Source organism: uncultured Zoogloea sp. (genome assembly GCF_937894855.1).
Classification (GTDB): domain Bacteria; phylum Pseudomonadota; class Gammaproteobacteria; order Burkholderiales; family Rhodocyclaceae; genus Zoogloea; species Zoogloea oryzae.
Map to the genome: position 1 here is coordinate 1 of NZ_CALAYQ010000038.1, position 86052 is coordinate 86052.

Annotated in this window: 77 protein-coding genes and 1 riboswitch; of the genes, 46 read left to right on the forward strand and 31 right to left on the reverse strand. The window is 69.6% G+C overall.

Annotation, left to right across the window (positions count from 1 at the left end; genetic code table 11):
- From Q0672_RS05175 to Q0672_RS05185, 3 genes are all read left to right on the forward strand, one after another.
- On the forward strand, positions 1-775 hold a 775-nt coding region (locus Q0672_RS05175; protein WP_298620448.1), incomplete at its 5' end, for a TrkH family potassium uptake protein.
- 147 nt (positions 776-922) lie between these two features.
- Positions 923-1996, forward strand: coding sequence for a uroporphyrinogen decarboxylase (hemE, locus tag Q0672_RS05180; RefSeq protein ID WP_298620450.1), 1074 nt, complete (start codon positions 923-925; stop codon positions 1994-1996).
- 439 nt (positions 1997-2435) lie between these two features.
- Positions 2436-4616: a primosomal protein N' gene (locus Q0672_RS05185; protein WP_298620452.1), complete on the forward strand. Its 2181-nt coding sequence runs from the start codon at positions 2436-2438 to the stop codon at positions 4614-4616.
- A gap of 45 nt (positions 4617-4661) precedes the next feature.
- On the opposite strand, the gene Q0672_RS05190 is transcribed toward Q0672_RS05185, so the two are convergent.
- Positions 4662-5261 (reverse strand): CHRD domain-containing protein, encoded by a 600-nt coding sequence (locus Q0672_RS05190; protein WP_284189750.1) that lies wholly within the window; start codon positions 5259-5261, stop codon positions 4662-4664.
- A 241-nt stretch (positions 5262-5502) separates the two neighbouring features.
- On the opposite strand from Q0672_RS05190, the gene Q0672_RS05195 reads away from it, so the two are divergent.
- From Q0672_RS05195 to Q0672_RS05205, 3 genes are all read left to right on the forward strand, one after another.
- Entirely contained in the window at positions 5503-5856 is a 354-nt protein-coding gene (locus Q0672_RS05195; protein WP_298620456.1) for a hypothetical protein, read from the forward strand.
- Between the two features lie 202 nt (positions 5857-6058).
- Positions 6059-6289, forward strand: a complete 231-nt coding sequence (locus Q0672_RS05200; protein ID WP_298620458.1) for a hypothetical protein — start codon at positions 6059-6061, stop codon at positions 6287-6289.
- Positions 6273-7562: a DUF2325 domain-containing protein gene (locus Q0672_RS05205; protein ID WP_298620460.1), complete on the forward strand. Its 1290-nt coding sequence runs from the start codon at positions 6273-6275 to the stop codon at positions 7560-7562. Before Q0672_RS05200 ends, Q0672_RS05205 begins: the two co-directional genes overlap by 17 nt.
- A 5-nt stretch (positions 7563-7567) precedes the next feature.
- Here Q0672_RS05205 and Q0672_RS05210 read toward each other — a convergent pair whose 3' ends face one another.
- Positions 7568-8800, reverse strand: a complete 1233-nt coding sequence (locus Q0672_RS05210) for an MFS transporter (protein ID WP_298620462.1) — start codon at positions 8798-8800, stop codon at positions 7568-7570.
- A 180-nt stretch (positions 8801-8980) separates the two neighbouring features.
- On the opposite strand from Q0672_RS05210, the gene Q0672_RS05215 reads away from it, so the two are divergent.
- The 3 genes from Q0672_RS05215 to Q0672_RS05225 are packed head-to-tail and all read left to right on the forward strand — an operon-like array spanning position 8981 to position 11320.
- Positions 8981-9340: a response regulator transcription factor gene (locus tag Q0672_RS05215; protein WP_298620464.1), complete on the forward strand. Its 360-nt coding sequence runs from the start codon at positions 8981-8983 to the stop codon at positions 9338-9340.
- Between the two features lie 4 nt (positions 9341-9344).
- The gene (locus Q0672_RS05220) at positions 9345-9980 is read left to right on the forward strand and encodes a chemotaxis protein CheC (RefSeq protein WP_153162205.1); all 636 of its coding nucleotides are present in this window, start codon (positions 9345-9347) and stop codon (positions 9978-9980) included.
- A complete protein-coding gene (locus Q0672_RS05225; RefSeq protein WP_298620467.1) occupies positions 9977-11320 on the forward strand; it encodes a GGDEF domain-containing protein in 1344 nt (447 codons plus the stop codon). Before Q0672_RS05220 ends, Q0672_RS05225 begins: the two co-directional genes overlap by 4 nt.
- A gap of 12 nt (positions 11321-11332) precedes the next feature.
- On the opposite strand, the gene Q0672_RS05230 is transcribed toward Q0672_RS05225, so the two are convergent.
- The 4 genes from Q0672_RS05230 to Q0672_RS05245 all read right to left on the reverse strand — a co-directional run bounded on the left by Q0672_RS05230 (position 11333) and on the right by Q0672_RS05245 (position 18602).
- Positions 11333-12304, reverse strand: a complete 972-nt coding sequence (locus Q0672_RS05230) for a nitronate monooxygenase (RefSeq protein WP_153162209.1) — start codon at positions 12302-12304, stop codon at positions 11333-11335.
- 74 nt (positions 12305-12378) lie between these two features.
- Positions 12379-14676: an AsmA family protein gene (locus Q0672_RS05235; protein WP_298620469.1), complete on the reverse strand. Its 2298-nt coding sequence runs from the start codon at positions 14674-14676 to the stop codon at positions 12379-12381.
- Positions 14677-14727: 51 nt separating this feature from the next.
- Positions 14728-17064, reverse strand: coding sequence for a CHASE2 and HATPase_c domain-containing protein (locus tag Q0672_RS05240; RefSeq protein WP_284189104.1), 2337 nt, complete (start codon positions 17062-17064; stop codon positions 14728-14730).
- Positions 17061-18602 (reverse strand): FecR domain-containing protein, encoded by a 1542-nt coding sequence (locus tag Q0672_RS05245; protein WP_298620473.1) that lies wholly within the window; start codon positions 18600-18602, stop codon positions 17061-17063. Before Q0672_RS05245 ends, Q0672_RS05240 begins: the two co-directional genes overlap by 4 nt.
- A 261-nt stretch (positions 18603-18863) precedes the next feature.
- Between Q0672_RS05245 and mscL the strand changes: the two genes are divergently transcribed.
- The gene (mscL, locus tag Q0672_RS05250) at positions 18864-19283 is read left to right on the forward strand and encodes a large conductance mechanosensitive channel protein MscL (protein WP_284189102.1); all 420 of its coding nucleotides are present in this window, start codon (positions 18864-18866) and stop codon (positions 19281-19283) included.
- A 44-nt stretch (positions 19284-19327) separates the two neighbouring features.
- Here mscL and Q0672_RS05255 read toward each other — a convergent pair whose 3' ends face one another.
- The 4 genes from Q0672_RS05255 to pyrE all read right to left on the reverse strand — a co-directional run bounded on the left by Q0672_RS05255 (position 19328) and on the right by pyrE (position 22461).
- Positions 19328-20056, reverse strand: a complete 729-nt coding sequence (locus Q0672_RS05255; RefSeq protein WP_228111918.1) for a response regulator transcription factor — start codon at positions 20054-20056, stop codon at positions 19328-19330.
- An 86-nt stretch (positions 20057-20142) separates the two neighbouring features.
- A complete protein-coding gene (locus Q0672_RS05260; RefSeq protein ID WP_298620476.1) occupies positions 20143-20784 on the reverse strand; it encodes an MBL fold metallo-hydrolase in 642 nt (213 codons plus the stop codon).
- A 392-nt stretch (positions 20785-21176) separates the two neighbouring features.
- On the reverse strand, positions 21177-21809 hold the full coding sequence (locus Q0672_RS05265) for a hypothetical protein (RefSeq protein ID WP_298620478.1): 633 nt from the start codon (positions 21807-21809) through the stop codon (positions 21177-21179).
- Between the two features lie 4 nt (positions 21810-21813).
- Complete coding sequence (gene pyrE / locus Q0672_RS05270; protein WP_153162222.1) at positions 21814-22461, reverse strand: orotate phosphoribosyltransferase; 648 nt, start codon at positions 22459-22461, stop codon at positions 21814-21816.
- 33 nt (positions 22462-22494) lie between these two features.
- Here pyrE and Q0672_RS05275 point away from each other — a divergent pair, with 33 nt between their 5' ends.
- The 5 genes from Q0672_RS05275 (at position 22495) to Q0672_RS05295 (ending at position 25089) form a co-directional block, all read left to right on the forward strand.
- Positions 22495-23283: an exodeoxyribonuclease III gene (locus Q0672_RS05275; protein ID WP_153162223.1), complete on the forward strand. Its 789-nt coding sequence runs from the start codon at positions 22495-22497 to the stop codon at positions 23281-23283.
- Positions 23284-23532: 249 nt separating this feature from the next.
- Positions 23533-23841: a YqjD family protein gene (locus Q0672_RS05280; RefSeq protein ID WP_153162224.1), complete on the forward strand. Its 309-nt coding sequence runs from the start codon at positions 23533-23535 to the stop codon at positions 23839-23841.
- A 12-nt stretch (positions 23842-23853) separates the two neighbouring features.
- Positions 23854-24237 carry a phage holin family protein gene (locus tag Q0672_RS05285; RefSeq protein ID WP_153162226.1) on the forward strand — a complete coding sequence of 128 codons (384 nt, stop codon included), beginning with the start codon at positions 23854-23856 and terminating at the stop codon, positions 24235-24237.
- On the forward strand, positions 24234-24518 hold the full coding sequence (locus Q0672_RS05290; RefSeq protein WP_194271248.1) for a YqjK-like family protein: 285 nt from the start codon (positions 24234-24236) through the stop codon (positions 24516-24518). Before Q0672_RS05285 ends, Q0672_RS05290 begins: the two co-directional genes overlap by 4 nt.
- Before the next feature lie 10 nt (positions 24519-24528).
- A complete protein-coding gene (locus Q0672_RS05295; protein ID WP_298620483.1) occupies positions 24529-25089 on the forward strand; it encodes a hypoxanthine-guanine phosphoribosyltransferase in 561 nt (186 codons plus the stop codon).
- Positions 25090-25113: 24 nt separating this feature from the next.
- Here Q0672_RS05295 and Q0672_RS05300 read toward each other — a convergent pair whose 3' ends face one another.
- Positions 25114-25554 (reverse strand): MarR family transcriptional regulator, encoded by a 441-nt coding sequence (locus tag Q0672_RS05300; RefSeq protein ID WP_298620485.1) that lies wholly within the window; start codon positions 25552-25554, stop codon positions 25114-25116.
- Between the two features lie 82 nt (positions 25555-25636).
- On the opposite strand from Q0672_RS05300, the gene Q0672_RS05305 reads away from it, so the two are divergent.
- The gene (locus Q0672_RS05305) at positions 25637-26794 is read left to right on the forward strand and encodes a PLP-dependent aminotransferase family protein (RefSeq protein WP_298620487.1); all 1158 of its coding nucleotides are present in this window, start codon (positions 25637-25639) and stop codon (positions 26792-26794) included.
- 6 nt (positions 26795-26800) lie between these two features.
- On the opposite strand, the gene fumC is transcribed toward Q0672_RS05305, so the two are convergent.
- The gene (fumC, locus tag Q0672_RS05310; RefSeq protein ID WP_298620489.1) at positions 26801-28198 is read right to left on the reverse strand and encodes a class II fumarate hydratase; all 1398 of its coding nucleotides are present in this window, start codon (positions 28196-28198) and stop codon (positions 26801-26803) included.
- Positions 28199-28342: 144 nt separating this feature from the next.
- On the opposite strand from fumC, the gene acnA reads away from it, so the two are divergent.
- Positions 28343-31045, forward strand: a complete 2703-nt coding sequence (gene acnA / locus Q0672_RS05315; RefSeq protein WP_298620491.1) for an aconitate hydratase AcnA — start codon at positions 28343-28345, stop codon at positions 31043-31045.
- Positions 31046-31186: 141 nt separating this feature from the next.
- Positions 31187-32521, forward strand: coding sequence for a helix-turn-helix domain-containing protein (locus Q0672_RS05320; RefSeq protein WP_298620493.1), 1335 nt, complete (start codon positions 31187-31189; stop codon positions 32519-32521).
- Between the two features lie 29 nt (positions 32522-32550).
- Here Q0672_RS05320 and Q0672_RS05325 read toward each other — a convergent pair whose 3' ends face one another.
- The 5 genes from Q0672_RS05325 to Q0672_RS05345 form a co-directional block, all read right to left on the reverse strand.
- A complete protein-coding gene (locus Q0672_RS05325; RefSeq protein WP_298620495.1) occupies positions 32551-33384 on the reverse strand; it encodes a transglutaminase family protein in 834 nt (277 codons plus the stop codon).
- 35 nt (positions 33385-33419) lie between these two features.
- Positions 33420-34151, reverse strand: coding sequence for an N-formylglutamate amidohydrolase (locus tag Q0672_RS05330; RefSeq protein WP_298620497.1), 732 nt, complete (start codon positions 34149-34151; stop codon positions 33420-33422).
- On the reverse strand, positions 34151-34870 hold the full coding sequence (locus Q0672_RS05335; RefSeq protein WP_298620499.1) for a peptidase: 720 nt from the start codon (positions 34868-34870) through the stop codon (positions 34151-34153). The genes Q0672_RS05330 and Q0672_RS05335 overlap by 1 nt, the downstream gene beginning before the upstream one ends.
- 13 nt (positions 34871-34883) lie before the next feature.
- Complete coding sequence (locus Q0672_RS05340; protein ID WP_298620501.1) at positions 34884-35615, reverse strand: Crp/Fnr family transcriptional regulator; 732 nt, start codon at positions 35613-35615, stop codon at positions 34884-34886.
- 122 nt (positions 35616-35737) lie between these two features.
- On the reverse strand, positions 35738-36058 hold the full coding sequence (locus tag Q0672_RS05345) for a DUF1840 domain-containing protein (protein WP_298620503.1): 321 nt from the start codon (positions 36056-36058) through the stop codon (positions 35738-35740).
- A 211-nt stretch (positions 36059-36269) separates the two neighbouring features.
- Between Q0672_RS05345 and Q0672_RS05350 the strand changes: the two genes are divergently transcribed.
- From Q0672_RS05350 to Q0672_RS05365, 4 genes are all read left to right on the forward strand, one after another.
- Positions 36270-36602, forward strand: coding sequence for a YqjD family protein (locus tag Q0672_RS05350; protein WP_153162248.1), 333 nt, complete (start codon positions 36270-36272; stop codon positions 36600-36602).
- A 56-nt stretch (positions 36603-36658) separates the two neighbouring features.
- Positions 36659-36883 (forward strand): CsbD family protein, encoded by a 225-nt coding sequence (locus Q0672_RS05355; RefSeq protein WP_153162249.1) that lies wholly within the window; start codon positions 36659-36661, stop codon positions 36881-36883.
- A gap of 94 nt (positions 36884-36977) precedes the next feature.
- Positions 36978-37166 carry a hypothetical protein gene (locus Q0672_RS05360; RefSeq protein WP_153162251.1) on the forward strand — a complete coding sequence of 63 codons (189 nt, stop codon included), beginning with the start codon at positions 36978-36980 and terminating at the stop codon, positions 37164-37166.
- A complete protein-coding gene (locus Q0672_RS05365; RefSeq protein ID WP_153162252.1) occupies positions 37163-37351 on the forward strand; it encodes a hypothetical protein in 189 nt (62 codons plus the stop codon). The genes Q0672_RS05360 and Q0672_RS05365 overlap by 4 nt, the downstream gene beginning before the upstream one ends.
- A 60-nt stretch (positions 37352-37411) precedes the next feature.
- On the opposite strand, the gene Q0672_RS05370 is transcribed toward Q0672_RS05365, so the two are convergent.
- Together Q0672_RS05370 and Q0672_RS05375 are read right to left on the reverse strand one after the other, a co-directional pair.
- On the reverse strand, positions 37412-38260 hold the full coding sequence (locus Q0672_RS05370; protein ID WP_153162254.1) for an OmpA family protein: 849 nt from the start codon (positions 38258-38260) through the stop codon (positions 37412-37414).
- Positions 38261-38283: 23 nt separating this feature from the next.
- Positions 38284-38670, reverse strand: a complete 387-nt coding sequence (locus Q0672_RS05375; RefSeq protein ID WP_298620506.1) for a DUF4398 domain-containing protein — start codon at positions 38668-38670, stop codon at positions 38284-38286.
- 285 nt (positions 38671-38955) lie between these two features.
- Here Q0672_RS05375 and Q0672_RS05380 point away from each other — a divergent pair, with 285 nt between their 5' ends.
- The 8 genes from Q0672_RS05380 to Q0672_RS05415 all read left to right on the forward strand — a co-directional run bounded on the left by Q0672_RS05380 (position 38956) and on the right by Q0672_RS05415 (position 54341).
- Positions 38956-40242, forward strand: coding sequence for a DUF3422 family protein (locus Q0672_RS05380; protein ID WP_298620508.1), 1287 nt, complete (start codon positions 38956-38958; stop codon positions 40240-40242).
- Positions 40239-49019, forward strand: a complete 8781-nt coding sequence (locus Q0672_RS05385; protein ID WP_298620511.1) for a glucoamylase family protein — start codon at positions 40239-40241, stop codon at positions 49017-49019. Before Q0672_RS05380 ends, Q0672_RS05385 begins: the two co-directional genes overlap by 4 nt.
- Positions 49020-49145: 126 nt before the next feature.
- Positions 49146-49865: a Crp/Fnr family transcriptional regulator gene (locus Q0672_RS05390; protein ID WP_298620513.1), complete on the forward strand. Its 720-nt coding sequence runs from the start codon at positions 49146-49148 to the stop codon at positions 49863-49865.
- A 116-nt stretch (positions 49866-49981) separates the two neighbouring features.
- The gene (locus Q0672_RS05395) at positions 49982-50476 is read left to right on the forward strand and encodes a hypothetical protein (RefSeq protein WP_153162261.1); all 495 of its coding nucleotides are present in this window, start codon (positions 49982-49984) and stop codon (positions 50474-50476) included.
- Between the two features lie 25 nt (positions 50477-50501).
- On the forward strand, positions 50502-52220 hold the full coding sequence (locus Q0672_RS05400) for an ABC transporter ATP-binding protein/permease (protein ID WP_298620516.1): 1719 nt from the start codon (positions 50502-50504) through the stop codon (positions 52218-52220).
- 135 nt (positions 52221-52355) lie between these two features.
- Positions 52356-53279: a DnaJ C-terminal domain-containing protein gene (locus tag Q0672_RS05405; protein WP_298620518.1), complete on the forward strand. Its 924-nt coding sequence runs from the start codon at positions 52356-52358 to the stop codon at positions 53277-53279.
- A gap of 3 nt (positions 53280-53282) precedes the next feature.
- The gene (locus tag Q0672_RS05410; protein ID WP_298620520.1) at positions 53283-53609 is read left to right on the forward strand and encodes a chaperone modulator CbpM; all 327 of its coding nucleotides are present in this window, start codon (positions 53283-53285) and stop codon (positions 53607-53609) included.
- Positions 53610-53777: 168 nt separating this feature from the next.
- The gene (locus tag Q0672_RS05415) at positions 53778-54341 is read left to right on the forward strand and encodes a lipid-binding SYLF domain-containing protein (protein ID WP_298620522.1); all 564 of its coding nucleotides are present in this window, start codon (positions 53778-53780) and stop codon (positions 54339-54341) included.
- Positions 54342-54439: 98 nt separating this feature from the next.
- Here Q0672_RS05415 and Q0672_RS05420 read toward each other — a convergent pair whose 3' ends face one another.
- Both Q0672_RS05420 and Q0672_RS05425 read right to left on the reverse strand, forming a co-directional pair.
- A complete protein-coding gene (locus Q0672_RS05420; protein ID WP_153162269.1) occupies positions 54440-54604 on the reverse strand; it encodes a DUF1328 domain-containing protein in 165 nt (54 codons plus the stop codon).
- 49 nt (positions 54605-54653) lie between these two features.
- On the reverse strand, positions 54654-54806 hold the full coding sequence (locus tag Q0672_RS05425; protein WP_367179935.1) for a DUF3309 family protein: 153 nt from the start codon (positions 54804-54806) through the stop codon (positions 54654-54656).
- A gap of 288 nt (positions 54807-55094) precedes the next feature.
- Between Q0672_RS05425 and Q0672_RS05430 the strand changes: the two genes are divergently transcribed.
- The 6 genes from Q0672_RS05430 to Q0672_RS05455 all read left to right on the forward strand — a co-directional run bounded on the left by Q0672_RS05430 (position 55095) and on the right by Q0672_RS05455 (position 62719).
- Positions 55095-55706, forward strand: coding sequence for a hypothetical protein (locus Q0672_RS05430; protein ID WP_298620525.1), 612 nt, complete (start codon positions 55095-55097; stop codon positions 55704-55706).
- Between the two features lie 260 nt (positions 55707-55966).
- The gene (locus Q0672_RS05435; protein ID WP_298620527.1) at positions 55967-56371 is read left to right on the forward strand and encodes a hypothetical protein; all 405 of its coding nucleotides are present in this window, start codon (positions 55967-55969) and stop codon (positions 56369-56371) included.
- Entirely contained in the window at positions 56368-57822 is a 1455-nt protein-coding gene (locus Q0672_RS05440) for an ATPase domain-containing protein (RefSeq protein WP_298620529.1), read from the forward strand. Before Q0672_RS05435 ends, Q0672_RS05440 begins: the two co-directional genes overlap by 4 nt.
- Before the next feature lie 19 nt (positions 57823-57841).
- Positions 57842-58618: a GGDEF domain-containing protein gene (locus Q0672_RS05445; protein ID WP_298620531.1), complete on the forward strand. Its 777-nt coding sequence runs from the start codon at positions 57842-57844 to the stop codon at positions 58616-58618.
- Between the two features lie 89 nt (positions 58619-58707).
- The gene (locus tag Q0672_RS05450) at positions 58708-61266 is read left to right on the forward strand and encodes a chemotaxis protein CheB (protein ID WP_298620533.1); all 2559 of its coding nucleotides are present in this window, start codon (positions 58708-58710) and stop codon (positions 61264-61266) included.
- Complete coding sequence (locus Q0672_RS05455; protein WP_298620535.1) at positions 61256-62719, forward strand: ATP-binding protein; 1464 nt, start codon at positions 61256-61258, stop codon at positions 62717-62719. Before Q0672_RS05450 ends, Q0672_RS05455 begins: the two co-directional genes overlap by 11 nt.
- On the opposite strand, the gene Q0672_RS05460 is transcribed toward Q0672_RS05455, so the two are convergent.
- Positions 62701-64443: an alpha/beta fold hydrolase gene (locus tag Q0672_RS05460; RefSeq protein ID WP_298620537.1), complete on the reverse strand. Its 1743-nt coding sequence runs from the start codon at positions 64441-64443 to the stop codon at positions 62701-62703. The two genes, Q0672_RS05455 and Q0672_RS05460, sit on opposite strands and share 19 nt — an antisense overlap.
- Positions 64444-64709: 266 nt before the next feature.
- Between Q0672_RS05460 and Q0672_RS05465 the strand changes: the two genes are divergently transcribed.
- On the forward strand, positions 64710-65411 hold the full coding sequence (locus Q0672_RS05465) for a VIT family protein (protein ID WP_298620539.1): 702 nt from the start codon (positions 64710-64712) through the stop codon (positions 65409-65411).
- A gap of 22 nt (positions 65412-65433) precedes the next feature.
- Here the strand turns inward: Q0672_RS05465 and Q0672_RS05470 are convergent, their stop codons facing one another.
- The 4 genes from Q0672_RS05470 to Q0672_RS05485 form a co-directional block, all read right to left on the reverse strand.
- Positions 65434-65979, reverse strand: coding sequence for a sterol desaturase family protein (locus tag Q0672_RS05470; RefSeq protein ID WP_298620541.1), 546 nt, complete (start codon positions 65977-65979; stop codon positions 65434-65436).
- A 134-nt stretch (positions 65980-66113) separates the two neighbouring features.
- Positions 66114-67403, reverse strand: a complete 1290-nt coding sequence (locus Q0672_RS05475; protein ID WP_298620543.1) for a cobyrinate a,c-diamide synthase — start codon at positions 67401-67403, stop codon at positions 66114-66116.
- Positions 67400-68191, reverse strand: coding sequence for a uroporphyrinogen-III C-methyltransferase (gene cobA, locus Q0672_RS05480; protein ID WP_298620545.1), 792 nt, complete (start codon positions 68189-68191; stop codon positions 67400-67402). The genes Q0672_RS05475 and cobA overlap by 4 nt, the downstream gene beginning before the upstream one ends.
- Positions 68192-68218: 27 nt before the next feature.
- Positions 68219-70087, reverse strand: coding sequence for a hypothetical protein (locus Q0672_RS05485; RefSeq protein WP_298620546.1), 1869 nt, complete (start codon positions 70085-70087; stop codon positions 68219-68221).
- A 223-nt stretch (positions 70088-70310) separates the two neighbouring features.
- On the opposite strand from Q0672_RS05485, the gene Q0672_RS05490 reads away from it, so the two are divergent.
- Positions 70311-71048 carry a carbonic anhydrase family protein gene (locus Q0672_RS05490; RefSeq protein ID WP_298620548.1) on the forward strand — a complete coding sequence of 246 codons (738 nt, stop codon included), beginning with the start codon at positions 70311-70313 and terminating at the stop codon, positions 71046-71048.
- Between the two features lie 73 nt (positions 71049-71121).
- Here Q0672_RS05490 and Q0672_RS05495 read toward each other — a convergent pair whose 3' ends face one another.
- From Q0672_RS05495 to Q0672_RS05505, 3 genes are all read right to left on the reverse strand, one after another.
- Entirely contained in the window at positions 71122-75027 is a 3906-nt protein-coding gene (locus Q0672_RS05495) for a DUF3683 domain-containing protein (RefSeq protein ID WP_298620550.1), read from the reverse strand.
- A gap of 153 nt (positions 75028-75180) precedes the next feature.
- On the reverse strand, positions 75181-76218 hold the full coding sequence (locus tag Q0672_RS05500; RefSeq protein ID WP_298620552.1) for an SGNH/GDSL hydrolase family protein: 1038 nt from the start codon (positions 76216-76218) through the stop codon (positions 75181-75183).
- Positions 76219-76400: 182 nt separating this feature from the next.
- Positions 76401-76754 carry a RidA family protein gene (locus Q0672_RS05505; protein ID WP_298620554.1) on the reverse strand — a complete coding sequence of 118 codons (354 nt, stop codon included), beginning with the start codon at positions 76752-76754 and terminating at the stop codon, positions 76401-76403.
- A gap of 93 nt (positions 76755-76847) precedes the next feature.
- On the opposite strand from Q0672_RS05505, the gene ilvA reads away from it, so the two are divergent.
- From ilvA to Q0672_RS05520, 3 genes are read left to right on the forward strand one after another with little or no spacing between them, the layout of a single operon-like run.
- Positions 76848-78368 (forward strand): threonine ammonia-lyase, biosynthetic, encoded by a 1521-nt coding sequence (gene ilvA, locus Q0672_RS05510; RefSeq protein ID WP_298620556.1) that lies wholly within the window; start codon positions 76848-76850, stop codon positions 78366-78368.
- 33 nt (positions 78369-78401) lie between these two features.
- On the forward strand, positions 78402-79280 hold the full coding sequence (locus Q0672_RS05515) for a hypothetical protein (RefSeq protein ID WP_298620558.1): 879 nt from the start codon (positions 78402-78404) through the stop codon (positions 79278-79280).
- Positions 79277-79660, forward strand: a complete 384-nt coding sequence (locus tag Q0672_RS05520; protein ID WP_298620560.1) for a hypothetical protein — start codon at positions 79277-79279, stop codon at positions 79658-79660. Before Q0672_RS05515 ends, Q0672_RS05520 begins: the two co-directional genes overlap by 4 nt.
- A 250-nt stretch (positions 79661-79910) precedes the next feature.
- Here the strand turns inward: Q0672_RS05520 and Q0672_RS05525 are convergent, their stop codons facing one another.
- Positions 79911-81368, reverse strand: a complete 1458-nt coding sequence (locus Q0672_RS05525) for a methyl-accepting chemotaxis protein (protein WP_298620562.1) — start codon at positions 81366-81368, stop codon at positions 79911-79913.
- Complete coding sequence (locus Q0672_RS05530; RefSeq protein WP_298620564.1) at positions 81343-81855, reverse strand: PAS domain-containing protein; 513 nt, start codon at positions 81853-81855, stop codon at positions 81343-81345. Before Q0672_RS05530 ends, Q0672_RS05525 begins: the two co-directional genes overlap by 26 nt.
- Positions 81856-82020: 165 nt before the next feature.
- Positions 82021-82239: riboswitch (cobalamin riboswitch) on the forward strand.
- 214 nt (positions 82240-82453) lie between these two features.
- On the opposite strand from Q0672_RS05530, the gene Q0672_RS05535 reads away from it, so the two are divergent.
- The 5 genes from Q0672_RS05535 to cbiD form a co-directional block, all read left to right on the forward strand.
- Entirely contained in the window at positions 82454-83092 is a 639-nt protein-coding gene (locus Q0672_RS05535; RefSeq protein ID WP_298620566.1) for an energy-coupling factor ABC transporter permease, read from the forward strand.
- 3 nt (positions 83093-83095) lie between these two features.
- The gene (gene cobM / locus Q0672_RS05540) at positions 83096-83896 is read left to right on the forward strand and encodes a precorrin-4 C(11)-methyltransferase (RefSeq protein WP_298620568.1); all 801 of its coding nucleotides are present in this window, start codon (positions 83096-83098) and stop codon (positions 83894-83896) included.
- Positions 83893-84780: a sirohydrochlorin chelatase gene (locus Q0672_RS05545; protein WP_298620570.1), complete on the forward strand. Its 888-nt coding sequence runs from the start codon at positions 83893-83895 to the stop codon at positions 84778-84780. The genes cobM and Q0672_RS05545 overlap by 4 nt, the downstream gene beginning before the upstream one ends.
- A gap of 7 nt (positions 84781-84787) precedes the next feature.
- Entirely contained in the window at positions 84788-85465 is a 678-nt protein-coding gene (locus Q0672_RS05550) for a precorrin-8X methylmutase (protein ID WP_298620574.1), read from the forward strand.
- On the forward strand, positions 85455-86052 hold a 598-nt coding region (gene cbiD, locus Q0672_RS05555), incomplete at its 3' end, for a cobalt-precorrin-5B (C(1))-methyltransferase CbiD (protein ID WP_298620572.1). The genes Q0672_RS05550 and cbiD, both read left to right, overlap by 11 nt.

The window sequence follows — 86052 nt, forward strand, 5'->3', positions numbered from 1 at the left end:
CAGCGTCGGCGCCTTCGACAACCCGGTGGTCGAGTTCATCCTGATCGTCTTCATGGTGATCGCCGCAATGAACTTCGCCACCCATTTCGTTGCCCTGCGCGGCCGCAACCTGCGAGTGTACTGGCAGGACGTGGAAGCCCGCGGCGTGGTCGGCCTGATCGTCGCCTCATGCTTCGGTGTGGCGCTCTACGTGTGGCTCGAAGGCACCTACGAGGATTACCCCACCGCGCTTCGCCACGTCAGCTTCAACCTCGTGTCGATGGCCACCGACTGCGGCTTCGCCAGCCAGGATTTCGACAAGTGGCCGGTCTTCGCGCCCTTGTGGATGCTGTTCCTGTCATGCATCACTTGCAGCTCCGGCTCCACCGGCGGCGGCATCAAGATGATCCGCACCCTGATTCTCGCCAAGCAGGCCAACCGCGAACTCACCCGCCTGATCCACCCGGCCATCGTCAATCCGGTCAAGGTCGGCGGCGGCACCATCCCCAACAACGTGGTGATCGCCGTCCTCGGCTTCATCTTCCTGTACTTCATGAGCGTGGTGATGCTGGTCTTCGTGATGATCCTGTCGGGGCTGGATTTCATGACCTCCCTGGGCGCCATCGTCGCCAGCATCAACAACGCTGGCCCCGGCCTCAACAAGGTCGGCCCCGCCACCAACTACGCCGTGCTCACCGACTTCCAGACCTGGGTGTGCAGCTTCACGATGCTCCTCGGCCGCCTCGAGGTGCTCTCCCTCGCCGTGGTGTTCACCCCGCAGTTCTGGCGCAAATAGGGAATGGGTATTGGGGAGTGGGCAGTGGGTTCAGCCCCACGCCCGCTTCCAACTCCCCACTCCCTACTCCCCATTACCCGCTCCCCAAAAAAGCGGATAATCCCGCCTTTGCCGCCTAGCGCGGCCCCTGCCTGTCGAGGATTTCAAGTGAGCCGTCCGAAGAACGATACCTTCCTGCGCGCCCTGCTGCGCCAGCCCACCGAATACACCCCCCTGTGGCTGATGCGCCAGGCCGGGCGCTACCTGCCCGAGTACCGCGAAACCCGCAAGCGCGCCGGCAGCTTCCTCGACCTCTGCAAGAACCCCGGCCTCGCCTGCGAAGTCACCCTGCAGCCGCTGGCCCGCTACAACCTCGACGCTGCCATCCTGTTCTCCGACATCCTGACCGTGCCCGACGCTATGGGCCTGGGCCTGTACTTCGCCGAAGGCGAAGGCCCCAAGTTCGAGCGTCCGCTGAAGGAAGAATGGGAGATCCGCAACCTCGCCGTGCCCGATCCCAACCTCGAACTCGGCTACGTGATGGACGCCGTCGCCGAAATCCGCCGCGCGCTGGATAACTCCGTGCCGCTGATCGGCTTCTCCGGCAGCCCCTGGACGCTCGCCTGCTACATGGTCGAAGGGGGCGGCTCGGACGACTACCGCAAGGTCAAGGCGCTGCTCTACAGCCGCCCCGATCTCATGCACCACATCCTCGGCGTCACCGCCAAGGCCGTCACCGCCTACCTCAACGCCCAGATCGAAGCCGGCGCCCAGGCCGTGATGATCTTCGACTCGTGGGGTGGCGTGCTGGCCCACGACGCCTACAAGGAATTCTCCCTCGCCTACACCCGCCAGATCGTCGCCGGCCTCACCCGCGAGAAGGACGGCGAGAAGATCCCGTGCATCGTGTTCACCAAGGGCGGCGGCCTGTGGCTGGCCGACATCGCCGACAGCGGCGCCGACGCGGTCGGCCTCGACTGGACGGTGGACATCGGCGCCGCCCGCCGGCTGGTGGGCGACAAGGTCGCGCTGCAGGGCAACCTCGATCCGGCCGTGCTCTTCGGCACCCCGGAAGCCGTCGCCGCCGAGACCAAGAAGGTGCTCGACGCCTTCGGCCCCCACAACGGCCACGTCTTCAACCTTGGCCACGGCATCTCCCAGTTCACCCCGCCCGAGAACGTCACCGTGCTGGTGAACACCGTCCACGAACACAGCCGCAAGCTGCGCGGGCAAGGCGCGTGAAACGACTGTGACGCTCCACCGGAATGGCCGGCAAACGCCGGCCATTTTGTTTCCGCCCGCCGCGTGCGGGGGGCGCTGAAAACCGACCCGTCAAGCACTAAATTTGCAATTCAGGGCTTGACTTGTGCACAGCGCCACCTTTTGTTTCATAAAGGTTGCAGCCCGCGCGTACGCACCTGGCTTAAAATTTAAGTCATTGTTTTAAAACGTTTTATTATTTGACCCGGATTTAGGCAAAGTAGGGCCAGGGCTTGCCGGCAGCGGGTTTTGCGAGGCTTTACCCAAATTTCCCACAAAGTTATCCACAGATTTTGTGGACAACGGAAAATACCCCCGCGACTCCAAGGGTTTCAAAAATGTTTCCGATCTTCGGTCTTATCAAAACTTTGTAAGTCACTGATTTAATTAAAATCGTAAAAGTTCACCGAAATTTCAGGCCATGAGCACCGCCATCGTCCGCGTCGCGCTTCCCGTCCCGCTGCCCCAATGCTTTGATTACACGGCAGAAAACGTCACGGCCGGGGATCTGGGGCGGTGCGTCCGGGTGCCTTTCGGGCGGGGCGAGAAGACCGGATTGATCGTCGATCTGCCCGACGCCGCCGATCTGCCCGTCGAACGCCTCAAGCCGGTGATCGCCATCCAGCGCGAAGCCCCCGCCCTCCCCGCCGACTGGCTGGCCCTGGTCGAGTTCGCCGCCCGCTACTACCAGCATCCGCTCGGCGAGGTTGTGGCGATGGCCCTGCCGCCGCGGCTGCGCAAGGCGGATGCCGTCGCCGGCGCCGAGGCCGACCCGCTCCTCGACATCACCGATCTCGGCCGCGAGGCCCTCGCCGGCACCAAGCGCGAGAGCCGCGCACTGGCCCTGCTGCGCGACATCGCCACCCACGGCCCGCGCCGGCGCAGCCTGCTGCGCGAAGGCGACGGCGGCACGCCGGTGGTGGCCGACGCCCTCAAGCGCGGCTGGATCGCCCCCGGCGTCGCCGCCGACCCCGCCGCCATGGCAGGCGCCCCCACCCTCACCGACGAACAGCAGGCCGCCGTCGAGGCCATGTCGGCCAGCTTCGGCCAGTTCCAGCCCTTCCTGCTCGCCGGCGTCACCGGCAGCGGCAAGACCGAGGTCTACCTGCGCCTCGTCCAGCAGGTCATCGCCCGGGGCGAACAGGCGCTGATCCTGGTGCCCGAAATCGCCCTCACGCCCCAGCTCGAAGGCCGCGTGGCGGGTCGATTCCCCGCCGCCCGGGTGGTCAGCCTGCACTCGGCGCTGGCCGAGGGCGCGCGCTCCCAGGGCTTCGTGCAGGCCATGGAAGGCCGCGCCGAGATCGTGCTGGGCACCCGGCTATCGGTGTTCACGCCGCTGCCGCGGCTGGGGCTCATCGTGGTGGACGAAGAACACGACGCCAGCTACAAGCAGCACGAAGGCGTGCGCTATTCGGCCCGCGATCTTGCCATCTGGCGCGCCCGCCAGCGCAGCGTGCCCATCGTGCTGGGCTCGGCCACGCCGTCGCTGGAGAGCTGGCACGCCGCCGACACCGGCCGCTACCGCCGCATCGAACTCACCAACCGGGCCGTGGCCGCCACCATGCCCAGCGTGCGCCCGGTGGATGTGCGCCGCGAGACGCTGCAGAACGGCGTCTCCGAGCACCTGCTGCGGGCCATCGACGCGCGCCTCCAGCGGGGCGAGCAGAGCCTCATCTTCCTCAACCGGCGGGGCTACGCGCCGGTGCTGTCGTGCCCGTCCTGCGGCTGGGTGAGCCGCTGCCCGCACTGCACCGCCAACCTGGTGCTGCACCTGGCCGACAAGCGCCTGCGCTGCCACCACTGCAGCTGCGAGACCCACATCCCGGTCTCCTGCCCCGACTGCGGCAACCAGGACATCCAGCCCTTTGGCCGCGGCACCCAACGGCTCGAGGAAACCCTCGCCGAACGCTTCCCGACCGCCCGGGTGCTGCGGGTCGACCGCGACGCCGCCCGCACCCGCGCCCAGTGGGACGCGCTGCTGGCGCAGATCGGCAACGGCGAGGCCGACATCCTGGTCGGCACCCAGATGATGGCCAAGGGCCACGACTTTCCCAAGCTCACCTTCGTCGGTGTGCTCAACGCCGATTCGTCGCTGTTTGCCGCGGATTTTCGCGCCCCGGAGCGCCTCTTCCAGCAGCTCATGCAGGTGGGCGGCCGGGCCGGGCGGGGCGAGCTGCCCGGCCAGGTGATGATCCAGACCCAGTACCCCGACCATCCCCTCTACCAGTGCCTCGCGAAGCACGACTTTGCCCGCTACGCCGCGATGCAGCTGGAGGAGCGCAAGCAGGCCCGCTTCCCGCCCTTCGCCGCCAACGCCCTGCTGTGCGCCACCGCCGATGAAGTCGCCACCGCCCTCGACTGGCTGAAGGCAGCCCGCGAGGCCGCCCTGCCCTTCGCCCAGGCCTTCGGCGTGCAGGTGTTCGACGCGGTGCCGATGCGCATGGTCCGGCTCGCCCGCCGGGAGCGCGCCCAGCTCCTCGTCGAAGCCCCCGGCCGCCCCGCCCTGCAGGCCTTCCTGTCGGCCTGGAGCCGGCACCTGTGGGCGCTCAAACCCGCCCGCGGCCTGCGCTGGCACCTGGACGTGGACCCGGCCGAAGTCTGAGCCGCGCCACCCCTGCAACGCGGGGCCGCATCACGGCCCGGCAGATCACCCCCGGCGCCGACGCGCCAGCAATCCACAGCCCGTCGCCAGCCCCAGAAGGCCGAGCATCGCCGGCTCCGGCACATCGCGGGTCAGGAAGCCGCGGATCTCGCCGCCGGGGAACACGTTGGTGTGGATGTTCAGATAAGCCTTGTCGGCGTCCAGCCCGGTCAGGAAGGCATCCGCCGCCAGCGCCACCGTTCCGCCGTTGTTGGTGACGTAGGTCGGGTTCCAGGTGCTGGCCAGGGTCAGGTCGAAGACCTGGTGGTAGATACCCGCCGTCACCCCCGACGGGAAGCCGACGAAAGTCGGCACCTGGGTCGCGACCCCCGCGGTCCCGGTCATCGCCACCGGCGTGCAGCAGTGGATGTGGGACGCCGTCACGTTGCCCGTCAGCCCGCCGAAACTCACGTCCAGCGTCATCGTGAGCGCCGTCGTATCCACCAGAAGTGTTGCAGCGCCAAAACCCGCCGACGCGTTGGGCGGCGCCTCGGCTGCGCCGCTCAGGATCGTCGAGTAACTCACCAGCGAGGCACCGGCCAGCGGCGCAGACAAGGCCAGGACACCGGCCACCCCACAACGAACAGCGTTCTGCAACAAGGACATGGCAACTCTCCCGGGGGAAATCAAGACGTTTGGGTAGGACGCAGCGCAATTCACCGAATCGCGAATGAAACGCAGCCGCGTTCTCTCTTTGTAGCACATCGAACCCCGTCGCGCCCCCGTTACAACTGAACATGACCTTACATTTGGGCTGACAACCCGCGCCAGGGGCCGGCGTTATTCGCTGCAAGGGCAGGCAATCACGCCGCCCGGACCAAAACGTCATCCCTCAGGAGAACATCTCATGCTGAACAAGATCATCGCCCTTGCCATCACCGCCGGCTTTGCCACTGTCTCCTTCGCCCAGACCCCGGCCGCTCCGGCCCAGGCCGCGCCCGCCGCCAAGGCCGCCGTCGCCGCCGCTGCCGAGAAGAAGGTCGAAGCCGTCAAGGCCGAAGTCGCCAAGCCGACCGAACCCGCCAAGGTCGAGCCCGCTCCCGCCGCCGCCACGCCGGCCAAGGCTGAAGCACCGAAGGCCGTGAAGAAGGCCCACAAGGCCGCGAAGACTGCCAAGCAGGCCGCGAAGAAGGCCGAAGCCGCACCGGCCGCCGCCGCTGCCGCCACCCCGGCTGCCGCACCTGCCGCCGGCGCCAAGTAAGCCAGCCAGATCGCCCAGCCTCGCGGGGCGTGTTCCGGGAAACCGGGGCACGCCCCGCGGTGCGTTTACCGCCCACCAGCGACGCAAGGCGCCCGATCCATCCAAGCTGCCCGCAAGGCATACATGAGAATTGTTCTCGTTTACTTTATTCTCGCCACGGCCTATATTGCGAATCATTCTCAACTACAAAGAGAGTGATCCGATGGAACCTCGCCTCGCATCCACCCCGCCCGCCAGCCTGTGGGCCGGCGCCCTCAGCGCCGTGCTGAGCTACGACGAAACCGGCTGCCCCCACGCCTCCCGCCGCGCCGCCGATCTCCTCGCCCGCCTTGCCGACTTTCCCGACACCGACCGCGACCTGCGCGACCTCTGCGAGCGCGCCAGCCAGCGCCTCGACCGCAGCCCGGAGAAGCCCCATGTGCCGCAACGCTGAACGCCTGCCACCCGGCGCCGCCGTGTTCGCCGAGCCGCCCGCTCCGATCAAGCCCGACACGCCCCGCGCTCGCCCGCGCCTGTGGACCCTCGACCCCCAGCACCACTGCCCGATCATCGGCACCTGCCTGCCCCTGGGCGACCTACAGCGCATCGCCAAACGCTGCCATTTCGCCGCCCGCCCGGACGACGACTTCGCCCTGCACGTAGAAGCGGTGAGCCACGCCCGCAGCCGCAACCCGGCCTCCGAAGCCATCCAGCGCCACCTCGACGCCCGCTACCGGCTGGCCGTGGCCCGCTTCGCGCGCTTCAAGACCGACGCCGAGCTTCGTGACGAATGGCTGGCCTGCTTGGCCCGGGGCGAGGTGGCCGGCCCCCTTTGGGCGCTGTGCACCCACCGGATGGCCTCCGCCGAAACCCTGCAGGCGGCCTACCAGCGCGTGCACATGCTGTCCCACCGGGTGGGCGCCGGGCTCGCGGCCGACACCCGGCGGCTCGCCCAGCTCGAAAAGGAAAACACCGAACTGCGCTCCGGCCTCAAGCGCGAACTCACCGCCCTGCGCCGCCAGCTCGCCGCCGCCGAATCAGCCCTCATGGAGCGCGACGCCGCCCGCACCGAGGCTGCCGAGCTGAAGAAGCGCCTGCAACGCTTCGAATCCGGTCAGGTGATGGTCGATCTGGGCCGCCGGCTGATGAGCCTGCAGGGCGCCACCGAAGACCTCGCCAGCGCCACCCGGCGCATCTTCACCCTGGAACGCACCCTCAAGGACGCCCACCAGGAGAGCATCCGCCTGGCCGCCGAGCGGGATACCGCCCTATCCGAGCGCAACGCCCTCGAAGCCATCCTGCAGGCCAGCCTGCCCGCGGTGGACGACGCCGACACCGAAGCCGTGTGCACCCGCGCCGGCAGCGACGACTGCGCCGGCTGCCCCCAGGCCACCAGCGAGCGCTGCATCCTCTACGTAGGCGGCCGCGCCGCGCTGATCGCCCAGTACCGCCAGCTCGCCGGGAGGCTCGGCATCAAGCTGATCCACCACGACGGCGGCCTGGAGGAATCCCTCTCGCGCCTGCCCGACATGATCAACGGCGCCGACGCAGTGCTGTGCCCCACCGACCACATCAGCCACAACGCCTACTACCACGTGAAGAGCCACTGCAAGCGCATCGGCCGACCCTGCCTGTTCTACAAGGGCGCAGGCGTATCCGGCTTTGCGGCGGCGGTGGCGCGGGTCAATCGGGGGGAATACAGCGTCGCCGGGCAGGACGAGGCCTGAGCCAATCAGGCCACCGGCTGCAGCCGCCCGGCCCGCGAAAGGGGAATGAAGCTCAGCGCCTGGGCCGCCAGCAGCAGCACGAAGGCCACCACCAGCGCCGTGGCGGCGCTCATCCCGCCGCCGCGCAGGCCATCCACCAGCCCGCCCAGCCCCCACTGCACGCCAAACGCGCCCACGAAGGCCACCAGGTTGATGCAGGTCGTCACCCGGCCGGCGAGGCGCAGCGGAAAGTAGCCCGCCAGCACGCCGTACATCTGCGCGCCGGTCGCCGACACCACGCCCAGCAGGCACCACAGCGCCAGGGTCGGGCCCACCTGCGCGATGATCAGCGCCTCCACCACCATGCTCGCGAAGAGCCCGATCTGCATCAGCCGCAGGGGCGACACGCCGCGCGCCGCGAGGGGAATCGCCCAGGTGCCGATGGACAGCTGACCCGCCAGCATCCCCACGTTGAGCCACAGCAGGTGATCCGCCGCCAGCGCCCGGCTGTAGCCATTCACCTCCATCAGCCAGGGCACCGCCCACAGGCCCTGGAGCGCCATGAAGCCGCCGGTGAAGAACGCCGACTGGGCCGCAAAGCCCCGGAAGGGCACCGCCGTCAGCACCTCGCCCACCCCGCGCAGGGCCTGCTGGAGATCGCCCTTCTCGTGCCCGTCGTCCCGCTCCGGCATTGCGAAGAAGATCGTCGCCGCCACCAGCACCGCCAGCACCGCCACCACCCAGAAAGCGCCGCGCCAGCCGATGAAGGGCAGGGCCGCCTCGAGGGGCGCCGAGGCCGTCACCGCCCCGAGGGCGCCGCTGGACATCACGTAGCCGGTCATCGACGCCAGCCTCTCCCGGGGGAACCACAGCGTGAAGCCCTTCAGCCCGGCCATCAGGCAGGCCGACACGCCAAACCCGATCAAACCCCGCGCGCCCGCCAGCACCGGCAGGCTGTCACCCAGCGCGAACAGCGCCGCGCCCAGCCCGGTGAGCAGCAGGAGCAAGGCCTCGACCCGTCGCGGCCCGTAGCGGTCGAGGGCGATCCCCACCGGGATCTGGGCCAGCGCAAAGGCAAAAAAGTAGGTGCTCGTCAGCAGGCCCAGATCGGCCGCGCCCAGGCCCAGTTCACGGGTCAGGTCGGGCGAAATCACCGCATTCACGGTACGCATCAGGTATGAAAGGTAATAGCCCGCGGCAAAGGGCAGAAACACCCGCGTGACGAGAGAAGCCCGTGAAGGCAGGGACGACGACGACATGGACAACGACCGGCAGTTTGCGCAAGGCCGCAGCTTACCGGCCCGGCCCGCCGGCGTCTCTGCCGATCAGGGAAAGCCCCAAGTCGCCCGCCACACCGGCCTCGCGCAGGACATAAGCGATTTGACTAAAGTTTACTCAAGTGCCGCCGTAAGCACCGCAGCAGCCCCAAAGAGTGCTCCATGACCGCCACCATTCTTCTCGTCGACGACAGCCGCGCCTCTCGCATGTTGTGCAGTTCGATCATCCGGAGCCTGCGTCCCGGGCTTCAGATCCTCGAGGCTGGCGACGGCAACGACGCCTTGTCCGTGCTCGCCAGCCAGACCCCGCAGCTCGCGGTGATCGACATGAACATGCCCGGGATGTCCGGGCTCGAACTGGCCGAGAAGCTGCGCACCAGCCATCCGGACATCCGGCTCGCCCTGCTCACCGCCAACGTCCAGGAATCCATCCAGCGCCGGGCCGCCGAGCGGGGGGTGCATTTCTTCCGCAAACCGATCACCGAATCCGTCGTGGCCAGCATTCTGGGCCTGCTGGACTGACGCCATGCGCACCTTCTCCGACCTCGAGATGGATGCCCTGGCGGAAGCCTTCAACCTGTCACTCGGCGAAGCGGCCGCCACCTTTTCGGCCATCGTCCACGAGGAGATCGAACTGTCGGTGCCCATCGTCGAGTTCATCTCCCGGGACGAGCTCACCCGCCGCCTGCAGGGCGACAAGGCCGACCAGGACCCGACCCGCCTGTGCCGCATCAATCAGAGCTTCACCGGCAGCGACGGCCTCGTCACCGACGCCCTGCTGCTCTTCCCCGAGCACGGCAGCCTCGAAATCGTCCGCCGCATGCTCGGCGACGACACGCCGATCGCTCACATCACCGAGCTCGAACAGGACGCCCTCGCCGAGATCGGCAACATCATCATCAACAGCTGCATGAGCAGCCTCGCCAACCTGTTCGGCACCGAGCTCATCGGCTCCCTGCCCCGGGTCCAGTGCAGCGACGCCGCCCATCTGCTCGACGACAAGGCCGCGGACAACCTCATCCTCGTCGCCCGGATCGGCATGGTGATGTCCGCCCACAACCTGTCGGGCTTCGTGCTGTTCCTGATGGACGTGCCCTCGGTGGACCAGTTCATGGCCCGCGTCGCCCACCTGTTCAGGCTGCCCTCCGCGGCGCTCCAATGAACGACGACCACCTCCTGGCCGACAGCGTCGACATCGGGCTGATCCTCCTCGACCACGACGGGCGGATCCGTCTGTGGAACCGCTGGATCGCCCAGCGCGCCACCCGCGCCGCCCACGAGGCCGAAGGCATGACCCTCACCGAGGCCTTCGGAAACCACATCGACCCGCGGCTCACCCTCGTCGTGCGCGAAGCCATCGACTTCGGCTGGACCGCCCGCCTGTCCCACGCCCTGCACCCGATGCCGCTGCCGCTGTTCCCCCCGGGCAGCGACCACAGCCAGCGCATGATGCAGGCCATCGACGTCACCCCCACCACCGACGGCACCCGCCGCATGTGCCTGCTGCAGGTGCGCGACGTGACCGAGGCGGTGCACCGGGAAGCCCTTCTCAAGCAGCAGGCCCACCAGCTGCGCAACGACCTGCAGCGCCTGTCCCGCGCCCAGGAAGAACTCCAGCGCAGCGAGATGCGCTTCCGCGAGCTCGCCCGCCAGGCCCCCGCCGGGCTGTTCGAGGCCGACGCCGAAGCCCGCTGCACCTTCCTCAACGAACGCGGCGAGCAGCTCCTGGGCCGCGAACTCGCCCAGGTGGCCGGCAGCCCGTGGCCAAATTTCCTGCCCGCCGCCGAACAGGAGCGCATCCACGACCGCTGGCTGCTGGCCGTCAAATCCGCCACCCGCTTCTCGGAAGAATTCCGCTACATCCACCCCAGCGGCCGGCCCCTGTGGCTGCGCGCCGAAGCCGGCGCCCTGCGCGACCAGCACGGCCAGATCCGCGGCTTCATCGGCACCATCGTGGACATCACCGAGTTCCACGAACGGGCCAGCCGCAACGAGTTCCGCGCCAACCACGACAGCCTCACAGGCCAGCTCAACCGCGACCACTTCGAGCGTCACCTGCGGGCGGCGATCTCCGGGGCGCGGGAAGTCACCGACCGCATCGCCCTGCTGTTCATCGACCTCGACGACTTCAAGGTCATCAACGACACCCACGGTCACCAGGCCGGCGACACCGTGCTCAAGGCGGTGGCCTACCGGGTGCGCCGGGTGGTGCGCGCCGAAGACAGGGTGGCCCGCTACGGCGGCGACGAGTTCGCGGTGCTGCTCTACGAAGCCGGCGATGACCGTTCGCTGGCGGCCATCGTCGCCAAGATCACCCACGCCGTGGCCCTGCCGATCAACCTCGGCCACTGCCACGTGCGCATCAGCTGCTCGATCGGCCTGGCGGTGTATCCCGACGACGCGCAGGACCCGAACGGCCTGCTCAACCAGGCCGACCTGCGCATGTACGACGGCAAGCGCGGCCGGCCGGCGCGCGCCGGCCTGGCACCGCCCACCGCCTGAGCGGCGCCGGGATCAGCCTGTGACGGCCGGGCTCGGCGGCAGGGCACAGGCCGCCCGGTATTCCGCCGCCAGCCGGTCGCACAGCTCGCGCACCGGCGGCGCGTCGTGGATCGTCGCCACGCCATGGCCGGCGCTCCACACATCCCGCCAGGCCTTGGCCTCGTCCGACAAGGCCTTCAGCTTGCCCTTGCCCACGCCCTGCACCAGCTCCTCGCGCTTGTGGCCCAGCCGCTCCAGGCTCGGCCACAGGAAGTTGGCGTTGGTGCCGGAGATTGCGTCGGTGTAGACGACATCGCCCGCCGAACTGTCGATGAGCATCTGCTTGTAGGCGTCCTGGGCGTTGGATTCGCGGGTCGCGATGAAACGCGTGCCCATGTAGGCCAGATCGGCACCGAGCACCTCGGCCGCGCGCACCGTGTAGCCGTCGGAGATCGACCCGCCCAGCACCAGCGTGCCATCCCAGAACTCGCGGATCTCCCGCACCAGACTGAAGGCGCTCTGGGTGCCCGCGTGGCCGCCCGCGCCGGCGCCCACCGCGATGATTCCGTCCACGCCGGCGGCGATGGCCTTCTTCGCGTGGTAGGCGTGGATCACGTCGGAAAACACCAGCCCGCCGTACTCATGCACCGCCTTCACCACCTCGCCCGGGTGGCCCAGGCTGGTGATGACGAAGGGCACCTTGTGGCGGCAGATGAGTTCCAGGTCGGGCGCCACCCGCGGGTTGGAGGCGTGGAGGATCAGGTTGACGCCGTAGGGCGACACCGCCGCCGACGGATCGGCAGCCTTCGCGGCCGCCAGCGCGCCGGAGATCTCGCCCAGCCAGGCATCAAACTGTTCGGAGGTGCGCGCGTTGAGCGCCGGGAAGGTGCCCGCCACGCCGGCCTTGCAGGTCTCGATGACCAGCGACGGGCCGGAAACCAGGAACATCGGGGCAGCGATGGCAGGCAGGCGCAGGGCGCCGCGGAAAACGGACGGAATGCTCATGAAGTCTCCTCGGTATTCTTGTGGGTGCAGCGGGGATCAAATCTAGCACCATACGGAGGAGTACGGAAACCGGCCTAGTTTCCGGGCTCCGGAGCAGGTGCAGGAGCGGGCGCAGGCTTGGGCGAAGGCGGCGGCGCGACCGGGGCTGCGGCCGGCGTCGGGACAGGAGCCACCGCCGGGGCCGATGCAGGTGCTGACGAAGGCGCCGCGGGCGCCGGGCGGGGCGCCGGCTTGACCACCAGCCGGGGCGCAGGCGGCGCGATCACCACCGGCTTCACCGGGGCCATCGGCGCCGCGCCCGGATCGAGCTGCCAGTCGGGCCGGGCCAGGGCGCCCCGGGCCCGCACGGGCACCGGCACGCCGCGCAGGCTGCCGAGCACGGGCGTGTCCACCGGCGCCACGGCCAGCAGGTTCAGCCGGACGAGGGCGTCGACGCGCGGGCCGGACAGATCGATGCTGCCGCCACCCGTGAGCGCCAGCGTCGGGCTGCGGGCCTGCAGATCACTGCTGCGGGCGTGACCGCCAGCCACCTCGAACCCTGCCGTGAGCTCGCCCACCGGCGTGCTCTCGGTGTCCCGGTACGGTCGTTTGGCGGGCTGGCGGGCCTGGATCGGCCCGCGCCAGTCCTTCAGCGCGGCCGAGGCGTCGATGCCGCGCAATACAGCGCCGCGCAGGCGCACGCGGGCTTGACCAGCCAGGCCATGGCGCACGTCGGCCAGGGTCTGGCCGGCACCGCTCACGTCGATGAACAGGTTGAGCAGGCCGCTCGCCGGCTCCCGGCCGGTCGCGTCGCGGAGCAGCGGTGCCACATTGACGTTCTGCACGTAGCTGCGCCACTGGAGCTTGTTGCCCTCGGCCAGGCTGGCCGTGCCTTCCAGGGTGCCGCCGTAGAGATTTCCGGTGTAGGCCGTCGCCGCGAGCTTGCCCCCGTGGAGCGCCAAGGGCAGGCGCAGGCGCTCGACGTGCACGCCGCCAAGTTTGAGGCTCGCGACCTTCAGCACCCCGTCCGCATCCAGCCCCGACAGGGCCGCGGCGTCAATGCGGGTAGTGCCGTCGATGGGGCCCAGATGGCGGTCGGCGTCAAAGCGGTCCACGTCCAGATCGAAGCCGATGCCTGGGGCCGAGAGCTTCGGCAGGTTCCAGCTGCCCGTCAGATGGCTGTCGCCAAACCGCAGATCCAGCTTGCCACCGCCGTTGTCACGCCCCAAATCAAACTTGCCGCCCAGCTGGGTGGCGATCTTGAGGGGCGCGGCGCCAGGCTTGGCGGCCGTCAGGCCCAGCTCGCCGGCCAGCGCCGGGATGTCCAGCACCCGCGCATCCGCCTGCCAGCTGGCCGCGCCACTGAGGCTGCCAGCCAACTGGCCCGCCGGGGTCTTCCAGTCGATGTCGGCGCTGAGCTTGTCCACCGCCAGCTGGTTGCCCTTGGCGGCGAGGCCGGCGATGCGGGTGCGGAGTTGGCCGCCGTAGGCCTTGCCGTCGATCCGCAGGGCAGCGTCGGCCGTTGCGGCCTCGGGGCCGGCAACGCCCAGCACCACCCGCGGTGCGGTGACGCGCAGTTCGGCCAGCCGCCCGTCGGATTTGTCCTTGCCCACGAAGCTCAGGCCGCTCGCCTGGAGCGCGCCGTCGGCGGGAATCTGAAGTTCGGCGACCGCCAGATCCACATCAACATCAGCCCGGTCGGCCAGCGCGCCGCGAACCGCCAGATGGGCGCTGCGCGCCTGATGGCCCGCGTCGCCGTCGAGCCGGTAGCCGGTCTGCAGCTCGATGCGCGCATCGGCGAGGGGCGTGGCCTGGGTGAATCTGGTGGAAAGCTCAAGCCTGCCGTCGGCCTTGCGCCCGAGCCGGCTGGTGCCGAGGCGGATGTCGGACAGCGCGAAGTTGCGGCCGGTGGCCTCGTCGATCCAGTTGAGCACGCCGCCGGTCACCGCCAGCTTGTCCACGTCGAACTCCAGCGGCGCCTCGGCGGGCAGCGGAGTGAGGAGGTCGGCCACCGACAGCTTGCCGTCCTTGCCCCGGCGCAGGGCCAGCCGCAGCCCGTCCACCTCGACCCGATCCACCACCACGCGCTGGGCCAGCAGCGGCAGCAGGCGCAGGCCGATGGTGCCCTGCTCGATGCCGAGGAACTCGCCGTCGCCGTTGCGGCCGGAGAGCGCCATGGCCGGCAGGCGCAGCTCGAGCCGCGGGAACATGGCGAGCTCGACCGCACCGTCGAAGCGCAGGGTGCGCTGATGGCGTTGCTTGGTGAAGTGGCTCAGGTCGGTCGCCAGGCGGGCGCCGTCAAAGGTGGCGTAGAGATACAGCGCACCGGTGGCGACGGCCGTGCTGGCGCCACCGAGGGCGAAGGCCAGGTACTTGAGGTATTTGAAACGCATTTCCGGAGAAATCACGACTCCCGTGACCCCGATCTTACCCCACGCCCCCGCTCAGCCCGTAACGAGCTGTGCGGTCGCGTTGCGCAGCGGCAGGCGCAATTCGAAGGTGCTGCCCTTGCCGAGCTCGCTCTCGACGTTCACCGAGCCGCCATGGCGTTCGGCCACCGTCTTCACGATGAGCAGGCCGAGGCCAACCCCGGTGGGCTTGTCGCGCCCTTCCTCGACGATGCGCGAGAAGCGCTTGAAGAGCCGCGGCAGGGCGTCCGCCGACATGCCTTCGCCCTGGTCGCTGACCCGGATCACCCAGTCTGGCCCCTCGGCCGACAGGCGCACCGACACCGTGCTGTTGGCGGCGCCGTACTTGATGGCGTTGGTGAGCAGGTTGATGACCGCCCGGCGCAGCAGCGAGAAGTCGCCGCGCACGATGGCTTCCTCGGTCTCGGCGTCGCGGGTGTCAACGTCCACACGGATGCCCCGCGCGTGGGCCTGGGGCCACACTTCGTCGGCGGCCGAATCCACCAGACCGGCGAGATCCAGCTCCACGAAGTCCTTCGGATCGGAGCCCTCGGCGCGCACCAGGCGGAACAGGCCGTCGGCCAGATCAAGCGCCGAGCGGGCGTAGCGGTCGATGCGCGGGATCTGGGCGCCCCAGTCGGTCTTCTCGCCCTGGTGGCCGTCGATCAGGGTGAGGATGGAGGCCAGCGGCGCGCGCAGGTCGTGGGACAGGAAGTGCATGGTGTCCTCGCGGCTGCGCTGGGCTTCGTGCATCGCGGTGACGTCGGCCAGGCCGATCACCCGCCCGGGCCGGCCGCTGGATTCGGTCACCAGATCGGCCACCGAGACGAGCAGGTAGCGCTTCTTGTCGGGGGTCAGCTCGAACTGGCGGATGCCCGAGAAGCCGGACAGGTCGGGCAGGCCGTCGCGCATCGGCACATACACCGGCCACGGCAGCTCGCGCAGCGCTGCCAGCAGGGCGTCGCTGCGGAAGGCGCGCAGCAGGTAGCGGGCGCGCTCGTTGTGGAGGATCACCCGGTCGAGCTGGTCGATCACCACCACGCCGATGGGCAGGTGCTCGAGGGTGTCGGCGATGAAGCGGCGCACGTCCCGCTGGTGCTGGGCCACCTGACGGACGATGCGGATGCGCTGCTCCAGCGGATCGGCGGCCGCGGTGCCGGAATCGTCGGGCAGCAGGCCAAGGGGCGAGCCTTCGCGCTCGAGGGCGATGAGTTCGGCGTCCAGGTAGCGCTGGGCCGCTTCGAGGCGTCGCCAGCTCCACAGCGGATAGGCCAGCATGCAGCCGAGCACCGCCGACGCCGGCCCGAACCACCAGCCGCCCACCGTCACGCCCAGGGCCGCCAGCAGCAGCGCAGCGGCGGCGAGGACGAAGGAGGTCATCAGGCCGATGCGGGCGTCGGCGTAGAGCAGCACCAGCATCAGCCCGCCCACCATCAGGCCGGCCACCAGCCCGGCGACCCACGCCGGCAGCGGGGTGATGACGCCGTTGCCGCGCAGGGCATCGAAGACGTTGGCCTGGAACTCGATGCCCGGCATCGAGCGGGACAGGCCCGAAGTGGGCGTCGGCACCGCTTCGGCCATGCCTGCCGCGGTGGCGCCCACCAACAGCAGCTTGCCGCGCAGGGCCGCAGCGGGCACTTCGCCGCTCAGTACCGCCCGGTAGGAGTAATGGATGTAGCTGCCCGGAGAGCCCGAGAAGCGGATGCGCAGCCAGCCGGCGCGTTGCCATTGCTGGGCGTCGGCGCCCTCGCGGGGGGCCGGTTGCGAATACCGGCCGCGCACCGCCGGATCGACAACCCGCAGCAGCGACAGGGCCAACTGGGGATGGCGTGCCGTGCCGAAGCCTTCCCACAGGTAAACGCTGCGGGCGATGCCGTCAGGGTCGAATTCGAGCTGGTCGTGGCCGAGGGCGGCAGCGGCCTCGGCGAACATCGGCAGCGGCAGCACCTCGCCGCTCAGCACCGAGCCGGTGGTGGCCTGGCTGAGGGGCAGCACCACCCGGCCAAAACTGCGCATGGCCCGGGCGAGGGCCTCGTCGGCTCCTGGATCGTCACGGCTCGGCGCATCCAGCAGCACATCGAACATCATCGCCGAGGCGCCGACTTCCCGCGCCCGGTCGATCAGCGCGGCGTGCACGCGGCGCGACCACGGCCAGCGGCCCAGGCTGGCCAGGCTGGCGTCGTCGATGGAGATGATCACCACCTCGTCGCTCGGCGGCGACACCCAGCTGGTGAGCACGCCGTCGTAGATCGTCTGGTCGATGCGCCACAGCCAGCCCTCCACCGCCGACGCCACGGCCAGCGTCACGCACAGAAGGGTGACCGCAACCCACTCGACGTTGGGGCGGCGCAGGGATCCGCCGACGTTTCTCACGGGTTGGAGACGGCGGGCGACGAGAGGGACCACCAGGGCAGCAGGTAGAAGGTCCGGAGCGTCTGGACGCCTGACCACGGGCTGGTCGTGCCATCCGGATAGGTGCCGCGCAGCCGCAGGTAGTAGGTGCCGGAAGCCGGTGCCGCAATGGTGAAGGCCGCCTCGCCGATGCGCTGATCGGCGATCAGGTCGGTAAAACCGGCGTCCCGCGCCAGCTGCACGTCGTAGAGCTGGTTGCCGCCAGCGGGCCAGGCAAAGCGCAGGCGCTGGTTGTAGGCGGTCACGCTGACCGGGCCGGGCGCCGCCCGGACGATGAACGCGTGAGGCTCGCCCCACGGGCCCTGATGGCCGTCGGCGGCCACGCTGGCCACCCGCCAGTCGTAACGGCCCGGCGCGAGCTGCGGGGCCAGCTCGAGGCCGTCCACGTCGCGCTCGATGAGCGGGGTGGCGAAGTGGCCGTCGGTGGCAAGCTGGACGCGATAACGCGCTGCGTCGCCCTCGGCCCGCCAGGCGAGCCGGCCGTCGGTCGCGGCCAGCACGGCCGGGGCGAGGGGGCGGGCACGGACTTCAAACGTCCGGGACGCGTCGAGGCCTTCGAGGCCGGCATCGTCGATCGCCCGCACGCGCAGCCAGTAGGTGCCGTCGGGCAGGCCAGTGAAGCGGGCCTGGGGCGTAGCAAACACGCCGTCCATCACCACGTCGGCGAAGGCCTGATCGCGGGCGACCTGGGCCCGGTATCCGGTGGCCTTGTCCACGGGCGCGAAAGGCAGGCTCAGGGCGACCTGCTCGAACCGGGCGGGGACGCTGTCGAGCGCCGGCGCGGGCAGCAGCGGGCGAACCGGCGGCAGCGCCTGACCGGCCTTGGCGACGAGGCCGAAGCCCGCCGGCAGGGCCTTCGGCGCGCCGCTGCCGGCGGGGTTGAACTGCACCTCGCCCCCGGTGACTTCAGCCTGGGCGGCGTGGGCGTCGGGGTTGGCGCCGACGCGGAATTCGGTGCCGCGAACGGCGACGGAGCCGGTCGGCGTGCGGATCTGGTAACGGGCGGCCGGCCCGCGCTGGGCCTCGACGCGGGTTTCGACGCGCCCGCGTTCGAGGAAGACTTCGGCGCTCTGGCCGCTGAAACCCGGCACGCCGTGCAGCTTGTCGAGGCGCGCGGCGCTCTGGGGCTGGACGGTCAGGCGGGATTCGTCGGGCATCGCGAGGGTCACGAAGGCGCCCACGCCAGTGCGCAGGAAGGCGCCGGCGGGTACCTTGGCGTCAAGCCCGAGGGCCCGACCGTCCATCGTCACATCGCCCTGCAGGGCGATCACCCGGGCCATCTTCGGTTCGATCCGCATCCACGCTTCGGGAATCCGCAGCTTGGCCCCCACCGGCACCCGCAGGGAATCGAGCACGCGGTTGTGGAGCTGGAGGTTCTTCCAGCCAAACGGCGCAGCCAGGAACTGTCGCTCCAGACCGATGAGCGTATCGCCCGATCGCGTGGTGTAGATGAGTTCCCGATCGGCGGCGAGGGCGCCGCAGGATGCAAGGGCACCCACCGCAAGGCCCAGAAAACGTAGAGGATGACAAACCACGGACGGTGTCTTTCGGTCGAGTTTGGCTCGATATATTAGTTGGCGGGCAACCGCAGGGTGCAAAACTTCGCAAACTCGTCCTGAACTGTGTCACGCCGTGCTAAAGACACGAGCTTAATGGGCATTCGGCCTTTTAAGATGGAAAAGGATGCCTTGACCCTTATGGCAAGGTACCGGTTTCTCAAGCCAAATAATCTGGATTATCAATCGATACAAGGGGTAGTTATGAGCTTTCTTCAGGAATTCAAAGAATTTGCAATGAAAGGCAATGTGGTCGACCTCGCCGTCGGTGTGATCATCGGCGGGGCCTTCCAGAAAATCGTCGATTCCCTCGTCAAGGACATGCTGATGCCGGTCATCGGCAAGCTGCTGGGTGGCGTCGACTTCAAGCACCTTTACCTCAACCTGGGTGACAAGACCTTCGAAACCATGGAAGCCGCCGAAAAGGCCGGCGCCCCGCTGTTCAAGTACGGCGTGTTCGTCAACTCCATCATCGACTTCATGATCGTGGCGATGGCCATCTTCGTGGCCATCAAGGCGATGAACAAGCTCAAGCGTGAAGAGCCCGCTCCGGTCGAAGAAGCCCCGGCCGAACCGGAAGACGTGAAGCTGCTGCGGGAAATCCGTGACGCGCTGAAGAAGTAAGCGCGCGGAAAACGGGGTTCCCGGACGGGAACCCCGGAAAACTATCAGGCCGGCGAAAGCACTGCCGTGCCAAGAGAAGGCGACTCGGACGGGTCGATGCGCTCCAGCCGGTAACCGAAGTTATAGGTTGGAGTCAGACGGAAGCCGTTTTCCGGACGCAGGTTGAGCTTGCTGCGGACACGGCTGATGTGGGTATCGACCGTCCGGGTCGCCAGGTCGGGGTTACGGCCCCAGACGGCTTCCAGCAGGTGACCACGGGACAGCAGACGACCGAGGTTGCGGAACAGGAAGGCCGCCAGTTCGAACTCCTTGTCGGTCATCTCGACGGGCACCCCATCGACCGTCAGCATCTTGCGGGCCAGGTCGAAGTTGTACGGCGCCACCACCAGACTCTGGTTATTGGTGCGCGGCTGCGAGCGGCGCATCACCGCCTCGATCCGCGACAGCAGTTCGATCCGGCGCGGTGGCTTGATCAGATAATCGTCGGCCCCGGCGCTGAAGGCATTGGCGATGTCCTCCTCCGCATCGCGGGAGGTGATGAAGATCGCCGGCGTATCGTTGCCGCGCTCCACGCGCAGCCAGCGCAGCACCTGCTCGCCGGTGAGATCGGGCAGCACCCAGTCCACCAGGAACAGGTCAAAACTTTCACGGCTCGCTACGCGCATCAATTCGCGAGCCAATCCGAAACCATGCACATCGTGCCCGGCTTCCCTCAGCCAGCCCGTCAGGACTTCCATCTGGGCCGGATCATCTTCGAGAATAGCGAATCGCACGCTGGTCTACCTTTTTCGAGAAATTAAGCACGCCCACCCACAACCACGCGCCAGACTCCTTTGGCAGCAATTCACGCGAACGGAGTTCATGCGTAGTCACCCACATAAGGATTGCTTTCGCGCTCCTCGCCAAAATCCGACATCGGACCGTGACCGGGAATGAAAGCCACATCCTTGCCCAACGGCCAGAGCTTGTGACGGATGGAATTCACGAGCGTGGCATGATTTCCACGGGGGAAATCGGTACGGCCGATGGAACCGGCAAAAAGCACATCACCCACCACCGCCAGGCGTGCAGCGGTGCTGAAGAAGACGACGTGCCCGGGTGTATGACCCGGACAATGCAGCACATCCAGGGTTTCCTCGCCAATGCTGACGGTGTCACCATCGACCAGCCAGCGGTCGGGCGTGAAGGCCTCGACCTGCGGAAAGCCGAACATCTTGCTCTGCTGGGGCAGGGCGTCGATCCAGAAGCTGTCTTCACGCTCCGGACCTTCGATCGGCACATTGAGGCGACGGGCCAGCTCGGCCGTCCCGCCAGCATGATCGATATGGCCGTGGGTAAGAAGAATCTTTTCCACCGTCAGGCCGAGCGATCCAATGGCTTCCGTGATGCGGTCCACATCACCCCCCGGATCCACCACCGCGGCGCGGCGCGAAGCATCACACCACAGCAGCGAGCAATTCTGTTCAAACGGGGTGACGGGGACGATCTTGTATCGAAGCATGTTTATTTTCTGGAATCGGAAAGGAGACGAAAGGACGTATGACTACGTATCTGAATCCACCGTTCGGTCCCGGCTTTCTGGATGTCCTGCATGCTTCAAAGTTTATCATGCACCAAATCGGCGACCATTCACGTTCTCGCCTCCCCGACCCAGAATGAGCGCACCTGACACGCTTGTTTTCATTCAAGGACGATTTGGTGGAATGCAAATGTCAGAAAGCCTTGCGCGGATACAACGGCGAAATACATTTGGCAAAACCCGGGAAATGCTCGCCAACAAAGGTGATCCCGGATTTCATTCCACGAAGCAAATTGCACCCTTAATTGACAGGGGAATATGCGCGATGAAAAGACGGGATCCCGGCGCCGCCCCGGGAAGGGAGGAAAAATGTTTCAGCGGGGCGGCGGAGTGCTGCCGCGGGGATCGGTCAGCGCGATGTAACGGATGCGGTCCTGCTCGTAGCGCGTGCGGATGGCCTCGACCTCGCGCTTCTTCGCTTCGATCACCGACCCCTGGGCGGCCAGCTCGCTGTCGGACTCGCGCAGGGCCGCCGCGAGGGGCGACGGCATCGGGCGCCTGGCGTAGAACTCGGCCTCGCGATTGAGGCTTTCACGCTTCTTGATCAGCTGGGCCTGCCGGGCCTCGGCACGCTTGAGCTCCTGGTCGACGCCTTCCAGCGCGCGGTCGCGGCGGGTTTCGATGTCGGCCACGCTGGAGTAAGTCTCCAGCAACGACTGATTGCGTCGCTGCTCGGCGCGCAGGCGGGCCTGTTCCAGGCGCCGGGCGCGGTCTTCGGCCTCGCGGCGGGCGAGCTGTTCGGGCGTCAGGGGCGGCTCGACGAGACGCCGCACCGTGCCCTGGGGGCTCATCTCGCGGTAGCCCTTGCCGTAGCACTGCATCGGCAGCACGTCGCCGCACACCTGGTGGCCGTTGTCCATGCAGCAGAACACCGTCCCCTTCGTGGGCGTCTGCGCCCACGCGGGCAGCGCGGTCCAGAGGGCGAGGAGAAGGGCGCGTCGAACCATTGGATCAGGCTTCCGCGGCCACACCATAAGTTGCCCGGTAGCGCTGAACGGCTTCCAGGTTGGCCGCCAGGGCGGGACTGTCGTGGAGGTAGGCGATGAGATCGGTCAGGGTTGCCACCGCCAGCACCGGGATGCCGTAGGTGTCGCGCACTTCCTGCACCGCCGACAGGCTGCCGGTGCCGCGCTCCATGCGGTCGAGGGCGATCACCACCGCCGACGGCGTGGCGCCGTGGGCGCGGATGATCTCGACGGATTCGCGCACCGAGGTGCCCGCGGAGATCACGTCATCGAGGATGGCCACGCGGCCGGCCAGGGGGGCGCCGACCAGGGTGCCGCCTTCGCCGTGGTCCTTGGCTTCCTTGCGGTTGAAGCAGAAGGGCAGGCTGTGGCCGCGTTCGGCAAGCCGCATGGCCGTGCCGGCCACCAGCGGGATGCCCTTGTAGGCCGGCCCGAAGAGCATGTCGCAGGGCAGATCGGCCGCCACCAGGGTGCGCGCGTAGAAATCACACAGCTGACCGAAGGACGCGCCGTCGTTGAACAGGCCCGCGTTGAAGAAATAGGGCGACAGCCGCCCCGCCTTGGTGACGAACTCACCAAATCGCAGAACACCCTTGTCGCAGGCGAGCTGAATGAAATCGCGGCTAAAATTCACTTCGTTTCCAAAAATCGGACCAAGTTACACAAAATGTTACGCGTCGTGACCGTCAACCTCAACGGCATCCGTTCGGCCAGCGTGAAAGGGTTCCTGCCCTGGCTGGCACTTCAGAACGCGGATGTCGTGTGCCTGCAGGAGCTCAAGGCACAGATCGGCGACCTGACGCCGGAGATGATCAACCCCGGTTCGCTGACCGGCTATTTTCATTGCGCTGCAAAAAAAGGCTACAGCGGCGTGGGAATTTACACCCGAAAGCCGCCCGACCGCATCATTGAAGGCATCGGCAATGAAGAATTCGACGCCGAGGGGCGTTATCTTCAGGCCGATTTTGGCTCGCTGTCCGTCGTTTCCCTATATTTGCCCTCTGGTTCCAGTTCTGACGAGCGCCAAATTGCAAAATTCCGTTTCATGAACCTGTTCATCCACCGCATGGCCGAATTGCGCGCCAGCGGCCAGGACGTGATCGTCTGCGGCGACTGGAATATTGCCCACCAGGCCATCGACCTGAAGAACTGGCGCTCCAACCAGAAGAACTCCGGCTTCCTGCCCGAAGAACGCGCCTGGCTCGGCCGGCTGTTCGACGAGCAGGGCTGGATCGACACCTACCGCCGGCTCCACCCCGAAGCCACCGACGCCTGCTACACGTGGTGGTCGAACCGCGGCCAGGCCTGGGCCAAGAACGTCGGCTGGCGGCTCGACTACCAGATCGCCACCCCCGAACTCGGCCAACGCGCCCGGCACGCGGCTGTATACAAAGACCAGCGCTTCAGCGATCACGCGCCCCTCACCGTCGATTACGACTACCCCTTCGGCGAATGACGATGCGCTTTCCCTTTTCGGCCGAAGCGATGTCTTTATTCAATAGAATTAATTTATAAAACATTGCAAGATGCCTGATGCTTGGCGCGGCCCGGCAGGCCACAGCGCCCGCCGCGGCCTGCGCCATCGTTGTTTGCCTTCGGGAACGATTGGGATTAGCCTTGGTCAGGATCACATGGCCGCCGAAAGCAGCACCCCGGTCAGCCCAACCGTCTTCCCTTGCCTCAGTAAAAAAACCAGGAGAACACCATGAGCGAAGCACAAGTCACCAAGGAAAAACTCGTTTCCGATTTCAAGGCCGTCGTCGCCGACACCGAAGAGCTCCTCAAGCTCACCGCCGGCCAGGCCGGTGACAAGGTCGCCGACGTGCGCGCCCGCCTCGGCGAGCGCCTCACCTCCGCCAAGTACAAGTTCCAGGACATCGAAGCCGCCGTCGTCGAAAAGACCAAGGCCGCCGCCCGCGCCACCGACGACTACGTCCACGACAACCCCTGGAAGGCCGTCGGCGTGGCAGCCGGCGTGGGCTTCCTGCTGGGTCTGCTGGTCAACCGCCGCTAAGCGCGACATCGCATGAGCGATCCCGCGCCCACGCGCCTTGGCGAATCCCTCAAGGGGTTCGCCGAATCCGGGCTGGCCACGCTCCAGACCCGGATCGAACTCTTTGCCGTCGAGCTCAAGGAAGAAAAGCTGCGCGCCGGCAGCTTCCTCTTCGATACCGTGCTGGCCGCGCTGTTCATCGGCTTTGGCGTGATCTTCCTGATGGCCTTCCTCACGGTGCTGTTCTGGGATAGCCACCGCCTGCTGGCCCTGGGCCTCGGCACCACCGGGCTGTTCATCGCCGGGGTATGGGCCGCCACCCGCGCCGCCGCCCGGCTGCGTGCCGGCTCCCGGCTGTTCAGCGCGAGCCTGGCCGAGATCGCCCACGACCGGGAAGCCCTGCGCCGCAAAGAATGAGCCCCGAACTCGTCGAACTGGCGCTGCGCAAGCAGCGCCTGCAGATCCGCAGTGCCGACCAGCGGGCGGCGATGATCCATCACGCCCAGGGCTTTGCGCCCGTCTTCCGTGGCGTCGACAAGGTCGTCGATGGTGTCCTGTGGGCCCGCAACAACGCTCCCATCCTCTCCGGCATCGGCATCTTCGTGCTGGTCGCCCGGCCCCGGGCAGCCATCCGCTGGCTCAGGCGTGGCTGGATGGGCTGGCAGCTCGTCCGCCGGGCACGCAACCTCGTTTCCTGAGATCCGCCCCATGAAGCCCGTCGACCTCGACGAAATCCGCCGCGTCCGCGAGGAGGCCGACTGCCTGTGCGACGCCACCGAAGTGGACGCCGCCCTGACGCGCCTCGCCTCCGACATCACCGCCCGCCTGCACGACAAGAACCCGCTGGTCTACACCGTGATGAACGGCGGGCTGGTGCTGGCCGGCCGGCTGCTGCCGCGCCTGCCGTTTCCCCTCGAAGTGGGTTACCTCCACGCCACCCGCTACGGCCATGCGCTGCACGGCACGCTGCTCGACTGGCTGGTGAGCCCCACCCACGACCTCTGCGAACGCACGGTGCTGGTGCTCGACGACATCCTCGACGAGGGCCACACCCTCGCCGCGATCATCGACCACCTGAAAGCCGAAGGCGCGCGGGAAGTCTTCTCCGCGGTGCTGGTGCACAAGAACCACGAGCGCAAGGCCTGGCCGGCGATGCGCGCCGATTTCACCGGGCTCGAAGTGGCCGACCGCTTCCTGTTCGGCAGCGGCATGGACTACAAGGGCTACTGGCGCAACGCCCCCGGCATCTACGCCCTCAAGGGGCACTGAGCCCCACCCCCGCGACACCCCGAATCAGGCCTCCGGCGGCGCCGCCAGGGCCTGCATCACCTGCTTCCAGGCCAGCTCCGCGTCCGCGCCCAGCCGGGCAAACACCTTCTCCAGCATCTCCACCTGGGTGCCGGTGAGCGCCGCCTCCAGCTGACCGCCCTTGTCGGTGAGGCGCAGCCGGCGCACCCGCTTGTCCGCCGCATCGGCCGTGCTCCCCACCAGCCCCGCCTCCAGCAGCTGCCGCAGCGGCCCGTTGAGCGCCTGCTTGCTCACCCCCAGCACGCCCTGCAGCTCGGTCACGGTGATGCCCGGCTGGCGCGCCACGAAGTACAGCACCCGGTGATGCACCCGGCCAAGATCCCAGGCTTCCAGCAGACGATCCGGGGGCGCGGTGAAGGCCCGATAACCAAAGAAGAACAGCTCGATGGCCTCGCGCAACTCGGCCTGGCGATTTAGGTCAACCATATTGACATTTCTCGGCGAAGGGGTCAGGATTAATAGGTCAATACACTTGACCAATTCTACCCCGCACAACCTGGAGAAAGCCATGCCCGCCCGCAACGCCAACCGCCTTCCGCTCTCCCTTTCCGCCCGCGTGCACGACCTGCACCCGTCGCCGATCCGGGAGATCCTGGAAGTCGTCGGGCGGCCCGGCATGATCTCCTTCGCCGGCGGGCTGCCCGCCGCCGAGACCTTCCCCGAATTCGGCCTCGCCGCGCCGGATTCGGCCCTCCAGTACGGTCCGTCCGAAGGCGACCCGGCGCTCCGCGAACGCATCGCGCTGGAGCTCGCCGCCCTCGGCCTCGACGCCACGCCGGACCGGGTGCTGGTGCTCTCGGGCTCCCAGCAGGGCATCGATCTGGTGGGCAAGCTCTTCATCGATGCCGGCACCCCGGTCGCCGTCGAATCGCCCACCTACCTCGCCGCGCTGCAGGTGTTCCGCTTCTTCGGGGCGCGCTTCCTGCCCTTCGCCCCCGAGACCGTGAGCGCGGCACGCTTCTGCGAGCAGCGCCCGGCCTTCGCCTACGCCATCCCCACCTTCCAGAACCCCACCGGCCGCTGCTACACCGCCGCCGAGCGGGCCACGCTGGCCGAGGCGTGCATGGAATCCGGCGTGCCGATGTTCGAGGACGACCCCTACCGCGATCTGGTATTCGATGCCTGCGACCGCCGCCCGGTGTGCGCCGGCATCGAAGGCAGCCCGTGGATCTACCAGGGCTCGTTCTCCAAGAGCCTCGCCCCGGGCCTGCGGCTGGGTTTCCTGGCGGCGTCGCCCGAGCTGTTCACCCCGCTGGTGCGCCTCAAGCAGGCCGCCGACCTGCACAGCAACCGACTCAGCCAGTGGCTGGTGCTGCAGCAGCTCGAAGCCGCCGGACGCCCGGCGCGGCTTGCCCGGCTGGCGGATTTCTACCGGGCCAAGCGCGACGCCTTCGACGCCGCCCTGCGCCGCCACTTCGGCGCCCTGGCCGACTGGCAGACGCCCGCCGGCGGGCTGTTCTTCTGGCTGCAGCTCAAGCGCCCGGTGGACACCCGCCTGCTGCTGCCGGCCGCCATCCAGCGCGGCGTCGCCTTCATGCCCGGCGAGGCCTTCTACGCCAGCGACGCCGCCCTCGGCACCCTGCGCCTCAACTTCAGCCACGCGGCCGAAGACGAGATGGACACCGGCCTCGCGAAGCTCGCCGAGCTGGTCGCCAACGCCCCCTGAGCCGCCTCAAGCCTCCGGGCCGGTCATCGCCTCGGCCCGCACCCAGGCGTCGAACTCCTCGCCGGTCACGTCGCCCAGCGCCAGCGCCGCCTCGCGCAGGGTGAGGCCGGCGTGGTGGGCGTGCTTGGCGATGGCCGCGGCGCGGTCGTAGCCGATGTGCGGGCTGAGGGCCGTCACCAGCATCAACGAACGCGAAACAAGCTCCGCCACCCGCGGGCGATTCACCTCGATGCCCCGGGCGCAGTGGGCGTCGAAGCTGGCCATCGCATCGGCCAGCAGGCGCACGCTCGCCAGAAAGTTGTGGGCGATGAGCGGCTTGAAGACGTTCAGCTCGAAGTTGCCCGACGCCCCGCCCACGGTGATCGCCACGTCGTTGCCGAACACCTGGCAGCACACCATCGTCAGCGCCTCGCACTGGGTCGGGTTCACCTTGCCGGGCATGATCGAGCTGCCCGGCTCGTTCTCCGGGATCACCAGCTCGCCCAGCCCCGAGCGCGGCCCGGATGCCAGCCAGCGCACGTCGTTGGCGATCTTCATCAGCGCCACGGCCAGGGTCTTGAGCGCCCCGTGGGCCGCCACCAGCCCGTCGTTGGCGGCCAGCGCGGCAAACTTGTTGGGCGCGCTGCGCAGGGGCAGGCCGCAGCGCACGGCCAGCTCGGCCGCCACCCGCTCGCCAAAACCCGGCGGCGCGTTGAGCCCGGTGCCCACCGCGGTGCCGCCGATGGCCAGCTCCTCCAGCGCCGGCAGGCTCGCCTCGATGCCCCGGGCGGCGTGATCGAGCTGGGCCACCCAGCCCGACATCTCCTGCCCGACGGTGAGCGGCGTGGCGTCCTGCAGATGGGTGCGGCCGATCTTCACGATGTCGGCGAACGCCACCGCCTTGGAAACCAGCGTCGTCGCCAGCGCCCGCAACGCCGGCAGCAGCGCGCCACGCAGGGTGGCCACCGCCGCCACGTGCATGGCGGTGGGAAACACGTCGTTGGACGACTGGCCGAGGTTCACGTGATCGTTGGGGTGGATCAGCCGCCCCATGCCGCGCACGCCGCCGAGGATCTCGGAGGCGCGGTTGGCCAGCACCTCATTGATGTTCATGTTGGTCTGGGTGCCCGATCCGGTCTGCCACACCGACAGAGGAAAGGCATCCGGGTGATCGCCGGCGAGCACCTCGTCGGCGGCGGCGATGATGGCCGCGGCCTTGTCGGCCGGCAGCAGGCCCAGCTCGCCATTGACCCGGGCGCAGGCGCGCTTGACCTCAGCCAGCGCGCGGATCAGCGGCACCGGCATGCGTTCGGTGGAGATCGCGAAGTGATGCAGGGAGCGCTGGGTCTGGGCGCCCCACAGGGCGTCGGCGGCCACCTCGATGGGGCCGAAGGCGTCGGTTTCGGTGCGGGTCGGGCGCGGCATGACAATCTCCCGGTTGGACGAACGATGCCGGATGGCAGGGGTCATACCTGAGTGTAGTTCCATACCACCCCCCGCGCCCTGTCGGGCCGTGCCGGCGTTCCCACCGCCCCGCAGTCCGGGCGGCGGCGTCACCAGGAGAACGCCATGTCCGCCAACCCCTTTCATACCCTGAACCGCTTCTTCCTCGCCGCCGGCCGCAGCGGCCGCTTCCATTCGCTGCCCGCCCTGGCCGACGCCGGCTTTCCGCGCCTGGGACGCCTGCCGGTGTCGCTGCGGATCATCCTCGAATCCCTGCTGCGCAACCTCGACGGCCGGCGCATCACCGAGGCCGACGTGCGCCGGCTGGCCAGCTGGCAGCCCCGCGCCGAACGCACCGACGAGATCCCCTTCGTGGTCGCCCGCATCGTGCTGCAGGATTTCACCGGCGTGCCGCTGCTGTGCGATCTGGCCGCCATGCGCGACGTGGCCCGGCGCTTCGGCAAGAACCCGCGGGTGGTCGAGCCGCGGGTGCCGGTCGATCTGGTGGTGGACCACTCGGTGCAGGTGGATCACTACCGCGAAGGCGACGCCCTCGACCTCAACATGCGCCTCGAATTCGCCCGCAATGCCGAGCGCTACCGCTTCATCAAGTGGGGCATGCAGGCCTTCGACACCTTCCGCGTGGTGCCGCCGGGCATCGGCATCGTGCACCAGGTGAATCTCGAATACCTGGCCCGCGGTGTGATCCACGATGACGACCTGTACTACCCGGACACCCTGGTGGGCACCGACTCCCACACCACCATGATCAACGCCCTCGGCGTGGTGGGCTGGGGCGTGGGCGGCATCGAGGCGGAGGCCGGCATGCTCGGCCAGCCGGTGTACATCCTCACCCCGGACGTGGTCGGCGTGCATCTGGCCGGCCGGCTGCGCGAAGGCGTCACCGCCACCGATCTGGTGCTGGCGGTCACCGAGATGCTGCGCAAGGCCCGGGTGGTCGGCAAGTTCGTCGAGTTCTTCGGCGACGGCGCGGCCTCCCTCACCCTGCCGGACCGGGCCACCCTCGCCAACATGGCGCCGGAGTACGGCGCGACGATGGGCTTCTTCCCGCCCGACGAAGTCACCGCCGCCTACCTCGCCGCCACCGGGCGCAGCGACGAGGAGGTGGACACCTTCGTGCGCTACTACCAGGCCCAGGGCCTGTTCGGCATGCCGCGCACCGGCGAGATCGACTACAGCGCCCAGCTCGAACTGGACCTCGCCAGCGTCGTGCCCAGCGTCGCCGGCCCCGGCCGACCCCAGGACCGCATCGCCCTCCCGGCCCTCAAGAGCCGCTTCGCCCAGCTGCTGGCGGCGCCGGCCGGGGAGGGCGGCTACGGCAAGCCAGCCGATCAGGGCGACGCCGCAGCCCCCCTTGCCGACGGCACCCGCGTCGCCCACGGCGACGTGCTGATCGCCGCCATCACCTCGTGCACCAACACCTCCAACCCCGGCGTGATGCTCGCCGCCGGCCTGCTCGCCCAGAAGGCGGTGGCCCGCGGGCTGCGGGTCGCGCCCCACATCAAGACCTCCCTCGCCCCCGGCTCGCGGGTGGTCACCGACTACCTCGGCAAGGCCGGCCTCATCGAGCCGCTGGAAGCCCTGGGTTTTCGCGTGGTGGCCTACGGCTGCACCACCTGCATCGGCAACGCCGGCCCGCTGGCGCCCGAGCTCGAAGGCGTGGTCACCGGCCACGATCTGATCTGCGCCTCGGTGCTGTCGGGCAACCGCAACTTCGAGGCCCGCATCCACCCGGCCATCAAGGCCAACTTCCTGATGAGCCCGCCGCTGGTGGTGGCCTTCGCCCTGGCCGGACGGGTCGGCATCGACCTGGACACCGAGCCCCTCGGCACCGGCAGCGACGGCCAGCCGGTGTTCCTGCGCGACATCTGGCCCACCCAGGAAGAAGTGGGCGCCGCCATCGCCAGCGCCACCCGGCCCGAAACCTACCGCCGCCTGTACGCCGACTTCGCCACCGGCAACCCCCTGTGGAACGCCATCGCCACCAGCACCGGCCACAGCTACGGCTGGGGCACCTCCACCTACATCGCCGAGCCGCCCTTCTTCGACGACTTCGGGATGACCCCCGCGCCCATCCCATCGATCCGCGGCGCCCGGGCGCTGGCGATCTTCGGCGATTCGGTGACCACCGACCACATCAGCCCGGCCGGCTCGATCAAGGCCAGCTCCCCCGCCGGGCGCTGGCTGCAGGCCCATGGCGTCACCCCCGACGAGTTCAACAGCTACGGCTCGCGCCGCGGCCACCACGAGGTGATGATGCGCGGCACCTTCGCCAACGTGCGCATCCGCAACCTCATGCTGCCGCCCGACCAGGACGGCCGGCCGGTGGAAGGCGGGCTGACCCTCGCCCAGCCCGGCGGCGCCCTCAAGACGATCTTCGACGCCGCGATGGATTACGTGGCCGCCGGCACCCCCACCGTGATCTTCGCCGGCGACGAGTACGGCACCGGCTCCAGCCGCGACTGGGCCGCCAAGGGCACCCGGCTGCTCGGCGTGAAGGCCGTGGTGGCGAAGAGCTTCGAGCGCATCCACCGCTCCAACCTGGTGGGCATGGGCGTGCTGCCCCTGCAGTTTGCCGCCGGCAGCGACGCCACCAGCCTGGGCATCCGCGGCGACGAGGTGTTCGACCTGTCGGGCCTGGAGGCCGGCATCGCCCCCCGCCAGAGCGTGACCCTGAAGATCCGCCGCCCCGACGGCGCCACCCGTGACATTCCCCTCCTGCTGCGCATCGACACCCCGGTGGAGGTGGATTACTACCGCAACGGCGGCATCCTGCCCTACGTGCTGCGCAGCCTGCTGGAAAACTGACCTCCGCCCCCTGCCGGACGTGCCGTGGTCATATGTGGGCCACCGCACGTAGCCAATACGCTTTTTGGACTAAGCTGAATCGACTGCGATGGCACTTCCGCGCACCCATTCACGGCAGGCTTCCACAGGCAGGAGGGGCGAATGCCCGACAACATCTTTGACGGTGCGCGACAGAACCGCATCCTGGCGGCGCTGCTTCCGGAGGAATACGCCAGGCTGGCGGACGACCTGGAGTTCGTGAGCCTCACCGCCGGCCAGACGATCCTCGAATCGGGGGACGATCTGACCAGCGTGTATTTTCCGACCACCTGCATCTTCTCGCTGATCTCCAGCCTCAAGGATGGCTCGTCGGTGGAGCTGGCGATGACCGGCAACGACGGGCTGATCGGCATTCCGCTGGTCCTCGGCGGCGACACCGCCAACTACCGGATCGTCGTCCAGCACGCCGGCGGCGCCTACCGCCTGCGGGCCGAGCTGATGAGCTGGGAGCTCAACCAGGGCGGCAACCTGCGGCGGATGTCCCTGTGCTACACCCAGGCCCTGATGACCGAGATGGCCCAGAGCGTGCTGTGCAACCGGCACCACACCGTCGACCAGCAGCTGTGCCGGTGGTTGCTCCGCAACCTCGACCAGATCGCCGGCATGCAGCTCGACGTCACCCAGGAGACGATCTCCAACCTCCTCGGGGTGCGCCGCGAAGGCGTCACCGAGGCCGCCTGCAAGCTCCAGTCCGCCGGCCTGATCCAGTATCGCCGCGGCCACATCACGGTGCTCGACCGGGCTGGGCTGGAGTCGCGGGCCTGCGAGTGCTACGCCATCGTGCGCGCCGAATACCAGCGCCTGCTCCGCCTGATGGCGGCGAGCCTCGCCACCCGGCGCGCCCGCCCCAACCCGGCCACCCTGCGCCAGCGCGCCGAAGCCCGCCTCAAGCTGACCAGCCCGGCAACCGACGGCAGCATGCCGTGGGACACCGCCCACCTGCTCCACGAGCTGCAGGTGCACCAGATCGAGCTGGAGATGCACAACGAGGAGCTCCGCCAGGCCTACGACGAGGCCGACGCCCTGCGGGAGAAATACGCCGACCTCTACGACTTCGCGCCGGTGGGCTATTTCACCCTCGACAACCAGGGCACCATCCTGCAGATCAACCTGGCGGGGGCGATCCTGCTCGGCATCAAGCGTTCGCAGATGGGGCGCCTGCGCTTCGGCGCCTTCGTCAAGCCGGCCTTCCTGCCCGAGTTCAACGCCTTCGTGGATGAGGTGCTCGGCGGCAAGGTCCGCAACAAGTGCGAGATCGCCCTGATGGCCACTGCCCAGCGGCCGGAGGTGCTGGTGCGGATCGAGGCGGTGGCCGACGAGGCCCGCCGGGAATGCCGCATCGTGGTGGTGGAAGTGGCCGAGAAGGGCCGGCCCCGCCAGAAGGCCGGCGCCAAGCAGGCCACCGGCGCACCGCGGGGGCTCGACACGCTGCAGTAGCAGCGAGCCCCCGCGGGCATTTCAGCGGATCAGACAGCCGGCCAGGGTGGCACGCTCTCCGGCACCTCGTCGGTGCGCACGATGAAGCGCTTCAGGGCGTTGGGCCCGAAGGTGTTGCTGATCGCCACGTCGGCCGCGTCGCGCCCCCGGGCGATGAGCACCCGGCCGATGCGCGGCGTGTTGTTGCGGGCATCGAAGGTGTACCAGTGGCCGTCGAGCCACACCTCGAACCAGCCGGCAAAATCCATCGGGCCGTAGGGCGGCGGCATCCCCATGTCGCCCAGGTAGCCGGTGCAGTAGCGCGCCGGAATGTTCAGGCAGCGGCAGAAGGTGATCGCCAGGTGGGCGTAATCCCGGCACACGCCGACCCGCTCGTGGAACACGTCCCAGGCGGTCTTGGTGTGGCGGGCGTGCTCGTAGCCGAAGGCGATGTGGCTGTGCACGTGGTCGCACACCGCCTGCACCCGCGCCCAGCCCGGCGGCGTGTGGCCGAACAGCTTCCAGGCCACGTCGGTCAGGCGGTCCGTCTCGCAGTAGCGGCTGCCCAGCAGAAACAGCAGCGTCTCGTCGGGCAGCTCGGTCACCGGCGTCTGGCGGGCGTTGGGCACCACGACGTCGGGCAGCCCGCTGTCGTGGATGAGGGCATCCGTCGTCAGGCGCAGCGTGCCCTTGGGGGCGAGCAGCCGCGAGCACCAGTTGCCGAAGGTGTCCCGGTAGGCGGTGACCGGCACCGCCGGCTCGGTGACCAGGAGGTCGGGGGTGATGAGATCGGCCACCCGGGAGGCGTGGACGGTGAGCGTCAGGATCATCGGGGTGGGCTGGGGACAATCGTAGATCAGGTCGAAACCGATGCGGATCTTCATGGCGGGCTCCTGGGGGAAGGGGGCGATGGAACGGGTCAGCGCGGCGCGGGGGGCGCGTCGCCGGCGAGGGCGTCGCGCAGCGCGGTGACGATGGCCTCGCGCAGGGCGGGCCAATGGCTGCCCGTGCCGAGGATGTGCTGCTGATTCACTTCAAGCTCCACGCCCACGTAGCACTCGGGCGACAGGCGCTGGCGCAGCCAGGCGGTCAGGCCGTCGCCCTTGCCGGCGTAGGGGTAGTTGCGGCGGATGTTGAGCGCCGGCAGGCGGGCGCCGAGGGCGGCCTTCCAGCGCTCGCACAGGGCGGCTTCGCCGGGTCGCCGGGGGTCGTAGAGCAGGCCGATGTCGGCGCTGCGGCGCTTGCCGTCCAGTTCCGGCGTGAAGCTGTGGGACGACAGGTGGAGCACCGCGCCGTGTTCGGCGATGGCGGTGCGGATGGCCTGCTCGGCGCGGCTGCGGTAGGGGCGGTAGAAGCGCGCCAGGATCTCGGCCTTCTGCCCCTCGCCCAGGCTGCGGACGGGGCCGGCATGCAGCCGCGGGTGACCCACCGAGCGGTTCAGGTCCACCAGCAGGCGGCTGACGGTGGACGACACCAGCGGCGCGCCAAAGGCCCGGGCCAGGTCTTCGGCCATCTCCAGGGCGCCGGGGTCGAAACCCCGGTGGCTGGCCAGCGCGGCCTGCAGGTCGCCGAAGAGGGCGCGGTACAGGGCCGGGATGTGGTTGCCCCCGTGCTCGCAGGTGACCACCACGCCGGGGGCCGGCCCGGTCATCACCAGTCCAGCCGGGGCAGGCGGCGGAACACTTCGCGGGTGCCGGCGCTCCATTCGTCGCCAAGCCGGGCGAAGTAGCCGTCGCCCTCGTCGAAACGGCGGCGCATGCGCACTTCGAGGCGGTTGCGCTGGTAGCAGATCAGGTCGATGGGCATGCCCACCGACAGGTTGCTGCGCATCGTCGAATCGAAGGACACCAGCACGCACTTGGCGGCGTCGTTGAGGCCGGTGGCGCGGGTGATGCCCCAGTCGATGACCGGCTTGCCGTACTTCGTCTCGCCGGTCTGCAGGTAGGGCGTCTCGAGGCTGGCTTCGATGAAGTTGCCCTCGGCGTAGATGCGGAACAGGTGGGGCGGCCCGCCGGCGATCTGGCCGCCGAAGATGAAGGAGGCGTTGAAGCCGGTCTCCTCCAGGTATTCCCCGTCGCGGCGGTCCACGTCGCGCATGGCGTCGGAGACCAGCATGGCCGCGTCGAACATCGACGCCGCCTGCCACAGGGTGGCGCCCTCGGCCCGCTCGTTGCGCTGCTTGAGCAGGCTGATCACCGCCTGGGTGCCGGCCAGGCTGCCGGAACTGAGCAGCACCAGCACCCGGTCGCCGGGGCGCTCGAAGACGGTCATCTTGCAGAAGCGGGCAAAGTTGTCGACGCCCGCGTGGGTCCGGGAGTCGGACGCGAAGACCAGTCCGGTGTCGAGCATGATGCCAACGCAGTAAGTCATGGCAGAGGGTGATTCACGGTTGCGGTTGGGTTCGGGCAGCGACGGGCATCGCCATGCTGCGCTGGTAGCAGACCTTGTCGGCGGCGTAGCAGCCACAGGCCGCGGCCTCCAGGCCGGCCCGGTCGGTCACCGTGATGTCGCCCCGGGCGTAGCGGATCAGCCGGCGGTTCTGCAACGTGGTGGCGGCGCGGGTGATGCCCACCCGGCGCACCCCCAGCACGTTGGCCAGGAACTCGTGGGTGAGATGAAACTGGCTGGAATGGGCGCGGTCCTGGGTCATCAGCAGCCAGCGGGCGAGGCGCGCCTCGACCACATGAAAGCGGGTGCAGCCGGCGGTCTGAGCCAGCTGGCCCATCTGGGCGTGGATGTAATGGCGCAGCACCCGGGTCAGCGCCGGGCTGCGCGCCAGCTCCCGGCGAAAGCGGCTGGCCTCGATGCGCAGCGCCTCACCCGGCTCCTGCACCAGCGCCTGCTGGGGCGATTCCGCCACATCCAGCACCAGCGAGGCCCCGAGGGCTCCCTCGTCGCCCACCAGCCCGACTTCCAGATTGGCGTGGCCGTCGATCCGGGCCACCTGGACGATGGCGCAGCGGATGGGAAACCACACCTCGCGGATCGGCTCGCCGGCTTCGGCAAGGATCTCCGCAAAACGCAGTTCGACGGGCTCGCAGTGATCCAGCAGACGCCCGCGGTCGGTGGCCGGCAGGGCTTCGAGCAGGCGGTTGGCAGCGACGGTTGACGGCACGGGAGGCCTCCGGGTAACCGGCGCCGGGGGTCGGCGCCGTGGGGATCGACCCGCTGGAGCGTGGGCCGATCGTCGCCCCGTGTCGGGGCGGTAGCGCACGCAGGCCCGCCCCGGTTTCCGGCCTAAACGCCCCAGGTGACCGGCACGCCGTCGGCAGCCGCCCGTTCCAGCATGTCGAGCAGCGGCACCGCACGCTGGTGGAAGCTCACGCCTTCGCCTTCGTCGGCCATCGACTGGGGCGCGTCGGCGGCCTTGACGGTGTAGGTCGCCACGTCGTCGGCGATGGCCCGGCGCAGGCAGGCGATGGCCGCCGGCAGCTGTTCCACGGTGAAGATGCCCTGGCCGTCGTCCCGGTCCTTGCCGAGGACTTTCAGCATCTGGCGGGCGTTCTTCTCGAAGGTGATGAGGTCGCCGGAGGCGGCGGATTTGAAGGTGATCAACATGATGGGCGTCCTTTCCAGGGTTGCAGCCCAGTGTGCGCAGGAAGGGCCGGCGGGTCTGTGCGCTACCGAACCAAGGCCCCGGTACGCCGCTGCGTACGTTGGCGCACCGACATCGGGTACCGCCAGGGCCACGATGCAGCCAGAGGAGCCCGTGGCCCAAACCCCCGGCGCCGATCGCCCCTCACTCAATCCATTTGCAGCAGGAGACATCATGACCACCGAAACCACCGCTCTGCAGGACACCGGCGACAGCCGCCGGTCCGGCTTCGTGAATGACGTGAAGCACGCCGCCGGCCGCGCCGACGAGCTGATGACCGACGCCGCCAACACCACGGCGGAAGGCTACGCCGCGGCCCGCGCGAGCCTCCACGAGGCGATGGGCGAGGCCCGCTCCCGCTACGACGACACCCGCAACCGGATGGCCCACAAGGCCCGCGTGGCGGCCGACGTCACCCAGACCTACGTGAAGGAAAACCCCTGGCAGGTGCTGGGGGGTGCCGCAGTCGCCGGCTTTCTCATCGGCTTTCTGATGAGCCGGCGCTGAACGGCGCGTCCGGCCGGCAATTCCGCCGTCCGGCAGATCAACACAAGGAGTCGAAAATGAACTGGGACATCGTTGAAGGTAACTGGAAGCAATTCAAGGGCAAGGTCAAGGCGCAGTGGGGCAAGCTCACCGACGACCACCTGGACGTGATCGCCGGCAAGCGCGACGACCTGTCCGGCAAGATCCAGGAAGCCTACGGGATCACCAAGGACGAAGCCGAGGCGCAGCTCAAGAAGTTCGAGGACGCCAACAAGGATTCACCGCCGAAAAGCCCGTCCTGACCCGTTCGCGCCATGCGGGGGCCTCGCAGCACGCCCCGCGCATGGCACGGCACGGGCCCAGGCGGGCCGGCAATTACATGGAAGGATTGTGGTCATGAACACATTCATGCGTTTCACCCCCCGGGCGGGGCCGGTCGACGGCCCCGTCAGCCTCTCCCCCTTTGCAACCCAGATGGCCGAGCGCCTGAGCGCCCGGCAGGCCCGGCGCCCGCGGACGCCGCTGAAGGTGTGGGAAGACGAAGGCGGCAGTCTGGCCGCCCCCGTCGCCGCGCCGCCCCTGTGAAGCCCGGCAAGGACGCCACCGAAGACTGGCTCGACCGCGAATGCCCCCGCTGCGACAGCTCCGCCTACCGGGTGCCGCGCCGCTTCGTGGATGTGCTGCGCGGCCTCTTCGGCGCGGTCCGGCGATACCGATGCACGGCGATGGGCTGCGGCTGGGAGGGCAACCTCCGCCCGCCACGCCACTGAATCCCCGGGGCTGCCCGGAACATCCCCCGCCGACACCCCAAGGCGCCGGCGGGCACCGGCTCAGCGGGCCGGGATGTTGCCGTTCTCATCCGACAGCACCACCTCCACCCGACGGTTCATCTGGCGGCCGCCGATGCTGCCGTTGCCGGCCACCGGATAGGCCTCGCCATAGCCGTGGGCCGAGAGGCGCGAGCTGCCGATACCCATCTCCACCAACGCCCCCATCACCGCATCGGCACGTCGGCCGGAGAGTTCCCGGTTGTGGACGTCGCTGCCGGTGCTGTCGGTAAAGCCTTCGATCATCGCCTTGCGCTCCGGGTTGGCCTTCAGGAAGGCCGCCAGCTTCTCCATGTTGCGCCGGCCACCCGACCGGATCTCGGCCCGGTCGGTGTCGAAGAGCACGTCGCCGATGGTCACCACCATGCCGCGGGGGGTCTGGCGGGCGTTGAGGGCCTTCAGCTGGCTCTCCAGCTCGCGGTTGCGGGCCTGGGCATCGCCGGTGGCCATGCGGGCGCTGTCGGCGCTGCGATGGGCCATGTCGGCTTCGGTGGTGCGGGCCGCCAGGCGCACCTTGTCGCGGGCGCCCTCGGCACCGGCGACAGCCTTCTCGGCGGCCTTCTGGTTGCCGGTCTCCTGGGCGATCGCCACCCGCTGCTTGGCCAGGTAGGCCAGGTGATCCACGTCGGCCGGCTTGTCGCCGCGCATCGACGCCTCATCGGCCAGCTTCAGGGCGTCGCCGGCCTGCTTCATCTCGCCCGCCGCAAACTCGCGGGCCTGGGGATTCGCCTCGGCGATCTGGTAGTCGCTCCGCGCCTGGTCCAGCAGCGCGTTCTTCGGGGGCGTCGAGCTACAGCCGGCCAGGGTGGCCAGCGCGACGAGGGTCATCGCGAAAATCCGTTTTTCAGTCATGGTCGTTCCTTTAGTCTGGGCAATCATTTGTTCTTGCGGCCGAGCTCTTCGCGCAGCACGCGGATGCCTTCCTGCAATTCGTCGGCGGCCTTGCGGGCCTTCACCGAGCGCGACTTGGCCTCGGCGAGCTGGGCGTCCACCTGGGCCTGCTGGGCAAACCGGCGGGCGCTGTCGAAGTCCTCGCTGACCATGGCGCGCTTGGCCAGGTCGAGCTTCTCCCGCGCCATCTGCATCTCGGCGGGGGCCATCTCGCTGCCGCCGGCGCTGCCGGCGCGGCCGACCGCGGCGGCGGACACGGCCAACTGTTCGACGGGGGCGGGCGTGCTGGCGCAGCCGCCCACAACAATCGCCGCAACGGCGACGAGTACCGGCAGGCCGAACCGGAGAGCTCCGGCGGATCGGGTTTTCATGGTGATTCCCTTCGTTGAATGAAGCGGCTGACCGGCTGGGCGGAAGCCCGCCGCGTCTTGGCTCACCGGCCGAGCATGCACGGGACGTGCGGCGCGGTCGGTGCGCTGGCGCACCCGGGACGATGAATCTGGCATGGCCAGCCCCTGTGTGCGGCAGCGCACCGACCCCGCAACGCCTTGTGGCTAGGCTGCCTGCGAGGTTTCCCGTGGCTCCGCGCCCTGCGGCACGGCGTCCCCTCCGGTTCATCGTCAGCCGTTGCATGACGAACTGGGGGAGGTTCATTCATGGCAATCCTGGCCAATCACCCGCAGCGCTTTGCGCTCAACTACGAGCTGCATGCCCGCCCGCTGGAAGCCCTTCAGGCCCCCGAGCAGGCGTCCTACCTGGCCGTGTGCACCGAACCCGACGGGCGGCAGGCCGAGTACGAACACATCGTCGAGCTGTGCACCCGCTACGGCGTGCCCTCGCCGGCCGCCGACCTCACCCACTTCCAGGTGGATCTGGGCGTCTTCCGCCTGCGCTGGGAACACCGCCCCAACTGCAGCAGCTACACCTTCTTCCGCCACGGCGATTTCGAGACGCCGTTCGCCGATCCGGTCATCCGCAGCGTTCCCCAGGACTGGCTCGAGAAGCTGCCCGGCACCGTGCTGGTCGCCGCCCACATGGCCCTGCGCGCGGTGCCGCCGGTCAAGCACGCCGACGACGAGCTGGCCCAGCTGTTCGAGGGCAACCCGGTCAATGCCTCGCGGGTGGGCGACGGCGTCGCCAGCGTGGTGACGGACTTCCGCATCCACGCCGATGGCTTCAGCCGCATCCTGATCGACGACATCCGGCTCGCCCCCGGCCAGGCCGGCCGCACGGTGCTGCGCCTGTTCGAGATCGAGACCTACCTGATGCGCGCCCTCCAGGCCTCTCCGCTGGCCCGCGCGACCCTGCCGGTGCTGGTGGATGCCGACGCCCAGCTGGCCGCCCTCATCACCGAGATGGCCGAGGTGCACAGCAAGGACGAACCCGCGCTGCTCGACCGCCTGACCCGGCTCGCCGCCACCGTGGAGGGCACCATCTCCGCCACCCTGTACCGCATCTGCACCGCCCGCGCCCACCAGGAACTCGTCACCCGGCGCATCGCCGAGCTGCGCGAGCAGCGGGTCGAAGGCCTGCCGACCCTGCGGGAGTTCGTCGAGCGGCGCCTGCTCCCGGCGATGAACACTTGCGAAACCGTGGCCCGCCTGCAGGAGAGCCTGTCCGAGCGGATCAGCCGGGCCAGCGAACTGCTGCGCACCCGGGTGGACATGACCCTCCAGCAGCAGAACCAGATCATCCTCAACGCCACCGCCCGCCGCGCCCGGATGCAGCTGCGCCTGCAGGAGACCGTCGAGGGCCTGTCCATCGCGGCCATCAGCTACTACGTGGCCGGCCTCATCGCCTACCTCGCCAAGGCCCTCAAGGCCGGCGGCGCGCCGGTCAATCCGGAGATCGTGGTGGGGCTGGCGATACCGGTGGTGGTGATCGCCGCCGCCGTCGGCGTGCGTCACATCCGCCGCGCGGTGCAACGCGCCGAACTGTCGTGAACGCCCCCGTCGATTCCTTCCCGCGCCTCAGGGACTGGCTGGCCGGCAAGCCCCGGCGGGGCGCCGCCGATGCCGACGAGCCGCCGCTGCGCGCAGAGCTGTTCAGCGCCGACCAGATGGCCACCCACGGCAAGCGCCTGGCGGCCTCCCACACCACCCTGGCCCGCGGCCGGGTGCGCGACCGCCTGCTGGCCCGCCTCGCCGACAACGAGCGGGTGCTGGTGGACGTGTGCCGCCAGCTCACCGAGGCGGTGGCCGACAAGCGCCGCGTCACCCCCGCCGGCGAATGGCTGCTGGACAACTTCTACCTGCTCGAAGAACAGGTCCGCATGGCCCGCAGCCTGCTGCCCGAAGGCTACAGCCGCGCCCTGCCGCGCCTCGCCGACAGCCCCACCGAGCCCGGCGCCCCGCGGGTGTACGACATCGCCCTCGAGACCGTCTCCCACGGCGACGGGCGGGTCGACGCCGAGAGCCTCGGCCGCTTCGTGACCGCCTACCAGACCGTCACCCCCCTCGAACTGGGCGAGCTGTGGGCGATCCCCATCATGCTGCGGCTGGCCGTGATCGAGAACCTGCGCCGCGTCAGCGTGCGGGTGGCCGCCGGCTGGGTCGAGCGCGAGCTGGCCGGCACCTGGGCCGACCGCCTGATCCAGACCGTCGAGGACGACCCGCGCAGCCTGATTCTGGTGATCGCCGACATGGTGCGCTCCAACCCGCCGATGGTCGGCGCCTTCGTGGCCGAGCTGGCCCGGCGTCTGCAGGGCAGGGGGCCCGCGCTGGCCCTGCCCCTCACCTGGATCGAGCAGCGTCTGGCCCAGTCCGGCCAGACCATCGTGCAGCTCGTCCAGTCCGAAAACCAGCAGCAGGCCGCCGACCAGGTATCCATCAGCAACAGCATCGGCAGCCTGCGGGTGCTCGGCACCCTGGACTGGCGGGATTTCGTCGAGAACCTGAGCCTCGTCGAGCAGACCCTGCGGGGCGACCCGGGCGGCGTGTATGGCCGGATGGATTTCGCCACCCGCGACCACTACCGCCATGCCACCGAGGAGATCGCCCGGCGCGGCCAGCTGGGCGAGAACCAGGTTGCCCGCCTCGCGGTGGATCTGGCCCGGGCCGCCGCCCGGGGCACCGGCGGGCGAGCCGCCCACGTAGGCTATTACCTGGTCGATGCCGGCCGCCCGGCGCTCGAAGAGGCCGCCGGGCTGCGTCCGGGCCTCGTCCGGCGCATCGGCTGCGCCGCCGCCCACGCGCCCCTGTGGCTCTACCTGGGCGGCATCGCCCTCATCACCCTGCTGGTGGCGGGCGGCCTGTCGGGCCTCGCGCTGGCCGACGGCCTGCCCGTGTGGGCGCTGGCCCCGGTCGGGCTGCTCGCGGTGATGGTGGCCAGCCAGCTGGCGGTCGCGCTGGTCAACTGGGCCGCCACCCTGCTGGTCAAGCCGCATCCCCTGCCACGGATGGATTTCTCCCGGGGCATACCGGCGCCCTGCCGCACCCTGGTGGTGGTGCCCACCATGCTCGGCAGCGAAGCGGGGGTGGATGGCCTGCTCGAAGCCCTCGAAGTGCGCTTCCTGGCCAACCGCGACCCCCACGTGCACTTCGGGCTCCTCACCGACTTCCTCGACGCCGCCGACGAGACCCTGCCCACCGACGCCCCGCTGGTGGCCCGCGCCCGGGCCGGCACCGACGCCCTCAACGCCACCTACGCCACGCCGGACGGCGACGTGTTCTTCCTGTTCCACCGCCCGCGCCGCTGGAACCCCCAGGAGCAGGCCTGGATGGGCGCCGAGCGCAAGCGCGGCAAGCTCGCCGATCTCAACGCCCTGCTGCGCGGCTTTGCCGGCGACGCCTTTGCGCTGGTGGCCGGCGACACCACCATTCTCGGCGGGGTGAAGTACGTCATCACCCTCGACACCGACACCCAGCTCCCGCGGGATGCGGCGCGGCAGTTCGTCGGCGCCATGGCCCACCCCCTCAACCAGCCGGTCTACGACGAGCGGGCAGGGCGGGTGGTGGCCGGCTACGGCATCCTCCAGCCGCGGGTCGGCATCAGCCTGCCGGGGGCCAACCGCTCCCGCTACGCCCGGCTCCACGCCGGCGAGGCCGGCATCGACCCCTACACCCGCGCGGTGTCCGACGTATATCAGGACGTCTTCGGCGAAGGCTCCTTCATCGGCAAGGGCATCTACGACGTGGACGCCTTCGAGGCGGCCCTCGGCGAGCGCTTCCCCGACAACCGCATCCTCAGCCACGACCTCCTCGAAGGCTGCTACGCCCGCGCCGGCCTGCTCAGCGACGGCCTGCTGTACGAGGATTACCCGGCCCGCTACGCGGTGGACGTGACCCGCCGCTACCGCTGGATCCGCGGCGACTGGCAGCTCGCCGGCTGGCTGCTGCGCCACGTGCCGTGCCTGTGCGACGACGGCACCGGGCCACACCGGCAGCCCAACCCCCTGTCGGCCCTGTCCCAGTGGAAGCTCGTGGACAACCTCCGGCGCAGCCTCGTGCCCCCGGCCCTGCTGGCCCTGCTGGTGCTCGGCTGGGCCACCCTGGACCGCCCCGGGCTGTGGACCGGGCTCCTCGTCGGCATCCTGATCCTCCCCGCCCTGTGCGCGGTGCTGCTGGATCTGCTGAAGAAGCCCAAGGACAGCGTGCCGCACCAGCACCTGGCCGCCGTGGCCCACGGCGCCGGCCAGCGCGCCGCCCAGCTCGGCTTCGAGTTCGCCTGCCTGCCCTTCGAGGCCGGCTTCAGCCTCGACGCCATCGGCCGCACCCTGTGGCGGCTGGGCGTCAGCCACCGGCGCCTGCTGGAATGGTGCCCGTCGAGCGAGGTCGAGCGGAAAGCCCCCGCCCACGACGACCTGCCCGGCGCCTTCCGGACCATGGCCACCGCGCCCCTCGCCGTGGTGGCGATCACCACCGGCCTCGTCGCCCTGGCGCCGGGGGCGCTGCCCGCCGCGGTGCCGGTGCTCCTGCTGTGGCTGGCCTCGCCGGCCATCGCCTGGTGGCTCGGCCGGCCCATCGCTCCCCGCCCGGTGAGCCTCAGCATCGACCAGACCCTCTTCCTGCGCGGCGTGGCCCGGCGGACCTGGGCCTACTTCGACACCTTCGTCGGGCCCGCCGACCACTGGCTGCCGCCCGACAACTTCCAGGAATACCGCGTCGCCTCGGTGGCCCACCGCACCTCGCCCACCAACATGGGGCTCGCCCTGCTGGCCAACCTGGCCGCCTGCGATTTCGGCTACATCCTCGCCGGCCCGCTGCTGGCGCGCACCACCCGCACCCTCGACAGCATGGCGCGCCTGACCCGCTACCGGGGGCACTTCTACAACTGGTACGACACCCGCAGCCTCGAACCCCTCGCCCCCGCCTACGTGTCGACGGTGGATAGCGGCAACCTCGCCGGCCACCTGCTCACCCTGCGGGCGGGCCTGGGCGAACTGCCGGATGACCCCGTCGTGCCGGCCCACCTGTTCGACGGGCTGGCCGACACCGTGCACATCCTCGCCGCCGCCATCGGCAGCGACGCCGACGAACGGCTCGCCTCCTGCTGGCGGGCCCTGGAGAGCGCCTCCGTGGCCCAGCCGGCCAGCCTGCCGGCGGTGCGCCTCATCCTCGAGGGGCTGGCCGGCTGCGCTGCCAACGTGCTGGTGCAGACCGCCGGACGGCCCGACACCGGCACCGACCCCCGCCCCGCCACCGAGGCCGGCCGCTGGGCCGAAGCCCTGCTGCGGCAGGTGCAGGAAGCCCAGGCCGAACTCACCCAGCTCGCCCCGTGGCTGCAGCTGCCCCCGCCGCCCCGCGGGCTCGACGGCTTTGCCGACCGGATCGCCGAGACCCTGGGCATGCCCACCCTGCGCCAGCTGGCCCACGCCGACAGCGCGCTGTGCGCCCAGATCCGCCAGCGCCTCGACGACGACACCAACCAGACCCAGCGCGCCTGGCTGCAGGATCTGCTGCACGGCATCGCCGAAGGCGGCACCCGCGCCCGGGAGCGCCTCACCGCCATCGACAGCCTGCGCGCCCGCCTCGCCGCGATGGCCTGCATGGATTACGCCTTCCTGTACGACACCACCCGCCACCTGCTGTGCGTCGGCTACAACGTGCAGGACCGCCGGCTCGACGCGGGCTGCTACGACCTGCTCGCCTCCGAGGCCCGGCTGGCCAGCTTCGTCGGCATCGCCCAGGGCGCGCTGCCCCAGGAGAGCTGGTTCGCCCTCGGGCGCCTGCTCACCCGCGCCGGCGGCGAGCCCGTGCTGCTGTCGTGGAGCGGCTCGATGTTCGAATACCTGATGCCGCAGCTGGTGATGCCCGCCTACGCCCACACCCTGCTCGACCAGACCTGCCGGGCCGCGGTGGCGCGGCAGATCGACTACGGCCGCCAGCGCGGCGTGCCCTGGGGCATGTCCGAGTCGGCCTACAACAGCGTGGACGTGCAGCTCAACTACCAGTACCGGGCCTTCGGCGTGCCCGGGCTGGGCCTCAAGCGGGGGCTCGCCGACGATCTGGTGGTCGCCCCCTACGCCTCGGCCCTGGCCCTGATGGTGGTGCCGGCCGAGGCCTGCGCCAACCTCCGGCGCCTCGCCGCCGAAGGCTTTGTCGGGCGCTTCGGCTTCTACGAGGCCATCGACTACACCCCGGCCCGCCAGCGCCGCGGGCAGGCCCGGGTGGTGGTGCGCGCCTTCATGGCCCACCACCAGGGCATGAGCCTGCTGGCCCTCGCCTCGCACCTGCTGGGGCAGCCCATGCAGCGCCGCTTCGCCGCCGACCGCCAGCTCCAGGCCGCGCTGCCGCTGCTGCAGGAGCGCATCCCCCGCCCGTCGGGGCTGTTCTCGATGGCGGCCGAGCTGTCCGGGCTGCAGGCCCGCGTCCAGCCCCTCGACACGCCGCTGCGGGCCTTCACCACCCCCGACACCCCGATGCCCGAGGTCCAGCTGCTGTCCAACGGCCGCTACCACGTGATGATCAGCAACGCCGGCGGCGGCTACAGCCGCTGGCGCGATCTGGCGGTGACCCGCTGGCGCGAGGACGGCACCTGCGACGACCGGGGCGCCTGCTGCTACATCCGCGACGTGGCGAGTGGCGCCTTCTGGTCCGTCGCCCACCAGCCAACCCGGCGCCGCCCGACCAGCTACGAGGCGATCCTCTCGGAAGGGCGGGTCGAGTTCCGGCGCCGGGACGAAGTGGAGCCCGGCGGCGAGATCGAGACCTACACCGAGATCGTCGTCTCCCCCGAGGACGACATCGAGCTGCGCCGGGTGCGCCTCACCAACCGCAGCAGCCGCCCGCGGGAGATCGAGATCACCAGCTACGCCGAGGTGGTGATCGCCCCGCCCGCCGCCGACGCCCTCCACCCGGCCTTCAGCAAGCTCTTCGTGCAGACCGAGATCCTGCCCCGCCAGCGGGCCATCCTGTGCAAGCGCCGGCCCCGCTCGCCGGACGAAGCCACGCCCTGGCTGCTCCACCTGATGGCGGTGCACGGCGTGCCGTCCGACGCCGTGTCGTGGGAGACCGACCGCGCCCGCTTCATCGGACGCACCCGCGACACCGCCGCCCCGCTGGCCATGCTCGACAGCGCCCCCCTGTCGGGCAGCGCCGGGCCGGTGCTTGACCCCATCGTCGCCATCCGCCAGCGCGTCACCCTGGCGCCGGAGCAATCCGCCATCGTGGACATCGTCACCGGCATGGCCGACACCCGCGACATCGCCGTGGGCCTGGTGGGCAAGTACCTCGACCGCCACCTCGCCGACCGGGTCTTCGATCTGGCGTGGACCCACAGCCAGGTCGAACTCCAGCAGCTCAACGCGGTGGAAGCCGACGCCCAGCTCTACGCCCGGCTGGCCGGGGCCATCCTCTACGCCGGCGCCGCCCTGCGGGCCGACCCGGGCCTGCTGATCCGCAACCGGCGCGGCCAGTCCGGGCTGTGGGGCTACGCCATCTCCGGCGACCTGCCCATCGTGCTGCTGCAGATCGGCGACGCCAGCAACGTGGAGCTGGTCCGCCAGCTCGTGCAGGCCCACGCCTACTGGCGCCTCAAGGGGCTGGCGGTGGATCTGGTGATCTGGAACGAAGACCACGCCGGCTACCGCCAGCGCCTCCAGGACGAGATCGTCGGCCTGATCGCCTCGGGCAGCGGCGCCAGCGTCATCGACCGGCCGGGCGGCATCTTCGTGCGCCCCGCCGAGCAGATCTCCGCCGAAGACCGGCTGCTCTTCCAGGCCGTCGCCCGCATCGTCATCACCGACTGCCGCGGCACCCTCGCCGAGCAGCTCGACCGACGCGAGCTCGCCGCCCCACGCCCGCCACCCCTGCTGGCCACCCGCACCCACCGCCCGGCCCCGCCGGCCGAAGCCCCGCCCCAGGCCGTCACGCCGATCCTCGCCAACGGGCTGGGCGGCTTCTCGCCGGACGGGCGCGAATACCTCATCACCCTGGCCCCCGGGCGCCCAACCCCCGCCCCGTGGGCCAACGTGATCGCCAACCCCGGCTTCGGCACCGTCATCTCGGAGAGCGGCAGCGCCTACAGCTGGAGCGAGAACGCCCACGAGTTCCGCCTCAGCCCGTGGCACAACGACCCGGTGAGCGACCCGTCCGGCGAGGCCATCTACCTGCGCGACGAGGAAAGCGGCCACCTGTGGTCGCCCACCCCGTTGCCCCTGCGCGGCAGCGGCACCTACCTCACCCGCCACGGCTTCGGCTACAGCGTGTTCGAGACCCGGGAAGACGGCATCCACTCCAGGCTCACGGTGTTCGTCGCCATCGACGCGGCGGTGAAGTTCTCGGTGCTCACCCTGCGCAACGACTCCGGCCGGCCGCGCCAGCTCTCCGCCACCGGCTACGTGGAATGGGTGCTGGGCGACCTGCGGGAGAAGTCGGCCATGCACGTCAGCACCACCCTCGCCCATCCCGGCAGCGCCCTGTACGCCCGCAACCCCTTCAACACCGAGTTCGCCGAGCGGGTGGCCTTCTTCGATGCGGACGGCCCGGTGCACAGCCGCAGCGCCGACCGGCGCGAGTTCCTCGGCCGCAACGGCACCCTCGACGACCCGGCGGCCCTCGAATGCGCCGGCCTGTCCGGCCACGTCGGCGGCGGCCTCGACCCCTGCGCCGCCCTCCACCTGAAGGTGAACCTGGCCCCCGGCGCCAGCCGCGAGCTGGTGTTCCGCCTCGGCGTCGGGCACGACAACGCCGACGCCGACCGGCTGGTGGCGCGCGTGCGCGGCTCCGCCGCCGCCCGCCAGGCCCTCGACGACGTGCACGCCTACTGGCAGCGCACCCTCGGCGCGGTGCAGATCGACACCCCCGACCCGGCGGTGAACGTGCTCGCCAACGGCTGGCTGCTCTACCAGACCCTGGCCTGCCGGCTGTGGGCACGCAGCGGCTACTACCAGTCGGGCGGCGCCTTCGGCTTTCGCGACCAGTTGCAGGACGCGATGGCCCTGGTCCATGCCGAACCGGCGCTGCTGCGGGCCCACCTGCTGCTGTGCGCCGGCCGCCAGTTCCGCGAGGGCGACGTGCAGCACTGGTGGCACCCGCCCTCGGGCCGCGGCGTGCGCACCCGCTGCTCCGACGACTACCTGTGGCTGCCCCTGGCAGTGTGCCGCTACGTCACCGCCAGCGGCGACACCGGCGTGCTCGACGAGGTGCAGCCCTTCCTCGAAGGCCGTCCGGTCAACCCCGAAGCCGACGCCTACTACGACCAGCCCACCGTCTCGGGCGAATCCGCCGACCTCTACGCCCACTGCGTGCAGGCCATCCGCCACGGGCTCACCGCCGGCGCCCACGGGCTGCCGCTGATGGGCTCGGGCGACTGGAATGACGGCATGAACCGGGTCGGGCTGGCCGGCCAGGGCGAAAGCGTGTGGCTGGGCTTCTTCCTGTACGCGGTGCTCGGGCAGTTCGCCGGGCTGGCCGAATCCCGCGGCGACGACGCCTTCGCCGCCCTGTGCCGGGCGGAGGGCGCCCGCCTGCAGGGCGCCCTCGAAACCCACGGCTGGGACGGCGGCGTGACGCCGGCCGGCTGGTACCGCCGGGCCTACTTCGACGACGGCACGCCCCTGGGCTCGGCCGGCAACGCCGAATGCCGGATCGACTCGATCCCCCAGAGCTGGGCGGTGCTCTCCGGCGCGGCCGAACCCCACCGGGCGCGCTGGGCGATGAACGCCCTGGCCGAACATCTGGTGCGGCCCGCCGACCGGCTGGTGCTGCTCCTCGACCCGCCCTTCGACACCGCCAGCCTGCCCGCCGGCTACATCCGCGGCTACGTGCCCGGCGTGCGCGAGAACGGCGGGCAATACACCCACGCCGCGGTGTGGGCCGCGATGGCCTTCGCCCAGCTCGGCGACACCGACCAGGCCTGGGCGCTGCTCGGGCTGATCAACCCGATCAACCACGCCCGCAGCGCCGACGGCGTCGCCACCTACAAGCTCGAACCCTACGTGGTTGCCGCCGACGTGTACGCCTGCCCGCCCCACGTGGGCCGCGGCGGCTGGAGCTGGCACACCGGCGCCGCCGGCTGGATGTACCGGCTGATCGTCGAATCCCTGCTTGGCCTGCGCCGGGAAGGCACGCTGCTCCACGTGGCCCCGCGCCTGCCGGCCGACTGGCCCGGCTGCACCCTGCGCTACCGCTTCGGCGAAACCTGCTTCCCCATCGTCGTCACCCGCGCGGTGGCGGGCGAGGACATCGGCCTGCGCGTGGATGGCGTGGCGCAGGCCGACGGGGCCATCCGCCTGGTGGACGACCGCCAGCCCCATCAGGTCGAGCTGCGCCTCGGCTGACCCCGCCCGGCACGGCCGGATATGTTCGGTAGCGCACATATCCGGCCGCCATGCGTGCCTATACTGGGCATGTGGCAGCCCCGTCGCTCCGACGGGTGCGCCCGCCCCACGCATTGGAGCCCGATCATGGTCAGCGCCGACAACGCCCGCGGAAACCAATTGCTCGCCGCCCTGCCGGATGCCGAATCCCAGCGCATCCTGCCCCAGCTGGAGGCCGTGGACATGCCCCTCGGGCAGGTGCTGTACGAATCCGGCCGGCAGCTCAGCCACGTGTACTTTCCCACCACCGCCATCGTCTCGCTGCTCTACGTGATGGAAAACGGCGCCTCGGCCGAGATCGCCGTGGTGGGCAACGAGGGCATCGTCGGCATCTCCCTCTTCATGGGCGGCGAAACCACCCCCAGCCGGGCGGTGGTGCAGAGCGCCGGGCGCGGGCTGCGGCTGCGCGCACCGGCGATCAAGGACGAGTTCAACCGCTCCGGCCCGATGATGCACCTGCTGCTGCGCTACACCCAGGCCCTCATCACCCAGATGGCCCAGACCGCCGTGTGCAACCGCCACCACTCCCTCGACCAGCAGCTGTGCCGCTGGCTGCTGCTGAGCCTCGACCGCCTGTCGGGCAACGAGCTGGTGATGACCCAGGAGCTCATCGCCAACATGCTCGGGGTGCGCCGCGAGGGCGTCACCGAAGCCGCGCTGAAGCTCCAGGCCGCCGGGCTGATCCGCTACGCCCGCGGCCACATCACGGTGCTCGACCGGGCCGGGCTGGAGGCCCGCACCTGCGAGTGCTACGCCGTGGTCCGCAAGGAATACGACCGCCTGCTCCCCTCGCGCATCGCAAGCTGAAGGCGGCGGGCGCGCGCCGCCCGTGTTCGCTATCAGACAGACCGCTCCCGGCCTGCCCCATAAGCTGACGGCATTGGCACCCGACGGACGATGTCCGGCTTTTGCAGGAGCAGACGATGACGCAGCGAATCCCCATGCCCGATCCGGCCTCACGCCAGCGCCCGCGCGGGCCGTGGCGGCTGGCCAGCCTTCTCGGCGCGATCGCCCTGCAGCTGGGCCCGCCGGCGCTGGCGCAGGACGGGAACGACCTGCTCCGCTGCGGCGTGCCGGCCATCCCCGCCGTCCCCGTCGAGACCGTCGCCTGGATGAGCGGCGGCATCGGCGAGGCCGACCGCGCCCAGATGAACCGCGCCGCCGCCGACTACAACCTGCAGGTGGTCTTCAGCGACCGCGCCGGACACTATCTGGCCGACGTGCCCTTCTCCATCAAGGCCCAGCCCGCCGGCCCGCGCTACGCCGCGGTGAGCGCCGGGCCGCTGCTGTACATCCGCCTGCCGCCCGGCCGCTACCGGATCGGCGCCCGGCTGGACGGCGCCTGGCAGGCCCGGCAGATCCGCATCGGGGCCGCCGCGCGGCCGGTGCGCATCGCCTTCGTCACCGCCGGCCGCTGAGCGCATCCGCGGGCCCGCCACGCCCATGATCCCCTTCGACGGCCAGCTCCTCCGGCGCTTCTGGCAGATTGCCGGGCCCTACTGGTTCAGCGATGGCCGGCGGGGCGCCCTGGGGCTGCTGGCGCTCCTCGTCGCACTGCTCTTCGGCCAGGCCCTGTTCGCGGTGCTCCTCAACGCCCAGACCGGCGAATTCACCTCGGCGCTGGCCGCCCACGACGAGGCGCGGTTCTGGTCATCGATCCGCCAGTGCCTGGTGCTGCTGGTGGTGGCGGTGCCCACCCACGCCTTCTACTACTACGTCCGCGACACCCTCGGCCTGCGCTGGCGGCGCTGGCTGACCCGCGACTACCTCTCCGCCTACCTGGGCAACGGGATGTACTACCGGCTGAACGCCAGCGCCGAGATCGACAACCCGGACCAGCGGATCGCCGAGGACATCAACACCTTCACCCAGAAATCCCTCCAGTTCCTGCTCGTGCTGGCCAGCGCGGTGCTGCAGCTGGCGGCCTTCTCGGGCGTCCTGTGGGCGATCTCCCGGGAGCTGGTGCTGTTCCTGATCGTCTATGCGGTGGTGGGCACCACTGTCACCGTGCGCCTGTTCGGGCGGGTGCTGGTGGGGCTCAACTTCAACCAGCTCCGGCGCGAGGCGGATTTCCGCTTCAGCCTGGTGCGCATCCGCGAGCACGCCGAGGCGATCGCCTTCTACGCCGGCGAAGCGCGCGAATCCCGCCAGGTGGACCAGCATTTCGACGCGGTGTACGGCAACGCCAGCCGGCTCATCGGGGCGCAGCTCCGGCTCAACCTGTTCCAGTACGCCTACAGCTTCATGACCATCGTGCTGCCCAGCGCGATCATCGCCGGGCGGGTCCTGTCCGGCGAACTCGAGGTGGGCCGGGCCATCCAGGCGGCCGGCGCCTTCGCGGCGATCCTGGCGGCGCTGGCGGTGATCGTCGACAACTTCGAGAGCTTCAGCAAGTTCGCCGCCGGCATCGACCGGCTGGACAGCTTCGCCGGCTTCATGGACGGGAAGCACGACGCCACCAGCGACGAGCGCATCGAGTTCGTCGAGGATTCGCGGATCCACATCGACGGGCTGACCCTGTGGACGCCGAACCGTGAGCGCACCCTGATCTGCGACCTGTCCCTCTCCATCGACCCCGGCCAGAGCCTGATGATCGTCGGCGCCAGCGGCTGCGGCAAAAGCTCGCTGCTGCGGGCCATCGCCGGCCTGTGGCGGTCCGGCCACGGGCGGATCGGCCGGCCGGCCTCCGGCGACATGCTGTTCCTGCCCCAGCGCCCGTACATGCTGCTGGGCAGCCTGCGCAGCCAGCTGCTCTACCCCCGGCAGGATCAGGCCATCCCCGACGCCGAACTGCTGGCCGTGCTCGAGCAGGTCAACCTGCCCGACCTGGTGGCCCGCTTCGGTGGCCTCGACGCCGCGCAGGACTGGGCCAAGGTGCTGTCGGTGGGCGAACAGCAGCGGGTGGCCTTCGCCCGGGTGCTGCTGGCCGCCCCCCGCTACGCGGTGCTCGACGAAGCCAGCAGCGCCCTCGACGTGGCCAACGAGGACCGCCTCTACACCCTGCTCGCCGCCACCGGCATCACCCTCGTGAGCGTCGCCCACCGGGCCTCGATCCGCCACTTCCACCGCCAGGTGCTGGATTTTCGCAGCGACGGCAGCTGGACGCTGCACGGCGCGGGATCTGTGCGCAGGCGTACAGACGCGCCGCAGGCCGCCTCCTAGGCTTGATATCCCGGCCGACTGGCCGCGGGTCGTCGCAGGAGCTGCCCCATGAAACCGCTTTCCCACCCCGAACCGGGCTCCGCCGCCATTGCGCCGGCGCGTCCGGCCCGGCCCTAGCCCCGGAGGCCGGCCGGCATGGAATTCAAGGACTACTACGCAGTCATGGGCGTCGCCCCCGACGCGACCCAGGACGAGATCAAGCGCGCCTACCGCCAGCTGGCGCGCAAGTACCACCCGGACGTGAGCAAGGAGCCCGACGCCGAGCTGCGCTTCAAGGCCCTCGGCGAAGCCTACGCGGTGCTCAAGGACCTGGAAAAGCGCGCCGCCTACGACCAGCTGGGCAGCGACTGGCAGCCCGGGCCGGATTTCCAGCCGCCCCACGGCCGGCGCGGCGACGCGGCCTTCTCCAACGACGAGTTCAACGATCTGTTCGAATCCATCTACGGGCGCGGCCCGTCCCAGGGGCGGGAGGAGGGCGCCGGCTTCCACGCCCGCGGCCAGGATCATCACGCCCAGGTGTTCATCGACCTGGAAGACGCCTACACCGGCGCCACCCGCAGCATCAGCGTGCAGACGCCCGAGGTGGATGAGCGCGGGCGCGTGCATCTGCGCCGGCACACCCTGAAGGTCACGATCCCCAAGGGCGTCCGCGCCGGGCAGCACATCCGCCTGGTCGGGCAGGGCATGCCGGGCATGGGGCAGGGGCCCGCCGGCGACCTGTACCTCGAAGTGGCCTTCAACCCCCACCCCGATTACCGGGTCGACCAGCGCGACGTGTATTTCGACCTGCGCATCGCCCCCTGGGAGGCCGCCCTGGGCACCCAGGTCGAGGTGCCCACACCGGGCGGACGAGTCGAACTGAGCGTGCCCGCCGACGCCCGGGCCGGCCGCAAGCTGCGCCTCAAGGGGCGCGGCATTCCCGGCCCGGTGGCGGGCGATTTCTACGCCGTGCTGCAGATCGTCGTGCCGCCCGCCGACAGCGAGGCGAGCCGCGCCTTCTACACCGGCATGGCCGGACAGTTCGCCGCCTTCGATCCCCGATCCACCGCCGGAGCCTGACCCATGGACCACCCAAGCATGCTGCCCCAAGCCACCGTGACCATCCTCGAGGAACAGACCGGGCTCAGCCTCATCGAGGTGTGCCGCGCCTGCGCCGTGAACGCCGACAGCATCGTCGAGCTGGTGGACGAAGGTCTGCTGGCGCCCCTCGGACGCGAGCCCCACCGCTGGCGCTTCACCGGCCTGCACGTGCGCCGCGCCACCGTCGCCCTGCGCCTGCGGCGCGACCTCGGGCTCAACCTCGCCGGCGCCGCGCTGGCCATCCAGCTGCTCGACGAACTGGACGCCCTGCGGGAGAAGCTGCGCGCCCTCGACGCCCCCCGGGCGTGATCCCGCCCGTTTGCAGCTCTGTTCGCCAGCGTACGGAATACCCGGATCAATGGGCGCAGGATGAAAGCTCGCAGTCGTGCCCGATCAGCGGAATGTCCGGTCAGGCACCGCCCTCGATCCCGCTTCCGACATCACTCCCGATGCCGGGACAACATGAAGGAACACACCATGACCAACGTACGCCGCAACTTCCACAAGCTCGTCCTCGTCACCGCCACCTCTCTCGCCCTCGGCGCCTTCGGCGGCCCGGCCTTCGCGGCCACGTCCGAAGACCTCGACCGGGACGCCGCCCAGGCCCTGCAGACCCTCTACAAGAGCAACCCGGCCGCCGAAGCCATCTCCAAGAAGGCCCGGGCCGTGCTGGTCTTCCCGAAGATCATCAAGGCCGGCCTGGTGTTCGGCGGCAGCTACGGTGAGGGCGTCCTCACCCGGGGCACCGAACACCTCGGCTACTACAACTCCGTGTCGGCCTCCTGGGGCTGGCAGGCCGGGGCCGAATCCTACGGCTACGTGGTGTTCCTGATGAGCGACAAGGCCGTCAAGTACCTCAACACCAGCCAGGGCTGGGAGATCGGTGTCGGCCCGTCGGTGGTGGTGGTGAACGAAGGCATGGCCAAGAACCTCTCGTCCTCGACCCTCAAGAACGACGCCTACGCCTTCATCTTCGACCAGCAGGGCCTGATGGCCAGCCTGAGCATCGAAGGCACCAAGATCACCCGCATCAAGCGCTGAACGGCGTAGCGGTTCCCGCGTGACGGCGGACCGCAGCCGGAACGCAAACGCCCGGCGGCCGGATCACGAAGACCGGCCGCCGGGCGGAGCGGGTGCGTTCAGCGTCGCCGGATGAGGCCGACCACGAAGGATGCGACGAACAGCACCAGAAAGATGAAGAACAGGATGCGCGCGATCTCGACCGCACCGGCGGCGATGCCGGTGAAACCGAACAGGGCCGAGATCAGCGCAATGACGAGAAACACGCCGGCGTAGTGGAGCATTTTGGTTCCTTTCAAGTCATGCCGGTGGCGAGCCGGCGCGGCAGCCGGGCTAGATGCGGCCCAGCAGCACGAGGACGAGCAGGATCACGACGATGAAGCCGATGCCTCCGCTCGGGCCGTAGCCCCAGCTCTGGCTGTGGGGCCAGCTAGGGAAGGCGCCGATCAACAGCACGATGAGCACGATCAGCAGAATGGTTCCGATGGACATTTGAGGTCTCCTTGCCTGGGTTGCGTTGCACTGTCGATGCTACGCAGCAGGGCCGGCGCGTCTGTGCGCCATCGAACAGCGGCGCAATCCGGGTGGGTGCGCCAGCAGACAGACGCCCCGCCCCATCTCCCGCAGGCTGGGTCCATCCGAACCACCGGGGCCAGCAGTCTTCCCCGTGACGATGGAGGGCGCTTCCGGGCCCCCCCATCCTGGCGAAGAACCTGTCGTGCCAGCCCATCGGGCTGCACGGCAAGCCGGATTCATCCTCTCAAGGAAACCACCATGAAAACATCCAGCCTCAAGCTCATCGCCCTCTCCATCGGCCTCGCCTTCAGTCTCGGCGCCGCCGCCGAAACCATGTCGAAGGACGACTACAAAGCCGGCGAGACGAAAATTGCCGCCGACTACAAGGCCGCCCGCGCCGCCTGTGGCGCCAAGGCCGACAACCAGAACGACATCTGCGTGGCCGAGGCCAAGGGCAAGGAGAGGGTCGCCCTGGCCGAGCTCGAATCCAGCTACAAGCCCAGCCGCAAGGCCCACTACGAAGTCCAGGTGGCCAAGGCCGAAGCCGCCGGTGCAGTGGCCCGGGAACGCTGCGATGACATGGCCGGCAACGCCAAGGACGTCTGCGTGAAGGAAGCCAAGGCCGCCGAAACCTCCGCCAAGGCCGACGCCATGGCGCAGATGAAGACCTCCGCCGCCACCGCCACCGGCAACGAGAAGGCCGCCGAAGCCCGCAGCGACGCCAAGGGCAAGGTCGCGGAAGCCCGCAAGGATGCGGCCAGCGACAAGCGCGAAGCCCAGTACACGGTGGACAAGGAAAAGTGCGGCAGCCTCGCCGGCACCGCCAAGGCCCAGTGCATGGACCAGGCCCGCGCCAACATGGGCAAGTAACCGGCTTCTGCCGGCCGACCCCGCCCGGGGTCGCGCCGGCCGGACAGCGAGGCCGGAACGGCTCATCCCACGACGGATGGCCGACCCGGCCTTTCTTCCGCCCACGCCATCCGTTTCACCCTGCCACCCGCCACGGCAGGCGCGCCGGCTCCGTGCGCTGGCGTACATACAGCCGCCATCGCGACGACCACAATCGGTCCAGCCAATCCCGGCGGGCTGGCGCCGGCACCCCGCGGCGATCACTTCAGGAGGCGCCATCCTTGCAAGCCCCTTTGATACCTCAGGCTGAAGATCGCATCCTGGCCCTGCGGGTCGCCGACGCAGCGGTCACCGCGTGGCGCGAACTCGACGCCGCCCTGTCGCCCATCATCGGCCAGCGGGGCGTCGCGGCCCTCTACCAGCGCAGCCTCTACCTCACCCGCATCGACTACCCGTGGCTCGCCGGCGTGCACCAGGCCACCGTGCGGGCGGGCGAATTCGCGCCGCTCCACACCGTGCTCTCCCAGCAGACCAGCGCCACCGCGGCCGGCGCCTGCAGCGCACTGCTCGCCACCTTCCGCGATCTCCTGACCCGCCTGATCGGCGCCTCGCTCACCGAACGCCTGCTGCCCCCGATCCCGCCAGCCCCACCCGCCCCCAACGCCGCCCCGGACCCCTCGCCATGAACACCGACACCACCCGCCTGCAACGCATGGCCACCGGCGTCTCCGGGCTTGACGCGGTGCTCGGCGGCGGCCTGCCGGAGCTCTCCTTCAGCCTCATCGCCGGCCCGCCGGGCAGCGGCAAGACCACCCTCGCCCATCAGATCATGTTCGCGCTGGCCTCGCCCGAGCGCCCGGCGCTGTACTTCACGGTGCTCGGCGAGCCGCCCCTGAAGATGCTGCGCTACCAGCAGCAGTTCGAGTTCTTCGAGCACGAGCGGGTCAAGGATTCGATCCGCTTCATCAGCCTGGCCGACGAAACCGCCAGCGGCGATCTGGACAAGGTGCTCGCCCGCATCTCCAGCGAAGTCGAGGCCCACACGCCGGGCCTGGTGTTCGTGGACTCCTTCCGCTCGGTGGCCGGCAGCCCCGCCCGCGCCGGCATTCCGTCCCTCGGCCTGCAGCACTTCATCCAGAACCTCGGCGTGCTGATGACCTGCTGGCAGGCCACCACCTTCCTGGTCGGCGAATACTTCACCCCGAACGACCCCAACCCCGTGTTCACCGTGACCGACGGCCTGATCTGGCTGAGCCAGAGCGTCCAGGGCAACTCGGTGGTGCGCAAGCTCGAGATCATCAAGATGCGCGGCCAGGCCACCGTGCCCGGCCTGCACACCTTCCGCATCGGCAGCGCCGGCATCACCGTGTTCGGCCCGCCGCCCTGCAGCGCGCCGCTGGCCGACCCCGGCCCCGGCCTGGCCGAGCGCCTGCCGATGGGCGTGCCCGGGCTCGACGGGATGATGGGCGGCGGCCTGCCCCGGGGCTACTCGCTGCTGGTCGCCGGCCCCTCCGGCTCGGGCAAGACCCTCCTCGCCGAAGCCTACCTGGCCGAAGGCGCCCGCCACGGCGAGACCGGCGTGATCGCCGCCTTCGAGCAGCGCCCCCGGCGCCCCCGCAGCCACCGGCTCGCCGACCTCATCGCCAGCGGGCAGGTCGGCGTGGTCGACACCCGCGCGCCGGATCTGTCGGTGGACGAGATGGCCATGCTCCTCATCACCGAAATCCGCCGGCTGGGCGCCAGCCGGGTGGTCATCGATTCGCTGTCGGGCTTCGAGCTGGCCCTCGCGCCCACCTTCCGCAACGACTTCCGGCAATCCCTGGCGCGCCTCGTGGCGGCCCTCACCGGCAGCGGCGTCACCCTGCTGATGACCTCCGAGCTCGAAGACCGCTTTACCGACCTGCGCTTCAGCCCCCACGGCACAGCCTTCCTCACCGACGCCATCATCGTTCACCGCTACGTCGAGCTGGCCGGCCGCCTGCTGCGGACGCTGGCGGTGGTCAAGCTGCGGGGCAGCGCCCATTCGGACGAGCTGCGCCTCTTTCACGTGGACGACGACGGCCTGCACATCGACGAGCGCCTCGCCGGCCACACCGGCCTCCTGACCGGCCGGCCGCTCCGCCTGCCCGCCGACTGAGCCCCGGCGACCCGCCACCATGCCGGCCTCCGACCCCCACCAGACCGACGCCGCCCTGGCGACCCTGGCGCAGCTGGACGAAGCCGCCAACCGCCTGGTGGCGGAACTCGCCCGACTAAGGCAGGAGCTCACCGCCGCCCGCAACGACTGCGACGCGCGCCGCAGCGCCCAGCTGCGCGAGGCCAACGAGAAGCTTCTCCTCGCCGCCCTCCAGGCCGACCAGATCGCCGAGAGCGCGGTGAATGACCGGGACGTGCTCGCCAACCGCAGCCAGCGCGACCCCCTCACCGGCACCCCAAACCGCAGCCTGATGCTCGACCGCCTCGAAAGCGCCATCGCCCTGGCCCACCGGCGCGGCACCCACATCGCCGTGCTGTTCCTCGATCTCGACCTCTTCAAGCAGATCAACGACGTCCTCGGCCACGCCGTCGGCGACGAGACCCTGCAGCTCGTGGCCCAGCGCCTGCAGTCGGTGCTGCGCGACTCCGACACCGTGAGCCGCCACGGCGGCGACGAGTTCCTGGCCCTCCTCACCGAGATCACCCAGCCCACCGACGCCACCCTCATCGCCGACAAGATGCTCGCCGCCCTCGCCGCCCCGGCGCGGATCGGCGACCACCTGCTCAACCTGTCGGGCAGCGTGGGCATCGCCCTCTACCCCCAGGACGGCACCGACGCCGCCAGCCTGATCGCCCACGCCGACGCCGCCATGTACGCCGCCAAGCGCGCCGGCGGCGGGCGCTGCGCCCTCCATCAGCCCGACACCCCGCCGGAGTCCGCACCCGAAAGCGGCTGAACGCCCCCGGCGTCAGCAATGCCTCATCCCGCTGGCCGATCAGGGGGATAATCCACAAGACGAACTACGAACCTGAATCGAAATTCCGTATGCGCTGCGCACCTCCCCTCGATTCAACCCCGGTAGAAACACCCGATGCGCAGCCCCGGCAGCGCCCGGACTGCCCCATCGTCGGCATCGGCTGCTCGGCCGGCGGGCTCGAAGCCCTCGAAGCGCTGCTCGGCCATGTGCCCGACGGCACCGGCATGGCCTTCGTCATCGTCCAGCACCTCGACCCCGAGCACGTCAGCACCCTCCCGGAGATCCTCCAGCGCATCACCCCGATGCCGGTCATCGAGGTCGCCGAAGGCATGGTCGTGGCGCCGGAGCACGTCTATGTGATCCCCCCCAACAAGGACCTGTCCCTGCTGGGCGGCGTGCTCCACCTGCTCGACCCCACCGCCCAGCGCGGCCTGCGCCTGCCCATCGACTTCTTCCTGCGCACCCTGGCCGCCGACCGCCAGGAGCGGGCCATCGGGGTGATCCTCTCCGGCATGGGCTCCGACGGCATGGCCGGGCTCGCGGCGATCAAGGAGAAGGGCGGCCTCACCCTCGCCCAGGACCCGGCCAGCGCCCGCGCCGACAGCATGCCCGCCAGCGCCATCAAGGCCGGGGTGGTCGATATCGTCGCGCCCGCCGACGCGCTGGCCGAGCGCATCGCCGCCTTCCTGCGGCACGTCCCGCGCCCGCCCCAGCCCGACGCCGCGCCGGGCGAGCAGGGCGCCCTCGAACGGATCATCGTGCTGCTGCGCAACCGCAGCGGCAACGACCTCTCCCTCTACAAGCCGAACACCCTGCTCCGGCGCATCGAGCGGCGCATGGCCCTGCTCCAGATCGCCGCCATCGCCGACTACGTGGGCTACCTGCGCGACAACCCCCAGGAGCTCGACCTGCTGTTCAAGGAGCTCCTGATCGGCGTCACCAGCTTCTTCCGCGATCCGCCGCTGTGGGATTACCTGCGCGACGTCGCCCTGCCGGCGCTGTTCGCCCGCCACCCCGACGGGCAGGCGCTGCGGGCCTGGGTGCCGGCGTGCTCCACCGGCGAGGAAGCCTACTCGCTGGCCATGGTGTTCCGGGAAGCCCTCGACATCGCCCGGCCGCCGGGCCAGTTCTCGCTGCAGATCTACGCCACCGATCTCGACCCCGACGCCGTGGACCGGGCCCGCCGGGCCTGCTACCCCGCCAACATCGCCGCCGACGTGACGCCCGAACGGCTCGCCCGCCACTTCATTGCCGAGGACGACGGCTTCCGGCTCAACCGCGAGCTGCGCGAGATGGTCATCTTCGCGCCCCACAACCTCATCTCCGACCCGCCCTTCACCAAGCTCGACATCCTGTCCTGCCGCAACCTGCTGATCTACTTCGGCCAGGCCCTGCAGAAGAAGGTCCTGCCCCTGTTCCACTACGCCCTCAACCGGGACGGCATCCTGGTGCTCGGCAGCGCCGAGACCATCGGCGGCTTCGACACCCTGTTCTCGCCCCTCGACAAGAAGACCCACGTCTTCCGGCGCACCGAACACCGCAACCAATCCTCGTGGCTGGATTTTCCCACCCGCACCCCGGCCAGCCCCGCCAGCGCCGACGGCAGCCGGCCCGACTTCCGCGACAGCCTCGAATACCTCACCGACCAGCTCATCCAGCAGCACTACGCGCCCGCCGCGGTGCTGGTCAATGGCGAGGGCGACATCCTGTACATCAGCGGGCGCACCGGCAAATACCTCGAACCGGCCGCCGGCAAGGTCAACATCAACCTCCACGCGATGGCCCGCGAAGGCCTGCGCGACGCCCTCACCGGGGTGATCGGCAAAGCCCTGCGCCAGCCCCAGCCAATCCACCTCAACGGCCTGCAGGTGGAAGGCAACGGCCACCCCCAGACCGTCAACATCACCGTCCAGGGCATCGACAAGCCCGAAGCCCTGCGCAACCGGGTGCTGGTGGTGTTCACCGACGTGAAGGCCCCGCCGGGCAACCGCCGGCCCCACAAGCAGCTGGCCTCCGAGCGCGAAAGCGCCCTGCTGCTCGAACTCGCCCAGCTGCGCGAGGCCCTGCAGATCAGCCGTCAGGAGATGCAGGCCTCCCTCGAAGAAGCCAAATCGGCCAACGAGGAGCTGCAGGTCACCAACGAGGAACTCACCACCTCGAAGGAAGAGCTGCAGTCCATGAACGAAGAGCTGCAGACCATCAATGCGGAGCTGCAATCCAAGGTGGACGACCTCACCTGGGCCCGCAACGACATGACCAACCTGCTCAACAGCACCGAGATCGCCACCGTCTTCCTCGACAGCGAGATGCGCCTGCGCCGCTTCACCACCCACGCCACGCACCTGTTCAAGTTCATCCCGGGCGACGTGGGCCGGCCCCTGTCCGACATCGTCACCGACCTGGACTACCCCGGCCTGCAGGAAGACGCGATGGCCGTGCTCACCACCCTGATCTACTGCGAGAAGCAGGTCAGCACCGGCGACAGCCGCTGGTTCCGGGTGCGCATCATGCCGTACCGGACCCAGGACAACGTGATCGACGGGGTGGTCCTCACCTTCATCGACATCACCGCCATCAAGCAGCTAGAAGCCAAGCTGCGCAAGCGGGAGAATCGCCGTGACCACTGAAGACACCGACGAGCCTGACCAGCGACCCTGCACCACGCCCCTCCGGCAGGCCGCCGAGGCCCGGCTGCTGCAGCACCCGGACACACCCAGCCCGACATCCGCCGACCTGGCCCGGCTGGTGCATGAACTGCAGGTGCACCAGATCGAGCTCGAGATGCAGAACGAAGAGCTGCGCCGGGCCCGGGCCGAGACCGACGCGGCCCTCGACCAGCTCCACCACCTCAACACCCACCTGGAAGCGCAGGTTGCCGCCCGCACCGCCGAGCTGGTAGCCGCCCGCGACGCCGCCGAGGCCGCCGACCGGGCAAAGACCCACTTCCTCGCCAACATGAGCCACGAGATCCGGACGCCCATGAACGGCATCCTGGGCATGGCCCACCTGCTGCGGCGCAGCGGCCTCACTCCCACCCAGGCCCACCAGCTCGACAAGATCGAAGTGTCAGGCCGCCATCTGCTGGCGATCCTCAACGACATCCTGGATTTCTCGAAGATCGAGGCCGGCCGCCTCGAACTGGAAACCGTGGATTTCACCCTCGACGAGCTGGTGCGCGACGTCACCGCCATCGTCACCGACAGCGCCGCCGCCAAGGGCCTCCGGCTCGACATCGACACGGCCGGCATCCCCCGCCACCTCCGGGGCGACCGGGTGCATCTGGCCCAGGCGCTGCTCAACTACGTGGGCAACGCCATCAAGTTCACCGCCGCCGGCAGCGTCACCCTCAGCGCCCGGCTGCTCGAAGAAACCCGGCAGGGCTACCTGCTGCGCTTCGACGTGGTCGATACCGGCATCGGCATGACGCCGGAACAGCAGGCCCAGCTCTTCCGGCCCTTCACCCAGGCCGACAGCTCCACCACCCGCCGCTTCGGCGGTACCGGGCTGGGGCTGGCCATCACCCGGCGGCTCGCCCAGCTGATGGGCGGCGAGGTGGGCGTCAACTGCACCCCGGGCGACGGCTGCCGCTTCTGGCTCACGGCGCGGCTGGGCAAAGGCCGGCCCGCCAGCCCGGCCCCCGACATGCGGGACCGGGAGCACGCCGAGCTGATCCTCCGGCGCGACTACCGGGGCGCCCGGGTGCTCGCCGTGGACGACGACCCGGTCAACCTGGATGTGCTGCTGAGCCTGCTGCTGAACCTCGGCCTGGCGGTCGACATCGCCAGGGACGGCGCCGAGGCGCTGCGCCTGGCCCGCGAGAAGCCCTACGCGCTGATCCTGATGGACCTGCAGATGCCCCTCATGGGCGGGCTGGAGGCCAGCCGGGCGATCCGACGCCTGCCGGGCCACGCCAGCACCCCCATCGTCGCCATCACCGCCAGCGCCTTCGTCTCCGAGCGGGAGGCCTGCCTCGCCGCCGGGATGAGCGACTTCATCGCCAAGCCGCTGGATGTGGATGCGTTTTTCGGGACGCTGCTGCAGTGGCTGCCCCCGCCACCCGCTCAGGTCTGCAGCACGTAGGTGCCCGGCGCCGCGCCCAGGGTCGCCAGCCCGCCAGCCGCATGGCCCATCGACGGCGGATCACCGGGCGGGCCGGAGCGCGCGTCGAGCCACGCCCGCCATGCCGGCCACCACGACCCCTCCGACATGGGCGCCGCCGCCAGCCACGCATCCGGCGCAAGGTAGCGGCCGTCGTGGGGCCGGGTGAGCATCTGGTAGCTGCGCCCAGGCACGCCCGGCGGATTGACGATGCCCACGTTGTGACCGCCGGAACTGAGCAGGAAAGTGACCGGCACGTCGGCGAGCAGGTGCAGCTTGTGCACCGATCGCCACGGCGCCACGTGGTCGCGCAGGGTCGAGACGCAGAAGATCTCGCAGGTGATGTCGGTCAGCGCCACCGGGCGGTCGCCCACCGGATAGCGGCCGCTGGCCAGATCGTTGTCGAGGAACAGCCGGCGCAGGTACTCGGCGTGCATCCGGTAGGGCAGGCGGGTGCCGTCCACGTTCCAGGCCATCAGGTCGCTCATCGGGCGGCGGTCGCCCATCAGGTAGTCCTTGAGCATCCGCGACCACACCAGATCGCGGGAATTGAGCAGCTGGAAGGCCCCGGCCATCTGGGTGGTGTCCAGGTAGCCCCGATCCCACATGATGTCCTCCAGAAAGCTCACCTGGCTGTTGTCGATGAACAGCGCCAGCTCCCCCGGCTCGGTGAAGTCGGTCTGGGCCGCCAGCATCGACACCGACGCCAGCCGCTCGTCCCCGTCGCGCCCCATGGCCGCGGCGGCGATCGCCAGCAGCGTGCCGCCCAGGCAGTAGCCGGCGGCGTGGATCCGCTGCCCCGGCACCACCGCGGCCACTGCATCGAGGGCATCCATCACCCCCAGCCGCAGGTAGTCGTCCATGCCCAGGTCGCGCCCCTCGGGGCCGGGGTTGGCCCACGAGATGGCGAACACCGTGTAGCCCTGATCCACCAGAAAGCGGACCAGCGAATTGGCCGGCGACAGGTCGAGGATGTAGTACTTCATGATCCACGAGGGCACCAGCAGCACCGGCTCCGGCCGAACCTGCGGGCCGGCGGGGGCGTACTGGATCAGCTCGATCAGCCGGTTGCGGAAGATCACCTGCCCCGGCGTGACCGCCACCTCGTGACCCACCCGAAAATGCTCGGCCCCCGGCGGCGGCGATTCGGACTGCAGGTGACGGGCGTCCGCCATCAGGTTTCGCAGGCCCTCCACCAGATTGGCGCCGCCGGTCTGCGCGGTGCGTTCGAGCACCTCGGGGTTGGCCCACGGAAAGTTGGCCGGCGACAGCACGTCGAGCAGCTGCCGGACGGTGAAGCTCACCACGTTCTCGTGGTGCCGCGACACGCCGTGGACGCCGGTGGTGGCGGCCTTCCACCAGGCCTCGGTGAGCAGGAAGGACTGGCTCATCACGTTGAACGGCCACGCCTGCCAGCCCGGATGGTCGAAGCGGTGGTCCTGCACGCCCGCCTCGATGCCCGGGCGCCCGGCCGGACGGCCCGCCTCCAGCAGCAGGCCAGGCAGCCTGGCCCAGGCATCGAGCCAGGCCTGAGCCAGCTCGGCCTGCTCCGCCGGGTTGTGGGACAGGTGCATCAGCCAGTCGTCGAAGGCCATCGCCAGCGCCACCGGGGAGATGCCGCCGGTCAGGTGCGAGAACTGGGCATGCACGAAACGGTCTAGATTGCTGCCCGGTCGGGGCAGCACGGCGGGGGGAACATGGGTCACGGAATCAACCTTCGGCGTGCGCGCGAATTGACGCAGCCCATCATCTCCACCCCGCGCCGCCGCGTCTGTACGACAGCGCACCAAGCCCGGCCCGCCAGTGCGCGACAATGCCGGAGGGGTGACGGCGGTGCGGCAGCGCACAGACCCGCACGCAGGCCAGCCGCATAGTCGAGACTCCCCACTCCAGGCCACGCCGCCCTCGCCCCAGGCTGCCCCGGAAGACCAGGCCGCCAAGGTCTCTCACACCACGTAAGGAACCCGCCAGCATGCTCTCCCCCAAGCGCCACAAGGAAAGACACCGCACCGACCGCATCGGCTGGCTGCGCGCCGCCGTGCTCGGCGCCAACGACGGCATCGTGTCCACCGCCAGCCTCGTGCTGGGCGTGGCCAGCGCCAGCGCGAGCCACGCCAGCGTCCTGGTGGCCGGGGTTGCCGGGCTGGTGGCGGGTGCCATGTCGATGGCGGCCGGCGAATACGTCTCGGTGCATTCCCAGGCCGACACCGAAAACGCCGACCTGAACCGCGAGCGCGAAGAGCTCGAACACGCCCCCGCCGCCGAGCTGCGCGAACTGACCGCCATCTACGTGGGCCGCGGGCTGAGCTACGAGCTGGCCACCCAGGTGGCGGAGCAGCTCACCCGCCACGACGCCCTCGGCGCCCACGCCCGCGACGAACTCGGCCTGTCGGACACCACCAGCGCCCGGCCGATCCAGGCCGCACTGGCCTCGGCGGCCAGCTTCGCCGTGGGGGCGATCCTGCCCCTGGCGGTGACGGCGCTGGCGCCCGAGCGGCTGCTGATCCCCTGGGTCGGCGCGAGCTCCATCAGTTTTCTGGCGATCCTCGGCGCCGTCGCGGCCCGGGCCGGTGGGGCCGACCCGCTGGTCGGCGCGGTCCGCGTGAGCGGCTGGGGCGCGCTGGCCATGGCGGTCACCGCCGGCGTCGGCGCCCTGTTCGGCGCACCGGTCTGAGCCGCCCCGGCGGCGATCCCGGTCAGCCCCGCCCGGTGCCCAGCAGGCGGTCCCACGCCCCGCCGAGGGTGCCGAAGGCGAGGCGCTCATCCACGTGGTGGTGAAAATGGTGATGCCGCCAGCGGCGGCGCAGCCAGCCCTCGCGGCACGGTTCGGGCTGATGCAGATGGAAATGGACGACCTCCTGGGCCAGGTGGCCGAGGATCAGCCCGCCGGAAAACGCCAGCCCCAGGCCCGGATCGCCCAGTAGCAGCGACGGCGCCCCGGCCAGCACGAGCACCATCGGCAGGCTGAACAGCAGCGGCGTGCGCATCGGCACGTCGGGCGCGTGGTGGTGTTCCAAGTGCCAGCGCCGGAAGGGGTCGAGCCCGTGCAGGATGAAGCGGTGCAGCGCGTATTCGGCAAAGGTCCAGGCGCCGAGCCCGGCCAGCAGCGCGGCGGCCCCGGCGGCCCAGCCGCGCGCGTCGACATGCAGCCATCCCGCCGTCACCGCCACCACGGCAAGCATGGGCATCAGCACCGAAGCCGGAAACCGGAGGGCGGGCCCGGCAACACGGAAATCTTCCATCGCGATCCTCCCGGCGTTCCGTCCGTCAATCCACCGCACCGGAGAGATGCGGCCAATCACGGCCCTAAATTGGACACGCGGGAACCGGCTTCGGTCAGTGCGTCAGGCAACGCATGCGCCCGACGGGGCGGCGACTACCCGCCCAGCAGCGCCGCCGCGGTCGCCGGGTTCGACGGAAAGTAGAAATGCACGTAGGACGCGGTGATCCGCCCGAGCCGGTAGATCGCCTCGCCCTCACGCCCGGCCAGCGACGTGGCACGGACCAGCGGCGCCAGCGGCGTATCGCTCACGGAGTAGTGGAAGGTGTGGCCGGTGATGCGGCCTTCGGGCAGCTCGGCCACCTGGGTGCCCAGCGCGGCGAGACGCGCCTGCATCCGGGTGTGGCCGGGCAGCAGGCCGGCGCCCGGGTGGGTCACGCCTTCCTTGTCGGTAAGACGCTCGAAAAGGCTCATCATTCCTCCGCATTCGGCGAGCAGCGGCTTGCCGGCCGCCACGTGGGCGGCGAGATCGGCCTGCCAGCGGGCGTTGGCGGCGAGCTGGGCAGCGTGAAGCTCGGGGTAACCGCCGGGCAGCCACAGGGCGTCGCAGGCGGGCAGGGGATCGCCAGCCAGCGGCGAGAAGCATTCGACCCGCGCGCCAAGGGGCGCCAGCAGATCGACGTTGGCCGGGTAGATGAAGCCGTAGGCTGCATCGCGCGCAATCGCCACCGTGCGGCCCGCCAGCAGCGGCGCCACGGGCGGCGGCTCGGCGGCCGGAAAGCTCACCGGCGGCGGCAGATCGGCCGCGCCGGTGCGGGCCAGGTGGTCGGCCAGGCGGTCGAGGCGCTCGTCCAGATCGGCGATCTCGGCAGCCTGCAGAATGCCCAGGTGGCGCTCCGGCAGCGCGGCGTCGGCGTCGCGGGGGATCGCGCCATACCAGGCGATCTCGCCGGGCAGGCAGTCGCGCAGCAGCTTGGCGTGGCCCTCGCCGCCCACGTGGTTGGCGAGCACGCCCGAGAAGGGCATGTCCGGCTGCCAGGTGGCGAGGCCGTGGGCCACAGCGGCGAAGGTCTGGGCCATCGCCTTGGCGTCGATCACCGCCATCACCGGAATGCCGAAGCGGCGGGCGATGTCGGCGCCCGAAGGTTTGCCGTCGAAGAGGCCCATCACCCCTTCGACGAGGATCAGGTCGGCCTCCTGGGCGGCGGCATGCAGGCGCCAGGCGGCGTCCATCTCGCCGCACATGCCCAGGTCGAGGTTGTACACCGGCGCGCCGGTGGCGACCGTGTGGATCTGCGGATCGAGGAAATCCGGCCCGCACTTGAACACCCGCACCCTGCGCCCCTGGCGCACGTGCAGGCGGGCGAGGGCGGCGGTGACGGTCGTCTTGCCCTGGCCGGAAGACGGCGCGGCGACGAACAGCGCAGGGCAGCGGGCGGCCGTCATTGGTCACGCTCCGGGTGGAACCACGCGAGGCGCGGCTGCAGCGACACCACGTCGCCGACGATGGTGAGCGCCGGCGGGGTGATGCCGGCCGCCTTGACCGCGCCCGGCAGCGTCGCCAGATCGGCGGTGACCACGCGCTGGGCCTTCGTGGTGCCGCGCCGCACGACGGCCGCCGGGGTGGTGGCCGGCAGGCCGTGGGCCACCAGCTTGTCGCAGATCGTCGCCAGCTGGGTGATGCCCATGTAGAACACCAGGGTCTGCTTGCCGCGGGCGAGCATGTCCCAGTCGAGGTCCACCGTGCCGTCCTTCAGGTGGCCGGTGACGAACACGCAGGCCTGGGCGAAATCCCGGTGGGTGAGGGGGATGCCGGCGTAGGCGCCGATGCCCGCCGCGGCGGTGATGCCGGGGATCACCTCGAAGGACACGCCGGCCTTCACCAGCTCCTCCACCTCTTCGCCGCCGCGCCCGAAGATGAACGGGTCGCCGCCCTTCAGGCGCACCACGCGCTTGCCCTGGCGGGCCAGATCGACCAGCAGCAGATTGATGTCGCCCTGGGGCAGGGCGTGGTTGGACGCCTTCTTGCCCACGTAGATGCGCTCGACCGCCGCCGGCACGCAGGCCAGCACCTCAGCGCTCACCAGGTTGTCGTAGACCAGCACGTCGGCCTCCAGCAGCAGGCGGGCAGCGCGCAGGGTGAGGAGCTCCGGATCGCCCGGCCCGGAACCGACGAGATAGACCCAGCCCGGCTGGGCCGGGCGATGGCTGGCGGGAAAATTGGATTCGGGCACGGCGGCGCTCCTGGCGGACTCGACGGTTCAGTTTAACGGCTTGCGCCACAGGGCAAGGCGGATCGGCGCGGCGGGCGCAAAGCGCAGCCGGCCGGCCACCGTCTCGCCGCGGGCAAGGCTCAGCTCCTGCCAGGCCTCGGCGGGCACCTGGGCGGCAAACGCGAGCAGGTCGGCGCGGGCGTGGTCGTCCTCGGCGGTGGCCACCAGCCGGCCGCCCGGGGCAAGGCGCGTCCAGGCAGCGGCGAGCCAGTCCGACAGACCGACGCCACCCCGCACGAACACCGCCTCGGGCATCGGCCACTCGCGGCTGCGCAGCGGCGAGGCGGACGGGATCGCGGCGAGGTTTTCACCCACCCCGGCGCGGGCCATCGCCACGCCCAGCAGGCTCGGCTCGACACCGACCGCACGCACGCGGGCCGTCGGCACCGCCCGGGCCCATTCGAGGGCCAGGCTGGCTTCGCCGTCGGAGATCGCCCAGCCCTGCTCCCACGCCGCCGGCTGCAGCCACGCCAGCGCCAGCAGGCGCGCGGCCAGGGGCAGGGCGGCCGGGGCGTCCTCGCCCAGCGCATCGTCGGTGAGGCCGGGCAGCTCGGCGAACACGCCGGCGGACGGGCCGGTCGCCACGATCAGCACAGCGTGGGCGTCGAAGTTTTCGCGCAGCTCGGCCAGCTCGGTGGCCAGCCAGGCGCGGGAACGCAGGCCGTCGGCGGTGAATTCGCACACCCACACCCGGGCGCCGGCAAAACCGCTGTCCACCAGCAGCCGGGCCACGGCGCCGGGCGCGGCGGCATCGGCCACGGGCACCGCCAGCAGGCGATGGGCACGCAGCTGGCCGCGCAGGGCGGCGAGGGGGGCACGGCGCAGATCCACCAGCGAGACGATCTCGCCCGACAGGCCAAGCGACGCACACGCCGCCTGGACGCGGCCGACACCGGCCAGCAGGCACACGTTACCGGGGCCCAGCTCGGCCAGCAGTTCGAGGCCGGGGCCATCGCCGGCGCCATCGCCCACCACCGCCAGCACGCTGCCGGCATGGCCGACACGGCGCAGGTCGAGGTGGATGGAATCGGCGGCGCACAGCTCCTGGGGCACGTCGGGCGCGAGGCCGGCGAGGCGGTCCAGCGCTTCGGCGGTGCCGAGGATCACCCGGGCACCGCGCAGGGCGTCGAGGGCGGCGGCGGAGAGCACCGGCGGCTGCTCGAGGCCCAGGCTCACCACGGTGAGAGGCAGCGGCTCGGCGGGTTCGGGTTCCGGCGCGATGTCGGCCATGGGCTGCGCATCGGCGATGGCTTCGACGGCGGGCACATCCACGGGCGCCTCCACGGGCGCTTCGGCCACCGGGGCCTCGGCGACGAGGGCAAGCTCGGGCAGTTCGGCCTGGGCGTCGCTGTCGTCCGCCGGGCCGTTGGCGCTGCGCTCGCCCTTGCCGCGGCGACGCTTGCGCCGACGGCGGGGGCCGGCGGGGGATTCGGCGTCGTCGGCGGTGGTGGCTTCGTCGGCCGCGGTGTCGGATTCAGCTTCCGCGGCGAGGGCTTCGTCGGTGGCGGGCTCGATGGCCTGGGCGGCCACGTCGACAGGTGCTTCGGCCACGGCTTCAGGCTCGGCAGCGGCGGGCGATTCCTCGACCGGCGCGGCGACAGGTTCGGCCTCGGCTTCGACGGCGAACAGATCGGCGATCACTTCGGCCGCCGGGGCCTCGGCCTCCGGCTTGGCCTTGGGCTTGCGGGGCGCGCGCTTGGCGCGGGCGGGTTTGGCGGCGGCTGCCTCGGTCGGCGCGCCATCGGCGGGCGCTGCGTCGGCCTTCTTGCGGCTGCGGGCCGGCGCCTTGGCACGAGCGGCAGGCTTGGCGGCTTCGTCGGCGGCGGGCGCCGGCGTGATGAGTTGTTCGTCGTTCATGGGGGACGGCCGCGCCCATGCGCGACCGGAAAAACGGGGGTCGCAGGATAGCACGAAGCCTTTTCCGGCCGAGTTCGGCATCGGCGCCCACAGCGGGCAATCTGCTTGACCGAAATGGTGTTCATGCCATGCGTGTTGATCTTAAATTTTGCCCGCGCCGTGCCGTTGAACCACGACTGCGCGGCCGCAATCCTGTGACACGCGATCCACCCAGGGAGACACCATGAAAAAAACACTGACCACCCGCTTCCTCACCCTCGGCCTGGCCACCCTGGCCGCCAGCAGCGTCGCCTTCGCGGCGGACGACCACGGCGGCCCGGTGGTGCCCAAGCCCTACACCACCGGCGCAACCCTCACCAAGTCGGTCCAGGCGAGCATCACGCCGGACAAGGCCATCGACATCCTGAAGGCCGGCAACGCGCGCTTCGCCGCCAACAAGCCGCTGCGCCGCAACCTGAAGGCCCAGGTCCAGACCACCGCGCTGGGCCAGTTCCCGTTTGCCAGCGTGGTCGGCTGCATCGACTCCCGCGCCGCGCCGGAGCTGGTGTTCGACCAGGGCATCGGCGATCTCTTCGTGGCGCGGGTGGCGGGTAACACCGTCAATCCGGACATCCTTGGCAGCCTCGAGTACGCCGCCAAGGTGGCCGGCTCGCGGGTGATCGTGGTGCTGGGCCACACCAGCTGCGGCGCCATCAAGGGCGCCTGCGACGACGTGAAGATGGGCAACCTCACCACCCTGCTCGAGAAGTTCAAGCCGGCCGTCGCCGCCGCCTCGACGCCGGGCGAGCGCAACTCCCACAACCACGCCTTCGTGGATGACGTGACCGAGCTCAACGTGAAGCAGGTGGTCGCCCGCATCCGCAGCGAAAGCCCGGTGCTGAAGGCGCTGGAAGACGAAGGCAAGATCCGCATCGTCGGCGCGCTGTACGACACCAGCAGCGGCAAGGTGGCGTGGTACTGAGCAACGCCTGAACCTTGAAACGACAAGGCCCGCTTTCGCGGGCCTTGTCTTTCTGGTGCCGTGGAATGCCGGCTTACAGCAGCACGCGCTCAATGCCGCCGCTGTTGGCCTTGGCCACGTAGTCGGACATCCAGTTGTCGCCGAGGATGTGCTTGGCCATCTCGACCACGATGTAGTCCGCATCCACGCCGCCGGCGTCGCCGCTGTAGCGGGACAGGCCCTGCAGGCAGCTCGGGCAGGAGGTGAGGATCTTCACCGGGGTGGCGGCGTCGGCCCCGCGCAGCTTCTCGGCGCCCTTCTCGATCTCTTCCTGCTTGCGGAAGCGGACCTGGGTGGAGATGTCGGGGCGCGACACGGCCAGGGTGCCGGATTCGCCGCAGCAGCGGTCGGACAGATCAACCCGCGTGCCCATCAGCTCGTTGGCCACCTTGATGCCGGAGTGCACCTTCATCGGGGTGTGGCAGGGCTCGTGGTACATGTAGCGGGCGCCGGTGATGCCGTCGAGCTTCAGGCCCTTTTCCATGAGGTATTCGTGGATGTCGAGCAGGCGGCAGCCGGGGAAGATCTTCTCGAACTGGTACTTCATCAGCTGGTCCATGCAGGTGCCGCAGGACACGATGACCGTCTTGATGTCGAGGTAGTTGAGCGTGTTGGCGACCCGGTGGAACAGCACCCGGTTGTCGGTGGTGATCTGCTGGCCCTTGTCCTCTTCACCGGCCGATGTCTGCGGGTAGCCGCAGCACAGGTAGCCCGGCGGCAGCACGGTGGTGGTGCCGACCTGGTAGAGCATCGCCTGGGTGGCGAGGCCGACCTGGCTGAACAGGCGCTCCGAGCCGCAGCCCGGGAAGTAGAACACCGCCTCGGATTCGTCGCGCTTCACCTTCGGGTTGCGGATCACCGGGACGATGGTGTCGTCCTCGATGTCCAGCAGCGCGCGGGAAGTGCGCTTGGGCAGCCCGCCCGGCATCGGCTTGTTGATGAAGTGGATCACCTGGGCCTTGATGGGCGGCTTGCCGAGGGTTGCCGGCGGATGCTGGACCTGCCCCTGGATCAGCCCGAGGCTCTTGCCGATGCGGTGGCCGAGGCGCTGGGCCTTGTAGCCCCAGCCGATCATCGTCGAGCGGATCAGCTTGATGGTGGCCGGGTCCTTGGCGGTCAGGAAGGCCATCGCCGCGGCCTTGCCGGGGTTGAAGGACTTCTTGCCCTGCTCGCGCAGCAGGTTGCGCATCTTGATCGACACGTCGCCGAAGTCGATGTCCACCGGGCACGGCTTCTCGCACTTGTGGCACACCGTGCAGTGGTCGGCCACGTCCTCGAACTCGGCCCAGTGGGCCAGCGACACGCCGCGGCGGGTCTGCTCTTCGTACAGGAAGGCCTCGATCAGGAGCGAGGTGCTGAGGATCTTGTTGCGCGGGCTGTAGAGCAGGTTGGCGCGGGGCACGTGGGTCGAGCACACCGGCTTGCACTTGCCGCAGCGCAGGCAGTTTTTAATGTCGTGGGCGATCTCGTCGATCGCCGTCTGCTCCATGATGAGCGACTCGTGGCCCATCAGGTTGAAGCTGGGCGTGTAGGCGTTGTCGAGGTTGCCCTTGAGCGGGCCGCCGCGCATCAGCTTGCCGCGGTTGAAGCGGCCTTCCGGGTCGACCTTGGCCTTGTACTGCCAGAAGCCGGCCATCTCGGCGTCGGTGAGGTAGTCGATCTTGGTGATGCCGATGCCGTGCTCGCCGGAGATCACGCCGTCGAGGCTCCGCGCCAGCTCCATGATGCGGTCCACGGCCTTGTTGGCCGTCTGCAGCATCTCGTAGTTGTCGGAGTTGACGGGGATGTTGGTGTGCACGTTGCCGTCGCCGGCGTGCATGTGCAGGGCCACGAAGACGCGGCCGCGCAGCACCTGCTTGTGCACCTTCTTGATCTCTTCGCGCACGAGGCCGAACAGCACGCCGTCGAAGATCTTGTCGAGGCGGGCGCGGAGCTCAGTCTTCCACGACGTGCGGACCGAATAATCCTGCAGGCGGTGGAAGAGCTTGGGGTTGGCGGCGCGGTTGGACAGCTCGGCAGCCTGGATGCCGTAGTCGGCAAACTGCGGCTCGGCCTCGGCCAGCGGCAGATCCATGTTGTCGAGCAGCCACTGCCAGCGGCGGCGCACCGCGGCCACGTGGTCGAGGGCGTCCTTGCGGCGCTCGCCGATGAGCTCGTCGCGGCCGATGTTGGCGTCACCGGCATCCAGCGGCAGCTCGCCCTGCAGGAACTCGGTGAGGGCGTCGCACAGGGCCAGCTTGTTCTGCGTCGAGAGCTCGATGTTGATGCGCTCGATGCCGTCGCAGTAATCGCCCATCCGCGGCAGCGGGATCACCACGTCTTCGTTCACCTTGAAGGCGTTGGTGTGGCGCGAGATGGCGGCGGTGCGCGAGCGGTCGAGCCAGAACTTCTTGCGCTGCTCGGGGCTGACGGCGATGAAGCCTTCGGCGCCGCGGGTGTTGGTCATGCGGATCACGTCGGAGACGGCGGTCATCACCGCGGCCTCGTCGTGGCCCACCACGTCGCCGATCAGCACCATCTTGGGCCGGCCGTGGCGCTTGGCCTTGGTGGTGTAGCCCACCGCGCGCACGTAGCGCTCGTCCAGGTGCTCCAGGCCGGCGAGCTGGATGCCCGCCGCGTGGCCGGCGCCGCCCGGCTTGAAGTAGTCGGTGATCTCGACGATGGCCGGCACGGCCTCGCGCACCTGGCCGAAGAACTCCAGGCACACGGTGCGGGTGACCGGCGGCATCTTGTGGAGCACCCAGCGGGAGGCGACGATCAGACCGTCGGTGCCTTCCTTCTGCACGCCCGGCACACCGCCCAGGAACTTGTCGGTGACGTCCTTGCCGAGGCCCTCCTTGCGGCAGGCCGCGCCCGGCATGCGCAGGATTTCTTCGCCGATCTGCTTGTAGGTGCGCGCATCAAAGCGGCGCAGGCGGAACTCGACGGTTTCCTGCTCGTGGATCTTGCCGAAGTTGTGGTTGAGACGCTCGACCTCCAGCCAGTGGCCGTCGGGCGTGACCATCTTCCACCAGGCCAGGTTGTCGAGCGCGGTGCCCCACAGCACGGCCTTCTTGCCGCCGGCGTTCATGGCGATGTTGCCGCCGATGCACGAGGCGCTGGCGGAGGTCGGGTCCACGGCAAACACGCGGCCGGCTGCGGATGCGGCCTCGGCCACGCGTTCGGTGACGACACCGGCACCCGTGCGGATGGTGGCGTAGGGCGCGAGCGAGCCCGCACCGCCAACGCCGGGCAGGGCGATGTCTTCAACCGGACCCAGGTCGATCAGCTTCTCGGTGTTGATGACCACCGAGCGCGGGTCCAGCGGCACGGCGCCGCCGGTGTAGCCGGTGCCACCCCCGCGCGGGATGATGGTGAGGCCGAGTTCGATACAGCTCTTGACCAGCGGCGCCATCTCGTCCTCGGTGTCCGGGTAGAGGACCACGAAGGGGTACTCGACGCGCCAGTCGGTGGCGTCGGTGACGTGCGAGACGCGGGCGTGGCCGTCGAAGCAGATGTTGTCCTTGCGGGTGTGGCGGGCCAGCTCGTGCCGGACGCGCTTCCGGAGGTCGTAGGTCTCTTCGAAGAAGCTCTTGAAGCGATCCACCGCTGCGTGGGCGGCCACCACCAGGCTCGCCACCTTGGCGCTGCGCTCGGGATCTTCGCCGCTGGCTTCCTCGCGGCGCTTTTCCACCTCATGGAGGCGGTGGCGCAGGGCGTCGATCAGCGCGGCGCGGCGATCCTGGTTGGCGAGCAGGTCGTCCTGCAGGTAGGGGTTGCGCTGCACGACCCACACATCGCCCAGCACCTCGTAGAGCATCCGCGCGGATCGGCCGGTGACGCGCTCGGAACGCAGGGCGTCGAGCGTCTGCCAGGCGTCATGGCCGAGCAGGCGGATCACGATCTCGCGGTCGGAGAACGAAGTGTAGTTGTAGGGGATTTCGCGCAGGCGCTGAGTCATTGCGTTACCTGGATTCGTACGGCGGAGAACTCTGCATTCTAGCGGAGCGGCCCGCCTTCTGTCGAAAAACAAAGCCTTACAGCGGGAAGGGAAAAGCAGAACGGCCCACCCCGGAAGGGGCAGGCCGTTCGACAACAGGGGTGCTGGAGAGGTTCAGCCGCGCATCTGGCGACGCCGCAGGAAGCCCATCATGCCCAGCCCGGCGAAGAGCAGCGAGAGGGTGGTGGGCTCGGGGACGGCCAGTGCATCGTAGGCCAGCAGGGCCAGCCGGTTGTGCAAGGCCTGGGACGGATGCATGTAGTCGAAGTACATGTAACCGCTGGCGTCGGCGCAGGTGGTCGGGGTGCCCCAGCCAGGCCGCGGCGCGCCGTCGGGATCGCCGGTGTAGCAGGCGTGGGTGGTGTCGGTGAAGCCGTAGGCGGCGGGGTCGTTGGTCACCTTGGTCTGCTCGGTGAAGACGTCGAACAGGGTGATGTCGAGCGCCGAAAAGGCTGCACTCCCCACCAGGCCCGCCAGGGCCGAGTTGAAGCCGACGCTGGCCGACTGGGCGATGCTGCTCAGGAGCGGACTGCCGGCATAACGGATGACCGGGGTCTGGGAGAGGTCGGGCAGGTTGAGCACCAGGAAGTGCTGGGCGCCATTGAGCCCCAGCGCGCCGATGGCCGAACCGATGGCCGAGATCGAGGTGCCGATCTGGGTGCCGATGGCCGACGGGCTGCCGCCCATCGCCACGGTGGTGATGCCGTCGGAGACGTTGTTCGCACCGGCCCACAGCACGTAAAGCGCGTTGGGGTCGGCGGCGCCCGCGTGACTGCTCACGTAAGACGTCACCTGCTGGTTGAACGACAGACCACCCAGCGGCACCAGCGCCGGCGTGATGCCATCGACCCGCGCGCCGCCGTAGGCGTAGTTGGTGCCACCCGCCACCGAAGGCGTGACCGAGAGGCCCATGAAGCTGGCCATGTAGTCGATGTAGTTGTAGCCGTTGGTGAAGCGGCCGGAGGTGGTGCCGTTGGTGAAGATCGAGGTCCGGGGTATGGCGCCACCGGAGATCAGCGCGTCGTTGCCGACGTCGGAGAGGCTGTCTCCGAAGACATACATGGCCGAGTAGGGCCCGGCTTGGGCGAGGGATGCCGAAAAGGCAAGGGCGATGCCGGCGGCACCAACAATAAAGCGCTGACGCAAAGTCATGACTACCTCCCGGGAGCAAGTTGGATGGCGGGCAAACGCCCGCTCACCCCTCTTCGGGGGGCTTTCCCCTGCGACGCGCCCAATTCGACACTATAGGCAGGGGACGAAAGATGTAAAGGCAGCAAAAACCCAATCTGGGCGAGCCATGCCGCCATGCCGACGGGAAGTGCCCGCCCGCGTCCTCAGCCCACCGCAGCCTGCACCGCCACCTCCACCCGCCAGCCGGGGTTCGCCAGGCGCACCACCTGCACGCAGGCGCGGCACGGGGCAGTGCCCGCCGGCACCCAGTCGTCCCACACGGCATTCACCGCGTCGTAGTCGGCCATGTCGACGAGATACAGCGTGGCCATCAGCAGGCGATCCTTGCCGCTGCCGGCGGCGATCAGGTAACGCTCCAGGCTGGCCAGCATCTGCGCCGTCTGGGTGGCCACGTCGGCGGTTTCGTCGGGGGGCACCTCGACGCAATGCACGACGCCGTTGTGCACGCAGAAATCGGAGTAGCGCCGGGTGGTGCCGGCCCGCTGGATGTCGCTCATGTCAGTTCCCGAAGAAAAAACCGTATGTTGCAGTGCAGTTCGTCCGGCTGCTACCCTTTGACGCTTCCCCAGCCGACAAGCACAGGTTCAGCCATGAGCGCGCAGCACCCCGACTACCTCCAGAAGATCCTCACCGCCCAGGTGTACGACGCGGCGATCGAGACGCCCCTCGACCTGGCTCCGAACCTGTCGGCGCGCATCCACAACAAGATTTGGTTCAAGCGCGAGGACATGCAGCCGGTGTTCAGCTTCAAGCTGCGCGGCGCCTACAACAAGATGGCCAGCCTCAGCCCGGCGGCCCTCAAGCGCGGGGTGATCTGCGCCTCCGCCGGCAACCACGCCCAGGGCGTCGCGCTGTCGGCCAAGAAGCTCGGCGTGCGCGCCGTGATCGTGATGCCCACCACCACCCCGGCGATCAAGATCGACGCGGTCAAGCGCCACGGCGGCGAGGTGGTGCTGGCCGGCGAGAGCTATTCCGACGCCTACGGCCACGCCAAGGAACTCGAAAAGACCGAGAAGCTGACCTTCGTCCATCCCTACGACGACGTGGAAGTGATCGCCGGCCAGGGCACCATCGGCATGGAGATCCTGCGCCAGCATCCCAAGCCCATCCACGCCGTCTTCTGCTGCGTGGGCGGCGGCGGCCTGCTGGCGGGCGTGGCGGCCTACATCAAGCGCGTGCGCCCCGACATCAAGGTGATCGGCGTCGAAACCGTCGACGCCGACGCCATGACCCAGTCGCTGGCCGCCGGCAAGCGCATCGAGCTCGCCAACGTGGGCCTCTTTGCCGACGGCGCGGCGGTCAAGCTGGTGGGCGAAGAGACCTTCCGCCTGTGCCAGGAATACGTGGACGAGATGATCCTGGTGGACAACGACGCCATCTGCGCCGCCATCAAGGACGTGTTTGAGGACACCCGCTCGATCCTCGAGCCCGCCGGCGCGCTGGCGGTGGCCGGCGCCAAGGAATACGCCAAGCGCCACGCCCTGAAGGACAAGACCCTGGTGGCCGTGGCCTCCGGCGCCAACATGAACTTCGACCGCCTGCGCTTCGTGGCCGAGCGTGCCGAAGTGGGCGAGCAGCGCGAAGCCGTGCTGGCCGTGACCATCCCCGAGAAGCCCGGCTCTTTCAAGAAGTTCTGCAACCTGCTCGGCAACCGCAACATCACCGAGTTCAACTACCGCTACGCCGACGCCAGCCGCGCCCACATCTTCGTCGGCGTGGGCGTGCACAACCGCGCCGAGGGCGTGCGCATCACCGAGCTGCTGCAGCGCCACGAGCTGCCCTGCCTGGATCTGACCGACGACGAGATGGCCAAGAGCCACATCCGCTACATGGTCGGCGGCCACGCGCCCCAGGCAGAAAACGAAGTGCTGTACCGCTTCGTCTTCCCCGAGCGCCCCGGCGCGCTCCTCAACTTCCTCGACACCCTGCGTTCCGACTGGAACATCAGCCTGTTCCACTACCGCAACCACGGCGCCGACTTCGGCCGCGTGCTGGTGGGCATGCAGGTGCCGTCAGCCGATCGCGACGCCTTCCAGGGCTTCCTCGACAAGCTCGGCTACGAATACGTCGACGAAACCGCCAACCCGGCCTACAGGATGTTCCTGGGCTAAAGGATCGGGATGAAGTTCCTTGGAGAGACATGAATGGTCGGTTCGCGCATACCTGGCAGCCTTTTGAATCCGGTTGAACAGCAAGGCTTCGATTTCGGAATCTCGTCTCAAGCACCATATGCCGTTCCGGGCCCGCTCGGCATCTATCAAGCCTCGCCCGGGAGCCCCCAGTTTCTCCCGCGGGCGCAAAAGGTGCTGCTCAGCCCGGCTTTCCGAGAGTCTGTCCAGATTACCAGCAGCATGACTGCGCCAATGGCATGGGATGCGTATTGGCGGTTGGCGTACGATCACGCCGACAAGGTATTGCAGGTGCAGGCCAATGAACTCCTTCGGCGCGGGAACATCACCAACATCGAGTTTGAGGAAATGGTCCGGGCGCGTAACACATTGGTCGAAGAGTTTCGAAAGCCGTTGAGTCCTTTCGCCAAGCAGTATTCGGAAATTCTGAAACCGGGTTCCAAGCTCCCGCAGCCGAGCGATTTGCTGGCCCGAAAGGGCAGCATCGAAGCCGTGCTGGAAAGTGTCGGCAAATCACGTGCTACCGTTAATCGGTTGAGCATGGTGTTTCGCGTGGCGGGATCGACCCTGATTGTTCTGGACATCACAGTGACGACCATGGTCGTGATGCAGGTGCCTTCGGAACAGCGCGGTCGTACGGCTGCACGTGAATACACAGGCTTGGGCGTTGGTGCGGCAGGTGGTGTCGGCGGTGCGTGGGCCGGTTGCGTTTCCCTGGCGGCCATGGGATCGCCAACCCTGGCTGTACCGGTCGTTGGTGAGGTGACCACGGGGACGTTGTGTGTTGTCGGCGGTATTTTGGGCGGACTCGGAGGTGGCTGGATTGGGCGCGAGACCGGGAAAGCCGCGGGTGAAGCCGCTTACGATTTTGTGACGACGTTCAGATGGGAATGATCGGGCGCTACCTCAAACGCCTGGCTGCCTTGATTCGGCGGGGGCGAGTCGAAGCGCTGGCGGTTTCGGCTGACGCCGCTGGCGTGTCGATGGGTAGCGACCGGGTGTCGTGGTGTGACGTGCGTCGTCTGGATGCCTGCAAGCGCGACATCTACGCTGGCGAATTGCTTTGTCTGGTGATCCTTGCCAAGGATGGGCGCGTGTATGAATTCAACGAGGAAATGCCAGGCTGGCAGGCGCTCGGCGAAGCGATCGAGCGTTACCTGCCAGAATCATTGTCCCGCGCCGAGTGGGCAATGAAGCTGATTGCCGCGCCGTCGGGCGAGGTGGTGGCGGTTTTTCCCGCGGCTCGAACGGAGTGGTTTCGGGTACGGTCGTGATGCACGGCTTGACCCTGGGCTGACCACCGCCACGCAACGAGGCCGGCAACTCGGACAAACGCCGGCCGACTCGGACCCAACACCTTCCGGCTCAAGCCGCCACGGCAGGCATCTCGCCTCTGCGCTCAGGTGCTTCGACCACCGTCTCGAACTGCATGTGGCTCCCGGTTGATCGCGGGCCAGACGCACAAGCCTTGCTGCAGTTCCGCGAGCCCAGCACAACCCAGCCGACTACGGGGCTCCTGAACCTTCAGGCCCGCCCGGCGTGCTTGTCGACGACGAACTGGTCGAGCAGCTCCATCACCTGGCGGCTGCCGGTTTCCATGTTGTTGAGCTCGTCCACGATCTGCGACTGGATCGTGGCGTCGTTCTGCCAGTCCTTTTCGAGCAGCGCCAGCACCCGGTGGGCACTGTCGTGCACCAGCGCGTGGGGCGCCTCCAGCTTGCCGTAGGCCGGGAGCGTCCCGAACAGAGCCTTCCCGTCGCCCCGGTACCAGCGGCCCAGGCGGCACGCCTCGTGACCGACAGCCACCGGCGCACCGTGCTCGCAGTCACCATCGCTGTTGAGCGACAGGTAGGTGCGCTGCTTGTAGATCATGTGGTCGAGCTTCACCAGGGTCGCAAAGCTCTTGTCGTGCACCTCGGCGGCCTGACGCTCGGTCTCCCGGGCCGCCAGCGCGAAGCGCCCGAAGGTGGCGGCCAGATCGCCCACCACCTGCTGCGAACACGCAGTCATCTCCCTCATCTCGCGGGCATTCAACTGCATCGCCTCGCTCTGGCCGATCAGGCCCTGCATCACCTCACCGATCGACTGGGACGCACCGCGGGTCGTTTCGGCCAGCTTGCGCACCTCGTCCGCCACCACCGCAAAGCCACGGCCCGATTCACCGGCCCGGGCGGCCTCGATCGCCGCGTTGAGGGCCAGCAGGTTGGTCTGGTCGGAGATCTCGTTGATCAGCGCCACCGACATCGCCACCTCGCGGCTGCGGGCGGTCATCTCGTCGATGGCCGACGCCACCTGCAGGATGCGCGTGCCGATGCCGTCGAGCTGCGACACCACCTCGGTCACGGTGCGCTGACTCTCGCCCGCCTCGCTGGCGGTGGCCGTGGCGGTCGCCGCGGCTTCGTGCATCTGAGCGGTGATCGCCAGCATGTCGGCCTGGTTGCCGGTGAGGTTGTTGATCAGGTTGCCGGCGTTGAGCATGCCGGCGTTGCTCAGCAGCAGGGTCTTCATCTGGCCGCGCAGATGGGCCGCCATCGACGCCAGCAGGGTGTTGTGGGCGGTCATCGCCGCCTGCAGCCCGCCGTGCAGGCCGGAGCGCTGGCCGATGCGCGCGTAGCGCCCGTCCATCTGCGCCCGGAAGGCGCTTTCGGACTCGCGGAAATACGCCTCCAGCTGGTCGAGCAGATCGTTCATCGCCCACCCCAGCCGGCCGATCTCGTCCTGATCGCCGATGCCGGTGATGCGCGACGAGAAATCCCCCTCGCCGACCTTCCCGGCCAACGCCAGCAGCCCGTCCAGCGGCGCCAGCGCCTGCCGCAGCCGGCGCAGCCCCCAGGCGGCAAGCGCGACGCCCGCCACCAGCCACATCAGCATCAGCGGGTGCGATCCGCCGACGAAGAACCCCGTCACCAGCGCCGCCAGCAGCAGTGCCGCCTGGCCCCACAGGAGCAGCGCCAGCCTAGAGCGCAAGGACGAACTGTTCATAGCCCCTCCCGTTGAGCGCCTTCATCAGCACCGCGGTGCCCGCCTCGATGGCCCGCGCGGCCCCGGCCGCCGCTTCGGCAGTGGCCATCTCCCGGTACAGCGCGCTGGCTGCAGCCACCGCCTCGCGTTGCGGCTTGCGGCGCACCGAGGTGTAACCAACGATGCCGCGCTCCCCGTCCCGGTCCGGCGTCACGGTCGCCAGCACCCAGTAGAAGCTGCCGTCCCTGGCCATGTTCTTCACGTAGCCGATGAACTCCTGCCCCGCCGCGATGTGATCCCACAGCAGCTTGAACACCGCCCGCGGCATGTCCGGGTGGCGGATGATGTTGTGCTGGCTGCCCAGCAGCTCGGCCTCGGTGTAGCCCGATAGCGCGATGAAGATCCGGTTGGCGTAGAGAATCCGGCCCTTTGCGTCGGTCTTGGTGACGATGAAATCATCGTCACCCAGCGAACGCTCGACCGTCGTCGGCGAAACCCTCGGTTTCATGTTGTCCCTCTTCCTTCGTGCCCGCGCTGTCCGCGGTGTTTTGTCTGGTCGGGGTGATCGGACCTGTAATGCGTTGTCGGCACTGCCCGAACCGGGCTGAAGGCAGGATTCATAAAAAGCCGGCCCATCGGCACGAAGGCTTGCCGCGTCGTAGCACATGCGGTTAGACTCCGCCCCGTTACGGGTGCCGAGCCTGCGTCTGCAGGCAAGGTGAAACGGGAAGTCCGGTGACGTCGGGAGCACGCGCTCCCTGGCCATTCCGGCGCAGCCCCCGCTGCTGTAAGCCTGACGAATCTGCTCAACGCCACTGTGCTCGCGCACGGGAAGGTCGGCAGAAGAGGATGAAGGCGAGCCAGAAGACCGGCCTGTGACGTTTTGGTGTGGTATTGGCCCCGGGGTGTGGGCAGAGCCGACCGATGGGCTTGCCCGATCACTGTCCGTCCGTTCCCGTTCCATCCGCCTTTCCGGAACCACGTCCGCCATTGGTCTTCGCCTGCCCGGCCCGCTGGCCACCGGTCCGTCTTTTCGTCTTTCGCTGCTTCTGCGCGCCCCCTGATGCCTTGCCGCACTTCGTCCAATCGTCACGAAGGGAAGCAAGATGCACATCGAACCGGGGTACGTCGCCAGTGCCAAGATCCTCGCCGCCAACGCCGCCGCCGTCGCCCTGTTGGGCAGCCAGTCGGTCCACCTCCTCAAAGCGCCTCAGCTGATCGTCCGCAGCCTGATCGCAGCAGTCGCCTTCACCCTGTTCATGCAGGCCTTCCACCTGCCGGTGGGCCCGTCGGAGCTGCATTTCCTGGGCGCGATGCCGCTCTACCTGGCGCTCGGTTTCGTGCCGACGCTGTTCGGCTTCGCCCTCGGCCTGCTGGCCCAGGGGCTGATCTTCGCGCCGGCCGACCTGCTCCACCTGGGCGTGAATACCCTCTCGCTGGCCCTGCCGCTGGTGCTGGTGCATGCCACACTCGGCCAGCGCCTGCGCGCCGCCGACACGCGGCCCACCCTGCGCAGCATCCTCAAGCTCGACGCGGCCTTCTACGGCGGCGTCACCCTGATGATCGGCTTCTGGCTGGCCATCGGCGAGGTGGCCACACCGCTCAGCGCCTGGCTCTCCTTCGCCTCGTCCTACGCCGCCATCGTGGCCGTCGAGCCGATCCTCACGCTGCTGGCGGTGCATGCCATCGCCCGCAGCCAGCACAGCGCAGTGGTGCGGCTGTGCTTCCAGCCCCAGGCGGTCTGAGCCATGACCGGCAAGGTCTGGTTCGTGGGTGCCGGCCCCGGCGACCCTGAACTCCTCACCGTCAAGGGAAGGCGCCTGCTCGAAAGCGCCGGCGCGATCCTCTACGCCGGCTCGCTGGTGGATCAGGCGGCCACGCTGTTCGCCCCGCCGGGCTGCGAGATCCGCGACTCGAAGGACATGACCCTTGAGGAAATGACCGCCTGGCTCCTCGACCAGAGCGCCCGCCACGCCAGCGTGGTGCGCCTGCAGACCGGCGACCCCGGCCTGTACGGCGCACTGGTCGAGATGACCCGCCCGCTCACCGCCGCCGGCGTCGAGTGGGCGGTGGTGCCCGGCGTGTCGTCGGCCTTCGCGTCGGCCGCCGCCGCCGGCGAGACCCTGACCCTGCCGGAAGTCACCCAGACGGTGATCCTCACCCGCGTGGCCGGGCGCACGCCCATGCCGCCGGGCGAGGAGCTCGAAGCCCTCGCCGCCCACCGCAGCACCCTGTGCATCTTCCTGTCGATCACCCTGCTGCATGAGGTCCAGCGCGCCCTGCGCGCTGCCGGCTGGGCCGAGGACGCGCCGATCCTGGTCGTCCAGAAGGCCAGCTGGCCCGGCGACGAGAAGATCGTCCGCGGCACCCTCGCCGACATCAAGCAGCGCTGTCAGGCCGAGAAGATCGCCAGCCAGGCCATGATCATCGCCAGCCCCACCCTGGGCGCCGCCGACTGGCCGACCCTCGCCCGCTCCAAGCTCTACGACCCCGCCTTCGCACACCGTTTCCGCAAGGCAACGGCCCGCGCACCGGAGAACCCCGCATGAACGACACCGCCATCCTTCTGGTCGGCCACGGCTCCCGCAACCGGGACGGCAACACCGAGATCCTCCACTTCGCCGCCCAGTGGCGCGAGCGCCACCCCGCCTGGCGCATCGAAACCTGCTTCATCGAGCACGCCGACGTGCTCCTCGACGACGGCCTCGACCGCGCCGCCCGCGACGCCCGCCACGTGCTGGTGATCCCCTTCATCCTCAACGCCGCCGGCCACGTGAAGATGGAGCTGCCCGCCGCCATCGAAGCCGCCCGCGCCCGCCACCCGGCGGTGCGCTTCAGCTGCACCCGCCACCTGGGCATGGGCCGCGAGATCCTCCAGGTGCTGCAAGGCCAGCTCGACCGCCTGATGAAGGCCCTCGACATGCCCGACCCGCAGACCACCGGCGTGATCCTCCTCGGCCGCGGCTCGTCCGACGCCGGCGCCAACGGCGAGCTGGCCAAGATGGCCCGCTGGCTGTTCGAGGACAACGACTTCGAGCTGGTGGACCTCGCCTTCACCGGCGTCACCTGGCCGCGCCTCGAAAGCGTCGTCCAGCGCCAGGTGCGCCTGGGCATGACCCAGCTGGCGATCGTCCCGGTGTACCTCTTCACCGGCGTGCTGATGGAGCGCATCAAGGCCCAGGTGGCGCGCCTGCACGCCCAGTACCCGCAGATCGCCTTCGCGCTGGGCACCCACTTCGGGTTCGACAAGGGCGTCTTCGACCTCCTCGACGCCAAGGTCGCCGGCCACGCCCTGCCCGAAGGCGGGCTGCTCGAATGCGACGGCTGCAAATACCGCCAGGCCGCCGAAGCCGAGCACCTCCACGACCACAGCCACACCCACGTCCCGGGCCACGACCACGCGCACGTCCCCCCCGTCGCCGTCCATGCCTGAACCCACCATGCGCACCACCAACATCGTCACCGAACAGCTCACCGCCGCCGGCCGCGCCATCGAGCACGACTCCTTCGCCATCATCGACGCCGAAACCGGCCCCCACGCCTACAGCGCCGACCAGTGGCCGCTGGTGCGCCGGATGATCCACGCCAACGCCGACTTCGAGTTCAACGGCCTCACCACCTTCCACCCGCAGGCCATGCAGGCAGGCCTCGCCCGCATCCTGGCCGGCGGCACGCCCGTGGTGGCGGATGTCGAGATGATCTGCGTCGGCCTCTCGCGGCCCCGCCTCGACCACTTCGGCATCACCACCCACCAGTTCATCTCCGACCCCGACGTGATCGACGCCGCCCGCCGCGAAGACACCACCCGCGCCGTCCAGGCCATGCGCAAGGCCCACCGCTTCGGCCTGCTCGACGGCGCCATCGTCGGCATCGGCAACGCCCCCACCGCGCTCATCGAGGTGGTCCGGCTGATCCGCGAAGAAGGCGCCCGCCCCGCGCTGGTGATCGGCATGCCGGTCGGCTTCGTGTCGGCCGCCGAATCGAAGGACCTGCTGATGACCGTAGACGACGTGCCGTGGGTGGCGATCCGCGGCCGCAAGGGCGGCTCGACCCTGGTCGTCGCCGCCATCCACGCCCTCCTCGGCCAGGCCGAGGAACACCAGCGCAATGGCCGCTGAGCTCGCCGTGGCCGGCCACGCGGCCCCCGACAAGATCCGCAAGGGCGACCCGAAACGGGATCGCGGCAGCCGCACGGGCTTCTCCACCGGCGCCAATTCCGCCGCCGCCGCGGCCGCCGCCACCCTCGGGCTGGTCCATGGCCGGGTGCCGGATTTTGTGGACTGCGTGCTCCCCAACACCCAGCGGGTGCGCTTCCCGATCTGCGACGGCTGGACCGACGGCCAGCGCGCCCGGGCGGTCAGCATCAAGGACGCTGGCGACGACCCCGACGCCACCAACGGCGCCCACCTCACCGTCGAAGTCGAGCGCCTGCCCGGCGCCTCCGGGCAGATCGTGCTGCGCGGCGGGCCGGGCGTCGGCATCGTCACCAAGCCCGGCCTCGGCCTCGACGTGGGCGGCCCGGCCATCAACCCCGTCCCCCGCCGCAACATCGGCGACAACGTGCGCGCCGCAGGCAGCCCCATCCTCGACGCCGGCGACGGGCTCGCCGTGACCATCTCGGTGCCCGGCGGCGACGAGATGGCCAAGAAGACCCTCAACGCCCGCCTCGGCATCCTCGGCGGCATCTCCATCCTCGGCACCACCG

What these genes read in the sequence shown, in the direction of transcription:
- Q0672_RS05185 (WP_298620452.1), top strand. Translation starts at nt 2,436, where the DNA reads ATGAGCACCGCCATCGTCCGCGTCGCGCTTCCCGTCCCGCTGCCCCAA.
- Q0672_RS05190 (WP_284189750.1), bottom strand. Translation starts at nt 5,261, where the DNA reads ATGTCCTTGTTGCAGAACGCTGTTCGTTGTGGGGTGGCCGGTGTCCTG.
- Q0672_RS05195 (WP_298620456.1), top strand. Translation starts at nt 5,503, where the DNA reads ATGCTGAACAAGATCATCGCCCTTGCCATCACCGCCGGCTTTGCCACT.
- Q0672_RS05200 (WP_298620458.1), top strand. Translation starts at nt 6,059, where the DNA reads ATGGAACCTCGCCTCGCATCCACCCCGCCCGCCAGCCTGTGGGCCGGC.
- Q0672_RS05205 (WP_298620460.1), top strand. Translation starts at nt 6,273, where the DNA reads ATGTGCCGCAACGCTGAACGCCTGCCACCCGGCGCCGCCGTGTTCGCC.
- Q0672_RS05210 (WP_298620462.1), bottom strand. Translation starts at nt 8,800, where the DNA reads ATGTCGTCGTCGTCCCTGCCTTCACGGGCTTCTCTCGTCACGCGGGTG.
- Q0672_RS05215 (WP_298620464.1), top strand. Translation starts at nt 8,981, where the DNA reads ATGACCGCCACCATTCTTCTCGTCGACGACAGCCGCGCCTCTCGCATG.
- Q0672_RS05220 (WP_153162205.1), top strand. Translation starts at nt 9,345, where the DNA reads ATGCGCACCTTCTCCGACCTCGAGATGGATGCCCTGGCGGAAGCCTTC.
- Q0672_RS05225 (WP_298620467.1), top strand. Translation starts at nt 9,977, where the DNA reads ATGAACGACGACCACCTCCTGGCCGACAGCGTCGACATCGGGCTGATC.
- Q0672_RS05230 (WP_153162209.1), bottom strand. Translation starts at nt 12,304, where the DNA reads ATGAGCATTCCGTCCGTTTTCCGCGGCGCCCTGCGCCTGCCTGCCATC.
- Q0672_RS05235 (WP_298620469.1), bottom strand. Translation starts at nt 14,676, where the DNA reads ATGCGTTTCAAATACCTCAAGTACCTGGCCTTCGCCCTCGGTGGCGCC.
- mscL (WP_284189102.1), top strand. Translation starts at nt 18,864, where the DNA reads ATGAGCTTTCTTCAGGAATTCAAAGAATTTGCAATGAAAGGCAATGTG.
- Q0672_RS05260 (WP_298620476.1), bottom strand. Translation starts at nt 20,784, where the DNA reads ATGCTTCGATACAAGATCGTCCCCGTCACCCCGTTTGAACAGAATTGC.
- Q0672_RS05265 (WP_298620478.1), bottom strand. Translation starts at nt 21,809, where the DNA reads ATGGTTCGACGCGCCCTTCTCCTCGCCCTCTGGACCGCGCTGCCCGCG.
- Q0672_RS05275 (WP_153162223.1), top strand. Translation starts at nt 22,495, where the DNA reads ATGTTACGCGTCGTGACCGTCAACCTCAACGGCATCCGTTCGGCCAGC.
- Q0672_RS05280 (WP_153162224.1), top strand. Translation starts at nt 23,533, where the DNA reads ATGAGCGAAGCACAAGTCACCAAGGAAAAACTCGTTTCCGATTTCAAG.
- Q0672_RS05285 (WP_153162226.1), top strand. Translation starts at nt 23,854, where the DNA reads ATGAGCGATCCCGCGCCCACGCGCCTTGGCGAATCCCTCAAGGGGTTC.
- Q0672_RS05290 (WP_194271248.1), top strand. Translation starts at nt 24,234, where the DNA reads ATGAGCCCCGAACTCGTCGAACTGGCGCTGCGCAAGCAGCGCCTGCAG.
- Q0672_RS05295 (WP_298620483.1), top strand. Translation starts at nt 24,529, where the DNA reads ATGAAGCCCGTCGACCTCGACGAAATCCGCCGCGTCCGCGAGGAGGCC.
- Q0672_RS05300 (WP_298620485.1), bottom strand. Translation starts at nt 25,554, where the DNA reads ATGGTTGACCTAAATCGCCAGGCCGAGTTGCGCGAGGCCATCGAGCTG.
- Q0672_RS05305 (WP_298620487.1), top strand. Translation starts at nt 25,637, where the DNA reads ATGCCCGCCCGCAACGCCAACCGCCTTCCGCTCTCCCTTTCCGCCCGC.
- fumC (WP_298620489.1), bottom strand. Translation starts at nt 28,198, where the DNA reads ATGCCGCGCCCGACCCGCACCGAAACCGACGCCTTCGGCCCCATCGAG.
- acnA (WP_298620491.1), top strand. Translation starts at nt 28,343, where the DNA reads ATGTCCGCCAACCCCTTTCATACCCTGAACCGCTTCTTCCTCGCCGCC.
- Q0672_RS05320 (WP_298620493.1), top strand. Translation starts at nt 31,187, where the DNA reads ATGCCCGACAACATCTTTGACGGTGCGCGACAGAACCGCATCCTGGCG.
- Q0672_RS05325 (WP_298620495.1), bottom strand. Translation starts at nt 33,384, where the DNA reads ATGAAGATCCGCATCGGTTTCGACCTGATCTACGATTGTCCCCAGCCC.
- Q0672_RS05330 (WP_298620497.1), bottom strand. Translation starts at nt 34,151, where the DNA reads ATGACCGGGCCGGCCCCCGGCGTGGTGGTCACCTGCGAGCACGGGGGC.
- Q0672_RS05335 (WP_298620499.1), bottom strand. Translation starts at nt 34,870, where the DNA reads ATGACTTACTGCGTTGGCATCATGCTCGACACCGGACTGGTCTTCGCG.
- Q0672_RS05345 (WP_298620503.1), bottom strand. Translation starts at nt 36,058, where the DNA reads ATGTTGATCACCTTCAAATCCGCCGCCTCCGGCGACCTCATCACCTTC.
- Q0672_RS05350 (WP_153162248.1), top strand. Translation starts at nt 36,270, where the DNA reads ATGACCACCGAAACCACCGCTCTGCAGGACACCGGCGACAGCCGCCGG.
- Q0672_RS05355 (WP_153162249.1), top strand. Translation starts at nt 36,659, where the DNA reads ATGAACTGGGACATCGTTGAAGGTAACTGGAAGCAATTCAAGGGCAAG.
- Q0672_RS05360 (WP_153162251.1), top strand. Translation starts at nt 36,978, where the DNA reads ATGAACACATTCATGCGTTTCACCCCCCGGGCGGGGCCGGTCGACGGC.
- Q0672_RS05370 (WP_153162254.1), bottom strand. Translation starts at nt 38,260, where the DNA reads ATGACTGAAAAACGGATTTTCGCGATGACCCTCGTCGCGCTGGCCACC.
- Q0672_RS05375 (WP_298620506.1), bottom strand. Translation starts at nt 38,670, where the DNA reads ATGAAAACCCGATCCGCCGGAGCTCTCCGGTTCGGCCTGCCGGTACTC.
- Q0672_RS05380 (WP_298620508.1), top strand. Translation starts at nt 38,956, where the DNA reads ATGGCAATCCTGGCCAATCACCCGCAGCGCTTTGCGCTCAACTACGAG.
- Q0672_RS05390 (WP_298620513.1), top strand. Translation starts at nt 49,146, where the DNA reads ATGGTCAGCGCCGACAACGCCCGCGGAAACCAATTGCTCGCCGCCCTG.
- Q0672_RS05395 (WP_153162261.1), top strand. Translation starts at nt 49,982, where the DNA reads ATGACGCAGCGAATCCCCATGCCCGATCCGGCCTCACGCCAGCGCCCG.
- Q0672_RS05400 (WP_298620516.1), top strand. Translation starts at nt 50,502, where the DNA reads ATGATCCCCTTCGACGGCCAGCTCCTCCGGCGCTTCTGGCAGATTGCC.
- Q0672_RS05405 (WP_298620518.1), top strand. Translation starts at nt 52,356, where the DNA reads ATGGAATTCAAGGACTACTACGCAGTCATGGGCGTCGCCCCCGACGCG.
- Q0672_RS05410 (WP_298620520.1), top strand. Translation starts at nt 53,283, where the DNA reads ATGGACCACCCAAGCATGCTGCCCCAAGCCACCGTGACCATCCTCGAG.
- Q0672_RS05415 (WP_298620522.1), top strand. Translation starts at nt 53,778, where the DNA reads ATGACCAACGTACGCCGCAACTTCCACAAGCTCGTCCTCGTCACCGCC.
- Q0672_RS05420 (WP_153162269.1), bottom strand. Translation starts at nt 54,604, where the DNA reads ATGCTCCACTACGCCGGCGTGTTTCTCGTCATTGCGCTGATCTCGGCC.
- Q0672_RS05430 (WP_298620525.1), top strand. Translation starts at nt 55,095, where the DNA reads ATGAAAACATCCAGCCTCAAGCTCATCGCCCTCTCCATCGGCCTCGCC.
- Q0672_RS05440 (WP_298620529.1), top strand. Translation starts at nt 56,368, where the DNA reads ATGAACACCGACACCACCCGCCTGCAACGCATGGCCACCGGCGTCTCC.
- Q0672_RS05445 (WP_298620531.1), top strand. Translation starts at nt 57,842, where the DNA reads ATGCCGGCCTCCGACCCCCACCAGACCGACGCCGCCCTGGCGACCCTG.
- Q0672_RS05450 (WP_298620533.1), top strand. Translation starts at nt 58,708, where the DNA reads ATGCGCTGCGCACCTCCCCTCGATTCAACCCCGGTAGAAACACCCGAT.
- Q0672_RS05465 (WP_298620539.1), top strand. Translation starts at nt 64,710, where the DNA reads ATGCTCTCCCCCAAGCGCCACAAGGAAAGACACCGCACCGACCGCATC.
- Q0672_RS05470 (WP_298620541.1), bottom strand. Translation starts at nt 65,979, where the DNA reads ATGGAAGATTTCCGTGTTGCCGGGCCCGCCCTCCGGTTTCCGGCTTCG.
- Q0672_RS05475 (WP_298620543.1), bottom strand. Translation starts at nt 67,403, where the DNA reads ATGACGGCCGCCCGCTGCCCTGCGCTGTTCGTCGCCGCGCCGTCTTCC.
- Q0672_RS05485 (WP_298620546.1), bottom strand. Translation starts at nt 70,087, where the DNA reads ATGAACGACGAACAACTCATCACGCCGGCGCCCGCCGCCGACGAAGCC.
- Q0672_RS05490 (WP_298620548.1), top strand. Translation starts at nt 70,311, where the DNA reads ATGAAAAAAACACTGACCACCCGCTTCCTCACCCTCGGCCTGGCCACC.
- Q0672_RS05495 (WP_298620550.1), bottom strand. Translation starts at nt 75,027, where the DNA reads ATGACTCAGCGCCTGCGCGAAATCCCCTACAACTACACTTCGTTCTCC.
- Q0672_RS05500 (WP_298620552.1), bottom strand. Translation starts at nt 76,218, where the DNA reads ATGACTTTGCGTCAGCGCTTTATTGTTGGTGCCGCCGGCATCGCCCTT.
- Q0672_RS05505 (WP_298620554.1), bottom strand. Translation starts at nt 76,754, where the DNA reads ATGAGCGACATCCAGCGGGCCGGCACCACCCGGCGCTACTCCGATTTC.
- ilvA (WP_298620556.1), top strand. Translation starts at nt 76,848, where the DNA reads ATGAGCGCGCAGCACCCCGACTACCTCCAGAAGATCCTCACCGCCCAG.
- Q0672_RS05515 (WP_298620558.1), top strand. Translation starts at nt 78,402, where the DNA reads ATGGTCGGTTCGCGCATACCTGGCAGCCTTTTGAATCCGGTTGAACAG.
- Q0672_RS05520 (WP_298620560.1), top strand. Translation starts at nt 79,277, where the DNA reads ATGATCGGGCGCTACCTCAAACGCCTGGCTGCCTTGATTCGGCGGGGG.
- Q0672_RS05525 (WP_298620562.1), bottom strand. Translation starts at nt 81,368, where the DNA reads ATGAACAGTTCGTCCTTGCGCTCTAGGCTGGCGCTGCTCCTGTGGGGC.
- Q0672_RS05530 (WP_298620564.1), bottom strand. Translation starts at nt 81,855, where the DNA reads ATGAAACCGAGGGTTTCGCCGACGACGGTCGAGCGTTCGCTGGGTGAC.
- Q0672_RS05535 (WP_298620566.1), top strand. Translation starts at nt 82,454, where the DNA reads ATGCACATCGAACCGGGGTACGTCGCCAGTGCCAAGATCCTCGCCGCC.
- cobM (WP_298620568.1), top strand. Translation starts at nt 83,096, where the DNA reads ATGACCGGCAAGGTCTGGTTCGTGGGTGCCGGCCCCGGCGACCCTGAA.
- Q0672_RS05545 (WP_298620570.1), top strand. Translation starts at nt 83,893, where the DNA reads ATGAACGACACCGCCATCCTTCTGGTCGGCCACGGCTCCCGCAACCGG.
- Q0672_RS05550 (WP_298620574.1), top strand. Translation starts at nt 84,788, where the DNA reads ATGCGCACCACCAACATCGTCACCGAACAGCTCACCGCCGCCGGCCGC.